Here is an 81,074-nt window from a genome sequence, read left to right on the forward strand (position 1 = left end):
TGGGTCCACGGTGGTGACCACGTGGTGGTCACCGCGTTCCGCGACCAGAACTGCGCGCTCGGTTCGGGCGTCGGCTCACAGACGTACAACCTGCAGAGCAATCTGACGCCCCCGGGTGACCAGAACTCGATCGAGTTCGCCGTGACCTCGAACTTCTGGCAGTTCTCACACCGTTAGCCTCGATCTTCGGTGACGGTGCCGACCTAGCCAGCACGACGGCCACCTTCCCCACTGGACTCCGCAGGCGACGAACTCAGACGTGCCGCCTGCGGAGTCCGTCTTTCGTGGGCCGTGGGGTTCGTGTTGGTAGCGCCCGTCGCGCGGGTTCCCGGCATACGTCCCGTTGCTCCGCGCGACGGAGTGAGACGGGGTGAGACGGGTTGTCGCGGCCGAACGCCTTCACTGCCTGGTGAGCGCGAGGCGGAGGACCCCTCGGTCGTGTCCGACGATCACGTCCGGGCCCGCGGTGGCCAGACAGGTGAGCGCCACGTCCAGGGCGATGTGCCCCACCGCGCCGGTCTCCGGTTCCCATATCCGTAGTCGATGACCGTGCCGGGTGCCGGTGACCAGGACCGTGCGGCCGCCGTGCGGGGTGGTGGCGGTGAGGACCGGTAGGCCGGCGGTGCCTGTGGAGGCGGCCAGTCCGTCGCCGATCGGGGCACCGGTGGCAAGGTCCCACAGCATGACCACACCGCGGTTGTCGCCTGTGGCCAGCACTGTTCGGTCGTGTGTGGGCACAGCCGCCACAGCCGCCACACGGTGGTCGGCATCGGCGAGGGCACGTGCGTTCAGTTGCACGGCCGCGCCACTTTCCCAGGGGTCGTCGACGGCTGGATCCCACACGTGGAGGCGGCCGGCGGTGTCCGAGGCCGCGATCAGCATGTGGGAGGCGGAGATCGGGACGGCGGCGATCGACTGGATCGGACTGCCATAGGGGTTGAGCCGCCCGACGCACTCACCGGTATCCGGATCCCACAGCCGGACCGCGCCTTTGGGGGTGGCGGTGACGAGCAGGGTGCGGCCGTCGGGGACGGTCGCGGCACACATTCCGGTCACCCCGCCGGGCCAGTCGCCGGACGGTTCGCGAACCGGCTGCCCGGCGACAGGGTTCCACAGGGCGATCTTCCCGGTGTCGCCTCCGCTCGCCAGAAGAGTGCGGCCGTCGGGCATGGGCAGGGCCGTCATCGAGCGAATACGGTCAGGATGTCCGAGCAGCGGATCATGGACGAGTCGGCCGTCGGCCACGTCCCACAGGCACACCACGCCCGCGTCCCCGGCGCCGGCCACGAGCGTCGGCCGACCGGGACGGGACACCACCGCCAGTGCGCTGACACCCCCCGATGAACCGGGCGCGGAATCGGCGAACACCGATATACGGCCCCAGGGCGTGCCGTCGGCCGCGATCACCGCGTTCCCGTCCTGCCGGAACCGGGTCGCCGCTTCGCCTGTTCCTCCGGCCGCCGCCGACTCCACCATGGCAGCCGACCCGTCGGATTCCGTCCACACCTTCGCCGGATGGTGCTGGGGGCGCGCACCGTCCGGGTTCTCCGCCAGGCCGTCGGCGATCGTCCACGTCCGCTCGCAGTCCCAGCAGCGGAAGTATCCGGTGAGCGCCATCAGTTGGCGGGCCAGTTCCCCTGCGGCCGGTTGCGGGGTGCCCCTCACCGCGACCATGCCGGCGACCAGGCACAGGACGGCCCGCCCCGGTGCTTCGGGCGGCACCCCTGCCACCGCGACGTCACGGGCCACCCGCACGAAGGGCTCCCACCCCTCCCCCAGCGCCTCTTCCCTTACCACCTCGGCGACCTCCCCCCAGGGATGCCCTCCCTGCCGGGCAGGAGCGGGATCAGGCAGCACCGGAACCTCGAGAGGCGGACGCGCCGGGTCCACGAAGAACTCGGGGAACTCGGTGTCGCTACCGCACCCGGGACACACCAGCGGGAGGCCACTTTCCCGGGGATCGAGGAGCGGCCCCAGCGCTTCTCCCATGTGGTGACCGGCAAAGGCCACGCAGGAGAGCACGAGGTGAGCGCAGACCTGCGCGGGAGGATCGGCGGCAAGGAGGCTTCGGACGGCCGCCCGCTCGGCCAGACGCAGCGCGGCGCCGAACCCCGCTTCAAGATCGGCCGGGACCGGAGGCCTGTAGTCGGCGGTCACGATGAATCCCATGTCCACCCAGAAGTCCGCGGTCTGCCCCGGAGGCAGGGCCGCGACCGCCTCGACGAGGTGCGGCAGGGCCGCATAGGCCCCGTCGGAGACAACTCCGTCATCCAGCAGGCCACCGGCCAGGTATGTCCAGGTCTGCCTCCACGCATCGCCGCTCCCGGTAGCAGCTGCGGCGGCCAACTGCTCCAGGAGTGCTGCCACCTCCTTGACCTTCACGCCGTGAAGATCAAGCCAACGAGGGCTGTTCAAGGGGAGCTTCGGAATCATGGAACGAGTCTCGCAGGAGGCACTGACAATCGGACGGCGGCTTGGTGCCGGCGGCCAGCCAGCTGCGAACGGCCGACGAATTGGCGGCGTGGTTACCATGCCGGTTATGTCAGGCGAGCGCCAAAAAAGTAGTCCGTACCGTGAAGTCGCGGCGGGGAGTGGCCGGTTGACCGATCCTGGCTGGCTGGTGCACGGCGACCCGGAGGTGATCCTCGCGGGCCTGGACGGCGCTGCCTCGCGGGAGGAGCTGCTGGCGGCCGCGGTGTACCGGGCGTCGGGGCATGTGCACCGGGATGCCGGTGCAGGGGTGCGGCGACAGATACTGGCGCTGGACGCGGCCCGGTACGGCAACCGGGAGTTGGCGCGAAACATCGCCAAGGTCGCAGTCCGCCAGGAAACGGAAACAGACGACCCCTGGGTCGTGCAGTGGGCGACCGGCGGCGACCTGGACTCCCGGCTGCGGTACGCGTTGCCCGTACCGGCCAAGGTGGGCGTGTTGGCGACCGTGGTCGTGGAGGGCCGTGGTCTCTCTGTCGCCGGTTGCGCGGACGGCACGCTGCACGGGTGGGATCTGGCCACGGGCAGCCGACTCGGCAAGGTCGTGTCCGCTCACACCGGCGCCGTGGAGGCTCTGGCGACAGCGGTGCTGGACAGTCGTCCCGTCGCCGTCACCAGCGGCTACGACAAAACCGTTCGGGTGTGGGACCTGGCGCGGGGAGAACTGGTCGGCGCGTGCCACGCCGACGACGATTCCTGGGTGAAATCGCTGGCCACGGGACTGGTCGGGGGCCGACCGGTGGTGGTCGGCGCGTGCATCGACGACGTGGTGAGAGTGTGGGATCTGGCCACCATCTCCCAGAACAGTGAGCCGCAGACCATCCACACCGGCTTCGTTTCCGCTCTGTCGACGGCGGTGCTGTACGGCCATCCCGTCGCTGTCACCAGCCACTCCAAGGAACTCGGGGCGACGGACCTGATCACGGGGGAGGAGACCGTCCGGGTGTGGGACCTGGTGACGGGAAGGGAGTTCGCCGCCCTCGGCGACCCTCCCGTGTTCGCGGACCAGGGTGCACGGGGGCCGTACGACCGTACGGTGGAAGGCGGCGGTGACAGCGACGGGGAGGCAGGGGGCTGCGCCAGTCTGGACCTCAACGCCGGCGCGCATTTCCTGGTGACCGATCCGGCGTCGGAGTGCCCGCTGGCCGTCAGTGCCAACGCCTACGAGGTGCACGTCTGGAACCTGGCCACGCGCGAGCAGGTCGGTGAGCCCGTGGCGGCCACGCCCGTGGAAGCGGCGGCCGTGAGGATGCTCCACGACCGCCCCGCCGCCCTCGTCGCATACGCCCATGGGCCGGTCGAGGTGTGGGATCTGTCCACCCTCCGGCACCTGCGCCCGCCGCTGACGGGCCACGAGGCGGCCGTACGGGGAGCGGCGACGGCGGTGCTGAACAGGCGTCACCTCGCCGTCACAGGCAGCGACGACGGATCGGTTCGGATCTGGGACCTCGACGGTGAATCGGAGACGGGCAACCGGCTGACTGGTCACGCCGGTTCCATAAAAGGGATCGCCACGGCCGTGGTGGACGGCAGCCGCGTCATCGTCACCGGCGGCTCGGACACGAAGGTGCGGTTCTGGGACCTCGACGGCAAGGGACAGCTCAGTGAGCCCCTGACCGCCCAGACGACCGCGCTGGACCTGATGACGGTCGGGACGGTGGACGGCCGGCCCACCCTCCTCACACGCGACAACTGGCGCAAGACGGTACGGATCTGGGACCTGACCACCCGGGAAGAGTTGCACGGACGGTCGACCAGCGAGTACACCAGCCTGTCCATCGACTTCTTCGCGGAAGTCGATGGCCGCTTCGTCGGCGTGACCAGCGAAGGCCGCGTCTGGGACCTGACCGCGAGTCAATGGATCGGAGTGCAGCCCCGGCAACAAGACGCCCTGGCCCTGGAAACATTGGACGGCCGCAGCATCCTTCTCACCAGCCACAGCACGGACGGAGTCCACCTGTGGGACCTGGCCACAGGCGAACTCCTGGCACCCCCACTGACGGGACACACCAACGAGGTGTCCACAGGGGCGACCGCCACACTGAACGGCCGCCCTGTCGTCGCCGCCGCCGGCAACCGAACCGTATGGATGTGGGACGCAAGCACAGGACAGCAGATCGGCGCGTATGCCTTTCCTTCGCGTATCAGAGGCCTGACGGTAGCGCCCGACGGGCGGATGGTGGTCAGTTTCGGCGCGGACATAGCGGTCCTGAGGCATCGTTACTGACCTTGCTCGCGTGCCAACGAGGTGGATTGTCAGAGGCGACTTTCCAGTTGCCGGGCGGCGGCGTCCACGGTCTGTGCCAGCAGGACGGCGATGGTCATCGGTCCGACCCCGCCGGGGACCGGAGTGATCAGACGGGCGCGGGTGCGGGCGGTGTCGAAATCGACGTCGCCGACGTTGCCCGGGTTGTATCCGGCGTCGGACACCGCCTCGAACACACCCCGGAAACGCCGAAGATCCCGCCCGATCTTCCGATCGGACGGGATCTCGTCAACTACTCCCGAGCTAACTCAAGAACAGTCGCTGCGGTGGACCTGTGGGGATTTGAACCCCAGACCCCCTCGATGCGAACGAGGTGCGCTACCAGACTGCGCCACAGGCCCTTGCAACGAGTGAAACTCTAGCATCCCGATCCGGGTGCTCGGAAATCCGTTCTGTGCTGGTCAGTCGAGGCCGCCGCACGCTCTCCCACCTGGCCGGAAGCCGGCCCGGACCGCGGCCGGGGACAGTCAGGAGCAGTCGCGTACCGCTCGCTACTCGTTGGCCGCCCGAGGGCGCTCGCCGTCCTCGTACTGGTCGAACAGTGGTGTGCGGCCCCGTTCGCGGGCCCGGCGGGCGGAGGCCGCGCGGCGGGCGTCGGTGCGGCCGTCCGCGTCCTCCGGGCCCAGCTCCGCGTCGGACTCCGGCGACAGGTCCGCCTCCGACTCGGTCGCGTCCTCCGGCAGCACCGGCTCGTCCGTCGACGACTCCGACTCGCGGCCCACCGTGCTGGACCGCGCCGAGCTCCAGGCGTCCGGTGCGCCGAGGTCCACCTCGGAGGTGGCGCGGGGGGCGACCGGTGCGGTCACGTACGTCGGCAGGGGTACCGGGACCGGGTCCCAGCTGTCGCCGTGGCCGGGGCGGCGCTGGCGTTCGCGCTGCTGGTCGACCCACTCGGCGTGATCGGTCTGCTCGACGAGCGCACGCCGGTCGGCGGCGAGCGCGGACAGGCCGGGGTCGGTCTCCGGCTCCGGGTGGTCGTCCTGCTCCTCGGCGCCGGGGTCGGTGGACGGCCGCCGCCGGGGCTGGCGCTCACGCAGTCGCTGCGCGGCCAGCTCGGCCTGGCGCCGGTCCATCTGGTAGGCGAAACGGCGCTGTTCCTGCCTACGCAGATAGGCGATGTATCCGCTGAGCATGACCGCCGGGACGGCGGGGGCCCAGAGCAGGGCGAGTCCGCCGACGGCCGCGACGATCGTGCCGAGCGTGAAGGCGAAGAACAGCATCACCGTCGTACGCCGCCGGCGCGCGAGCACCTTCGAGCGCCGGGCGCGCGCGGCGGCTTCCGCCGAGGTGCCCGCGCTCCGGCGAGCCGCCGGTACGCGCTCGCGCCGCCGTTCGGCCTGCGCCTGCTGTTCGCGCTTCGGCGCCGGCGGCGGTGCCTGCTCCTGCTGGACCGTCTGGACCTGTGCCTGGACCTGGACCTTTGCCTGGGGGCGGGTCGGGGGCATGGCGAAGGCCCGGACGTCCACCGTGTCGGTGACACCCTCCGGGTCCATGGCGCCGTGCTCCTCCTCGTCGGTGGAGCGCGCCCGCAGGTCCTTGGCGTACCGGCGCTCCATGCCCGCCCGTCCGGACAGGAGCCGGATGGCGGTGCTGAAGCGTTCCGTCGGACGAGCCTCGTTCAGCTCGTCCTGCCTACGGAGCCACATCGGCACCAAGTAGGCGGCCCAGGCCCCGACAATGACTGCGTAGATGAGGCCGCTGCTGCTCACGCCTCACACGGTAGAGGGGTTTGCGTGAGGCCATCTGCCAATTGAGCCGGTGTGTCGCACGATCTGGCTGATATTTCGAGCTTTTTTTGTGATCGATGCGATCAGCGGGTCATCAAGGGTGGGAATTTGACGCCCCAAGTCGATCGGCGACCGATCGTCGACTGATCGGCGGCTGATCACCGAGGGCCTTCGATTGGCCTTCGATTGCCCTCCAGCCCATTTCATTCGAACACTTATTCAATTTATGCGGGATTCCGCGGCGTCTTCTGGGATCGTGCCCGCTGCCAGCGGCTCAGCAACCCCTCCGGTACCTCTTCCGCGGTGAGCGCGAAGACGAGGTGGTCGCGCCAGGCCCCGTCGATGTGGAGATAGCGGGGCCTGAGTCCCTCGTCGCGGAATCCGAGTTTCTCCACGACGCGGCGGCTCGGTACGTTCTCGGGGCGGATGCAGACCTCGATGCGGTGCAGTCCGACCGTACGGAAACAGTGGTCGACCGCCAGTGCGACCGCCGTCGGCATGACGCCCCGGCCCGCCACCGCCTCGTCCACCCAGTAGCCGACATGGCCCGAGCACATCGAGCCCCAGGTGATGCCGGCGACCGTCAACTGACCGACCAACTGCCCCTGGTACTCGATGGCGAACGGCAGCATCCGGCCCGCGTTCGCCTCCGCGCGCAGATGCCGGACCATCTGACGGTAGGTGGGCCGGTGGGCGATCGGACCGCTGGGCGTGGGCGGCGGGATCGTCGCCTCCCAGGGCCGCAGCCAGTCCCGGTTGCGCCGGTTGATCTCGCGCCAGATCCGCTGGTCGCGCAGCCTGACGGGCCGGAGGACGACGTCGCCTTCCACCAGCTCGACGGGCCAGGACGGGCTGTTCAGCTCGCACCCCCACCGGTTCCGTCGGGTCTGGGGTGATCGCCACCCCGGATCTGGTCCACGGCGTGCTTCAACAGAGGTTCCAGCACGGCCAGTCCGTCCTTCACCCCGCCGGTGGAGCCCGGCAGGTTGACGATCAGCGTCCCGCCCGCGACTCCGGCGAGCCCACGCGACAGCGCCGACGTCGGCACCTTGTCCCTGCCGAACGCCCTGATGGCCTCGGCGATTCCCGGCACTTCCAGGTCGAGCACCGCGCGAGTGGCCTCCGGGGTGCGGTCGGTGGGCGAGACGCCGGTGCCGCCGGTGGTGAGGATGACGTCGTACCCGGCCTCGACACCGGCCCGCAGGGCGTTCTCCACCGGCTCGCCGTCGGGCACGACCCACGGTCCGTCGACGGCGAAGCCGAACCTCTCCAGCCCCGCCGCGAGCAGGGGGCCGCCCTTGTCCTCGTAGACGCCCGCCGCCGCGCGGTTCGACGCGGTGACGACCATGGCGGCGTAGGGCGCGAGCAGCGCGCCCCCGGTCGGCGGCTCGACGAACCGCGCCGGTGTCATGACCTGCTCCAGGTGCCCGACTTGCCGCCGGTTTTCTCCTCCACCCGTACGTCCGTGATGACCGCTCCCTTGTCGACCGCCTTGACCATGTCGATCACGGTGAGCGCGGCGACCGAGACCGCTGTGAGGGCCTCCATCTCGACGCCCGTGCGGTCCGTCGTCTTCACGGTGGCCAGGATCTCGACGGCGTCGTCCGCGACCGACAGGTCCAGTCTCACACCGGACACCGACAACGGGTGGCAGAGCGGGATGAGGTCCGGGGTGCGCTTGGCGCCCATGATGCCCGCGATCCGCGCGGTGGCCAGGGCGTCTCCCTTGGGGACGCCCTCCCCGCGCAGCAGCTCGATCACCCGGGGCGAGACAAGGACACGGCCGCTGGCGCGGGCGGTGCGGGCGGTCACGTCCTTGCCGGACACGTCGACCATGCGGGCGGCGCCCGTCTCGTCGATGTGCGTCAGTCGGTCGTCCTGCGTGCTCATGTGCTGTGGCGCTCCCGGTCGGGCCTGTTGTGCGCGACACGGTACTCCCCGCGCGCGTCCTCAGCCGCTCCCCGCCCGCCGGTCAGCCCAGCAGGACGACCTCGACGTCGGCGCCGGGCTCCACGGACTCCTTGTCCTCCGGTACGACGATCAGCGCGTCGGCGTGCGCGAGAGCCGCGATCAGGTGCGATCCGGCGCCGCCGACGGGCTTCACCCGGCCGTCCGCGTACGCGGCGCGCAGGAACTGGCGACGCCCGGACGGCGAGGTCAGCGCTTTGTCCGCGTCCAGGACCGCCCGGATCGTGGGCCGGTGGATGTCGGTGAGGCCCATCAGGGCACGGATCGCGGGCCGCACGAACAGTTCGAAGGAGACGTACGACGACACCGGGTTGCCCGGCAGGGCCAGCAGCGGGGTGTGCTCGGGGCCGACGGTGCCGAAGCCCTGGGGCTTGCCGGGCTGCATGGCCAGCTTGCGGAAGTCGACGCCGGCGCCGGGCTCGTCCTCGTCGGAGACATGCGAGAGGGCCTCCTTGACGACGTCGTAGGCGCCCACGCTGACGCCTCCGGTGGTGACGACGAGGTCGGCGCGGACGAGTTGGTCCTCGATGGCGGAGCGGAGGGTCTCGGCGTCATCGGCGACCGCGCCCACGCGGTAGGCGATCGCGCCGGCGTCCCGGGCGGCGGCGGTGAGGGCGAAGCTGTTGGAGTCGTAGATCTGGCCGCTGCCGAGCTTCTCGTCGGGCTGGATCAGCTCGCTGCCGGTCGACATGACGACCACGCGCGGGCGCGGGCGCACGCGTACGGTGCCGCGGCCGATCGCGGCGAGCAGGGCGATCTGCGGCGGGCCGAGGACGGTGCCCGCGGCGAGGGCGCGGTCGCCGGCCTGGACGTCGCTGCCCTGCGCGCGTACGTGCGCGCGTGCCGGTGCCGGACGGTGCACGCGGACCTGGCCGTGGGCGCCGTCGGGGTCGGTGCTGCGGGCGCGCATCCCGGTGACGGGGCCCCCGCCGAGGCCCCCGTCGGTCCACTCCACGGGGACGACGGTCTCGGCGCCGGGGGGCAGCGGGGCGCCGGTCATGATGCGGGCGGCCTGACCGGGGCCCACGTGGAGCAGTCCGTCCTGGCCGGCCGCGACGTCGCCGATCACCGTGAGGGCGGCCGGGTACTCCTCGCTCGCGCCCGCGACATCCGCGACCCGCACCGCGTACCCGTCCATGGAGCTGTTGTCGAACGGCGGCAGGGAGACCCGCACCGTGACGTCCTCGACCAGGACGCAGCCCTGGGCGTCGAGGAGTTGCAGCTCGATGGGTTCGAGGGGGCGGACGGTCGCGAGGATGTCCTCCAGGTGTTCGTCCACCGACCACAGGTGGTCCTGGCCGGTGGTGCGGGGCGCGGCGCTGGTCAACGTTGCTACATCTCCTCGGCTACGTAACTGCGAAGCCAGGTCCGGAAGTCCGGGCCCAGGTCTTCACGTTCGCATGCGAGTCTGACAATGGCACGCAGGTAGTCGCCGCGGTCCCCGGTGTCATAGCGGCGGCCCGTGAAGACGACGCCGTGCACGGGGCCGCCGATCTTCTCGTCCTGGGCGAGTTGCTGGAGGGCGTCGGTGAGCTGGATCTCGCCGCCGCGGCCGGGCTCGGTCTGGCGGAGTATGCCGAAGATGTGCGGGTCGAGGACGTAGCGGCCGATGATCGCGTAGTTCGACGGGGCGTCCGCGGCCTCCGGCTTCTCGACCAGGCCGGTCACCTTGACGACGTCGCCGTCGTCGGTGGTCTCGACGGCCGCGCAGCCGTACATGTGGATCTGTTCGGGGGTGACCTCCATGAGGGCGATCACACTGCCGCCGTGCTGTTCCTGGACGTCGACCATGCGCTTGAGCAGCGGGTCGCGCGGGTCGATGAGGTCGTCGCCGAGGAGGACGGCGAAGGGTTCGTGGCCGACGTGCGGGGCGGCGCACAGGACGGCGTGGCCGAGGCCCTTGGGGTCGCCCTGGCGGACGTAGTGCATGGTCGCGAGGTCGCTGGACTCCTGGACCTTGGCGAGTCGCGCGGCGTCGCCCTTTTTCTGAAGGGCTGACTCCAGCTCGTAGTTGCGGTCGAAGTGGTCCTCGAGGGGGCGCTTGTTGCGTCCTGTGATCATGAGGACGTCGTCGAGGCCGGCGGACACGGCCTCCTCGACCACGTACTGGATCGCCGGCTTGTCGACGACCGGCAGCATCTCCTTGGGAGTGGCCTTGGTGGCCGGCAGGAACCGGGTGCCGAGGCCTGCTGCGGGGATGACAGCCTTGCTGATCCTGGGGTGCGACTCAGTCATGCGGGCAACCTTAACCGGTGCCTTTGTGCTGATTCTGTGACTCTGATCAACTGGCGCCCATATAGGCATATGAAGCACATGAGCGCACCGGAAACGATATGGGAGAGCCATGGAGGCGGGGCCTGACAAGCGGACGTTGCGACGCGACATCCTCGCGGTGAGGGGCAGGTTGACGGCAGCCGAAGTCCAGGAGACGGCGGCGGCACTGGCCGCCCGCGCGCTCGGTCTGCCCGAACTCGCGCACGCGCGCACGGTGGCCGCGTACGTCTCCGTCGGCACCGAACCCGGCACCCGCGCGCTCCTCGACGCACTCCACGCGCGCGGGGTACGGGTGTTGCTGCCGGTCCTCCTCCCGGACAACGACCTCGACTGGGGCCCGTACGCCGGGGAGGGCTCCCTGGTGGAGGTGCGCCACGGCGGGCGGATGGCGCTGCTGGAGCCGGCCGGCGAACGCCTCGGCGCGGACGCCGTGACGCGTGCCGACACCGTCCTGCTGCCCGGCCTCGCCGTGGACCACCGGGGGCTGCGGATGGGGCGCGGCGGAGGCTCGTACGACCGGGTGCTGGCACGGCTGGAGCGCGCGGGCGCCGATCCGGCCCTGGTGGTGCTGCTGTACGACTGCGAGGTCGTCCCCCGGGTTCCCGCCGAGCCGCACGACCGGCCGGTGCAGGCGGTGGTCACGCCGTCGGGAGTACGCCGGTTCCGCGGTCTCCCGTAGCCTCCCGTGAAACAAAACCGCCCTCCACGCGCGTGCGTGGAGGGCGGTTTTCCGGCTACCGGGGGCTCATGGCTTCAGCAGCAGCGTGTCGCTCGTGCTGTCGTCGACCGCCTTGTCCGTGAAGGACCAGTCCAGCAGCTCGCCCTTGACCCACGCGCCCGTCTGGTCGGTGTAGTGGGCGCTGAAGGCGTGCCCGGAGGCTCCTGTCAGGTTGATCCACTTCGACTTGTCGAGGTCGCCGAGGTTGACCACCATCCGCATCGACGGCACCCAGACGACGCTGTAGCCGCCGGCCGCGTTCCAGCCGGTCGCGTTGACCGTCGCCTCGCCGCCGCCGAGGTTCCAGGGGCCGCGGTTGAGGATGTACTGCACGAAGTCGGGGCCCTCGGTGCCCAGCGTCTGGTTCTTCAGGAACAGGCGGTGCAGCCGGCCCCAGCTCCAGGTGTCGATGTCCTTGCCGAGCTTGGCGGTCAGCTCCCAGCGGGCGTCGGACAGGGCGCGTGCGAACAGCTGGTCGCGGTTGGTCGCGGCCTTCTCTATGCGGTTGCCCGGCGCGTGCCACCAGTCGTTGTTCTCGTCGTTGACGATCTTGCGGACCACCTCGAACCAGCGGTCGCCGCCGTCCGGCTGCGCCTGGTCCGCGTCCCGCTGACCGCACTCGAGTACCGGCTGGTCCGCGTCGGCGGGGCTGGTGGTGTTCACCGGCCTGACGTACAGGCACTGGCCCTTGACCCGCACCTCCTTGGGCAGCTTGTTGCCGAAGGCGAGCTTCAGGATGTTGCGCCAGACCGCGTTGAAGTAGGCCGCGGCGGCGGAGTCGGCGTCCTGGGTGTAGTCCCAGCCCTCGAGGAGCTTCTGCGCCTCGCGGACGTACTTGTCGTCGACGTCGATCGCCAGCAGCTTGGGCACCAGCAGCTTGGCGATCTCGCTGCTGTTGTCCAGCTGCATCTGGCGCATGTCGTCGGTGGAGATCTTGCCGCCGCCCTTGATCTTCGAGGTGATCAGGTCGGCGATGCGCTGGCTGCGGGTGCCGTAGCCCCAGTCCGTGGTGAGCGTGTACGGGTACTTGGCCTTGTCGACGACGGCCTGGTTGGCGGTCACGATGTAGCCGCGCTTCGGGTTGAACTCGAAGGGCAGCTCGGCCTGCTTGAGGTAGCCGGTCCAGCGGTACTTGGACTCCCAGCCGGGTACTGGCAGCGAGCCGTCGTCGCCCGCCGCGCGCTTGGGGATGCGTCCCGGCAGCTGGTAGCCGATGTTGCCCGCGGTGTCCGCGTAGACGAGGTTCTGCGAGGGCACGTCGAAGGAGGCCGCGCCCGCGCGGAACTCCGTCCAGTTCGACGCCTTGTCGATCAGGAAGACGGCGTCCATGGCGGTGCCCGGGTCCAGCGCGGTCCAGCGCAGCGCGATGCCGTAGCCGTCGCCCCGGTCGGGGGCCGAGGCGTCGACCGTGGCCTTCCTGCCGACCTTGACGAGCTCGTCGTCGCGGTCGGACAGCAGGGGCCCGTTGTCGGTCTCCCGGACGATGATCTTCTTGGACGCGCCGCCCGCGACCTTGATGGTCTCCTCGCGCGAGGTGAACGGCTTCGTCCGGCCGTCGTCCAGGTAGCCGTCGCCGGAGAGCTTCTCCAGGTAGAGGTCGGTGACGTCGGCGCCCGAGTTGGTCATGCCCCAGGCGATGTCACCGTTGTGGCCGATGATCACACCGGGCATGCCCGCAAAGGTGTACCCGGCGACGTCGTACTGGCACTTGGCGGAGACGCTGCGGCAGTGCAGGCCCATCTGGTACCAGACGGACGGCAGCGACGGCGACAGGTGCGGGTCGTTGGCCAGCAGCGGCTTGCCGGTGATGGTGTGGGCGCCCGCCACCACCCAGGAGTTGGAGCCGATGCCGTTGCCGTTCACGCCGACGGCCGTCGGGACGTCGTCCAGGACCCGGTAGAGGCCCTCCAACTGGCTCTGGAAGGCCGCGGAGCCGGCGGCCGGGGTTCCGGACGCTCCCGAGGCCCCCGACTGCGTGCTCGCGGCGGCGGCGCCCTGCGCGTACGTCCCCGTGGCGGTGTCGTACGCGCCTTCCCGCACGATCGGCTTGTTGCGGCTGTACGGGTACTCCGGGTACAGGTCGGCGATCTGCTGCGGGCCGAGGCGGCTGGTCAGCAGGGACCGGTCGATCTCGTCCTGCATGTTGCCGCGCAGGTCCCAGGCCATCGCCTTCAGCCACGCGACCGAGTCGACCGGGGTCCACGCCTGCGGCGTGTAGTCGTTCTCGAACCCGAGGGCGGCGTACTCCAGGGAGATGTCCGCGCCGTCCTTGCCCTTGAGGTAGTCGTTGACTCCCCTGGCGTAGGCCTGGAGGTACTTCTTCGTCGCGGGCGACAGCGTCTTGTCGTACTCCTCCTTCGCCACCCGGTCCCAGCCCAGGGTGCGCAGGAACTCGTCGTTCTTGAGCTGTCCCTTCCCGAACATCTCGGAGAGCCGGCCCGACGTCATGTGGCGCCGTACGTCCATCTCGTAGAACCGGTCCTGCGCCTGGACGTAGCCCTGCGCCATGAACAGGTCCTCGTCGGAGGACGCGTAGATCTGCGGGATGCCGTGGCCGTCGCGCTTGACGTCGACGTTCCCCGACAGGCCCTGGAGGGAGATTGAGCCCTTGGTCTGCGGGAAGGAGGCCCGGACGGTACTGACGGACCAGTACGCGCCGAAGGCGAAACCTCCGATGATCGCCAGGACCAGGACGATTACGAACAGTCGGGCTTTGCGCCCCTTCTTCCTGCCGGACTTGCCGGGCTTGTGTCCGGAAGAGCTGGTGGTAGTGGGGGGCATCGCTGTCCTTGCTGTCCTAACGCGAGCGGCAGGCGGTACTGGAGTGCTGGAGCAACCATAGGCGCAGGGCCCGACGCGACTTGACGCGGAGTCGGGTACGCGAACGGACGGGCGTTCGATCATGCCTGTGGAAGTGTCAAGAAATCGTCAAGAGTTAGGTAAGGTAACGAAGTACTTGGGTGCGCGGTGGCCTCACTTCGTGTCCGATGTACGTGACCCGCGCGCGTCTGCCGCGCCCGGGCCCAGGAAGGGAACGGCACGCTGACTGTCCACCACCTCAACCAGCTCCTGCTCGTCTGCTCCCTGGTCCTCCTCATCGCCGTGGCGGCGGTCCGGATCTCCTCACGCAGCGGGCTCCCCAGCCTGCTCGTCTACCTGGGGATCGGCATCGCCATGGGCCAGGACGGCATCGGCGACATCCACTTCGACAACGCCGAACTGACCCAGGTCATCGGGTACGCGGCCCTGGTCGTGATCCTGGCCGAGGGCGGACTCGGCACGAAGTGGAAGGAGATCAAACCCGCCCTCCCGGCCGCCTCGGTGCTGGCGCTGGCGGGGGTCGCGGTCAGCGTGGGGGTCACGGCGACGGCCGCGCACTACCTGGTCGGGCTGGAGTGGCGGCAGGCGTTCATCATCGGCGCGGTGGTGTCCTCGACGGACGCGGCGGCGGTCTTCTCCGTCCTGCGGAAGATCCCCCTCCCCGCGCGCGTGACGGGCACGCTGGAGGCCGAGTCGGGCTTCAACGACGCCCCGGTGGTCATCCTGGTCGTCTCGCTGTCCACGGCCGGCCCGGTCGAACACTGGTACAAGCTGCTGGGCGTCATCGTCCTGGAGCTGGCCATCGGCGCGGCCATCGGCATCGCGGCCGGCTGGCTCGGCGCCTGGGGCCTGCGGCACGTGGCCCTGCCCGCGTCCGGCCTCTACCCCATCGCCGTGATGGCCATCGCGGTCACCGCGTACGCCGCCGGCGCGCTCGCCCACGGCAGCGGTTTCCTCGCGGTCTACCTGGCCGCCATGGTCCTCGGCAACGCCAAGCTGCCGCACTGGCCGGCCACCCGCGGCTTCGCCGACGGGCTCGGCTGGATCGCCCAGATCGGCATGTTCGTCCTGCTCGGCCTCCAGGTGACCCCCCACGAGATGGGCGACGACATCTGGCCCGCCCTCGTCATAGGGCTGGCCCTGACCATGGTCGCGCGCCCGCTGAGCGTGATCGTCAGCCTGACGCCGTTCCGGGTGCCGTGGCAGGAGCAGACCCTGATGTCCTGGGCCGGGCTGCGCGGCGCGGTGCCCATCATCCTGGCGACGATCCCCATGGTGAGCGGCGTCGAGGACAGCCGTCGCATCTTCAACATCGTCTTCGTCCTGGTCGTCGCCTACACCCTGGTCCAGGGCCCGACGCTCCCCTGGCTGGCCCGCCAACTGCACCTCGGCAAGGGTGCGGAGGCCGCCGACCTCGGCATCGAGGCGGCCCCTCTGGAGCGCCTGCGCGGGCATCTGCTGTCCGTCGCGATACCCGACGGCTCGAAGATGCACGGCGTCGAGGTGAGCGAGCTGAGGCTGCCGCCGGGCGCCGCGGTCACCCTCGTCGTCCGCGATGAAAAATCGTTCGTTCCGCTGCCGACGACCATCCTGCGCCGTGGCGACGAACTCCTCGTGGTGACCACCGACCCGGTCCGCGACGCGACGGAACGACGGCTGCGGGCCGTCGGGCAGGGCGGCAAGCTGGCGCAGTGGCTCGGGACGGGCGGCAACGGAGCATAGGCGTGACGTAAGCCGCTTCTTCCTTTCACAGGCCTGCTAGCCCGTTTGCCCTGTACAGTGAAGGCGCACCCTGATCGAACCACCTCTGCCTGAAGCAGAGCTGGCGCGACCGTATGGCGGCCGGGACATCCTCTGCGGGAGAGACGGCATCTACCGCAGTCCGCGCAAGAGGACAGCTCTCGGCGCCGCCCCCCGCGAGGGGGCCGCGCCACCAGGCGGCAGAAAGGCACGGCCGTGGCATCCACGGTCACCTACGGACAGCTGCTCCGCACCCCCGGCGCCTGGACGTTCCTACTCCCCGGTTTCGCCGCGCGACAGCCGTTCGCGATGCTCACCATCTCCATCGTGCTGCTCGTCCAGCACACCACCGGCTCGTACGGAACCGCCGGCGCCGTGGCCGCCGTCACCGGTGTCTCCCTGGCCCTGTGCGCGCCCTACGGGGGCCGTCTCGCCGACCGTCACGGACAGCGCGCGGTCCTCGTCCCCGGCGTCATCCTGCACGCCCTGGCCGGCCTCACCCTTACGGCGCTCGCGCTGACCGGCGCTCCCCTGTGGACCCTCTTCGCCGCCGCGGTGCTGACCGGCGCCACCACGCCCCAGGTCGGGCCCATGGTCCGGGCCCGCTGGGCCGCGAAACTCCAGGACTCGCCCCTGATGCCGACGGCGGCGGCCTTCGAGTCCGTCACGGACGAGCTGACCTTCGTCTTCGGCCCCCTGCTCGCCACCGCCCTGTGCACCGCCTTCGACCCGGCCGCCGGCCTGGTCACCGAGGCCGCGCTGACCCTCCTCGGCGGCCTCCTGTTCGCGGCGCAGAAGAGCACCCAGCCGCGCGTCGCCGCCGCCGGACCGCACGCGCGCGTGGAGCGCGTTTCCGCACTGCGCGTCCCGGGGGTCCGCGTCCTCATCGCCGCCTTCCTGGGCATCGGGGCCGTCTTCGGCGGTATGCAGGTCTCGCTCGCCGCGTTCAGCGAGTACAGCGGCAACCCCGGCCTCAACGGCGTCCTGTACGGGGTCTTCGCCGCCGGCAACATGCTCTCCGGCCTGGTCTGCGGCGCCGTCGCCTGGCGCATGACCCCGCAGCGGCGCCTGGTCGTCGGGTACACGGCCCTCGCGGTCACCGCCTCCGGCCTGTGGACGGCTCAGTCCGTGCTGACGCTGGCCGGGCTCGGCCTCCTGGTCGGCATGTGCGTCGCGCCCGCGCTGATCACCGGCTACACCCTGGTCGACGGTCTGGTCCCGGCCGGCGCCCGCACCGAGACGTTCACCTGGCTGACCGGCTCGGTCGCCCTCGGCCAGGCGGCGGCCGTCACCGTCGCCGGGCGGCTCGAGGACAGCCTCTGGGACGGCGCCGGATTCCTGGTGCCCATGGGGGGCACGCTGCTCGCCCTCGCGACCCTGCTGGCCCTGCGTTCACGGCTCGCACCGGGGGCGACGAGCCGCCCCGCGAGCCGGACCGTGACACGTGGCGTCGGTCACCGCGTGCCGGTGACAGTGGACTGATCCTCCGGAATACGTCACACTGGACCGTCGTTAGCACTCATCGAGTGAGAGTGCCAGGAGGAAGACAAAGTGCCGACCTATCAGTACCAGTGCACCGAGTGCGGCGAGGGCCTTGAAGCGGTGCAGAAGTTCACCGACGACGCCCTGACCGAGTGCCCCGCCTGCAACGGCCGCCTGAAGAAGGTGTTCTCCGCGGTCGGCATCGTCTTCAAGGGCTCCGGCTTCTACCGGAACGACAGCCGCGGCTCCTCGTCGAGCAGCGCGCCCGCGTCGAAGCCGTCGACGGCCTCTTCTTCGACGTCGTCGTCCTCGGACTCGTCGTCGAGCTCGTCGAGCTCCTCGTCGTCCGGTTCGTCCTCGTCGTCCAGCTCCTCCTCGGGGTCCAGCAGCTCGTCGAGCACCAGCTCGGCCGCGTAGCCGCCGCCTTCTCGTCCCAGGGGACCCTGTCGTCGTACGACGACGGGGTCTTCGGTGTTTTCGCGCGCCGCCGGACAGGTCCTAGGGTGCGGGCATGGTGAATCAGGTGAACGCCGAGATCGGCGTGATCGGTGGCTCCGGCTTCTACTCCTTCCTCGACGACGTGACCGAGATACAGGTGGACACGCCGTACGGCTCCCCCAGTGACTCCCTGTTCCTCGGTGAGCTCGCGGGTCGCCGGGTCGCCTTCCTGCCCCGGCACGGACGCGGCCATCATCTTCCGCCGCACCGCATCAACTACCGCGCCAACCTGTGGGCGCTGCGCTCGGTCGGCGTGCGCCAGGTGCTCGCCCCGTGCGCGGTGGGCGGTCTGCGGCCCGAGTACGGCCCGGGCACCCTGCTCGTGCCGGACCAGCAGGTCGACCGTACGAAGTCCCGGGTGGGGACGTTCTTCGACGGGCTGCCGCTGCCCGGCGGCGCCGTCCCCAACGTCGTGCACGTGTCACTCGCCGACCCCTACTGCCCCGTCGGCCGTGAGGCCGCCCTGGCGGCGGCGCGCGGGCGCGACTGGGAGCCGGTGGACGGCGGCACGCTGACCGTGGTCGAGGGGCCGCGCTTCTCCACCCGCGCCGAATCCCTCTGGCACCGGGCGCAGGGCTGGTCGGTGGTGGGCATGACAGGCCATCCGGAAGCGGCGCTCGCCCGTGAACTGGAGCTCTGCTACACGTCGTTGGCCCTGGTCACCGACCTCGACGCGGGCGCGGAGACCGGCGAGGGCGTCTCGCACGACGAGGTACTCCAGGTGTTCGCGGCGAACGTGGACCGGATGCGGGGCGTGCTGACCGACGCGGTGGCCGCACTCCCGGCGAACGCGACACGGGACTGCCTGTGCACGAAGGCGCTGGGCGGGATGGATCCGGGGTTCGACATGCCCTGACGAGGGACCGAGAGGGCTCAGAAGGGCTCAAGAGGGGCCCGCGGGGGCCCAGGTACGGGGATCGGCGGGGCGGAACTTCCCGTTCGGGTGAGCGAGTTGTCCACAACCGGCGAGTAGCACACAGGCCTCAGCGGGATTCGCCGAGAAGCCTCATCGTGGGAGCCACGCAAGCAGCTCCCTCGTCACAGGTGGTGGTCCCCGTGTCCTCCGTACGTCCCGTGCAACCCGAAATGCCCGCGAAGCCCGTGTACTCCGCGCGTTCCGTCGGCTCCGTGCGTTCCGTCCCGCTCGTCCCCGCGCCCTGCCAGGTGCCCCACTTCGCCCCCGTGCGGGTGCGCGGCGGGCGGTACCGACTCCGTTGCCTGGTACGGCACCGGAGGCGGGCGCTGGCTGTCGGCCTCGCCGTCACGGCGGCGGCGGTCGTCGCGGCCGGCCCACGTCAGACGGCGGGCCCACCGCCCGATGCCGGGCGGGTCCGGGGGCACCCCGTGGCGGATCCCGTACGGGCGCGGCCCACGGTCGAGATGGTGACCGCGCCGGTACGGATCGCCGACGCGGCCACCGTCCGGCTGCTGCGCCCCGGCGACCGGGTCGACGTCATCGCCGCCGAGGATTCACCGACAGGCACCGACGCCCGGGTGGTCGCCCACCGGGTCCGGGTGACTCAGGTGCCGCGGTCCACGGGGTCCCAGGACAGCGTGGCCGGGGGCGGGGCGCTGGTCGTGCTGTCGGTGCCGCGCACCACGGCGTCCCGGCTGGCCGGCGCGGGCGCGACAGCGCGGCTGGCGGTGACGTTGTACTGAGAATTGGCCCCTCCGACGCCTGTAATAGCATGATCATTCCGGGCATGATCATGCCCCTGGCACATACAAGCCACTGGCACGCAGAAGAAGGACAATCAGTGTTTCTCCGTAGCTTCCTGAAGCCGCTCGCCGTCTCCGTCGCTCTGGTCGGTATCGCGGCATCACCGGCCGTCGCCGACTCCCACGGCACGTTCACCACCAGCTCCGCGACCTATGTGACGGTGTCGGGCAAGTACGAGGTCAACAACCGCGCCGGTGACCAGCGCGTCTGGTTCATCGGGACGCTGAACAAGAAGACGTCGACCGGCTGCGACTACCTCGAGGCCGGCTCGGTCGACAGCAAGATAGTCCTGAAGAAGAAGTGCGGCAGCAAGGGCAAGAGCGACCTCTACAAGAAGGTCGACATGGGGCTCCTGGACGACTACGTCTACTACCGCGCCTGCCACACCTACGAGGACTTCAAGAAGTGCGGCCCCCTGAAGCACATCAAGCTCTGACGGTCCGCTCTCGGTCCGCCCTGGCAAGTCCCCCACCCACGCCAGGAAATTGGACATGGCTTGAACGCCCTAACCTGGGTTGCGGAACGTTTCGTTCCCTGGGCCACATGAGCGAGGAGAGTCCCCCGAGGTGAGCAAGAAGGAAGAACCAAGCGTCTGGCAGGGCTTCAAGACCTTCCTGATGCGCGGGAACGTCGTCGACCTGGCAGTAGCGGTGGTGATCGGCACCGCCTTCACCAACATCGTCAACTCGGTGGTGAAGGGAATCATCAACCCGCTGGTCGGAGCGATCGGCACGAAGAACCTCGACAGTTACAACTCCTGCCTGAGCCCGGACTGCAAGGGCACGAAAGGTATCCGGATCCTGTGGGGCTCCGTCCTCGGCTCCGGCCTCTCCTTCCTGATCACCGCGGCCGTCGTGTACTTCCTGATGGTCCTGCCGATGTCGAAGTACCTGGCCCGGGCGGCCGCACGTCAGAAGGCGAAGGAAGGCGCGCAGGAGGTCGTCGAGGTGAGCGAACTGGAGGTCCTCAAGGAGATCCGCGACGCCCTGGTGGCTCAGCGGGGCGCCGGGCACGACGAGTCCCTGGTGACCCAGCGGGGTGCCGGGCACAACGAGTCCCTGGTGGCCCCGCGGGACTCCCAGCACAAGGAGCGGTAGGCAGCGCGCTCGGCCTCGTCCAGAGGGCGCGCGGCCCGGTTCAGCGGTGTCAGAGGTGGTGGGGCGGCTTCTCGTCGAGGAAGCGCTTCAGGTCGGCCGCGCTGTCGCCGCCGCCGTCACCCGGGCGCTCGCCCCATCCCCGGTCCGTGTCGTCCGACGACTGCTGGTCCAGCGGGTCGTCGAAGATCAGCGCGGGCTTCGGGGCGTGCGGTTCGGGGGCGGTGGGGCTGCTCATGACCCCAGAGTACGTCCCGACCGCCGGGCCCCATCCGGGTGCGTGGGGCGGCACCGGATCACGATCATGCTCCGGTGCCGCCCCTCCTCCTGCGCACGGGGTGCCCATCTGCTGTGCTGGGGCGTATGACGTCCAGTTCCTCACCCGCGGCCGACGTACCCGACGCGCCGGACAGCGGAGCCGGTGGCGTCCCACCGTCAGCCATGCGCTGTTCTTGAGTCGGCCGTCTTCTGGGGAGTGCCGTAGTTCAGCGGTGATCCCACTTGTGCGGAGAACCTCGTCGTTCTTGGCAAACCATGTCGTGAGCGCGTCTGGGAGGTTCGGCGGTCGATGGTCGCTCCCAGCTGTCGGGTAGGACATTTGGAAGGCGAGGCGTTCGTCAGCCTCGTCACCGATGCGAGCGAGCACACTGTCCAGGTCAAGGAACTCTTCCCAGACCGGTCTTCCGCTCGCCGCTGTGAGTCTGGCGACGACAAGATCTTCGAGTTCGGGGACCCGCTTGTTCTTCCAGACCTTGTCGGCCAAGCTGACAAGGAGGTCTTCCATCCCGGCCTCTTCGCTGGTCCAGGACGCGTGTGTTCCGGCGAAGCGTGCCATGGCGGAGTCGACGCCTTGGGTCATAAGTAGCTCGCGGCCTGCTTCTTCGTGCTGTGCACCGGGAGCGGACAACTCGGCGGGGTGCAGAGTCTTGCCGATGTCGTGGGTGGCGGCTCCGAAGAGAACCGCCACCGGGTTGATGCCCAGATCGAGATTACGTGTGGCAATCCATTCGAGGAGTTGCCCTGCAACGTCGTGGACTGCTCGCAGATGGGCGACCAGACGCGGCGGAGCGTCAACACTGTGAAGCAGTTCGGCTGCTTCGATTGGCAGTGGACGCAGCGGGGGTCGACTGGTGGCCTGGAGGGCAATCGACAGTACTCGCGAGGTCGTCACCGCGACAGGGTGGCTATGTCTGTGTTGGCTGGGCTCTGTCACAGATCCGAATTTTGACGTCACCGTCCGAGCATGTCGACTAGCCAGTCTTCGACCGAACGACGGTGTGTCTCGATGCCCCATCGAGAACCGAACAGGCCGTCGCCGAGGATGAGGACGCGGAGTTCCGCGGCGCCGGCTGACGGATGCCGTTGCCGGTAGTCGCGGACCACGGCATCGGGCTCGGTGTGGAACCGTGCTGCCACGTCGTGGACGTCGGCGTCGGTGCTGGCCGCGAGCAGTCCGAGTGGTGCCAGGTAGAGGCTCCCCTCGTCGAGGTTCGCCCCGATCAGCAGGTCCACCTCACCACCGTGCTCGGCAGCCACCGCGACGGCGGGCTGGCGTCGACCGACCAAGCCGAACCGGGTGATGCCACCGAGTGGGTCGTGGTCGGCGGAGGTCCGCAGGTCGAGCTGGTTCAGGTGGGGCAGGACGGCGACGAAGCGCTCGTCGGGGACATCGGCCAGCTTCGCCGCCGTGGGTTCGAGTTCGAGTTCGTGGCCGACCGCCCGGTTCCAGGGCGAGTTGTCCTACAACCAGCTGCTCGTCGTGCTGTCGATCGTCATCGCCATCGTGGCCTCCACGGCCGCCTTCTGGTTCACCCTCATCGTGAAGACGGCTGTGGCGCGCGTCGCCGCGGGGCTGGTCATGGGCGTCGCCGTCACCGGGATGCACTACACCGGCATGGCCGCGGTGAGCGTGGAACTGGCGTCCTCGCTGCCGACGCAGGTCGGCACAGACGTATTCGACCTCGTGTTCCCCGTTTTCCTGATCGGCGGTCTTGTCGTCGCCGTCCTCCTGTGGACCCTGTTCACTTCCGAGAACGACCCACTCACGGACACCGCCGACAACGTCCGGTGAATTCCGGTTGTTTCGCCGATGTTTCCCAAATGCTCCCAAAAGCGTTTCGTCAGGTCGGGGAAAATGTCAGACGAATGTGATTTCCCGCGTGCGGCGCGGCATGAGCAGTACGGTCAGTGCGCTGCACACGGCGACCACCGTCATGGCGAGGAACACGTTGTGGGTCGCGTCGTCCAAGGCGCTCCGCACGAACACCACGACGGGTGAGGTCGGGTCGGCGTGGCCGCCGAACACGATGGTCGTGGCGTCCACGCTCGACGGCAGGTGGCCCGCCAGGTCGGCGGGAGGCTCGGCGAAGCGGTTCGCCAGGGTCGCGTTGGCGATGGCCCCGAACACGGCGACCCCCACGGTGCTGCCCAGCGAGCGGCTGAACATGTTCGTCGCGGTCACCACGCCCCGGCGGTCCCAGCCGACGGTCGACTGGACGGCGATCACCGTGGGACTGGACACCAGCCCGAGCCCCACGCCCATCACGAACGCGCCCGTCGCCGCCTCCCACACGGCGGACTCCTGCGACAGGAACGCGATCAGCACCGCGCCGACGACCACGAAGGCGCTGCCGATCAGCGCCGTGTCGCGGAACCCGATCCGCAGGTAGACCCGTCCCGCCAGCGTGGCCGAGATGGGCCAGCCGAGCGTCAGCGCGGCCAGCGCGAACCCGGCGACCAGCGCACCCGTGCCGAGCACGCCCTCCACGAAGGTCGGCAGGTACGACGTCAGCCCCATCAGCAGCGCGCCCACCACCAGCGCGGTGAGGTTGCCGCCGATCAGCGTCCGGTGCTTGAACACCCACATCGGCAGGATCGGCTCGGCCACCCGGCGTTCCACCAGCACGAACGCCACCAGCACCAGGCCGCCCGCGCCGAACGCCAGCAGGCTCTGCCACGATCCCCAGGCCCACGCCACGCCGCCTTCGAGCAGGCCGAGCAGCACCAGCGGCAGGCCGACCGTGAGCAGGGTCGCCCCGAGGTAGTCGACCTTGTGCACCTGCTTGACGACGTTCTCCTTGAACCGCAGGGCGAGGAACACGATCGCGATCGCGCCCAGCGGCACGTTGATGAAGAAGATCCACCGCCACGACAGGTAGTCGGAGAACACGCCGCCCAGCGCGGGCCCGATCAACGACGCCACGGCCCACACGCTGGTCACGTAGCCCTGGACCTTCGCCCGCTCCGGCACGGTGTAGAGATCGCCGAGCATCGTGATGCCCATCGGCTGCACCGCGCCCGCCCCGATGCCCTGGGTGGCGCGCGCGGCGATCAGCACCGGCATGGACCACGCCGCGCCGGAGAGCACGGAGCCCAGCAGGAACACCCCGATGCCGAAGAACATCACCGGCTTGCGTCCCAGGACGTCCGCGAACTTCCCGTACAGCGGCACCGTCACGGCCTGGGTGAGCAGGTAGATCGAGAACAGCCACGGGAACTGCGAGAACCCGCCGAGGTCCTGCACGATGGACGGCACCGCTGTGGCGATGATCGTGCTGTCCAGCGCGACCAGTCCGGTGGTCAGCATCACCGCCAGCAGGACGGGTCCACGCTCCGACCGGAGCCCCAACTGCTTCCTGATGAGCGGTACCGTCATGCGCTCGAACTCCCAACGTCGTCGGGCAGGGATCGCCCGTTGAGGATCAACGCCGCGGGTCCTGGCTGCGTCGCGTCCCGGATCTCGGTCCACCCGTGGTGAGGGCGCGGCTCGGTGAACCGGGCGCCGCCGACAGGGGGCGCCCGGTTCACCGAGGGGTAGCTGGTGCCGTACGCGTGCGTGCCACCGCGGATCGGGCCGGAGGTGGTGGTGACGATCGCGGAACCGGTTGGTGGCATGGGACTTCCTCGCCGAAGTGCGGGGTCGAAGGCCGTCACCACAGCGGGGCGACGGCCTTCGACCGTACTGTCAGTACCGGGCGAACGGCGCCCAGTTCTTGATCTCGAACTCGTTGCCCCGGCTCGCCACCTCCAGTGCTCCGTGACCGCTGAAGTGCGCGGGCAGCACGAGGGCGTTGGTGTCCGCGGCCCAGCCGAGCAGCCTGCGCCGGGTAGCGCGAGCACGGACCGGGTCTTCGCAGAAGCAGCTGTTGTGGTCCGGGTGCAGGACCTGCAACGGGGTGTGCAGGACGTCACCCGCGAAGAGGGCTCGGTCGCCTTCGGACTCCAGCAGGACGACGCTCGTCCCCGGAGTGTGGCCTGCGGCGTCTTCCAGCCGCAGGTTCCCGTCGATCGTGTGGCTGCCTTCCCACAGCTGGACCTGGCCCGCCGCGTGGACGGGAGCGATGCTGTCGGCGAAGACGTTCTCGTTGACACCGCCCGCGATGCCGGAGTTGTTGGCCGGGTCCCAGAAGAACTCGAAGTCGGCCTTGGGCATCAGGTAGGTGGCGTTGGGAAAGGTGGGTACCCAGGCGCCGTCGACCAGCCGGGTGTTCCAGCCGACGTGGTCGACGTGCAGGTGGGTGTTGATCACCAGGTCGACGTCCTCGGGCAGCACGCCTGCCGACGCGAGGTTCTCAAGGTAGTTCGATTTCAGATGATCCCACGCGGCGACCGCGGGCCGTGACTTGTCGTTGCCGACGCCGGTGTCGATCAGGACCGTCCTGCCCTCGCTGCGCAGCAGCCAGGTCTGCATGGCGGCCTGGACCACGTCGTCCTGATCACCGAGGTGATCGGGTACCAGCATCGAGCGGTTCTCCTGCCAGGCCGACGCGGGCAGGTCGGGGAGGAATTGCTCGGCGGGCAGGCTCGGGCCGTGCAGCTCTTCGACCCTGGTGATCGTGACGTCACCGAACTCGAGCTCGTTCATGTGTGTTACCCCAATGGTTTCCGGTGGTGCGAGTGCTACCGGTGACTGGCTGGCAGGTTTTGGGCGTGCGGCAGTACCGCGCCTTACGGGGGGATTGCCGCTTGAGCGTGCTTCGCCCAAGCCGATGGGAACAGTGGCGCTGACGCCTGGATCAGGTGACGCTGACCCGGTGCGCCGGCGACGACGGGGTGCTCGGCGTCGTGACGAACTCCCCGCCTGCTGAGGGACGTACGACCGTCACGTACGAGGGCGGGCTTCAGGGCTCGCCAGATTCCAGTCCTGCGCCGCCGCCCAGTCGGCGAAGGTCTGCCAGGCCACCTCGGGGTGGTCGCGGCGCAGGCCCTCGACATCCACGTCCATGCCCTTGACGGCGAGGTAGCGGAACATGGCGGCCAGATCGGATGAGTGCGCATCGACCTGGTCGAAGGGGACCGTCGCGAACTCGATCGGACGGCCGCAGACGCCGGAGAAGATCTCGGCGATCTCCGCACACGTCAAGCGGTCGGACGCCAGGTCGATGCGCCGCCCGGCGAACTCCTCGGGGTGTCGCAGGACGAGCGCCGCGAACGCGCCGATGTCGGCGGCCGGGATGAACGGCAGCGGCATGTCTGCGGGCAGAGGCAGGGCGAACCGGCCTTCGCGCAGGCCGCTCATCGTCGACTCGCCGGTGTAGTTGTCCATGAAGTTACCCGGGGCGATGACCGTCCAGGGGATGCCCAGGTCCCGCAGACGCAGTTCGACGCGGTACTTGCTGTCGAAGTGGGGGATGCCGGTGCCGCGGTCCGCGTTGGCGGCAGAGGTGAACACGATGTGCCGGACGGCTTTGCTCGCGGCGGCGGCGTCGAGCAGCGCGAACGCCTGCCGCAGCTCCGCGTCGACATCGACAACGTAGGGCGTGGACATCGCGAACAGCGCATCGGCTCCGGCGAGCGCGGCATCCAGGCCGGCGCGGTCGTCGAAGTCGGCGTACGCAACCTCCGCGCCGAGCCGGCGCAATTCCTCTGCGGCCGCCGACGACGGGTTACGGGTCAGCGCGCGGACCCGTGACCCTTGGCTGAGCAGGGCCCGAGCGGTGGCGCCGCCCTGGACGCCGGTCGCGCCGGTGACAGCGACGATGGGCTGATAAATTGCCTGTGTCATGCAGTGAACATACACGATTGCCTGCGTTGCGCAGACATTGAGGAGCGGATCGTGCCCCTAGGTCATCGGCCGACGTGGCTGGAACTGGACTCCCGGCGGTATCTGGCCTCCTATGTGCTGTTCAACCAGGCGGTGGCCGACCACCTGGGGTTGCACTCGACGGACGTGCAGTGCCTCAACCTGCTCGACATCGAGCCGGGCCCCTGTACGACAGGCAGGATCGCCGAGCTGACCGGCCTCACCAGTGGCTCGGCGACCAGGCTGGTCGACCGCCTGGAGAAGGCCGGGTACGTCATCCGGCGGCGGGACGAGCAGGACCGGCGACGGGTGCTTGTCGAGCCGGTGGCCGCCGCCATGCAGCGCTTCGGCGAGTTCTGGAACTCGCTCGACGAGGGCTGGCAGGCGATGCTCGACGGCTACACCGAACAGGAACTGGCCCTGCTCGGCCGCCACATGCGCCGCACCACCGAACTCGCCCGGCGACAGATCGAGCACCTGCGTGCCCTGCCGGCGGAGTCGAGGTGAGCCCTGCCGTACAAGCGCGGTGCCGCCAACGAACGCGCCGGGGGCACCATGCGCAAGCACTTCGCCAGACAGGCCCGCGGCGGCTTCGGCGAGGGGTCGTACCACTTTCTCTGGCAAGGGGTGCTTGGTGATTTCGCCGAACAAGTCGACCATCGCATCAGGATCACCGGACTTCCCGGCCATGAAAGACACGTCCTCCTCGGCCCCGGTTCCTTCGACGGAAGTCGACGGGGTCGGTGTAATTACTATCTGCCCGAGCAGTCGTTCAGGTGCGAGTATGCGCAGATACTGCGCGTACTTCGCGCCCATACTGTGGGCCACGGTGACGAACCACTCGAAACCAGCATCATCTGCAACCGAGAGAATTCCCTCGGCGTACCGCTGCACGGAATGGTCGAGCCCTTTGGCTGCGGAATCGCCGTGGCTGCGAAGGTCGACAGTAGTGAATGTGCGTCCATGTGACGGAAGGTGCCGCAGAGTGTGGTCCCAGAACTGGCCCGTAGAGCTCCAGCCGTGAACGAAAACCACACCCAGCGCCCCCTCCCCTGTGGCGCGGTATTCGATTGCCGTGCCGTCGAGCGAACTTGTCCGCATACGGTTTCTCCGCCGTGTCAACGTCGCCGCAAACGTGACTCCCTCACGGGATCAACCCTCTGGAACATAGCGCTCCACCGCATATGGGAAGGGCAGCGGATGCGCCATCAAAACTCTGATCTTCGCACGCCTTGACACCTGCGACCCTGTCTGCTCAATTGTCGAAATCCTTGATGCTGTGCCCACAGTCGGCGCCCTGTCGTCAAGCATCAAAGCCCGACGAAAATGCTTCGATAACGATTCGGTAACCCTACGTCTGTGTGTGCGCTAGGCTCCGACGGCGTGATAGACCGCATCGTCATCAAGGGCGCTCGCCAGCATAATCTTCGTGACGTCTCTGTCGATTTGCCCAGAGACGCGCTCATCGTTTTCACTGGAGTATCGGGGTCGGGAAAGTCGAGCCTGGCTTTCGACACCATTTTCGCCGAAGGTCAGCGCCGCTATGTCGAGTCGCTCTCGGCGTACGCACGCCAGTTTCTGGGACAGTTGGACAAGCCGGACGTCGACGTCATCGAGGGACTCTCCCCGGCCATCGCGATCGGCCAGAAGACGACCGGCCGCAATCCGCGCTCGACGGTCGGCACCATCACGGAGGTCTACGACCACCTGCGTCTGCTGTACGCCCGTGTCGGCCGCCCCCACTGCCCGCAGTGCGGGGAGCCGGTCAGCCGCCAGACGCCGCAGCGGATAGTGGACCGGCTTCTGGCGAAGGGCGAGGGTATACGCATCCAGGTGCTGGCCCCGGTTGTGCGCGACCGCAAGGGCGGCCACACAGAGGTCTTTCGCCAGTTGACGGCTGACGGCTTCAGCCGGGTGCGGGTGGACGGCACGGTCCTTCCGCTGAGCAGGCCGCCGGCGCTGGACAAGGGCAAGGGGCATTCCATTGACGTCGTCGTGGACCGGCTGGCCGTCAAGCCGGGGATCCGGCAGCGCCTGACCGAGTCCGTCGAGACGGCTCTCGGTCTCGCCGGCGGTGTTGTGTGCGTCGACTTCGTGGACCTCGACACCTCCGATCCCGAGCGGGAGGTGAGGTTCTCGGAGAAGATGGCCTGCCCGCAGGCCCATGACATCGGTCTGGAGGCGCTGGAGCCGCGCCTGTTCTCCTTCAACGCTCCCTGGGGCGCGTGCCCGCAGTGCACCGGGCTCGGCTCGCGTACAGAGGTCGATCCGGGACTCGTCGTACCGGACACGGAGAAGTCGCTCGCCGGGGGCGCCATCGCGGCGTGGACGAACACCAGTGGCGCCGACTACTTCGCCCGGCTCCTCGAAGCGTTGGCGGCCGAGCTCGGCTTCAGCACCGCCACGCCGTGGGGTCAACTGCCCGCTGAGATCCGGAAGAAGGTGCTGTACGGCACGCCGGGGCAGCTGCACCTCGCGTACCGGAATCGGCTCGGGCGCGAGCGGTCCCACCGCACCGGGTACGAGGGGGTGATCCCGCACATCGAACGGCGCCATGCGCAGGCCTCGGGTGAGGGCTCCCCAAGCCGATTCGGCGGCTACCTGCGCGACGTGCCCTGCTCGGCTTGCGGAGGCGCGCGTCTGCGGCCCGGCGTGCTGGCCGTCACTGTGGGCGGACGCACCATAGCCGAGCTGACCGCGTTGCCGATGGACGAACTCGCCGCGTTCATGAGTACGTTGCCGCTGGAGGGCTGGGAGCGCCGGGTGGCCGAGGCGGTCCTCGCGGAGATCGGCGAGCGGCTGCGGTTCCTGCTCGACGTCGGGCTCGACTACCTGTCGCTGGACCGGCCCGCCGCGAGTCTGTCGGGCGGGGAGGCACAGCGCATCCGCTTGGCCACGCAGATCGGCGCGGGACTGGCCGGTGTCCTGTACGTGTTGGACGAACCGAGCGTGGGCCTGCACCAGCGGGACAACCGGCGGCTGATCGAGACGCTGCTGCGGCTGCGGGACCGGGGCAACACCGTGATCGTCGTCGAACACGATGAGGACACCATGAGGGTGGCCGACTGGGTGGTGGACATCGGTCCGGGAGCCGGAGAACACGGCGGGCACGTGGTGCACTCCGGGACGACGCGGGAGCTGCTGGAGCATCCCACCTCACTGACGGGGGCGTATCTGTCCGGCCGCCGCCAGATTCCGCTGCCGCAGCAGCGCAGACCCCCCACACAGGGCCGCGAACTGTCGGTGCACGACGCGACCGAGCACAACCTGAAGAACGTGACGGTGTCCTTCCCGCTCGGCCTGTTCACCGCGGTCACGGGCGTCTCCGGCTCCGGCAAGTCCACGCTGGTCAACGACATTCTCCACACCGCGCTGGCCAAGTACCTCCACCGCGCTCACAAGGTGCCCGGCCGGCACCGCACCATCACCGGCACCGAGCACGTCGACAAGGTCGTCCAGGTCGACCAGTCGCCTATCGGCCGCAGCCCGCGCTCCAACCCGGCGACGTACACGGGTGTCTTCGACCACCTGCGCAAGCTGTTCGCCCAGACCCCGGAGGCGAAGGTCCGTGGCTACCAGCCCGGCCGGTTCTCCTTCAACCTCAAGGGGGGCCGCTGCGAGCACTGCTACGGCGACGGCACCCTCAAGGTCGAGATGAACTTCCTGCCAGACGTGTACGTCCTGTGCGAGGTGTGCAACGGAGCCCAGTACAACCGCGAGACGCTGGACGTGCACTACAAGGGCAAGTCCATCGCGGACGTACTGGCCATGACCGTCGAGGAGAGCCTGGACTTCCTGGACGGGCACCAGATCATCTCCCGGCACCTGCGCATCCTGCACGATGTCGGACTCGGCTACGTCAAGCTCGGCCAGGCGGCCACGACCCTGTCCGGCGGCGAGGCGCAACGCGTCAAACTCGCCGCCGAGCTGCAGCGCCGCACCCGTGGGCGCACCCTCTATGTGCTCGACGAACCCACCACCGGGCTGCACGCCGACGACATACGCAAGCTGCTGGAGGTCCTTCACCGGCTCGTCGACGCCGGCAATACGGTCGTCGTCATCGAGCACAACCTCGATGTGATCAAGACCGCCGACTGGCTGATCGACCTGGGGCCGGAGGGCGGCCACCGGGGTGGCACGGTCATCGCCCAGGGCACCCCCGAGCAGGTGGCCGCCCAACCGCATTCCCACACCGGACAGTTCCTGCGCGGATTGATGGAGGTGCGGTGAGCATGCCCGAGGTCAAGGAGCCGGACGAGGTCGTGCTCATGGAGGACGAGACCGACGGACCCGACCCGCAGCTCTCGTCTTCCTCGGGCGCCTCGGCGGATCAGGTACGGGACTACCTGCGGCTCATCGGCCGTGTCCGGCTCCTGAACGCCGAGCAGGAGGTTGAGCTCGCGAAGCGGATCGAGGCCGGCCTGTACGCCGAGAAGAAGCTCGAAGAGGAACCTGGCCTCCATCCCGCATTCCAGCGTGAGCTGCGCCTCCTCGCCGAGGACGGACAACGCGCGAAGTCCCACCTGATCGAGGCGAATCTGCGACTGGTCGTCTCCGTGGCCAAGCGGTACACCGGCCGCGGACTGCTGTTCCTGGACCTGATCCAGGAGGGCAACACGGGGCTGATCCGGGCCGTCGAGAAATTCGACTACGCCAAAGGGTTCAAATTCTCGACGTACGCGACCTGGTGGATCCGACAGGCGGTCTCCCGGGCCCTGGCCGATCAGAGCCGGACCATCCGGATCCCGGTCCACATGGTCGAAGTCATCAACAGGGTGGCCAGGACCCGACGGGAGATGAGACAGGATCTCGGTATCGAGCCCACGCCGGAGGAACTGGCGGCAAAGGCCGGCGTGACGGTGCAGAAGCTGATGGAACTCGGCGACTACTCCAGGGAACCCGTGTCCCTGGACACCGCGCTGGGCGATAGCGGTGACAGCGAGTTCGGCGACCTGATCGAGGACAACGACAGCATCTCGGCGTGGGACACGGTCGTGTTCGGGTTCCTGCGGGAGACCATCGAGCACCTGCTGGCGGAGATGACCCCGAGGGAGGCAGGCATCATCCGCCTGCGCTACGGCCTTCTCGACGCGCGACCGAGAACGCTGGAGGAGATCGGCGAGGTGTACGGAGTGACCCGTGAGCGCATCCGCCAGATCGAGTCCAAGGCGATGTCCAAGCTACGCCACCCCTCACGCTCGCAGGCACTTCGGGACTATCTCGATGCCATGTGACGCGCTCCGGGGCCCGACCATCTGACTCAGCGCTCACCCGTGAGTCCCGAGCTGGTGTGAGACCGCGTTTGAGATCTGACATGGGACGAGGTCAGGGTTGCGTCCAGGGAAGTGGTGTACGGGTTCGACCTGATCCGGGGGTTTGCTCCGGCATCGAGATGGGGCCCACATAGATGAACGGCCACCGGCTGATCTTCGAAGTGTCGAAGCCTCGAAGGAGATCAGCGCGATGACCGCACCAGACAGTCTGCCCCTGCACGCCCTCGCCGAGGACAACCTCACCGCGGCGAGTCCCGATCTGCTGCGCGCGATGGTCAAGACGTTCGCCGACGCACTCATGTCCGCGGAGGCCGACGCCCTCTGCAACGCTGAGTACGGACAGGTCAGCGATGAACGCGTCAACCACCGCAACGGCTACCGCCCACGCGAGTGGGACACCCGCGCCGGGACCGTCGAACTCGCCGTTCCCAAGCTGCGCCAGGGCAGTTACTTCCCGCACTGGCTCCTCGAACGCCGCCACCGGGCTGAGCAGGCCCTGATCTCGGTGGTCGCAACCGCCTACCTGCTGGGCGTTTCCACCCGCCGGGTCGAGAAGCTCGCCGAGTCCCTCGGCGTCACCCAGCTGTCGAAGTCCCAGGTCAGCGCGATGGCGAAACATCTGGACGAGCAGGTCGCCGCCTTCCGCAACCGGCCCCTCGACGCGGGCCCCTACGCATTCGTCTGGGTGGACGCACTGACCCAGAAGGTCCGCGAGGGCGGCCGCATCGTCAACGTACACGCGCTGATCGCGGTCGGCGTCAACGCCGACGGCCACCGCGAGATCCTCGGCATCGACGTCGCCACCTGCGAGGACGGCGCCGGCTGGCTCGCCTTCCTGCGCTCGCTGACCGCCCGCGGCCTGAGCGGGGTTCAGCTGGTCGTCTCCGACGCGCACACCGGCCTGGTGAGCGCAATCGGTGCCGTTCTCCCAGGGGCTTCCTGGCAGCGCTGTCGAACCCACTACGCCCGAAATTTGCTCTGCCAGGTCCCGAAATCGGCTCAGCCGTGGGTGGCCACGCTGCTGCGGACCGTTTTCGAACAGCCCGACGCCTAGGCCGTGAAGGCCCAGATGCGGCACGTCCTCGTCAAGGTGCCCGAATCCCGCAGGTGGTGGGAAACCCACCGCGTCACCCGGTGCGCCCATGGTGTCCAGCACTTCCGACACACACTCGTCGGCAGCCTCAGCCTCCAGTACGAGACCTGACCTTCCTCGCGGACACCGATCAGGCCCTCCGCCGTACACAGCGGAAAGCAGGCTCGCCCTCCGCCGAGGCCCTCGCCCTCCTCGCCAGCTGTAGCGCCCCCTCCTCACCCGCGCCCGTGACCCACACCTAGAATCCCAGGTCATGAAGGGACTGCTGCTACGGCTGTCGGCCCTCGACGCGGACGCGGCGGCGGCGCTGCGGGTCATCGCGCACTTCGAGGCGCTACTGGGGGCCGGGCGGCTCGATGCCGAGTCGCTTGTACGGTCCACCGCGGGTCTGGCCGAGTGCCCGGCTGGGCTTGAGGCGGGCGGGCGTGTGGTGCGGTTCGGGCCTGCCGGGGCCGTGCCGGCGGGGCCCGCAGCACGGCCGTCCGGGAGCGCGGAGTTCGCGCCGGGCGGCCGGGTGTGGCTGGAGCGGTCGGGCGCGCCGGGGCCCTTCGACGAACTGGTGCTGGAGTGGATGGCCATCGCCGCGGGCGTCCTCCACGGGAGCCGTCAGCAGGACACCGCCCCCGCCCAGGTGGCCGACCCGGCGCTGGTCGAGCGCGTGCTGTCGGAGCGCGAGGCCGTCGAGGACCGGGCGAGGGCGCTGCGCCTGCTGGGTCTGGTGCCCGAGCAGCCGCTGCGGGTGGTGGCTGTCGCCGGGCCCGCCGCGGTCGCCGTACTGGGTCGGCGTGAACTGCGTCCGGGGGTGCGGGTCGCCGCGGTCGGTCCGTTCGCCGTGGCCCTGGCGCCGGGCGCCGAGTCGGTCGCCGACGAGCTGCGGGCGTACGTCCGCGAGCACGGTTTCGCAGGTGTACGGATCGGGGTCGGCGGCAGCGTTCCCGCCCTGGACGCCGGTGTCTCCTGGGCACAGGCCCGGCTCGCGCTGCGTTTCGCCGTCGAGGTCGCCGGTCTGCCCGAGGAGGCCATCGTCGACCACGACACCCTCGGTGCTGTCGCCATGCTCGCCGACATCCCCGTCGACCGGCTGCGTGCCCAGCCCGACGTGCTCGCCCTGGCCGGCCTCGCTGAGGGCAAGGGCGGCCCGGCGGCCCTTGCCGCCTTGACCGCCTTCCTGCGCACGGGCTCGCTGCGCCACGCCGCTTCGGACCTCCACCTGCACCACAGTTCGGTCGCGGCAAGACTCTCCGGCGTGGAAACAGCGCTGGGCTACCGATTGAGCGACCCTCGGGCCCGCTTCCGGGCCCAACTCGCCTTGTATGCCCTGCGATTGGCAGAGCCCCGATAGGGGCGCCCCTCAGGGGCGCGGGGAACTGCGTGCTCAGCCACAGCGGTCCCGCGCCCAACGGCTCACAAACAGTCCGCCCCACCTAGCGCAGCGCCCGGCGCAAAACCGCCACCGCCTCCGCAGCCTCCCGCAGGGACACTTCCGCGTGCGGAATCATCCCCGACCCGTGGAACGTGCCCGGAAACAGATGCAGCTCCACACTCACGCCACCCGCAAGCAGCGCACGGGCATAGTCGATGCCCTCATCCCGCAGCGGATCGAACTCCATCACGGAGATGTACGCCGGCGGCAGCCCGGCGAGCTGCTCACCGGCGGCCCGGGCGGGCGCGGCGTAGACGGGCACGTCGGCGCTGCCGGGGACGCCAGCGCCGAGATAGGCCTCCCAGCTGATGACAGCGTTGGGCCGACGCCAGATGGGCGTGTCGGTGAAAGCCCGCATGCTGGGCGTGTCGAGGCGGTCGTCGAGTTCAGGGATGCCGAGGTACTGGAAGGCGATCGCGGGGCCGCCCCGGTCGCGGGCCAGCAGCGCGAGGCCGGCCGCGAGACCGCCGCCGGCGCTCTGGCCGAAGAGGGCGATACGGGCAGGGTCGACACCGAGTTCGGCGGCGTTCTTGGCGACGTGGACCAGCCCGGCGTACGCGTCTTCGAGCCCCGCCGGATAGGGGTGCTCGGGGGCGAGCCGGTATTCGACGGAGAAGACGGCGGCGCCCAGTTCCCGCGCGAGCGTCACGTTGGTGCCGTGGTCGAATTCGACGTTTCCCAGGATGAAGCCGCCGCCGTGGATGTCGTAGACCACCGGCAGCGGGCCTTGGACGCCCTGCGGGCGGTAGCTGCGCAGGACGACGTCGGGCGCGCCCTCCGGCCCGGGTGCCACCAGCTCGGTGACGTCCACGCCAGTGGTGTCCACGTCCGCCAGGGCCGCGGCGATACCGACCGCCATCTCGGCCCGGGCGCCTTCAAGGTCCGAGCAGTCGGCTCTAGGCAGCATGTGCACGACTGCGGCGAGCTCCGGGTCGAACGGGTACGTCGTCATGTCGTCTCCGATCCGACGTACCGCGCCGGCGGTGCCTTGTGGCGCCGCTGCTGCTCGTCACGTCGTTATGGAAACCCTGCCATGGCGTGTACGTACAGGTCACCCGACGGGTGTCGGGGAATACGAGGGCGCGGACCGACACGCGTACACGCGATCGCAGACTGGGCTGGATGGTTGGGACAAGGAGGTCGGCGAGTGGAGACACTGAACAGCCGCAGAACCTTGCGGGTCCTTGATCCGTTCGGCCACCACATCCATCAGGACGTGGTGATCGACGTTGTCGAAGCAAGCTTTGATGTGCTGGTGGACTCTGCTGCGCAATTCGCTGCGGAGGTAAGGCCGGGTCGGCGATGATCGTTGGCGGGGTCGCCTTCCTGTCGTGCGGCCCGGGAGGCGGTACGGATGTCGATGCGCCCGGTGGGGCTGCCGGAGATCCCGGAACAGACCGTGATGGTGGCCCGGGCGGCGTTCCCGAAGGGGAGTCTGGCGATACGGGTGCGGGATCGCCTGGCGGAGGTCTTCACTGATGAGCCGTTCACGGAGGCGTTCGGGGTGCGGGGTGCTCCGGGCCTGTCACCTGGGGCGTTGTCGCTGGTGACGGTGTTGCAGTTCGCGGAGGGCCTGACGGATCGGCAGGCCGCGGCGATGGCGGTGCGGGCGATCGACTGGAAGTACGCGCTCGGTGCGGATCTGACGGATACCGGTTTCGATGCCAACGTGCTGTCCAGGTTCCGGGCCCGGCTCGCGGACAACGGTATGGAGCGGGTGGTCTTCGACCGGCTCCTTGAGCACTGCAAGGACGCCGGCCTGGTGGCGGCCGGGGGCAAGCAGCGCACGGATTCCACCCATGTGATCAGTGCGGTGCGGGACTTGAACCGTCTGGAGCTGGCAGGGGAGAGCGTGCGGGCGGCCCTGGAGGCCCTCGCGGTCGCGGCAGCGGCCTGGCTGGCCGGACACATCGACGTGACGGAGTTCGCTGAGCGGTACGGGCCGCGGGTCGACAGCTGGCGCATGCCGCCCTCGCAGACAACGTCTCGCCCAGGTCTTCGGGCAGGATGCCCTCGCCCTGTGCCGGGCGGCCTGGGCCGGGGACGCTCCGGCCTGGATTCGCGAGATCGAGGCCGTGGGCTTGTTGCGGCAGGTCCTCGTGCAGACCTACATCGTGCGGACCGATGCCCGGGGACGGCAGGTGATCAGGAAGCGGGACGCCGACGACGGCGTCCCGCCAGGCCAACTCCGCCTGGCCTCCCCCTACGACCGTGACGCACGCTGGGCGGCCAAGGGCGACGACCTGTTCTGGATGGGCTACAAGATCCATCTCACGGAAGCCTGCACCACCCTCGCCGACGTCGACGCCGACGCGGGGACAGGGGTGATTCCGAATCTGATCACCGACGTGCGCACCACCGACGCGACCGTGCCGGATGTGAAGGCGACCGTCCCGATTCAGCGCAAGCTCGCCGAGCACGGAGTGCAGCCCGCCTAGCACTACCTCGACTCCGGCTACCCGTCGGCCGACCTGATCACCAAGGCCCTGAAACAGGGCATCCGCATGGTCACCCCGGTCCTCCAGGACCACTCTGACCAGGCCAAGGCCGCCGAAGGCTTCGACAAGAACGCCTTCACCATCAACTGGAAGACCCGCCAGGTCCGCTGCCCCGCCGGAAAGACCAGCTTCCACTGGAACCCGGTCAAACAGCACGGCAAAGACGCGATCGTCATCACCTTCAGCGTCCTGACCTGCCGCAACTGCCCTCTCCAGAAGCAGTGCACCACCTCGAAGACCGGGCGCCGCATGCTCACTCTGCGTCCCGAGGAACTCCACGAGAACCTCGCCCAGGCCCGCGCCGAACAGAAGACCGACACCTGGAAGAACAAGTACGCCCTGCGCGCCGGCGTCGAGGGCACCATCAACCAGGCCCTCGACATCACCGGCATCCGCCGGGCCCGCTACCGCGGCCTGCCGAAAGTCCGCCTCCAACACGCCTTCTCCGCCACCGCACTCAACGTGATCAGACTCGACGCCCACTGGACCACAGGCCCCCTCGACCGTCCCCGCCACAGCAGGCTCGAACGACTCAGCTACAGACTCTCCGCCTGAACGAATTGCGCAGCAGAGTCGCCAAGTTCCCCAAAGCCGCCGCCCACTTGGACGCAGCCCAGCACGAGCTGCTGGCGTTCATTGCGTTCCCGCGCGAGATCTGGCGGCAGATCTGGTCGAACAACCCGCAGGAACGGCTGAACAAGAAGATCCGCCGCCGCACCGACGTCGTCGGGATCTTCCCCGACCGCACCGCCCTGATCCGGCTGGTCGGCGCGGTGCTGGCCGAACAGAACGACGAATGGACCGAAGCACGCCGCTACATGGGACTCGACCTGCTGGCCAAGGCCCGCCTCCACCCGATCGAGTCAGAAACCGACGAGACCGCCCTGCCCACCGAACTCACCGCATAGCCTCAAAACGAGATCACCGAGTGGCCGTCAATACGCCACTCCAGCGGACGTGACCCCAGTGGGCAGAGCCCGGGGTGGCGCGTTCGCAGTTCTTCTTAGTGCTCTGTCGCCGTCAGCAGAGGGCCGCAGCGGCAACCGTCAGGGCGGTGCGGGCGGTCTTCTGCTTGAGCGGGAAGAGCCGGGTGGCGTGCCAGCAGCCATGCCTGCTTGCGAATCACGACCCGTAACCCGCGGCCGGGCGGCGGACTTAGCTCAGTCACGAACGTGACCAAGACGGATCCCGGCCCGCCAACTATCGCCCTCAAGATCCGCCAACCAGCTCCCTCCACCTGCCGGCGACCTGCACCGAAGAGAGCATCACCCGCCAACTACGATCCTCGGTCACACTGTTCACCATCATCGTCCTGGGCGAGGCGATCGCGGCTGCGACGGTCGCCGTGAAGTCGGGGGTGCGGGAGAGTGACGCGCTGGCCGATCTGCTGCCGATCGCGGCGGGCGGGCTGCTGATCGTGTTCTCCGCCTGGTGGATCTACTTCGCCGTCCCGATCCACGGGCGGCTGCGTTCCAGCGGGCAGGCGTTCCTGTGGGGCTACGGGCACTATCTGATCTTCGCGTCGGCCGCGGCGATCGGCGCGGGCCTGGAGGTCGCGGTCGAGCAGGCGATCGGCGAGGCGCACATCTCCACGCCGGCCGCGTCGGCCGCCGTGACCGTGCCGGCAGCGCTCTACCTGGTCACCGTCTGGGCCCTGCACTCGCGTCACTTCAAAGTCGGCGTCGCCGAGCAACTCGTCCTGCCGTGCGCGGCGTTGCTGGTGATCGCGTGCACGTTCCTGGGCGACTGGGCGGTGCTCGCGGCGGGACTCGTGTCGGCGCTCGCGGTGGCGGCCGGGGTGACACTGACCGCCCGGACGGCCGCCGGGGAACACCGGGCGAAAGACGCGGAGGCGACAGAGGCGGCGGAGACGGCGGAGACGGCGGAGACGGCGGAGACGGCGGAGACGGCGGAGACGGCGGAGACGGCGGAGACGGCGGAGACGGCGGAGGAAGCCTGAGGGCGTGCAGGATGGCGGCCGCTCTGGACAACACTGGGGAGCATGACAGTTGACGCTCTGACAGATGTCGCCGGCCTGCGGGTGGGGCACGCGACGCGTACCGGCGACGGGTGGCTCACCGGGACGACGGTCGTGCTCGCACCGGAGGGCGGAGCCGTGGCCGCCGTGGACGTGCGGGGTGGCGGACCCGGCACCAAGGAGACCGACGCCCTGGATCCGCGCAACGTCGTGCGAGGTGTCGAGGCGGTGGTGCTGACGGGCGGCAGCGCGTACGGGCTGGACGCGGCGTCGGGGGTGATGGCCTGGCTGGAGGAGCGGGGGCGCGGGGTGCGGGTGGGGCCCGGTCCCGGGCACGTCGTGCCGGTGGTGCCCGCCGCCTGTGTCTTCGACCTGGGCCGGGGTGGCGACTTCCGGGCCCGGCCGGACGCGGCCACCGGTCGGGCGGCCGTCGAGGCGGCGGCGGCGAGCGAGCCGGGCGCGCCCGTGCCTCAGGGGTGTGTGGGCGCGGGTACGGGGGCCGTGATCGGGCACCTCAAGGGCGGTGTCGGCACCGCGAGCACCGTGCTGGCGTCGGGGATCACGGTGGCGGCGCTGGTGGTGGCCAACGCGGCGGGGTCCTCGGTGGATCCGGAGACGGGGGTGCTGTACGGGGAGTTGTTCGAGGGGCGGCGGGTCGACTATCCGTCTGCCGGTGTGCAGGAGGCGGCGCGGCGGCGGCTGGCGGAGGTCGCCGCCGAGGCTCCCCTGCCGCCGCTGAACACCACGCTCGCGGTGGTCGCGACGGACGCGGTGCTGTCGAAGGCGCAGGCCCAGAAGGTGGCCGGCACGGCGCACGACGGCATCGCGCGTGCCGTACGGCCGGTGCATCTGCTCAATGACGGAGACACGGTGTTCGCGTTGGCGACAGGGGCGCGTGCGCTGGACGAGGACAACCCTCTCGCGCTGAACGAGATCCTCGCGGCGGGCGCGGACCTGGTGACGCGGGCGATCGTCCGGGCGGTACGGGCGGCGGGGCCCGTGGCGGGGCCGGGCGGGCGGTGGCCGTCGTACGGGGAGCTGTACGGGAAGCGATAGGGGAACCGGACGGGGGCGGTGACGCCGGTGATGCGGCACGTCTCCTTCTCGGTTGAGCCGTGATTGTCGCGGTTCTGTCACGCGATGGGTGCGAGCCCGGTCGGCGGGAACCCGCGCTGCCGGTGTCGCCCTCCTTCTTCACGCAAGGGGAGCGGATCACCCAAACAGCGCGAACAACCCGAACAGCCCGAACAGCCCGGCCACACCGGACACGCCGGACACGCCGGATCACACAAACCTGGAGCAGCCCGTGACAACGCCGAACACAACAGCTCGGCGCGTACTGGGAGCCTGTGCCGCCCTGATGGTCGGCACCCTGGCCCTCACCGCGTGCAGTGGCGGCACCAGCGGAGGCGACGACGGCAAGGGCGGCAGCGGCTCCGACACGAAGCCGGGCGCGCGGATCGACATCTCCGCGAAGAACGGCTCGACGGGCGCGTCGATCAACACGACCGGTGTGAAGGTCAGCGGTGGCACGCTGACCGATGTGAAGATGACCGTCGCGGAGACGGGAGCGGCCGTGGCGGGGGCGATATCCGCCGACGGGCGCAGCTGGCAGCCGGCGGAGCAGCTGGAGCGTGGGACGCGGTACCGAATAGCGGCGGCCGCGAAGGGCTCCGACGGGCGGGCCGGTTCCGCCGACTCGACGTTCACCACGGTCACCAAGGCGAACAGCTTCCTCGGGACGTACACGCCGGACGACGGGACGACGGTCGGCGTGGGGATGCCGGTGTCGTTCACGTTCGACAAGGCCATCACCGACCAGGCCGCCGTGCGGTCGCACATCACGGTGACGTCGAGCAGCGGGCAGCAGGTGGTCGGGCACTGGTTCGGCGCGCAGCGGCTCGACTTCCGGCCCGAGGAGTACTGGAAGGCCGGTTCCAAGGTCACGATGAAGATCGACCTGGACGGGGTGAAGGGCGCCAACGGCGCGGTCGGGGTGCAGAAGAAGACCGTGAGCTTCACGATCGGGCGCTCGCAGGTGTCCACGGTGGACGTCAACACGCAGACCATGACGGTCGTACGGGACGGGCAGACCGTCAAGAGCGTCCCGATCTCGGCCGGCAGCCCGGAGTTCAGCACGTACAACGGGCAGATGGTGATCTCCGAGAAGCTGAAGGAGACGCGGATGGACAGCCGTACGGTCGATCTGGCCAACGCGTACGACATCAAGGACGTCCCGAACGCGATGCGGCTGACCACGTCGGGGACCTTCGTCCACGGCAACTACTGGTACAAGAAGGGCAACCCGCCCTTCGGGAACACGGGCACCAGCCACGGGTGCGTGGGGCTGCGGGACGTGCAGGGGGCGCAGGGGGACACGCCCGCCAAGTGGTTCTTCGACAGCTCGATGATCGGGGACGTCGTCGTCGTCAAGAACTCCCCCGACAAGCAGGTCGCGCCGGACAACGGTCTCAACGGCTGGAACATGCCGTGGAGCGAGTGGACGGCCGGGGCGGCTTCCTGAAGCGGCCTGGCGCCGCCCGACGCTGCCCGACTAGGCTGAAGTACCTTTTGATCAGGGCGCGTTGACGGAATTATTGACGGTTTTCCGGGCCGTGCGGGAATTTTTCGCACGGCCCGGGCGTCTTCCGGACGTAGGTTTTCTCGGTTCCCGGGCATGATGTCCGACCGAGGGGCTACGGTATGCACCCACAAGGTGACATGCAGCAACGCCGGGAGAAGCCTTGAGCGTTCCGTACGAGACGGCAGCGTACGAACCACCCGAGTCGCCCGAGTCTCCGGAGGAGCATCTCGAGCGGCTCCTGGGCCGTGCGCTGAACTCCTTCGAACTGCCCGACGAGACGATACGGCAGCTCGACTGCGCGCTGGCGCACGACAGTTCGCTGCACTCCGCGCACCACAGCGCGGGGCTGCACCGCGAGACGTACCGCCACACCTGGCTGCTCGCCGACGGTTCGGCGCTCACCCTGTGGGAGCTGGTGCACAACACGGCGCCCGGCGCGGGTCCGCAGGCCGAGGTGTACGTCGACGAGGAGGAGCTGCGCGCCGCCACGGCCCGGCTCCCGCTGCCCGCGGACGCCCCGGACTTCGAGCTGCCGGTGACGGTGCAGCTCGCGCCGGTCCTCGAGCCGGGGCACAGTTACGTTCCCGACGAGTCGGCGGACCACGCGCGCAGGTTACTCAGGCGGGCGGAGAACGCGGACCGGCCGGGGGTCGAGGTCGCCGAACTGCTGGGTACGGCGTTCGCGCACCAGATCATCCAGGCGTTCGGGCGGCCGTGCCGCGCGGGCCGGGCCGGTCTCGGGTTCTCGCTCTACGAGCACGCCTTCCTGCTGCCGGGCGGCAAGGAGATCTCCCTGTGGGAGGTCGAGCACACGGCCACGCCCGACGGCCGGCACATGTGCGAGGTGTATCCGACGGAGGACGGGGCGCGGGAGGCGATGGAGCGCCGGGCGGCGCGGACGTCGTAGCCCGGCCGGACACGCCAACACCTCGGTGGACAGGCCCACCGAGGTGTTGGCGTGTTCGTCGCTCCGTTTACGCGGCCACCGGCTCCTTCTTCTCCACCGAGGTGGCCGTCGCGCCCTCGGCCGACTCCGCCGCCGGGGTGCCCGGCGCCGGCTTGCGCATGCTCTTGAGGGTGATCACCAGGGCCGCGGTGACGCAGGTGCCGGCCGCGATGGCGATCAGGTAGAGGAACGGGCTGCCGATCAGCGGGACCACGAAGATGCCGCCGTGCGGGGCGCGCAGCGTGGCGCCGAAGGCCATCGACAGTGCGCCGGTGACCGCGCCGCCCGCCATCGAGGCCGGGATGACACGCAGCGGGTCCGCCGCCGCGAACGGGATCGCGCCCTCGGAGATGAAGGAGGCGCCCAGTACCCAGGCGGCCTTGCCGTTCTCGCGCTCGGCCGGGGTGAAGAGCTTTTTGCGGACGACGGTGGCCAGCGCCATGCCCAGCGGCGGGACCATGCCCGCGGCCATCACGGCGGCCATGACCTTCATCGCGGAGTCGCTGGGGTCCTGGACGGCGATTCCGGCGGTGGCGAAGGCGTACGCGACCTTGTTGACGGGCCCGCCGAGGTCGAAGCACATCATCAGGCCGAGCAGGATGCCCAGCAGCACGGCGTTGGTGCCGGAGAGCCCGGACAGCCAGTCCGTCATGCCCTTCTGGGCCTCGGCGATGGGCTTGCCGACGACGACGAACATCAGGAAGCCGACGATCAGCGAGGAGATCAGCGGGATCACCACGACCGGCATGATGCCGCGCAGCACCGGCGGGATCTTGATCTTCTGGATCGCCAGGACGACGCCACCGGCCAGCAGACCGGCGACCAGACCGCCCAGGAAGCCGGCCGCGATGTTCGAGGCGATCATGCCGCCGACGAACCCGGGGACGAGACCGGGCCGGTCCGCCATGCCGTAGGCGATGTAGCCGGCGAGGACCGGGATGAGGAACCCGAAGGCGACCCCGCCGATCTGGAACAGCAGCGCGCCCCAGCTGTCGACCTGGGTCCAGGAGAAGTGCTCCATGACCGAGGGCGCCTTGTTGATCTCCCAGCCGCCGATCGCGAACCCGAGGGCGAGCAGCAGACCGCCGGCGGCGACGAACGGGACCATGTAACTCACGCCGGTCATCAGCCACTTGCGCAGCTTGGTGCCGTAGCTGTCGCCGGAGTCGCCGGCCCGCTCGACGGGCGTACCGCCGCCGCTCTGGGCGCTCGCGGTGACTTCGCCGCGCTCGGCCTTGCCGCGTACGTCGACGATGAGCTGGGCGGGCTTGTTGATGCCGGCCTTGACACCGACGTCGACGGTCGGCTTCCCGGCGAAGCGTTCCTTCTCCCGTACGGGCACGTCGTGGGCGAAGATCACGCCGTCCGCGTCGGCGATGAGCGCCGGGTCGAGGCGGGTGAACCCGGCCGAGCCCTGCGTCTCGACGACGAGCTCGACGCCCGCCTCACGGCCCGCGTTCTCCAGCGACTCGGCCGCCATGTACGTGTGTGCGATACCGGTCGGGCAGGAGGTGACGGCGACGATACGGAACGGCCGCCCGCCGCCGACGTCAGCCGTGTCTGTGTCTGTGTCCGTGTCTGTGCCCGCGGCGGCTTCGGCGGAGGCCGCCGCCGAAACCGCCGCGGAGTCTTCGGTGCCCGCGGCCGGGGGCTCGTCGCCGCGGATCAGGGCGGCGGCGGCCGCCGCGTCGCCCACCGACCGCAGCGCCGCCGTGAACTCGTCGTTCATCAGCTGCCGGGCCAGCGACGAGAGGATCGTCAGATGGGCGTCGTCGGCGCCCGCCGGGGCGGCGATCAGGAAGATCAGGTCGGCGGGGCCGTCCGCCGCGCCGAAGTCGATCCCGGCGGCGCTGCGCCCGAAGGCGAGCGTCGGCTCGGTCACGTGTGCGCTTCGGCAGTGCGGGATGCCGATACCGCCGTCGAGACCGGTCGGCATCTGCGCCTCGCGGGCGGCCACGTCGGCGAGGAAGCCGTCGAGGTCGGTCACCCGCCCCTTCGCCACCATGCGCTCGGCGAGGGCACGGGCCGCCGCGTCCTTGGTCTGGGCGGACAGGTCGAGGTCGACCAGGTCCGCGGTGATCATCTCGCTCATCGCGGGCTCCTTCGCACGCATATCGCCCGGGAAGTGGGGTGGGCGGGGCTGGGGACGGGGGTGGGGTGGGCACTGCGGGGGGTGCGGGTACTACGGGGGGTGGGGTGGGGGCTCGGGGGAACGGCGGCGGCTGCTGCGGCTGCGGCAGGGCCGGGGAAACCCCGTCGCGTCAGGGCCGGTTCAGGGGGGACACGGGGCGGGGAGCCCACAACTCGGGTTCCCGGGCAGGCGCTCATGACACCGGCTCCCTCAGTGCGCGGTCCACGGGGACCTCGGCCGTCACCCTCACCGCGGGCAGGTCGAGGTCGGAGGGGGTCGGCATCACGCTGCCGGGGAGTTGGACCGCGGCGGCGCCGTGGGCGACCGCTGAGGCGAGGGCCTCGGGGCCGCTGCCGCCGGCGATCAGGAAACCGGCGAGCGAGGAGTCGCCGGCGCCCACATTGCTGCGTACCGTGTCGACGCGCGCGCTGGCGAACCAGGTGCCGGAGCCGTTGACGAGGAGTTGTCCGTCGGCGCCGAGGCTGGCGAGGACGGCGCCCGCGCCGAGTTCGCGCAGTTCCTCGGCAGCCTTGACCGCGTCGCCGATGGTGGCGAGGGGGCGCCCGACCGCTTCCGCCAGTTCCTCGGCGTTCGGCTTGACGACGTCCGGACGCTCACGCAGCGCTGCCAGCAGGGCCGGGCCCGAGGTGTCGAGGGCGATCCGGGCGCCCGCGGCGTGCGTACGGGCGACGAGGTCGGCGTACCAGGAGGGCGCGAGACCGCGTGGCAGGCTGCCGCAGCAGGCGATCCAGTCGGCGTCGGCCGACTGCCCGCGCACGGTCTCCAGGAGCAACTCCTGTTCCGCGAGGGACAGTTCGGGGCCGGGTGCGTTGATCTTCGTCAGGACGCCGTCGGATTCGGCGAGGGCGATGTTGGACCGGGTCGCGCCCGCGACCGGTACCGGCGCGACCTCGATGCCCTGGGCGTCGAGCAGCGCGGCGACGAGCGCGCCGGGCGCGCCGCCCAGCGGCAGCACGGCCACGGTGCGCCGGCCGGCGGCGGCGACGGCCCGTGAGACGTTGACGCCCTTGCCGCCCGGGTCCACGCGTTCGCCGGTGGCCCGGATGACCTCACCGCGGTCGAGGGACGGAACCTCGTACGTACGGTCGAGGGACGGGTTGGGGGTGACGGTGAGGATCATGCGCACTCGTTTCCAGACATGGAGCACTTCCGTGCCGCTCTAGACATGGAGCACTTCCGTGCCGCCGCGTTCCAGGTCGGCGCCGTCCTCGGGGCTCAGCCCGCTGTCGGTGATCAGCAGGTCCACGTCGGCCAGGTCCCCGAAGCGGGCGAAGTGTTCCTCGCCGTGCTTCGTCGAGTCGGCCAGGAGCACCACTCGGCGGGCGGCGGCCACGGCGGCTCGTTTCACGGCGGCCTCGGCGAGGTCGGGCGTGGTCAGCCCGTACTCGGCGGAGAAGCCGTTGGCGGCCACGAACAGGACGTCGGCGCGGATCTCGCCGTACGCCCGCAGCGCCCAGGCGTCCACGGCGGCGCGCGTGCGGTGCCGGACGCGCCCTCCGACGAGGTGCAGCTGGATGCCGGGGTGGTCGGCGAGCCGGGCCGCGATCGGGAGGCTGTGGGTGACGACGGTGAGCGTCGCCTCCAGCGGGATGGCGGCGGCGAGGCGCGCGACCGTCGAGCCGGCGTCGAGGATCACGGTGCCCTCGGTGGGCAGCTCCGCGAGGGCGGCCTTGGCGATGCGGTCCTTCTCGTCGGCGTAGGTCGACTCGCGCTCGGTCAGGTCGGGCTCGAAGCCGAGGCGACCGGCCGGTATGGCCCCGCCGTGCACCCGTCGCAGCAGGCCCGCGCGATCCAGGGCCTTCAGGTCCCGCCGGACGGTCTCCGCGGTGACCTGGAACTGCTCGGCCAGGGACAGCACGTCCACCCGACCGCCGTCACGGGCGAGCCGCAGGATCTCCTGCTGCCGCTCCGGTGCGTACATGTCCGTTTGCCTCCGTTCGATGCCCGAACTTGTTGATTCGCTCGGAGACTACGCCCGTATTTCCGGAAAGTAAACAGGTTCGGGCAGATTCAGGCACGAAGTGGACACAAACGGATGCCCGCCACCCCGGATCCCTCCGGAGTGACGGGCGCTTTCTCCACCGTCCCGCGCACCATCCCGCGCGCGGTCGCGCTCAGTGCACGAGCTGCGGCTCCCGCTCCTGCTCGACTCCCTCTTCCGCCGCCTGCTCGGCCCCCACCACCGGCTGCTTCGGCAGGGCGAACATCACCACGAAGATCACGCCCATCAGCCCGGCCACCCAACCCAGCGCGTGCTGGAACGCGTGCACGAACTCCGGGCCCACCTCGCTCGCCGCGAGCCGGTCCCCCATCGCGCCGAAGAACACCACCGACACCAGCCCGAGTCCGAGCGCGTTGCCCATCTGCTGCACGGTGTTGATGAGCCCGGACGCCGACCCGGCGTGCTCCTTCGGCACCTCCGACAGCACCACGTCCGTCAGCGGGGCGACGATCAGGCCCATGCCGGCGCCCATGACGACCAGCGGGAGCGCCATCTGCCAGGAGGCGATGGACAGGCCGTACCGTCCGGCCTCCCAGATGTAGATCAGCACCCCGAGGCCCATCACCAGGGCACCCGCCTGGAGCACCTTGCGGCCGAAGCGCGGAACCAGTGTCTGCACGGACATTCCGGCAGCCACCGACACGGCGATCGAGAAGGGCACCCCGGTCAGCCCGGCCCGCAGGGCGCTCCAGCCGAGCCCGATCTGCATGTACAGCGTCCAGACCAGGAAGAAGATGCCGAGGCCCACCCCGAAGACGGTCTGCACGGCGATGCCCGCGGCGAAGCTCTTCACCTTGAACAGCGACAGCTCGATCAGCGGCGAACCGTCGATCCGCGTCTTGCGCCGCTCGTACGCCAACAGCGCCCCGAAGACGCCGAGCGCGCCGGCCATCGTCAGGTACCCCCACAGCGGCCAGCCCAGCTCGCGCCCGCGCGTCAGCGGGTAGAGCAGCATCAGCAGGCCCAGCGTCACGAGGGCGACGCCGACCAGGTCCAGCTTGAGGGCCCTGGGTGCCTTGGACTCCGTGATGAAGCGGTGGCCGAGGAGCAGTCCCGCGATGCCGACCGGCAGGTTGATCAGGAAGATGGGCCGCCAGCCGAGGCCGAACAGGTCCCACTCCGTGAGCAGTGCGCCCAGCAGCGGACCGGTCACGGCGCCCAGGCCCACGACCGCGCCGAAGAGCCCGAACACCTTGCCGCGCTCGTGCGCCGGGAAGGTCGCGTGGACGATCGACAGGACCTGCGGCACCATCATCGCCGCCATGCCGCCCTGGAGGATGCGGGAGGCGACCAGCATCTCCGGGTTGGCGGCGAAGCCGCAGAGGGCGGAGGCGAGGGTGAAGCCGCCGATGCCGACGAGGAACAGCCGCTTGCGGCCGTGGATGTCGCCGAGCCGCCCGCCGGTGACGAGGCCGGCGGCGAAGGCGAGCGCGTATCCGGCGGTGATCCACTGGATCTGGCTGAAGGAGGCGCCGGCCTCGCGCTGGATCGACGGGATCGCGACGTTGACGATCGTGACGTCGACGAGGTCCATGAAGGCCGCGGTCATCACGATGGCGAGGGCGAACCAGCGCCGCCTGTCAGGTACGGAATGTGGTACGGGATCTGCTACGGGAGTCGGTGTTCCGGTGGAGTGCATGACCTCAGGCTAGGACTCCATTAGGTCAGATCGTGTCCTAATGGTGCGGCATCCTCGAACCCATGACGACGGACACACCGGCCCGGCTCCTCCAGCTCCTCTCCCTCCTCCAGACGCCCCGCGAATGGCCCGGCGGCGAGCTCGCCGACCGGCTGCGGGTGTCGCGGCGTACCGTCCGGCGGGACATCGACCGGCTGCGTGAACTCGGGTATCCCGTGCAGGCGAGCAAGGGTTCCGACGGCGGATACCGGCTGGTCGCCGGCAAGGCGCTGCCCCCGCTGGTGCTCGACGACGAGGAGGCGGTGGCGATCGTGGTCGGGCTGCGGGCCGGCGCCGGGCACGCGGTCGAGGGGCTCGACGAGGCGTCCGTACGGGCGCTGGCCAAGCTGGAGCAGGTCCTGCCGTCCCGGCTACGTCGGCGCGTCTCCACGCTCCAGGCCGCCACCACCCCGCTGACCAGCGGGGACGGCGCGGTCATCGCCCCCGAGACACTGACCGTGATGGCCTCGGCGGTGGCCGGCCAGGAGCGGCTGCGGTTCGCCTACCGCGCCAAGGACGGCACCCCCACCAAGCGCCTGACCGAGCCCCACCGGCTCGTGTCGACCGGCCGCCGCTGGTATCTCGTGGCCTACGACCTCGATCGTGCCGACTGGCGCACCTTCCGCGTCGACCGGGTCGCCGACCCCTTCGCTACGGGCGCCCGCTTCACCCCGCGCGAGCTGCCGACGGGCGACGCGGCAGAGTATCTACGCCGCTCGATGTACGTACGGCAGGAGGCCTACGTGTTCGAGGTGACGTTCGCCGCCCCGGCCGCGTATGTCGCCGCCCGCGTCCCGGCCTGGCTCGGCACCCCCGAGCCCGTCGACGAACACAGCTGCCGCATCCGTTCCTCGGTCGGCGACGCGGTGGAGTCGCTGGCGGTACGGCTGGCGACGGTCGACTGCGAGTTCACGGTCCGAGAGCCGGCCGAACTGGTCGAGCGGGTACGGGAGTTGGGGGCCCGGATGACCCGGGCGGCGGCGGGCGGCTGACCGACACGCCCTAGCTCGCGGCGCTCCATGGGAAGTCCCGCAGCGTCCCCAGGTTGCGTACCGCCAGTGCCGCCGGGCCGGTCGGGCCGTCGGCCGGGGTGTCCCCGGCCGCCCAGGTCTCGAAGGCGACGCGTACGGCGGCACTGGCGACGGCGGCAGTGAAGCGGGTCTCGGGTGAGCCGGCCGGGCCCGCGCCCCGGGAGGCCAGTGCCTGGGTCAGCGCGTGTTCCGACGCACGGCACCGTTCGGCCCACACCCGCAGCAGGGCCGGGCTCTCCTGCGCCAGCCGGAGCAGGGTGCGCGCCCGGTCCAGGGCGCCCGGTGACACAGCCGCGCCGGGCGTCAGCACATGCCGGGCCGCGTGCTCCAGGGCCTGCGGCACGGACAGTTCGGCCGGGGCCTCGCGCACCGCATGGGCCCAGCGTTCCGTGCCCGTGCCGAACAGGGGGCCGATGGCCTCTTCCTTGGTGGCGAAGTAACGGTAGAAGGTGCGCGGCGCGACGCCTGCCGCCTGGGCGATGTCCTCGGCGCGGGTGGCCCGCAGCCCGTGGGTCACGAAGAGCCGCCCCGCCACCCGGGCGATCTCCATGCGCGTCGCGTACTTACGCCGTTCGGTGAGCGAACCGGAAGGAGCGGAAGAAGCGGAGGGAGCGGAAGGAGCGGAGGGGCCGGGGGAACTTGGGTGGGACACGGACGCCACGTTATGCCGCTGTGGCACAATCTGCCATTCGGGCGGGCCACCCCGGCGTTCAGGTACGGGGTGCCCCGCCCCTGACGTGAACGGGAAGCGGAACGGCGGCCGAGCAGCGGCGGAGGGGCAGCCCACGGCGACGCCGGACGCGGACCGGAGGGCAAAAGTGAGCCGGGCCCCGGCACCTGGGGGGGGTTAGGTGCCGAAGCCCGGCTGGGAAGGTCCCGACGCGGGGGGGGGTTGCGTCGGGACTTGGCTCCAGGGGATCCGAGGCGTCTCCGCCCGGACCCGTGTCCTGGGCCCTGAGGTCTTGTGCCCCGGGCCCGATGGTTTAAGCAGCCTGACACCGCAATCTTTGCGCGGCCTTCCGCCACCCCGCGCACGCGGCTCCAAACAGTCGTACGCCTCCCGGCGCGCGAAACACCCAAACGCGCCCCCAGTACCGATTCCGGTACGTCTGCCGGGCGCCCCCGGCAGGGGTGCGGGAGCGGTGTGTGGAACTACGCCGCCGCGTCGAACCCGGTGTCCCGCGCCAGCTTCTTCAGCTCCAGCAGCGCGTGCTTCTCGATCTGCCGGATCCGCTCACGGGTCAGCCCGTGCTCCTTGCCGACCTCCGTCAGCGTGCGTTCCCGGCCGTCGACGATGCCGTACCGCATCTTGATGATGGAAGCCGTGCGCTGGTCGAGGCGGCCGATCAGGTCGTCCAGTTCCTCGCTGCGCAGAAGGGTCAGCACGGACTGCTCCGGCGACACCGCCGACGTGTCCTCGAGAAGGTCACCGAACTGGGTGTCCCCGTCGTCGTCCACCGACATGTTCAGGGAGACCGGGTCGCGGGCCCAGTCCAGGACGTCGATCACCCGCGCCGCGTTCGTGTCCAGCTCGGCGGCGATCTCCGCTGGTTCCGGGTCCCGCCCGTTCTTGCGGTTGAACTCGCGCTGCACGCGCCTGATCCGGCCCAGTTCCTCGACCAGGTGGACAGGGAGGCGGATCGTACGCGACTGGTCCGCTATGGAACGGGTGATGGCCTGCCGGATCCACCAGGTCGCGTACGTCGAGAACTTGAAGCCCTTGCGGTAGTCGAACTTCTCGACCGCGCGCACCAGGCCGGCGTTGCCCTCCTGGATCAGGTCGAGAAGGGGCAGGCCGCTGCGGGGGTAGCGGCGCGCCACGGCGACGACCAGTCGCAGGTTGGAGCGGATGAAGACGTCCTTGGCCCGCTCGCTCTCGGCGACGAGCGCCTCCAGCTCCTGGACGGTGGCGTCCGCCTTCGCTTCGGTCTCGCCGTCGAGGATCTGGCGTGCGAACACACCGGCTTCGATGGCCTGCGACAGCTCGACCTCCTTCGCGGCGTCGAGCAACGGGGTTCGCGCTATCTCGTCCAAGTACATGCCGACCAGGTCGCGGTCGGCGATCTCGCCGCCATGGGCGCGAACACTGCGTGCGCCGCCGACGGTCCCGCCGGTGGCGGAAGACGTACGACGGGCGACGGCACGGGTTGCCATGCGTGCTCCCTTGCGAATGGGGGTCCCCCCGCTCGAGCGAAGTCGAGAGTGGGGGAGGGTCAGCGGGTGGTCGTTGATGTCCCTGTTGGTCTGTGAACGCTCAGCACACTCCTCGCGTGCCCGGCATCCGAAGGAAACAACGCCTGGAATCAGGACAGAATTCCCACCCACACCACTATTTTTCTGATCTTGCAGTACCCTGTGCCGCCACACGAGGAGGCGTGATGCTGTCGGAATCCACGGAGGTGCAGGTCAGACCAGGTGTAGAGGCTGACCTCGAAGCCCTCACCGACCTCTACAACCACTACGTGCGCGAGACTCCTACCACTTTCGACACCAAAGTCCTCACACCGGAAGAGCGCCGTCCTTGGCTGCTCTCCTACCCTGAAGACGGCCCGCACCGCCTGTTGGTTGCCACGGACATGAACTCGCGGCGGATTCTGGGGTATGTCACATCCAGTGTCTTCCGGCCGAAGCCGGCGTACGGCACGACCGTGGAGACCACCGTCTACCTCGCCCCGGACGCGGGCGGGCGCGGTATCGGCACCCTGCTCTACACGGCCCTCTTCGAGGCACTGTCCAGCGAGGACGTCCACCGCGCCCTGGCGGGGATCGTCACACCGAACGAAGCGTCCGTGCGGCTGCACGAACGCTTCGGGTTCCACTACGTCGGGACGTACCGGGAGGTGGGCCGCAAGTTCGGCCGTTACTGGGACGTGGCCTGGTACGAAAAGGACCTCTGAGGGCCCTTTCGGCCCCCGGGCGATTGCCCGAAGGGGCCGAGTGCCCGTCCGTGAGGGTCAGCCGAACTGCACCGACCGCTTGGCCATCCCCATCCAGAAGCCGTCGATGACTGACTTCTGGGAGTCCAGCTCGCCGGCCACCTCGGCCGCGCCCATCGTCACGAAGAGCGGAGCGAAGTGCTCGGTGCGCGGGTGGGCGTAGCGGCCCGCGGGAGCCTTGTTCAGGAAGTCCAGCAGGCCGTCCACGTCGCGTGTTTCCAGCGCCCGGTGGCCCCAGTCGTCGAACTCGCTCGACCAGGTCGGCACGCCGGGGCCGGTGTGCCGGAGGGCGGCCAGGTTGTGGGTGAAGAAGCCGGAGCCGACGATCAGCACGCCCTCGTCGCGCAGTGGCGCGAGCTTGCGTCCGATGTCCATCAGTTTCACCGGGTCGAGGGTCGGCATCGAGATCTGCAGGACAGGGATGTCCGCCTCGGGGAACATCTCCACCAGCGGGACGTACGCACCGTGGTCGAGACCGCGGTCCGGGACGTCCTGGACGGGTGTGCCGGGGGCTCGCAGCAGCTTCCGTACGGACTCGGCGAGCTGGGGAGCGCCCGGGGCTGCGTACTCCACCTGGTAGTAGTGCTCGGGGAAGCCCCAGAAGTCGTAGACGAGGGGGATCGTTTCGATGGTGCCGAGGGCGAGCGGCGCCTCTTCCCAGTGGGCGGAGACCATGAGGATCGCCTTGGGACGGGGCAGGTCGGCCGACCAGGCGGCGAGTTCGCCGGGCCAGATCGGGTCGTCGGCCAGCGGAGGGGCACCGTGGCTGAGGTAGAGCGCGGGCATGCGCTCCTGGATGTCGGCGGACATGTCGACTGCTCCCTTCCCGGGGCTCTCTCCGCTTTTGCTTCACGTTCTGCTTCAAGTTCTACGTCAAGTCTGCACCTTGAAGTCTCAAGCTTCTCGCATACTGAAAATACATCGTTTTGGTTTAAATTTCAAGGACGGGGAACGTAGAGTGGAGTACATGAAGACAGCACCTACATCCGGCGAGGAGCCCCGCTGGCTCACCGAGGAGGAGCAGCGCACCTGGCGCGTGTACGTGCACGCCGTCACCCTGCTCGAGGACCATCTCGACCGCCAGCTCCAGCGGGACGCCGGCATGCCGCACGTCTACTACGGCCTGCTCGTCGGCCTCTCCGAGGCTCCGGGCCAGCGGCTGCGGATGACCGAGCTCGCGATGAAGGCGAAGATCACCCGCTCCCGCCTCTCGCACGCCATCGCCCGGCTGGAGAAGAACGGCTGGGTGCGGCGCGAGGACTGCCCTTCGGACAAGCGCGGCCAGTTCGCGGTCCTGACCGAGCAGGGCAAGGAGGTACTGCGGCGCACCGCGCCCGGTCATGTGGGCGCCGTACGCCAGGCGCTGTTCGACCGGATCAGCGACGAGCAGCGCCAGACGCTCCACGATGTCATGGACATCGTCGCCGAGGGCCTTCAGCCGAAGGACGCGAACGCGGATCTGCCCTGGCTCCGCTGAGCGGAGCCAGGGCAGATCCTTGAGCCGTACATCACGAGGTGTCCCCACCCCCCGTGACGTACGGAGTGGCCCGAAGGGGTACGAGGGGTCCCGGTCCCGGAGGAGCGGGGGCCGGGGTCAGTGGGCGGCCACCGGAACCTTCAGCTCCTCCTCAGCGCCCTCGCCGCTGACCGAACTCGTGTCCGGGCGACCGGCGTTGATGAAGGTGAAGGCGATACCGGCGGCGGCGACCAGGATGCCGACGGCGAACCAGATGGCGCTGGTGTACCCCTCGACCATGCCCTTCAGCTGGACCAGCTGCTGCTGGGGGCCGGAGGCCGCGGCGCCGATGTGGTCGGCGACGTAGGAGGTGGTGGCGGAGGCGGCGATCGTGTTCAGCAGAGCCGTACCGATCGCGCCGCCCACCTGCTGCGAGGTGTTGACCATCGCGGAGGCGACACCGGAGTCACGCGGCTCGACGCCCAGCGTGGCCAGGGACATGGCCGGCATGAACGCCGAACCCATGCCGAGGCCGAGCAGCAGCATCGCCGGCAGGAGCAGGGCCGCGTACGAGGAGCCGATCTCCAGCTGGGTCAGCAGCAGCATGCCGAGCGCGGCGACCAGGAAGCCGGGGCCCATCAGCAGCCGCGCCGGGACGCGGGTCATCAGCCGGGCGCCGATCTGCGTGGAGCCCGTGATCATGCCCGCGATCATCGGCAGGAAGGCGAAGCCGGTCTTGACCGGCGAGTAGCCCTTCACGATCTGCAGGTAGTAGGTCAGGAAGAGGAACAGGCCGAACATCGCGATGATCGCGAGGCCGAGCGAGAGGTAGACACCGCCGCGGTTGCGCTCGGTGATGACGCGCAGGGGCAGCAGCGGGGCCTTGACCTTGGACTCGACGAACACGAAGGTCGCGAGGAGCAGCGCCGAGGCGACGAACAGGCCGATCGTCAGGGCGTCGCCCCAGCCCTCGGACTCGGCCCGCGTGAAGCCGTAGACGAGGGAGACCAGACCGAGGGTGGACAGGACGACACCCGGGATGTCGAGCGGCGAGCGGTTGCGGCTGCCGGCCGGCTCACGGATGACGAAGTAGGCGCCGAGGGCGGCGACGATCGCGAACGGGATGTTCACGAAGAACGTCCAGCGCCAGTTCAGGTACTCGGTGAGGAAGCCGCCGAGGATCAGACCCACGGCGCCGCCGCCACCGGCGATCGCACCGTAGATGCCGAACGCCTTGGCGCGTTCCTTGGCGTCGGTGAACATCACCGCGAGCAGGGAGAGCGCGGCGGGCGCCAGCAGCGCGCCGAAGACACCCTGCAGCGCGCGGGAGCCGAGGAGCATCACCTCGTTCTGCGCGGCGCCGCCCAGGGCGGATGCGGCGGCGAAGCCGATCAGACCGGTGACGAAGGTGTTCCTGCGGCCCCAGAGGTCGGCGATCCGGCCGCCGAAGAGCAGCAGTCCGCCGAAGGCCAGGGCGTAGGCCGTGATGACCCACTGCCGGTTTCCGTCGGATATCCCCAGGTCGTGCTGGGCGGAGGGCAGGGCGATGTTCACGATGGTCGCGTCGAGGACGACCATCAGCTGGGCGAGCGCGATGAACGTGAGCGCCTTCCAGCGGTTGGAGTCGGGAGCCGGCGCCTTGGCGGCGGCAGCAGCCTGGGCTGTTTCGGACATGGAGATACCCACTTCGGGACTTCGTGACGGAAAAATGTGTGAGCGGGGACCGGCTCGTCAACGCTGACGGCCGAAAGTCTGTTGGGGAGGGTGACGGGGAAACCGCGGTGAACTAATCGGTGGTGAACCAGGCGGTGGTGAACTAATCGCTCAGGATCGGCGCAGGTCCTCCATCGTCGCGGCCTTGCCGGGCAGTTCGGAGCGGGCCGGGGCCCGCAGACCGTCCAGGAACAGCTGCACGTGGCGGTGGACGAAGCGGTCCATGCCCTCGCACGCCGTACCCGCCGGAGGGCGACTGAGCTGGGACACGGCGACCATCACGTCACCCACACCCACGTCGGTGCGGAGCTGTCCGGCCGCCATGGCGCGCTCCATGATCTCCGCGGTGAGCTCTTCGACCCGCTTCCGCGCGGCCTCCAGGTCCGGGTGGTGCTGGTCGAAGGTGCTGGACATCATCGGGCAGAGCGCGCTGATCCGTTCGTCGGCGGCGACGTGCACGAAGCGCTCCAGCGCCGCGAAGGCGTCGCCGGTCTCCGCGAGCGCGCTCTCCGCCGCCTCGGACGTACGGTCCATGACCGAGCAGACGACCTCGCGTACGAGGGCGTCCCGGTCGGGGAAGTTGCGGTACACCGTGGCGTTGCCGACGCCGGCCCGTCGGGCGACCTCGTCGATCGGCACCTCGGGGCCGAACTCGACGAACATCTCGCGGGCGGCGGTGACGATCCGCTCCCGGTTGCGCAGAGCGTCGGCGCGGGGCCGGGTCACCTTCTGCACGGGGGTCGCGGTCTGCACGGCGTACTCCTTCGGGAAATGTTGCGTGACATCTGGCGTGACATCTGGTGCTGCGATCCGGGGGATCGTTCCCCGTTTCGCTCGGACACCTGACTAAACGGGGAAACGATCCCCGGTTATTTCTCCGCCTGCGGACATTTTATGTGACCTGGGTCACATTTTCTCGCGAGGGCTTCCCACGATCGGTCTCTTCCAGCGCGCGCCCGCGCCGACCTCGACACAGGGTGATCGAAAGAGCGCAGTCCGAGACCGGCGGCTGCCGTGGCGCGAAGGGGCCGTGCATGCAGCAGCCGACCAGCCGTAGTCGGATACGCCCGCCGGGCCCCCTGCGCCCCCGCCGAATGGCCGCCCTCGTGTCGGTGGCCGCACTGACCCTCGCGGTCAGCACCTCGGCCGGCACCGGGGATCTCCGGCCAGGCTCCACGACGGCCGCGGGCTCCGTCCCGCTGGCCCGCTCCGCCTCGCTAGGCCCCTGCCTGATCCGGGGCGGCCTCGGCGTCCAGATGTCCGAGGGTCTGCCCACCCCGACCGGCTACTCCCGGTCCACCGGTACCGTCCGCGCGCTGAACCTGATGATCGACTTCTCCGACGCCCCGGGCCAGGGCAGCGCCCTCGCCCGGCTCGCGGAGTTCTTCCCGCAGACCCGGGACTGGTTCGCCACCAGCTCGTACGGCCGCCTCGACTACCGCCCCGAGGCTCCCGTCGCCGACTGGCTGCGCATGCCGCGGTCCTTCCGTTCGTACGGCATAGAGCGCGGCGCCCCCTTCGACCCCGGCTACCGCCGGCTGGTCCACGACATCGTGGCCACCGCCGACCCGGTGGTCGACTTCCGCGCGTACGACCTGCTGAACGTGCTCGTCACCCCGAACGCGGGCCCCTCCGCCCTGGACACCGTCCTGTCCGTCACCTTCGCCGGCAACCACGAGGCGCCGGTCGCGGACGGGGTGCCCGTCGCCAACGCGTCCTTCGTCTACTCCCGTCAGGACGACGGCTCCGGTTCGTACGACACCACGGGCTACCGCGTCCTCCCCCACGAGAACGGCCATGTGTTCGGGCTGCCCGACCTCTACACCCAGCACGGCGGGGGCGCGGTCGGCCACTGGGACATCATGAGCGAGGACTGGGGAGCCAACAACGACCTGCTGGGCTGGCACAAGTGGAAGCTCGGCTGGCTGGACCCCTCGCAGGTCGGGTGCGCGCGGACGGCCGGGACGACGGAGTACACGCTCACCCCGCTGGCCCGTTCCGGCGGCGCGAAACTCGTGTTCGTGCCCCTTACCTCCCGTACGGGATACGCCGTCGAGCTGCGCACCCGCGAGGGCAACGACGAGACGGTGTGCCGGCCGGGCGTGCTGATCTACCGGGTCGACGCGAACATCGACACCGGCCGCGGCCCGGTCACGGTGTACGACTCCCGCCGGGACAGCGGCGGCTGCACCCGCGCCCCGAACGTCCACGCGGAGCTCTCCGACGCGCCCTTCGCCCCCGGCGAGTCCTTCAAGGACCCCAGATGGGGCATCCGGATCGCGGTCGCGAGCGCGGACCTCGACGGGAACTACCGGGTGACGATCACCCGGCGGTGAGACGGGGACGGGTCGGGGCCGACGGGGACAGGTCGGGACCGACAGGCGTACGGGTGTACAGGCGTACGGGCATTACGGTGTGGCCATGGTCGCCCCCGCCCCGCATGTCACCCCGGTCATGGACGACGCCGTGCCCGCCGAGGCCGTCGCCCCGCTGCTGCGCGGGATCGCCGTGCTGCGGCAACTGACCGACGCGGGAGGGGCGTTGAGCCTCAGCGGGCTGGAGCGCGCGACCGGTCTGGCCCGTTCCACGGTCGACCGGATCACGGCGACGCTCGCCCGCATGGGGTACGTCCGTCTCGACGGCCGGGACGCGATTCTCACCCCTCGGCTGATGGAACTCGGCAACGCCTATCTCGCCGCCCTCCGGCTGCCCGCCCTTCTCGACCGCCACGCGGACGCCCTCGCCGACGAGCTGGACGAGTCGGTGTCGCTCGCGGTCGGCGACCGGGACGGCATCCGGTTCATCCACCAGGCCACCCGCCGCCGCGCGATGTCCCTCAGCTTCCGCATCGGCGACCTCCTCCCTGCCGAACGCACCGCCCCGGGCCCGCTGTTCGCCACCGAGTGGACGCCCACCGACTGGCACCGCTGGCGCGAACGCCGGGCCGCGGACCCGGCCGACGAGGGCTTCCCCGCCGTTCCGCCCCGACCCGCCGACTCGGGCGCCGCCTCGGGCGCCGACTTCGAGGCGTACGTCGAGCGGGCCCGCGTCGACGGCTGGGCACTGGACGACCAGCTGATCGAACCGGGGCTGGTCGCCGTCTCCGTACCCGTACGGAACCCCCGTACGGGCCGGGTGGCCTGTGTCGCGAGCGTCGTCAGCCACACGAGCCGCCGTACGGCGAGTGACCTGCGCGACGACCTGCTGCCACGCCTGCGGGCGACGGTGGCCGCGATGGAGGCCGAACTGCGGGCCGACCTGCGGGTGTTGCCAGCCGCCGAGGTGCCGTCCGCGCCCTCCGGTCTGGCCGCCTGGACCGGGGCGTCGAAGCAGGAACTGGGCCGGGAGTTCATCGAGTCCCTGGCCAGGGGCCTGACGGTGCTGACGGCCTTCGGCGAGGGCCGCGCCGAGCTGACCCTGACGGAGGTCGCGCGGGCGACGGGCCTGGCGAGGGCGACCGCCCGCCGGGCCCTGATCACCTACGAGCACCTGGGGTACGTCGAGACCCACGGCCGCACCTTCGCCCTCACCCCTAGGGTCCTGTCCCTGGGCTTCCCGCCCCTCTCCCGCACGTCCCTGCCCGAGATCGCCTCCCCCCACCTGGCCGAACTCGCGGGCCGCGTCCAGGAGTCGGCGTCACTGGCGGTCCTGTCGACGGACTCGGGGGCGGAGATCCAGTACACGGCGCGGGCGGCGACGAGGCGCATCATGAGCGCCAACATCACGGTCGGCACGCGGCTTCCGGCGTACCCGACGTCGATGGGCCGGGTACTGCTGGCCGACCTGCCGCAGGCAGCGCGGCAGGCACCGGACCTGGCCCCGCTGACCCCGCACACCGTGACGGACCCGGCGGCCTTCGCACGCGTACTGGCCCAGGTGCGGGAGCAGGGATACGCCCTGGTCGACGAGGAGTTGGAGGAGGGGCTGCGGTCGATCGCGGTCCCGGTGCGCGACCGTACGGGACGGGTCGTCGCGGCGGTGAACGTCGCGATGCACACGACCCGGCGCACGGCGGAGCAGTGCGTGGCGGAGGTACTGCCGGAGCTGTACGGGACGGCGTCCCGGATCGAGGGGGAGCTGCGGACGGCGGGGAGGTTCACGCGGGTGGCGTCGGCCTGAGGGATTCAGGGACTCAGGGACTCTTCCCGTAGGAGTTCTTCCGTAGGGGCTCAGCGCCAGTCACCATCTTCATACATAGACATCATCTACATAGGAAGATGAGAGGCGACAGCCGTCCGTCTGGCGGCACGCCGACCGTCGCCGTCCTCACGGTCCGCACGGGCCGCGCGACGATCCTGGCTGGGCCTTCTCCGCACCTCCCGACCTCCTGCGCACAAGGATCCCGATGAGCACGAGTACGAATACGAGTACGAGTACGCGAACGAGCCAGCCGACCGTCGCCGCCCTCTCCGTGTACCCGGTCGCCGGCCGGGACAGCATGGAACTGAATCTCTCCGGCGCCCACGGCCCCTACTTCACGCGCAACATCGTCATCCTCACCGACTCCGAGGGCCGTACGGGACTCGGCGAGGTCCCCGGCGGCGAGAAGATCACGCGGACCCTGCGCGACGCCGAGCCCCTGGTCGTCGGCGCGAAGGTGGGCGACTACCAGCGCGTCCTGCGGGAGATCGGCGCCCGCTTCGCCGACCGTGACTCGGGCGGACGCGGCGCCCAGACCTACGACCTGCGCACCACCGTCCACGCGGTGACAGCGGTCGAGTCGGCCCTCCTCGACCTCCTCGGCCAGCACCTGGACGTACCGGTCGCCGCCCTCCTCGGCGACGGCCAACAGCGGGACTCCGTACGGGTGTTGGGCTACCTCTTCTACGTCGGCGACCCGGACCGTACCGACCTTGACTACGTCCGCGAGCCCGACTCCGACGTCGACTGGTACCGCGTCCGGCACGAGGAGGCCCTGACCCCGGAGGCGATCGTCCGCCAGGCCGAGGCCACCCACGCCCGCTACGGCTTTCGCGACTTCAAGCTCAAGGGCGGGGTCCTGGAAGGCGCCGAGGAGGTCAGGGCCGTACGCGCGCTGAAGGCCCGCTTCCCGGACGCGCGGATCACCCTCGACCCGAACGGCGCGTGGTCGCTGGCCGAGGCGATCGAGCTGTGCGCGCCGCTGAACGGCACGCTCGCCTACGCCGAGGACCCGTGCGGCGCGGAGGGCGGCTACTCGGGGCGCGAGATCCTCGCCGAGTTCCGCCGGGCGACCGGTCTGCCCACGGCGACCAACATGATCGCCACGGACTGGCGGCAACTGACTCACGCCCTCGCCCTCCAGTCGGTCTCCATCCCGCTGGCCGACCCGCACTTCTGGACCATGCGGGGCTCCGTACGCGTGGCCCAGCTGTGCAACGCGATGGGCCTGACCTGGGGCTGCCACTCCAACAACCACTTCGACATCTCGCTGGCCATGGTCACCCACTGCGGCGCGGCGGCCCCGGGCGAGTACAACGCCCTCGACACCCACTGGATCTGGCAGGAGGGCCTGGAACGCCTCACGGTCACTCCGCCCAGGATCGTCGGGGGCGAGATCGCGGTGCCGGACGCGCCGGGGCTGGGGGTCGAGGTGGACATGGAGCGGGTGCTCGCGGCGCACGAGCTGTACCGGGAGAAGGCGCTGGGGGCGCGGGACGACGCGGTCGGGATGCGGTATCTGGTGCGGGGGTGGGAGTTCGACGGGAAGCGGCCGTGTCTGGTGCGGTAGGGCGCCGGGCGCGGCCAGGGCCTGTCCGGCGGATCCCACCGGACAGGCCCTGGCCCCGGTCCCATGAGGGGGCTCAGCGCTTCAGCGTGAAGCCGAAGTCGCCGGAGAGTTTGCCGCTCAGCCGGACTCCGGAGACAAGCTTCCCCTCCACGATCAGTCGCTCGACCTCGGCCCGCGACAGACCGCACCCCTCAGCGATCAGCCGCACCGGCCGGACGGGTATCCGTGCCGCGAAACGGACCGAGACGTCGGCCTTCTCGCGGTCCGGCTGCCACGATCGGCCGGTGTCGAGACGCCACGCGGCGTCCCAGTCGAGGGCGATGCGATTACGGCGCCGCAACACCGGATCCTGGAGCAACTCGGCTGCCAGACCAGGGTCGTTGTCATGCATCCGGTCCAGCAGCTCGGGACGTACGGAGCGCACGTTCGTCCGCTCCAGGACCGTGAGCTTCGTCGTCTCCCCGCACGCTGTACAGAGCGCGAGGAGCCAGGCGTCGATGAGCTTGTGGTTGGCGTTGACGCGAAATTTCCCGTTCACCCGGAAGCTTCCGGAGGCGCACGTGTGGCAACGGCGAAGAACGAGAGGCAGGCAGGTGGGAACGACCACCCAGCTATTGAGCACAGAAATACACCGGTTCCAGTGAGAAGACCGCAGCAAAAAGCAGCGCGGCGGCACATAGGCGCGACGCGCGACCGATCAGCGTTCGGGGGGTCTCACACGGTGTACAACGGCATGCCCTTGCCTGGACGACGGGGTTCGGGGGCACGGTAGTGGGGCGCCGGGGTGCTGCTCCACTGAATTTCCGGCGCCTTGCGGCGGGCTCCGTCGGGCCGGAGCACCCAGCGGGCCGGCCTTCGTGGGGCTTGCGCTCTTGGGGTCAGGACGCGGTGCAGGAGAGCGTGCCGAGGTCTCGGTCATCGCCGTTGAGTGTCATCCCCCAGGTCGTCGACGTGCCCGGCGCCAGGGAGCCGTTGTAGGAGGCGTTGTGGACGGTGGTGGCGGGGCGGGACGGATCCACCACCGCGTTCCAACGGTTCGCCACGGTCACACCGGCCGGGAGGGTGTGGTGCACCGACCAGCCGGCGACCGGCCCGGACCCGGTGTTGGTGACGGTGACGTCGGCCTGGTACCCGCCCTGCCATGAGCTGGTCAGCTTCCAGGCCGCCGTGCAGGCCGCCGCGCCCGAGGGGCTCGGCTCGGGGGTGGGAGACGGTGTCCCTCCGGAGCTGCCGGTGGTGTAGGGGACGGCGGTGTAGTCCTGCGAGCAGCCTCCCGCGCAGCCTGACGGCAGGGAGAACGAGTACGTACGTTCGCCGCCCACCCACGCGTCGGCGGCGTCGCGGATCCGTATGGTGAAGCTGCTTTGGCCGGAGGCCGTCGCGCCGATGACGTAGGACTGCCCCAGGTCGCTGTTCATTACGGCGTCGGTCCAGGTGCCGTTCGCCAGGTACTGGACGCCGTGGACACCGTTGGGCAGGTGGGAGACGGCGATGGCGGGCCAGTACCGCTGGGCACCCCTGAGGAAACCGATGCGGATGTCGCCGCTGTAGTCCGGGGCCGGGACGAAGCTCCAGGAGACATGACGGTTGTTCCAGTGGTCGGGGTACATCGTCCCCACCGGGGTGGTGCCCGTCCGGAAGCGGTTGAGGGAATCGGTTGCCAGGTCGAGGTGGTTGGGGTCGTCCCGGCACCAGGCGTTGGAATCGGCGCAGCTGTCCGCGACGAGCATGGTCAGGGTGGCCCCCTCGTACTTGTCGGCCACCCAGGAGCCGTTGCGGCAGAAAGGCTGGCCCTGGGCGCCGTCGTTGGTGCCGGTGCAGTAGTCCCCGATGGTGACCTTGACCCAGCGGCCGCAGTTGCGGCCGTTGTCGAAGACACCCTTGATCGATGCCCTTGAGTCCGGCACCGGGCGCGGGTAGGAGCCCGAGTAGTCGCCGGGTGTGTTGAACACGTTGAGCGCCACGAAGTCCTGGCTGTCCAGTTCGCGCTGCGGCAGACCGCAGCCGCCGTAGGGGCTGCCGAGCCCGTCGAAGTGCGTCGCGTTGCCCACTACCTCAGCCACGGCGGCACTCGCCGCGGGAGACCGGGTCGCCGCGCCCAGGACGGGTAACGCGGCGCAGCAGAGTGCTGCCAGCCACCTGACGGCGCTCCTTCGGGTGAGCGGGCGGGGGGTCGAAAGAAGCTGCATGGGGGATCCGTCTTCTTCGTGAGTGGGGGGTGCTCGGATGCCGACGCACTGCGGAACGCCCTCACGCATGGGAGCGCTCCCATGACCTGTTTCCGGGGACTGTAGAAGAGGGGCAGGGCCCTGACAAGAGGTGCGGTCCCGAAGTGCTCCATCGGCAGCCGCAGTGTCCGGGCCGAGCCGGGGCGTGGCCGGCCCGGACACCGGACAGTGGTGGAGTCAGCTGAGGTTCCACTTCTGGTTGGTGCCGCCGCTGCACGTCCACAGTTGGACCGGGGCGCCGTTGGCGGTGGAGACGCCGGTGACGTCCAGGCACAGGCCGGACTGGACGCCGGTGACGGTCCCCTCGGCGTTGAGGTTCCACTGCTGGTTGGCCGCGCCGTTGCACGGCCAGGTCACCACCTTGGTGCCGGCGGTGGTCTGGTGGTTGTAGGCGTCCAGACACAGTGTCGTCCCCGAGATGGTCACCGTCAGCTGCCCGGACCCCGTACGGGTCCAGAGCTGGCCGGCCCCGCCCTGGCAATCCCGGATCTGCAGCTGCGTACCCGCCGTCGTCGACGCGTTCGGCACGTCCAGGCACTTGCTCGCGCCCACCGCGTGCAGCGCACCGGAGGTGCTGGGCGGCGGATTCGTCGTGCCGCCGCCGTCGAGACCGAGGAAGGTGATGGCGTAGGCGAGCATGCCGGGCTGCGGCAGGGTGTGGCCCGTGCCCGCGATGCTGATGCCCTCGACGGGGGACTGCGGGCCGGTGGCGCCGTAGCGGGTGCGGGTCCAGGACGACTGCGGACGATCGGTGGCGGTGGGTGTCTGGCTCAGCGCGTGGAGGTTGGTCCACTGCTTGATCTCCTCGCCGAAGTTGGGATAGGCGAGGGTCGTGTCGGTGGTGCCGTGCCACATCTGCATACGGGGGTAGCGGCCGCTGTAGCCCGGATACATGGAACGGGCCTGGTCGCCCCACTGCTGAGCCGATTTGATGATGGTGCCGCCGGAGCACTGGCTGTTCCACATCGAGCCGTTATTGGTGGCGAAGCAGCCCGCCGGCACCCCGGAGAACGCCGAGGCGGCGCTGAAGACATCGGGGTACTCGGCAGCCAGCACGTTCGTCATCATGGCGCCCGACGAGAATCCGCTGACGACGATGCGGGCCGGGTCGACGTTGTAGCGCTGACGCGCGTAACCGACCATCGACATGACGCCCGTGGAGTCGCTGCCGCCGTCCCGCCTGAGCGCCGCGGGTGACGATACGTCGAAGCAGTGCCCGTCACGGGTGGCCTCGGGCAGGACGATGACGAAGCCGTACCGGTCGGCGGCGGTGACGTAGTCGTGCCCGTTGCCGCCGAAGATCCCCCCGGCCGATCCCCCGCAGTAGTGGACCAGGACCAGCAGGGCGGGCTTGGGCGCCACGCGGTCGGGCACGTAGACGTACATGTTGAGGTTGGTGGGGTTGTTCCCGAAGCCGGTGACGCGGGTCAGGCTCGCCGCGGCCGCGGGTTGGGGCGCCAGGAGCGCGAAGGCCGCGACCAGTGGCAGTAGCACCATCGTCAGGACCGCGCGCAGAGTGCGTCTCATGGAGGAACCTCGTTTCCGGTGATCGGTGGGTGGACTTGTGGTACGCCGGTCCTGGCCCCCCGGGTGGGGGGAGGCCCGGCGGGCGCCGCGGGATGCGGTGCCCGCCGGGGACGGGTGGTCAGCCGGGGATGGGTGGTCAACCGGGGATGGGGGTCAACCGATGGCTGTCGCGAAGATGTGCATGGCCACCTGTCCTGACACCGCGTCGGAGCCGACGTTCGGCAGGGTCAGGTAGGCCACGGTCTTGCCTGCCTGGAGCGGCACGGTGGCGCCGTACACGTTGACCTTCTGCTGGACCTTTCCGCTGCCGCTGTTGATGTTGATGTAGTCGGTCGTGGCGACGATGTCGGTGCCGTCGGCGGGGCTGGTGCTCCACCAGTCGGCGAAGGACAGGGTGTAGCGCTGGCTCGTGCCGTCGGTGTAGGTGATCAGGCCGGTGCCCGAGGCGTTGCCGTAGTCGGCGGTGCCGAGGAAGCCGAGCCTGGTGCCGCTTCCGGTGAACGGCACGGTCTGGCCACCGGCCACGATGTTGTCGGGCTTGCCGGTGCCGGTGACGGGCCAGGTGTAGGTCAGTCCGCCGTGGGTGACCGTGCCACCGGAGGTGATCCCCCGGGCGGCGAGGGCCTGCTGGGACAGGCTCTGGCCACCGCCGTCGAGATTGGCGGCGCCGGGTGTGGCGTCGTCGCTGATACCGGTGTTCTTGGTGATGTCGCTGAGGGACGCGTAGGGGACGGCCAGCTGGCCGGCCGCGTCGTCGCTGGCGCGGGCGCCCCGGTAGCGGGCCGAGGCGGCGAGGGCGTAGGTGCCGGGCCTGACACCGGCGGGCGGCGTGACCGTCCAGGTGGTCCTGACCGAGGCGCCGGCCGGGATGCTGGGGAAGGTGGCCGGTGAGGTGGGGGTGGCTCGCCAGCCCTCGGGCACGTCCAGGGTGACCGAGGCGTTCGGCAGGGCGGTCGGGCCGGTGTTGGTGTAGGTGGTGGTCGCCGTGGCGAGGGCACCGGGCTTGACGATCGGTTCCGCTGCGAGGGCCAGGGTGTGGTGGACGCGGATCACCGCGGAGCCGGTGACGCCGTGCACGGTCGCGCGGATGGTGGCCACGCCGTTGCCCACCGCGGTGACCAGCCCCCTACGGCTGACGGTGGCGACGGAGGGATCACTGCTCGCGTAGCGGACCCTGGCCTTGGACAGGTCCACGAAGGAGCCGTCGTCGTTGACCGCCTCCACGACGTGGTCGGCGGTGACGTTCAGGTTGCGGCCGGGCTGGGCCGTGGGGTCGGTGTCGTCCTTGATCCACCGGTTGCGGGCGGTGAGGTCGATGGTGTCGCCCGCCCTGTGGACCACGGCCTCCGGCTGTACGGTCACGTACTTCACGTGCGGGGTGAGGCTGCCGTGCACGGTGACTCTGGCGGCCCCGGCGGTGGTGGCGGCGTCCGGCCCCACCTCGAACCGGTACGTGCCGGCGTGGACGACCTGCCTGGCCTTCCGGCCGTCGTGGAAGGCGAGGTCGGGCACCCGGACGCGCAGGGTGATGTGCTGGGTGGCGCCGGGCTGGAGAGCCCGGGTCTTCTGGAAGCCGACGAGCCGCTTCTTCGGCAGTTCGCGGTCCTTGACCGTGAAGCCGGTGCCCGCGTAGAGCTGGGCGACGGTGGTTCCGGGCACGGTGCCGGTGTTGGTGACGTCGAAGCGGACGGTCACCGTCCCGTTGGCGTTCACGGCGGAGCGGTCGGCGCGGACGTGGGAGTACGCGAAGGTGGTGTAGCTCAGGCCGTAGCCGAAGGGGTAGGTCGGCGTGCCGGTGAAGTACTGGTAGGTGCGGCCCAGACCGCCGGTGGCGCCGGGCGTGAGGTCGTAGTCGGAGAGTGCGGGCAGCTGCGAGTCGTCCTTGTACCAGGTGAAGTTGAGGTGCCCGCCGGGGTTCTGCCTGCCGAACAGGACGTCGGCGAGGGCGTCACCCTGGCTTTCGCCGTTGTAGCCGGCGAAGACGATCGAGGCCACCTTGGCGCGGTAGGGCTCGATGGCGACGGGCCCGTCGGACTGGATGTCCAGCACCGTCCTGGGGTTGCCCAGGGCGGTGACCTGGTCGATGAGGCTGCCGTAGTTGCCGGGCAGGGCCAGCCCGGCGCGGTCCTTGCCCTCGCCCGCGGTGGCATCGTCGGTGCCGACCGCGACGACCACCAGGTCGGCGCTCTTGATGGCGGCCTGGGTCTCGGCACTCAGCCTCGCCGCACCGGTCGCGGTGCTGGAGGTGCCGGCCGCGTCGTGGACGACCTGCGCGTCGGGGCTGGCCGCCTTGACCTGGGCGGTGATGCCCTGGACGGCGTTCACCTTCTTGGTGGGATCGCCCGAGTAGCCGCCGAGGGTGACCTTCCCGGCCTGGTCGCCGACGATGACGACCTTCTTCAGCGTGGCCGGGTCGGCCGGCAGCAGCGGCCTGTCGGCACCGGCGGCCTTGTCGTTCTGCAGGAGGACGAGCGCGTTGTCGGCGACGGTCCGGGCCAGGGCCTGGTGGGCCGGTGACTCGATGACGTCCTTGGTGATCTTCGTGTATTCCTGCCGGCTCACGGGGTCGAACTCACCGGTCCGCATCCGGACGGTGAACAGGTGCGTCAGCGCGTTGTCGACGACGCCCTCACTGAGGACGCCGGCCCCGATCGCCTGCTCCAGATTGGGTGAAGTGGCCTCCGTACCCGTGCAGTTGACGTGGGTGCCCGCGCGCAGTGCGTAGGCCTGGCCGCCCGCTGCTCCGGACACCTTCTGGCCCGTGGCGGTGCTGGTCCAGGTCGCTTTCGCGCCCTTGTGGTCGGTGCTCCAGCCGGGCGGTGCCCAGTCGTGGCCGGCGGGGAAGGACTGGTACGTGGTACCGACGGCGCCGCAGTCGGAGGTGATGTACCCGCCGAAGCCGTACGTGCGCTGCGCGATCTGGTTGGTGGTGTACGTGTTGGCCGCCGACGGTGTGCCGTTGATCGCGTTGTACGACGTCATCAGGCCCGCGACATGCGACTTCTCGATGAGGCTCTTGAACTGGGCGGTGTAGTAGTCGAACAGGTCGTCGTCCGAGACGTTCGAACTGATGCCGGTGCGGTCCTGCTCGACGTTGTTGAGCGCGTAGTGCTTCGCCGTCGCGGCCACCTTCAGGTACTTGCTCCGCGGGGTGCCGTCGGCCTTCTGGCCCTGGTAGCCGTTGACGAACGCGCCCGCCATCTGCCCGGTGAAGTACGGGTCCTCGCCGAACGCCTCATCGGTGCGGCCCCACCGCGGGTCACGGTCGAGATTGACCGTCGGCGCCCAGTAGGTGAGCATCCCGTAGTTGTCCCGCGAGGGCCCGAGGTTGTTCTGCCCGGTTCCCCACAGCGACTTGTCCAGCAGGCCCCGGGCCTCGTCGGAGATCGCCGTCGTCTCCTTGTACATCAGGTCCTTGTCCCAGGACATGGACGCGGCGAGGTTGGTGGGGAAGCTGGTGGCGTGCACACCGCCGGTCACGGAGCCCGGGTTGGTGTTGGCGAACAGCGCGTTGATGCCGTGCTGCCCCTCACTCCAGTACGTGTACTGCTGTACGCCCAGCCTCGGGACGGCCGGCGCGCTGTTGGTGCGCAGTTGCAGGACCTTCTCGTCCAGGGACATCCGTGAGACGAGGTCCGCGGCCCGCTCCGGGAAGGAGTAGGCGGTGTCGAGGTAGATGGGCGGCGACGCCCGGACCCCGGACCCCGGACTGGCATGAGTCGTGCCGCTGACCGCACCGAGCAGGCCGAAAGAGCAGACGGCTGCCACGGCCGCACGTAATAAAGGTGTGGATAAAGGTGTGGTGGTTCTGGGCATCGCGCGCCTCCTTGCGATCGTTGGGGAAAGGGGGCAGCCGCACGGGGTGTCCATGGGCCTGCGCCGCGCGGCTGCGAGCGGCATTGCCCGGTTCACCGAGACGCGTAGCCCGGCGACAACGGCGTGGTGGGTTGCGCGCCGGATCCGGCGCGGCGGCCCGCTGTACGACGCGTACGGCGCCCTCGTGGTGGAGTGCGCCGCGAGGCACGGCCGGCCGCAGGGCAGCGACGCGGTGACGGCGGGTGCGTCTGAACCGGCCCGGTGGACGGTGGGGCGGGGCCACCGCTGAACCGTCGGCCGCTGCCAGGTCTCCGAACACGGCCATCAGTCGGCGCCGGTACGAGCGTCAGCTCCGCCATCGACCTTGTCGGAACCCACTTCGGAGCAGGAGATGGGCATATCTCACTCCTTGGCAAAGCCATCATGGTCGACTCACGTCGACTCACCCGGACGCGGGCGGATCACGCCCAGTCCATTGATGAGTAGTACTCATCCAAGGCGCTCCGGCACCTGTGACGGGCGGACTCCCGGACTCCCGGACTCGCCATCCGCTGACGCCGGCGCCGGCAGTCCATGCCAATCAGCTGCGACTGGCGATCAGGCTTTCACTGGCTACTGGGTCGCTCTGGGGGCGGCGCGGGCCATTCCTGGCTGCACGGAGGCACTCCTGAAAGGGGGGAATGCGATCGCCGACTGTTAGCGCTCACATCCACGGTTCGGGGGGTAGTGAGAGTGCATGACATGAGGTCGATACATGGGCCGACACTCAGTCGTCATGAGCCTGTCACATGCACGGGCGCATCCTCAAGAGGTGTGCATGGACCAGGCTCGTGCGCGGCGTTCGCCCAGAACTCGACCAGCCGCGCACTGCACGCGCCTCAAGGGATTCCGCCAGGACAGCGAGTCCCAGCATTCCCGGTTCGACCAGGCATATCCACACAAGCGTGTCCCCGCGTACGGAGCGACGGCCGCCTTGCTCATCTACCTCGGCTACGCCTGGGTGAGCAATTCCGTGGCCCGCTTCGTCGCTCACATCGCCGGACGCCGCACCACGTAACACCCCCGCGGGGCCCGGCCGCGACACCTCACCAGGGCTCCGTCACGGCCGGGCCCCGCCCACTCGCTGCCCTTCCCGACCAGTGCGGGCGCCTCACTGCCCACAGCCACCTGGCACCACCAGGCCACCCGCTACACTGTGTGCGGTGGCGCAGCCGTAGTCGGCCTGCGCCGCGCCTTCGTAGCTCAGGGGATAGAGCACGGCTCTCCTAAAGCCGGTGTCGCAGGTTCGAATCCTGCCGAGGGCACAGTTTCGATCAGGGCGAAGGCCCCGGAACTCCCAGGTCAGGGAGGGTCCGGGGCCTTTCGCGTGCGGCTGATCGTGGCGGTTACGGCACGCTCGACTCCGGATGTCTGCCAGCCAGGTTCTCGTAGTGGCCGCACAGGGCGTTGAGGACGCGGGCGAGCTTTCGCGCCACCGAGACCCGGATGGGCGGCGTGCCGCCGTCGCCCAGGCGCAGCTTGTTGCGCGCCTCGCCGATGCAGGCGAGCGCGCAGTACCTCGGGATGCTGTCCTTGGGCTCGCGCCACGCGGCACTCGCGACCTCGGGAAGCAGCAGGCGGATGTGTCCGCGAAGAGTGCGTGCCAGCGTGTCCAGCTCATCGAGTGGGAGAGGCTCGGCGTTATCGGTGAGGAGTATGCGAGCGCTGTCGCGCATCGTCGCGATGTCCGGCGGAAGAGCTTCCGACATCACAGTTGGCTGGACCGCACGCACCATCACTCACGCCTCCACTGTCACGGTGACCCGTCTACACACATGACCGTAGGGGCGCAGGAAGGGGAAATGGGGCAGGAATCCTGCCCCATGCTCAGGCCGCCAGAAGTCCCAGCTTGACCGCCAGTTCCGACGCACGCCGGCGCCGGTCAGGCTGCTTCGACTCCGCCTCCTCCAGCACGATCCGCCGGGCGTACCCGTTGTATCGAATCGTTTCCGGAGCGGCCTCAAACGCCTTGTCCAGCGTGGCGAGCGCGACATCGGGCTGCCCGTCCAGCTGATACGCGCGGGCCTCTTCGATCCGGTGGCGGGCCCTTCTGGGCCGGGACTTGATAACTGTCTCGTCCGTACGCGCCGTCTGTCGGACGGACTCGCCGCCCTGGTGAAGCTCGACGGCGACGGTGACCGCGTGCGCGCCCATGATGGCGCGGCCGAAGCTGGTGATCGGGTGGTAGAAGTCGGCGGGCAGCTTCTTCGCGGTCTTCTCCGCCTTGTCCCACCACCCCCAGGCAGCCCCGTTCTCGCCACGGCGCGCGGATGTGTACCCGGCCTCGAACTGGAGAGCTCCGGCGATCGCCAACACGTTGTCGTCCGCGTTCACCAGCTGCGGTTCGAGGTAGCGCAGTGCCTCCGCCGTCACCGAGTCCGCAGCGTCGAAGTGCTTCGGGCCGCTGTCCCGGTGGGCTTGCGCGGCCAGCCATGCCGTGACGCCGATCGCGTGCGGATCCCCGGAGTCCTGGGCAGCGACCATGCCCCGCTCGGCGACACGCCACAGCAGTGCGCTGTCCGGCTGGTAGGCGACGAAGAACTGGGCGAGGGAGTACACCTCGGACAGGATGGCCTGTGCTGCTCGCCGGTCTGCCGCGTCGTCGGCCTGCCGCACCGCCAACTGGGCATCTCGGATCAGGTCCGGGAGCAACTTGCCGACAACCTCGCGGTGGTTGGGGGCTGAGTGCCGAGCAGACCACGCGCGGTTCAGACGCATCCTCAGATGCTTTGTAGACGGAGCTTCGCGGTCGATGTCGAAGGGGAAGGCATCGATCGCGGCCTTCACTGCGGCGAGGCGGGGATGGCCAGGGCCGATGAACAGGTCGATGTGAGTGGACTGGTCGCCCGTGAGATCGGCCAGGTCTCGTACGCGGAGAATTTCCGCGATGCGGAGAACGATGGGCAACTTGGGTACCTGAATCTGGCCGCCTTCCACCTGCTTCACCCAGGAGGGAGACTTGCCGAGAAAGCCAGCGAGGACCGGGCGGCTCACGCCGCGGCGCTGGCGGAGAATCTGCATTCGCTGGCCGAAGGCCACGTCTTCGACGAGCGGGGCCGGGATGGCATCGGATGGCACGGTCTCGCCCCTTCACTCTGAACAGGTCGCACTGCCAGAGTAGGGGCGGGGCCTTTCCTATGGGGGCGCCCGCACATGACGAAAGTCGCCCCGCCCTCCCGAAGATGCTGAGGCCCCATCAGGCACGGCTCCAGATGTGATTCCCGTTGCTCGGGGCTAACCCCCCGTCTGTGGCGCAGCGTGGAGTTCGCGTACCAGTTGTGGGGTGAGGAGTTCGCCGGCCCGGTCGGCGAGAACCGCCATTTCGTAGCCGACCAGGCCTACGTCGCAGCCCTCTGCTGCCAGGACGCCGAGGCAGCTGCCGTCGCGGATGCGGCCGACCATGAGGAAACCGCCGAGCATTTCGATCATGACGAGCTTCATGCCTCGGAAGCCGTGTGTCGTCGACGCGTTCTGGGCGAGGCTGGTGATGCCCGAGACGACGGCGGCGAGGTGGTCGGCGCGGTCTCGGCCGAGGTTGTCGGAGGCGGCCATGAGCAGGCCGTCGGAGGAGACGGCGACGGCGTCGGTGACGCCGTCGGCGGTGCGTACGAATTCCGAGACGAGCCAGCCGAAACTCTGGACGGCGGTGGTCACGATGACGCTCCTTGGGTGCTTCGGGGTGTGCTTCGGGCCTCGGCGCGGGCGACCCCTGCCCGGAAACCGTTGAGCAGGGCGGAGACGGCGGGAGCGGGTGGTGTGGTGGAGAGGGGCTGCGGGGGCTGCGCGGGGGCCAGCAGGCGACCGGGCAGGACGAGGAGGGCGGACAGGCCACCGCCCGGGGTGTCGAAGAGGTGGACCTTCGCTCCCTCGCCGAGGCGGTGCGCGAGCCGGCCGACGACGAGGTGGCCGAGGAAACGGGTGGGGGCGGCGAGGAAGGCGTCCTCGCCCGCGCCGGAGAGGCGGGCGTCCGCGCGTTCCTTGTCGGCCGCCGACATGCCGATGCCGTGGTCCACGACGGCGAAGCTGTACGTGTCGTCCTCCGCCTCGTACCAGCCGTGCACCTCGACCCGTTCGGTCGGCGGCGAAAACGTGAGCCCGTTCTCCAGGAGTTCGGCGAGCAGGTGGGCGACATCGGCGACGGCGTGACCACGTACGCGCACCGGTTCCACGGCCGCGATCAGGACCCTCGGGTACTGCTCCACCTCGGCGACGGCGGACTGGACGACTTCCAGGCCGTCGGCGGGTGCCGCCGTGGGCCGGGGCGGGTTCTGTCCGGCCAGGACCAGCAGGCTTTCGGCGTTGCGCCGCATTCGGGTGGCGAGGTGGTCGAGTTCGAAGAGTTCGGCGAGCGCGTCCGGGTCGAGTTCCTGCCGTTCCAGGCGGGTGATGAGACCGAGCTGGCGGCGTACGAGATTCTGGTTGCGGCGGCCGAGGTTGGCGAGTGATTCGGTGGTGTTGCGGCGCAGGCCTGCCTGCTGGGCGGCCAATTGGAGGGCGGTGAGTTCCACCTGGCGCAGGGACTCCGCGACTTCGGCGATCTCGGCCGCGCCGCCCAGTGGCGGTGCCTCGGGGAACTCCACCTGGTCCTGCGGGGACTGCTGGATACGGGCGACGGCCGAGGGCAGCCGGTGCCGGGCCACGTCATGGGCGGCCTCGGCGAGCGTACGGAGGGGGCGGGTGAGGGAACGGGAGGCAAAGGCGGCGAGGCCGGCCACGAGGGTGGCGATGAGGGTTCCCGCCAAGACGTAGGCGGCGAGGGCCAGTTCGGCGTCGCGACTGAGGTCGTCCGCCCGGTCCCGTACGTCGTCGCCGACCGTCTGCTGGACGGCGTAGAGGTCGTCCACGAGTACGGTCATCGCGTCCCACCAGGTGCCGGCGTCGGCGCGCAGCGCGGAGCCGTCGGCGGCGGCTTCGGCGCGGCGCTCGTAGGCGGTGGCTCGGGTGGCGTCCCCGGTGGCGAACGCGCGTTTCAAGGAGGCGAGTTGGGGCGCGGTGGCGACCTGCCGGAAGCGGGCCAGGGCGGCGACGCGGGTGGCACGCACCTCGGTGAAGGTGAGGTACTCCCGGCCGTGGAAGGCGCCCTCGGCGAACACACCGTTGAGGAGGCCGCGTTCGAGGGCGACGGACTCCTTGGCCGCCGCCAGTTCCCGCAACGCCGCCAGTCCATCACGCAGTTGACCGTCGTCGCGCGTCACGGTGTCCGCCACCGGGTCGACGGCGTTGAGGGCGTCGACGGCGGTGGTGTAGAAGAGAAGGGTGGCGGTGCGGGCGGCGGCGCCCTTTCCCCCGGTCTCCCTGTCGGCGGCGGTGCGGACGGCGGCGAGGCGGCGCAAGTGCCTCTGGATGACGCCCTCGACGTCGCGCTCGGTGCGCATCGCGCGCAGCGCCGTGTCGACGCGCTTGCGGGTGGCGGCGAGTGGCGTGCGGTATTCCTTCTCACCGCCCAACAGGCCGTTCGTCAGGCCGCGTTCGCGTTGCAGTTGGTGCACCAGCGCCTGGACGCGCAGACTGAGGCCGACCTCGGCGCGGGTGGTCCGCGCGTCACCGAGGGCCTCCGCGCGGCCGTACACGGCCAGGCCGGCCACCGTCAGCAGCAGACAGATCGGGACGGTGATGACCACCGCCACCCGGCCCCTGATACTGCGCCAGCCGGGCAACGGGCGGCGGCGCGGAGTCGCGGGACCGGGGTGGTGACGCGCTGCGAGACCCCTGGAACTGCCCCTTCCTACAACGCGCTTGCCGATCGCGCCGGGTCTGCCGAGCCTGCCGAGCAGCATCCGTGATGGCGTCCACACCCTCATGTCACGAAGCTAGTCCCAACGCCGGGGCGGCCGGTTTCCTATCTGTTAGACCCCGTGGGGACTTGGGTTGCGGTGCCCTCACACCCCAGGTCAGCGGAGTGTGACCCGGGCGGGACATGGCAGGTCCCCTTCGCGAGGCGTAGCGCGGGGCGGTCGCCCCGACCGTCGCCGCCGGGTCGTCACGGGCGTCGGCGGTGCGGCGGCCCTGGGACCTGTGTGGCTCCTGTGAAAATTGGACTTTCAGACTTCCTATTGCGCTGGGCGTCCTGAGAAGTTGGGGCACACAACTCGGCCGCTCCATGCGGTCGTTGGACCTCATCCCCCACGAGGGCGCAAAAATGGCGAGAGCCTCCTTCACGGAACGCGCGCGACCATAGTCACCGCGACGGCCGGCCTTTCGCTGGCCGTCGCTCTGCTGCCCGGCGGCGCGAACGCGGCGCCGGGCGATCCGGTGGGCCGCCCCGCGGCCGACTCGGGTGCCCCAGCGGGCGACAGTCCGGCGCTCATACCCTCCCAGCAGTCCCTGGTGCGCAGCGACGCCCGGCTGACGAAGGCCGAACAGCGGTCAGGCGTACGGTAGTTGCGCAAGCAGCTCGGGACGCAGGGTGTGCTCGAACTGGACCCGGCCACCGGGACCGCACGCCAGGTCGCCCGGCTCGACGGGTACCTGACGTCGGCCAGTGGCGCCGCCCCGGAGGACATCGCCCGGAAGTATCTGCGGGCGCACCCCGATGTGTTCGGGCTCTCCGCCGGCCAGGTCAACGGGCTCACCCTGCGCAAGCAGTACACCGACATCGCCGGGACACGTCACCTGTCGCTCGTCCAGTCGGTCGACGGTGTCCCGGTGTTCGGCAACGGCGTCAAGGCGCACGTCGCCCGCGACGGACGGCTGATCAGCGTGCTGGGCTCCCCGGTGCGGGGGGCTGCCGTCCGCGCTGGCTCCCGCGCGGATCTCCGGAACTCAGGCCCGGCAGACCGCCGTTCGCGACATCGCGGGCGGCACGGACGTCAGCGGCGGCAGCTCGGACACCGCCAAGCAGGTGGTGTTCACGGCGCCGGGCGGCGTGGCCCGACGTGCGTGGCGGACGGTCACCTCACCGGACGGCCAGGGCATGTGGCTGCACGTCGTCGACGCGGTCACCAAGCGGGTCCTCTACCGGCAGAACCTGTCCTCCGACCTGAAAGCCGAGGAGTCGGAGGGGACTGAGGGGGCCGGCCAGCCAGATGAGCGGGTCGCCGGCCTGGCCTCCTCCGCCGGCTCGCTCTCGCGTACCGGCAAGGTGCTGGTCTGGGACCAGTACCCGGGTGCCAAGGCCGGCGGCAAGCAGCACACCCGGCATCTGACCGCCCGGGGCTGGCTCCCCAAGGACGCCCAGACCCTCAACGGGACGGTGGCGCACGTCTTCAGCGACGTCAACGACAACAACAAGCTGGACCCGGGCGAGGAAGTGGCGCGGAAGGCCGACGGGATGTTCGCCTTCCCGTTCAAGCCCTTCACCGGTGCCGGCTGCGGCACCCCGCTGCCCTGCTCGTGGGACCAGAAGACGCCGAACTCCTGGCAGACCAACCGCGCAGAACGCCGCGCAGGTCTTCTACTTCCTCGGCAAGTTCCACGACCACCTGGAAGCCCGGCCGATCGGCTTCACGCGGGCCGCCGGCAACTTCGACAGCCGGGACGGCGACGCCGTACAGGCGCAGACGGACGACGGCGCGGCCATCAAGGACGGGCTGCCCGACGAGGACCACCTGAACAACGCCAACATGGGTACGCCGCCGGACGGCCAGACGCCCACGATGCAGATGTACCTGACCGGTTCCATACCGGACCACAACGTGCTGCAGGGCAACTTCGGCGACGACGCCGCCACCGTCTACCACGAGTACACCCACGGTCTGTCCAACCGGCTCATCACCGACGCCGACGGTGTTCCCGCCCTCAACAGCGGGCAGTCGAGCGCCATGGGCGAGGCGTGGAGCGACTGGTACGCCCTCGAGTTCCTCAACAACAAGGGCCTGCTGAAGGACAAGCGGCGCGTCGACGGCGACGTGAACCTCGACGCGCCGGGCTGGAGCGACGACCTGCCGTCGCGCTCCCAGTCGATCGACTGCCCGGTCGGCTCCAAGTCGGCCGCCTGCCACGGTACGACCAAGGCGGGCCCGGGCGGATACACCTACGGCGACTACGGGAAGATCTCCCGCCGTGGTCCGGAGGTGCACGCCGACGGCGAGATCTGGGGCGAGACGCTCTGGGACCTGCGGTACGCCCTCGGCAGCCGGCTCACCGAGTCGCTCGTCACCCGGGCGCTGACCGACCCGGTGACCAGCAGGCCGGAGGGCGGCGTTCCGATCACGGGACGCCGCCCTTCGGTTTCTGTGTGCTTACGTCGGCTCAACTGGTCGTGCAGGCGGTCCCGTTGAGCGTGAACGACGTGGGCGCCGCGTTCGTCGCCCCCTTCGCCCCGACGAAGCCGACCGAGACCGAACCGGCGGCCGGGATCGTGGCCGTGTAGGGGGCGGGTACGACGCTCACGCCGGCGCCGCTCTGGGTGGGCGTACCGCCCCACATGTTGTTGATGGTCTGGCCGCTCGGGAAGCTGAAGCCCAGCGTCCAGCTGGTCAGGGCGGCGGTGCCCGTGTTGCGCAGGGTGATGTCGCCCTGGAAGCCGCCCTGCCAGTCGCCGACGACCCGATAGGCGACGGAGCAGCTGACACCCGGGGTGCCGCCACCCGGAGGCGTGGTGACGTTCACCGTGGCGGAGCGGGGCGAGCGGTTGCCGGCCGCGTCCCGTGCGTACACGGCGAAGGAGTAGGGGGTGGCCGCGGTGAGGCCGGTCACCGTGACGGTGTTGGTGGTGGAGGCGGCGGCCGCCGTCTCGGTGGCGCCGCTCACGCGGACCACGTCGTAGCCGGCGACGCCAACGTTGTCAGTCGCCGGGGCCCAGGTCAGCGTGGTCGAGGTGGGCGTGGTTCCGGACGCCGCCGGGGTGCCGGGGGCGGTCGGGGCCTGGGTGTCGGGGCCTGTGCCGCCGCCGTAGACCGAGGCTTCCCTGGACGTCTGGGCGATGCCGTTGGGCCCGTTGAAGACACGTCGGCCCCAGGCGCTGAGCTGCTTCGGGTCGAAGCCGATCGACAGGTCGAGGGCCGGGTCCGTGTTGCCGCTCCACGACCAGGCCAGATAGCCCAGCTTCAGCTGCTGGGCGGCTCCCATCATGGTGTCCTCGTCGGGATCGCCGTACTGGTCGGCCGGACCTCCGAACTCGCCGATCAGAATGGGGAGTTGGGCCGTGACGAAGGCGTTCAGGTAGTCCGTGATCTCCGCCGCCGTGTCGTAGACGCTGTACATGTGGATCGAGAAGATCAGGTTGCCGGTGGTGTCGGCGTCGTACACGGACCGGGCGTTGGCGCGCATGACGCCCTGCCAGTCCTGGCCCCAGTTGGGCGCGTCCACCATGATCGTGTGCTGGAGACCGGCGGCGCGCAGTTTCCGTACGGCGGCGATCGTCGGGGCGGTCCAGCCGGCTGGATCGGTGTTGCCCCAGGGCTCGTTGGCGAGGTTGATGACGACGTAGTCCTCCTGGCCGGCGAGGACGCTCTTGAGGCCGATCCAGTAGTCGGCCGCCTGGTCGAGCGTCCCGGCGGCGGCGTCCTCGCCGTAACCGGTGGCGTCGTGCACCTCCAGGACGCAGATCAGCCGGTTGGCCTTGCACTGCGCGACGACGGCGGCCACGTCGTCGGCGGTGTTCCTGGTCCAGCGGTGCCCGTCGGCGAGGACGACACGGACGGTGTTGGCGCCCAACGCCTTGACGTCCCTGAGGGATTGGGTCTGGGTCGGGTACCAGGTGTGGGCGTGGTTGACGCCTCGCATCACGAAGTCGTTGCCGTTGCCCTCGAGGAGACGGCCGTGGGAGATGTGGAGGCCGGTGGCCAGGGCGCCGGGCGGCTCGGCTCGAGCCTGGGCGGGGGCCGGGGCGAGAGCCAGGAGGCCGAGGAGGGTGACCAGGGAAGTGAGCAGGACGGTCGTGCGGCTCTTACGCGTCGCGCTTTTCGGTGTTCTCACTGCGATTCTCACTGCGACTCCTGAAAGTGGGCGCGGCAAACTCAGCGTCAGCGGAAAGGCGGGAGCGCTCCCATGAACCCATCACGGCAGGGACACGTCAAGACAGTGGGCGGCATCAGTCGACACGCGAAAGGGGCCGCCCGGCCTCCGGCCGGACAGCCCCGAGTGCCCGAGCGCTTCAGTCGCGCAGGCTGCGGTATCCGGTGCTGGGACGCGCGCTGCGGAACGTACGGCGGTACGCGTCCGGGGGTACGCCGATGGTGCGGTTGAAGTGGCGGCGCAGGGTCGTGGCCGTGCCCATGCCGACGGCCTCCGCGATGGCGTCGACGCTGTCGCCGGTGGCCTCCAGCAGCTCCTGGGCGCGCCGGATCCGCTGGTTGTGCAGCCACTGCAACGGGGTGGTGCCGGTGACCGCCCGGAAGTGGCGGCCCAGATGGCGCGAGCTCATGTTCGCCCGGCGGGCCAGGTCCTCCACGGTCAGCGCGCGGTCGAGCCGTTCGATCGCCCACGGGAGCAGTTCGGCGAGCGGATGGTCGTCCCGGACGGGCACCGGCGCGGTGACGAACTGCGCCTGACCGCCGGCCCGGTGCGGGGGTACGACGAGGCGGCGGGCGACGGTGTTGGCGATCGCCGGGCCGTGGTCGAGGCGTACGAGGTGCAGACACAGGTCCATCGAGGCCGCCTTGCCGGCGGAGGTCAGCACGCTGCCGTTGTCGACGTACAGCACGTCCGGATCGACCTCGACGAGGGGATGGCGGGCGGCCAGGACGTCGGTGTGCGCCCAGTGGGTGGTCGCGCGCCGCCCGTCCAGCAGTCCGGCGGCGGCCAGCACGAACGCCCCGGTGCACAGGGAGGCGACGCGCGCTCCCGCCTCGTGGGCCGCGCGCACCGCGTCGACCAGTTCGACGGGCGGCGCCTGGTCGACGTCGGCCCAGCCGGGGACGATCACCGTGTCGGCGTACGGGAGTTGGTCGAGGCCGGCGTCGGGTTCCAGGAGGAATCTGCCGGCACGGATGGGGCCGGGGCCGCAGAGGGTGACGTCGTACCAGGGGTCGACGAGGTGGGTGAGGTCGGCGCCGAACACCTCGTAGGCGATGGCCAGTTCGAAGTGCAGCATGCCGTCGGTAAGGGCGAGCGCGACAGAGTCCACGTCCGGAATTGTACGGGGCATGTCGTTTCAGACACTCGTGCCGGTCGGTAACTACCGCCAGACTGGCAACAGTTGATCATTCGGACGCAACAGCGCAGCAGTACAACGGCGCAACGGGGAGAACTCATGGGATCGGCATCGGCGCAGGCAGTTGTGGTGTTCGGCGCGTACGGGCACACCGGGCGCTTCGTGGTGGCGGAGTTGCTGGAGAAGGGATACGTCCCGATCCTCTCCGGACGCGACCCGGAGCAGTTGCGGGAGCTGGCCGCGTCCCACCCGGGGCTCGACGTCCGCCCGGCGTCGGTCGACGACCCGGGCTCGCTGGACCGCGCCCTGGCCGGAGCGGCGGCCGTGATCAACTGCGCCGGGCCCTTCGCGGCGACGGCCGCGCCGGTGATCGAGGCGGCGCTGCGGGCCGGTGTCCCGTATGTGGACGTGGCGGCCGAGATCGAGGCCAACCTCGACACGTTCACGGACTTCGCGGAGCGTGCCCGCGCCGCGAACGCCCTGGTCATCCCGGCGATGGCCTTCTTCGGCGGCCTCAGCGACCTGCTGGTCACGGCAGCGATGGGTGACTGGACGTCGGCCGACGAGGTGCACATCGCGTACGGCCTGAGCAGCTGGCACCCCACCGCCGGCACACGCACCGCCGGCACGGTCTCCCGTGACCGCAGGAACGGCCGCCGGGTCCGCTACAGCGGAGGGCAGGTGGAGTACCACGAGGACGCCCTGCCGACCCTGAAGTGGTCGTTCCCCGAGCCGATGGGGACGCGGGAGGTGATCGGCGAGTTCTCCATGGCCGACATCGTCACCGTCCCGAGCCATCTGGACGTACCCGAGGTACACACCTACATGGCGGCGGAGGCGGCCAGGGATCTGGCGGCGTCCGACACCCCGGCACCGGTCGCGGTCGACGAGGACGGGCGGTCCGCACAGACGTTCGTGGTCGACGTCGTCGTGCGCTCCGGCGGGGTGGAACGGCGGGCGGTGGCGAAGGGCCAGGACATCTACGCGGTGAGCGCACCGCTGGCGGTGGAGGCGGTGGGCCGCGTGCTCACGGGACGGACGCGGGCGGTGGGGGTGGCATCGGCCGGGGCGGCTTTCGACGCGGCTGACTTCCTGGAGGCTCTGGGCGCGCACATCTCGGTGGAGATGGTTCGGTAG

General features: G+C 70.0%; 66 protein-coding genes, 2 tRNA genes and 8 pseudogenes (1 of these 76 running past the window's edge). 37 read left to right on the forward strand and 39 right to left on the reverse strand.

The window, feature by feature from the left end:
* On the forward strand, window positions 1–177 hold the final stretch of the coding sequence (locus tag ADL01_RS29145) for a hypothetical protein (RefSeq protein ID WP_053744979.1). The gene continues 249 nt to the left of window position 1, outside the view; only the last 177 of its 426 coding nucleotides appear in the window; its start codon lies beyond the left edge, outside the window; it ends in the stop codon at window positions 175–177.
* A gap of 222 nt (window positions 178–399) precedes the next feature.
* On the opposite strand, the gene ADL01_RS29150 is transcribed toward ADL01_RS29145, so the two are convergent.
* The gene (locus ADL01_RS29150) at window positions 400–2,382 is read right to left on the reverse strand and encodes a WD40 repeat domain-containing protein (RefSeq protein ID WP_053744980.1); all 1,983 of its coding nucleotides are present in this window, start codon (window positions 2,380–2,382) and stop codon (window positions 400–402) included.
* Window positions 2,383–2,599: 217 nt separating this feature from the next.
* Between ADL01_RS29150 and ADL01_RS29155 the strand changes: the two genes are divergently transcribed.
* On the forward strand, window positions 2,600–4,717 hold the full coding sequence (locus ADL01_RS29155) for a WD40 repeat domain-containing protein (protein ID WP_053744981.1): 2,118 nt from the start codon (window positions 2,600–2,602) through the stop codon (window positions 4,715–4,717).
* A 29-nt stretch (window positions 4,718–4,746) separates the two neighbouring features.
* On the opposite strand, the pseudogene ADL01_RS29160 reads toward ADL01_RS29155, so the two are convergent.
* From ADL01_RS29160 to galU, 8 genes and pseudogenes are all read right to left on the reverse strand, one after another.
* A pseudogene (locus ADL01_RS29160) lies at window positions 4,747–4,920 on the reverse strand (bifunctional 5,10-methylene-tetrahydrofolate dehydrogenase/5,10-methylene-tetrahydrofolate cyclohydrolase); the annotation flags it as partial.
* Between the two features lie 103 nt (window positions 4,921–5,023).
* Window positions 5,024–5,097, reverse strand: a tRNA-Ala gene (locus ADL01_RS29165).
* Between the two features lie 150 nt (window positions 5,098–5,247).
* Window positions 5,248–6,465, reverse strand: a complete 1,218-nt coding sequence (glpR, locus tag ADL01_RS29170) for a gephyrin-like molybdotransferase receptor GlpR (protein ID WP_053744983.1) — start codon at window positions 6,463–6,465, stop codon at window positions 5,248–5,250.
* Window positions 6,466–6,707: 242 nt separating this feature from the next.
* The gene (locus ADL01_RS29175) at window positions 6,708–7,313 is read right to left on the reverse strand and encodes a GNAT family N-acetyltransferase (protein WP_053744984.1); all 606 of its coding nucleotides are present in this window, start codon (window positions 7,311–7,313) and stop codon (window positions 6,708–6,710) included.
* A gap of 26 nt (window positions 7,314–7,339) precedes the next feature.
* Window positions 7,340–7,894 carry a MogA/MoaB family molybdenum cofactor biosynthesis protein gene (locus tag ADL01_RS29180; protein ID WP_053744985.1) on the reverse strand — a complete coding sequence of 185 codons (555 nt, stop codon included), beginning with the start codon at window positions 7,892–7,894 and terminating at the stop codon, window positions 7,340–7,342.
* On the reverse strand, window positions 7,891–8,373 hold the full coding sequence (moaC, locus tag ADL01_RS29185; protein WP_053744986.1) for a cyclic pyranopterin monophosphate synthase MoaC: 483 nt from the start codon (window positions 8,371–8,373) through the stop codon (window positions 7,891–7,893). The genes ADL01_RS29180 and moaC overlap by 4 nt, the downstream gene beginning before the upstream one ends.
* Before the next feature lie 82 nt (window positions 8,374–8,455).
* Window positions 8,456–9,778 (reverse strand): gephyrin-like molybdotransferase Glp, encoded by a 1,323-nt coding sequence (gene glp / locus ADL01_RS29190; RefSeq protein WP_053744987.1) that lies wholly within the window; start codon window positions 9,776–9,778, stop codon window positions 8,456–8,458.
* Window positions 9,779–9,783: 5 nt separating this feature from the next.
* Window positions 9,784–10,686 carry a UTP--glucose-1-phosphate uridylyltransferase GalU gene (gene galU / locus ADL01_RS29195; protein ID WP_053744988.1) on the reverse strand — a complete coding sequence of 301 codons (903 nt, stop codon included), beginning with the start codon at window positions 10,684–10,686 and terminating at the stop codon, window positions 9,784–9,786.
* 109 nt (window positions 10,687–10,795) lie between these two features.
* Between galU and ADL01_RS29200 the strand changes: the two genes are divergently transcribed.
* A complete protein-coding gene (locus ADL01_RS29200) occupies window positions 10,796–11,404 on the forward strand; it encodes a 5-formyltetrahydrofolate cyclo-ligase (RefSeq protein WP_053744989.1) in 609 nt (202 codons plus the stop codon).
* 66 nt (window positions 11,405–11,470) lie between these two features.
* On the opposite strand, the gene ADL01_RS29205 is transcribed toward ADL01_RS29200, so the two are convergent.
* Window positions 11,471–14,224: a penicillin acylase family protein gene (locus tag ADL01_RS29205; protein ID WP_053744990.1), complete on the reverse strand. Its 2,754-nt coding sequence runs from the start codon at window positions 14,222–14,224 to the stop codon at window positions 11,471–11,473.
* Window positions 14,225–14,423: 199 nt separating this feature from the next.
* On the opposite strand from ADL01_RS29205, the pseudogene ADL01_RS29210 reads away from it, so the two are divergent.
* The 7 genes and pseudogenes from ADL01_RS29210 to mscL all read left to right on the forward strand — a co-directional run bounded on the left by ADL01_RS29210 (window position 14,424) and on the right by mscL (window position 20,800).
* Window positions 14,424–15,985: pseudogene (locus ADL01_RS29210) on the forward strand (potassium/proton antiporter).
* 234 nt (window positions 15,986–16,219) lie between these two features.
* The gene (locus ADL01_RS29215) at window positions 16,220–17,485 is read left to right on the forward strand and encodes an MFS transporter (RefSeq protein ID WP_053744992.1); all 1,266 of its coding nucleotides are present in this window, start codon (window positions 16,220–16,222) and stop codon (window positions 17,483–17,485) included.
* Between the two features lie 69 nt (window positions 17,486–17,554).
* Complete coding sequence (locus tag ADL01_RS42720) at window positions 17,555–17,902, forward strand: FmdB family zinc ribbon protein (RefSeq protein ID WP_006377135.1); 348 nt, start codon at window positions 17,555–17,557, stop codon at window positions 17,900–17,902.
* 94 nt (window positions 17,903–17,996) lie between these two features.
* Window positions 17,997–18,839 (forward strand): S-methyl-5'-thioadenosine phosphorylase, encoded by an 843-nt coding sequence (locus ADL01_RS29225; RefSeq protein WP_053744994.1) that lies wholly within the window; start codon window positions 17,997–17,999, stop codon window positions 18,837–18,839.
* 230 nt (window positions 18,840–19,069) lie between these two features.
* Complete coding sequence (locus ADL01_RS29230; RefSeq protein ID WP_107091021.1) at window positions 19,070–19,642, forward strand: RcpC/CpaB family pilus assembly protein; 573 nt, start codon at window positions 19,070–19,072, stop codon at window positions 19,640–19,642.
* 98 nt (window positions 19,643–19,740) lie between these two features.
* Complete coding sequence (locus tag ADL01_RS29235) at window positions 19,741–20,139, forward strand: hypothetical protein (RefSeq protein ID WP_053744996.1); 399 nt, start codon at window positions 19,741–19,743, stop codon at window positions 20,137–20,139.
* 130 nt (window positions 20,140–20,269) lie between these two features.
* Window positions 20,270–20,800, forward strand: coding sequence for a large conductance mechanosensitive channel protein MscL (gene mscL / locus ADL01_RS29240; RefSeq protein WP_053744997.1), 531 nt, complete (start codon window positions 20,270–20,272; stop codon window positions 20,798–20,800).
* 49 nt (window positions 20,801–20,849) lie between these two features.
* Here mscL and ADL01_RS29245 read toward each other — a convergent pair whose 3' ends face one another.
* From ADL01_RS29245 to ADL01_RS29255, 3 genes and pseudogenes are all read right to left on the reverse strand, one after another.
* On the reverse strand, window positions 20,850–21,035 hold the full coding sequence (locus tag ADL01_RS29245) for a hypothetical protein (protein WP_053744998.1): 186 nt from the start codon (window positions 21,033–21,035) through the stop codon (window positions 20,850–20,852).
* 348 nt (window positions 21,036–21,383) lie between these two features.
* Window positions 21,384–21,968: pseudogene (locus tag ADL01_RS46725) on the reverse strand (HD domain-containing protein); the annotation flags it as partial.
* Between the two features lie 59 nt (window positions 21,969–22,027).
* The gene (locus ADL01_RS29255; RefSeq protein WP_159049679.1) at window positions 22,028–22,363 is read right to left on the reverse strand and encodes a hypothetical protein; all 336 of its coding nucleotides are present in this window, start codon (window positions 22,361–22,363) and stop codon (window positions 22,028–22,030) included.
* 121 nt (window positions 22,364–22,484) lie between these two features.
* Here ADL01_RS29255 and ADL01_RS29260 point away from each other — a divergent pair, with 121 nt between their 5' ends.
* Window positions 22,485–22,868: an MHYT domain-containing protein gene (locus ADL01_RS29260; protein ID WP_053745001.1), complete on the forward strand. Its 384-nt coding sequence runs from the start codon at window positions 22,485–22,487 to the stop codon at window positions 22,866–22,868.
* Window positions 22,869–22,934: 66 nt separating this feature from the next.
* Here ADL01_RS29260 and ADL01_RS29265 read toward each other — a convergent pair whose 3' ends face one another.
* The 4 genes from ADL01_RS29265 to ADL01_RS29280 form a co-directional block, all read right to left on the reverse strand.
* A complete protein-coding gene (locus ADL01_RS29265; protein ID WP_053745002.1) occupies window positions 22,935–24,452 on the reverse strand; it encodes an MDR family MFS transporter in 1,518 nt (505 codons plus the stop codon).
* A complete protein-coding gene (locus ADL01_RS29270; RefSeq protein WP_053745003.1) occupies window positions 24,449–24,691 on the reverse strand; it encodes a carboxylesterase family protein in 243 nt (80 codons plus the stop codon). Before ADL01_RS29270 ends, ADL01_RS29265 begins: the two co-directional genes overlap by 4 nt.
* Before the next feature lie 70 nt (window positions 24,692–24,761).
* The gene (locus ADL01_RS29275) at window positions 24,762–25,661 is read right to left on the reverse strand and encodes an MBL fold metallo-hydrolase (RefSeq protein ID WP_053745004.1); all 900 of its coding nucleotides are present in this window, start codon (window positions 25,659–25,661) and stop codon (window positions 24,762–24,764) included.
* Window positions 25,662–25,898: 237 nt separating this feature from the next.
* Entirely contained in the window at window positions 25,899–26,801 is a 903-nt protein-coding gene (locus ADL01_RS29280) for an NmrA/HSCARG family protein (RefSeq protein WP_053745005.1), read from the reverse strand.
* A gap of 51 nt (window positions 26,802–26,852) precedes the next feature.
* Here ADL01_RS29280 and ADL01_RS29285 point away from each other — a divergent pair, with 51 nt between their 5' ends.
* On the forward strand, window positions 26,853–27,326 hold the full coding sequence (locus ADL01_RS29285) for a MarR family winged helix-turn-helix transcriptional regulator (RefSeq protein WP_199834958.1): 474 nt from the start codon (window positions 26,853–26,855) through the stop codon (window positions 27,324–27,326).
* A 177-nt stretch (window positions 27,327–27,503) separates the two neighbouring features.
* On the opposite strand, the pseudogene ADL01_RS47920 reads toward ADL01_RS29285, so the two are convergent.
* Window positions 27,504–27,920 (reverse strand): annotated as a pseudogene (locus ADL01_RS47920) (alpha/beta fold hydrolase); the annotation flags it as partial.
* A 282-nt stretch (window positions 27,921–28,202) separates the two neighbouring features.
* Here ADL01_RS47920 and uvrA point away from each other — a divergent pair.
* From uvrA to ADL01_RS29305, 5 genes and pseudogenes are all read left to right on the forward strand, one after another.
* Window positions 28,203–31,049 (forward strand): excinuclease ABC subunit UvrA, encoded by a 2,847-nt coding sequence (gene uvrA / locus ADL01_RS29290; RefSeq protein WP_053745006.1) that lies wholly within the window; start codon window positions 28,203–28,205, stop codon window positions 31,047–31,049.
* A 2-nt stretch (window positions 31,050–31,051) separates the two neighbouring features.
* Window positions 31,052–32,053 carry an RNA polymerase sigma factor gene (locus ADL01_RS29295; RefSeq protein ID WP_107091019.1) on the forward strand — a complete coding sequence of 334 codons (1,002 nt, stop codon included), beginning with the start codon at window positions 31,052–31,054 and terminating at the stop codon, window positions 32,051–32,053.
* Window positions 32,054–32,282: 229 nt separating this feature from the next.
* A pseudogene (locus ADL01_RS29300) lies at window positions 32,283–33,143 on the forward strand (IS256 family transposase); the annotation flags it as partial.
* A gap of 18 nt (window positions 33,144–33,161) precedes the next feature.
* Window positions 33,162–33,296 (forward strand): hypothetical protein, encoded by a 135-nt coding sequence (locus tag ADL01_RS47925; protein WP_420719746.1) that lies wholly within the window; start codon window positions 33,162–33,164, stop codon window positions 33,294–33,296.
* A gap of 142 nt (window positions 33,297–33,438) precedes the next feature.
* Window positions 33,439–34,527, forward strand: coding sequence for a helix-turn-helix domain-containing protein (locus tag ADL01_RS29305; protein ID WP_053745008.1), 1,089 nt, complete (start codon window positions 33,439–33,441; stop codon window positions 34,525–34,527).
* A gap of 82 nt (window positions 34,528–34,609) precedes the next feature.
* Here ADL01_RS29305 and ADL01_RS29310 read toward each other — a convergent pair whose 3' ends face one another.
* The gene (locus tag ADL01_RS29310; RefSeq protein WP_053745009.1) at window positions 34,610–35,560 is read right to left on the reverse strand and encodes an alpha/beta hydrolase; all 951 of its coding nucleotides are present in this window, start codon (window positions 35,558–35,560) and stop codon (window positions 34,610–34,612) included.
* A 195-nt stretch (window positions 35,561–35,755) separates the two neighbouring features.
* Here ADL01_RS29310 and ADL01_RS44920 point away from each other — a divergent pair, with 195 nt between their 5' ends.
* From ADL01_RS44920 to ADL01_RS29340, 9 genes and pseudogenes are all read left to right on the forward strand, one after another.
* On the forward strand, window positions 35,756–35,914 hold the full coding sequence (locus ADL01_RS44920) for a hypothetical protein (RefSeq protein ID WP_159049681.1): 159 nt from the start codon (window positions 35,756–35,758) through the stop codon (window positions 35,912–35,914).
* Between the two features lie 96 nt (window positions 35,915–36,010).
* A pseudogene (locus ADL01_RS46735) lies at window positions 36,011–36,277 on the forward strand (transposase); the annotation flags it as partial.
* Window positions 36,278–36,683: 406 nt separating this feature from the next.
* The gene (locus tag ADL01_RS45515; RefSeq protein ID WP_234354840.1) at window positions 36,684–37,046 is read left to right on the forward strand and encodes a hypothetical protein; all 363 of its coding nucleotides are present in this window, start codon (window positions 36,684–36,686) and stop codon (window positions 37,044–37,046) included.
* Window positions 37,047–37,112: 66 nt separating this feature from the next.
* Window positions 37,113–37,661, forward strand: a complete 549-nt coding sequence (locus ADL01_RS45520) for a transposase (RefSeq protein ID WP_199834961.1) — start codon at window positions 37,113–37,115, stop codon at window positions 37,659–37,661.
* 23 nt (window positions 37,662–37,684) lie between these two features.
* Window positions 37,685–38,014 (forward strand): annotated as a pseudogene (locus ADL01_RS29320) (transposase); the annotation flags it as partial.
* A gap of 386 nt (window positions 38,015–38,400) precedes the next feature.
* Window positions 38,401–38,955 (forward strand): annotated as a pseudogene (locus ADL01_RS29325) (low temperature requirement protein A); the annotation flags it as partial.
* A 153-nt stretch (window positions 38,956–39,108) separates the two neighbouring features.
* Window positions 39,109–40,140 (forward strand): P1 family peptidase, encoded by a 1,032-nt coding sequence (locus tag ADL01_RS29330; protein ID WP_053745010.1) that lies wholly within the window; start codon window positions 39,109–39,111, stop codon window positions 40,138–40,140.
* Between the two features lie 250 nt (window positions 40,141–40,390).
* Window positions 40,391–41,608: a L,D-transpeptidase gene (locus tag ADL01_RS29335; RefSeq protein WP_078960811.1), complete on the forward strand. Its 1,218-nt coding sequence runs from the start codon at window positions 40,391–40,393 to the stop codon at window positions 41,606–41,608.
* A gap of 220 nt (window positions 41,609–41,828) precedes the next feature.
* A complete protein-coding gene (locus tag ADL01_RS29340; RefSeq protein WP_053745012.1) occupies window positions 41,829–42,575 on the forward strand; it encodes a DUF6227 family protein in 747 nt (248 codons plus the stop codon).
* Window positions 42,576–42,642: 67 nt separating this feature from the next.
* On the opposite strand, the gene ADL01_RS29345 is transcribed toward ADL01_RS29340, so the two are convergent.
* The 4 genes from ADL01_RS29345 to ADL01_RS29360 form a co-directional block, all read right to left on the reverse strand.
* Window positions 42,643–44,706 carry a PTS fructose transporter subunit IIABC gene (locus ADL01_RS29345; RefSeq protein ID WP_053745013.1) on the reverse strand — a complete coding sequence of 688 codons (2,064 nt, stop codon included), beginning with the start codon at window positions 44,704–44,706 and terminating at the stop codon, window positions 42,643–42,645.
* A gap of 232 nt (window positions 44,707–44,938) precedes the next feature.
* Window positions 44,939–45,886 carry a 1-phosphofructokinase gene (pfkB, locus tag ADL01_RS29350; RefSeq protein ID WP_053745014.1) on the reverse strand — a complete coding sequence of 316 codons (948 nt, stop codon included), beginning with the start codon at window positions 45,884–45,886 and terminating at the stop codon, window positions 44,939–44,941.
* A gap of 39 nt (window positions 45,887–45,925) precedes the next feature.
* Window positions 45,926–46,687, reverse strand: coding sequence for a DeoR/GlpR family DNA-binding transcription regulator (locus ADL01_RS29355; RefSeq protein WP_053745015.1), 762 nt, complete (start codon window positions 46,685–46,687; stop codon window positions 45,926–45,928).
* A 193-nt stretch (window positions 46,688–46,880) separates the two neighbouring features.
* Window positions 46,881–48,407 carry an MFS transporter gene (locus tag ADL01_RS29360; RefSeq protein WP_053745016.1) on the reverse strand — a complete coding sequence of 509 codons (1,527 nt, stop codon included), beginning with the start codon at window positions 48,405–48,407 and terminating at the stop codon, window positions 46,881–46,883.
* Between the two features lie 62 nt (window positions 48,408–48,469).
* Here ADL01_RS29360 and ADL01_RS29365 point away from each other — a divergent pair, with 62 nt between their 5' ends.
* Entirely contained in the window at window positions 48,470–49,438 is a 969-nt protein-coding gene (locus tag ADL01_RS29365; RefSeq protein ID WP_053745017.1) for a helix-turn-helix transcriptional regulator, read from the forward strand.
* A 10-nt stretch (window positions 49,439–49,448) separates the two neighbouring features.
* On the opposite strand, the gene ADL01_RS29370 is transcribed toward ADL01_RS29365, so the two are convergent.
* Together ADL01_RS29370 and ADL01_RS29375 are read right to left on the reverse strand one after the other, a co-directional pair.
* Window positions 49,449–50,027 (reverse strand): TetR family transcriptional regulator, encoded by a 579-nt coding sequence (locus tag ADL01_RS29370; protein ID WP_053745018.1) that lies wholly within the window; start codon window positions 50,025–50,027, stop codon window positions 49,449–49,451.
* Between the two features lie 602 nt (window positions 50,028–50,629).
* Window positions 50,630–51,631: a sigma-70 family RNA polymerase sigma factor gene (locus tag ADL01_RS29375; protein WP_053745019.1), complete on the reverse strand. Its 1,002-nt coding sequence runs from the start codon at window positions 51,629–51,631 to the stop codon at window positions 50,630–50,632.
* Window positions 51,632–51,855: 224 nt separating this feature from the next.
* Between ADL01_RS29375 and ADL01_RS29380 the strand changes: the two genes are divergently transcribed.
* Window positions 51,856–52,374 carry a GNAT family N-acetyltransferase gene (locus tag ADL01_RS29380; protein WP_053745020.1) on the forward strand — a complete coding sequence of 173 codons (519 nt, stop codon included), beginning with the start codon at window positions 51,856–51,858 and terminating at the stop codon, window positions 52,372–52,374.
* 57 nt (window positions 52,375–52,431) lie between these two features.
* On the opposite strand, the gene ADL01_RS29385 is transcribed toward ADL01_RS29380, so the two are convergent.
* Window positions 52,432–53,223 (reverse strand): dioxygenase, encoded by a 792-nt coding sequence (locus ADL01_RS29385; RefSeq protein WP_053745021.1) that lies wholly within the window; start codon window positions 53,221–53,223, stop codon window positions 52,432–52,434.
* 157 nt (window positions 53,224–53,380) lie between these two features.
* Between ADL01_RS29385 and ADL01_RS29390 the strand changes: the two genes are divergently transcribed.
* Complete coding sequence (locus ADL01_RS29390; RefSeq protein ID WP_053745044.1) at window positions 53,381–53,890, forward strand: MarR family winged helix-turn-helix transcriptional regulator; 510 nt, start codon at window positions 53,381–53,383, stop codon at window positions 53,888–53,890.
* Window positions 53,891–54,007: 117 nt separating this feature from the next.
* Here the strand turns inward: ADL01_RS29390 and ADL01_RS29395 are convergent, their stop codons facing one another.
* Window positions 54,008–55,543 carry an MFS transporter gene (locus ADL01_RS29395; protein ID WP_107091022.1) on the reverse strand — a complete coding sequence of 512 codons (1,536 nt, stop codon included), beginning with the start codon at window positions 55,541–55,543 and terminating at the stop codon, window positions 54,008–54,010.
* A gap of 150 nt (window positions 55,544–55,693) precedes the next feature.
* Window positions 55,694–56,335 (reverse strand): TetR/AcrR family transcriptional regulator, encoded by a 642-nt coding sequence (locus ADL01_RS29400; protein ID WP_053745023.1) that lies wholly within the window; start codon window positions 56,333–56,335, stop codon window positions 55,694–55,696.
* A gap of 281 nt (window positions 56,336–56,616) precedes the next feature.
* On the opposite strand from ADL01_RS29400, the gene ADL01_RS29405 reads away from it, so the two are divergent.
* From ADL01_RS29405 to ADL01_RS29415, 3 genes are all read left to right on the forward strand, one after another.
* Complete coding sequence (locus tag ADL01_RS29405; RefSeq protein ID WP_107091020.1) at window positions 56,617–57,918, forward strand: M6 family metalloprotease domain-containing protein; 1,302 nt, start codon at window positions 56,617–56,619, stop codon at window positions 57,916–57,918.
* An 85-nt stretch (window positions 57,919–58,003) separates the two neighbouring features.
* Window positions 58,004–59,701, forward strand: a complete 1,698-nt coding sequence (locus ADL01_RS29410) for an IclR family transcriptional regulator domain-containing protein (RefSeq protein ID WP_053745025.1) — start codon at window positions 58,004–58,006, stop codon at window positions 59,699–59,701.
* Window positions 59,702–59,927: 226 nt separating this feature from the next.
* Window positions 59,928–61,292, forward strand: coding sequence for an enolase C-terminal domain-like protein (locus ADL01_RS29415; RefSeq protein WP_053745026.1), 1,365 nt, complete (start codon window positions 59,928–59,930; stop codon window positions 61,290–61,292).
* 73 nt (window positions 61,293–61,365) lie between these two features.
* Here ADL01_RS29415 and ADL01_RS29420 read toward each other — a convergent pair whose 3' ends face one another.
* The 4 genes from ADL01_RS29420 to ADL01_RS29435 form a co-directional block, all read right to left on the reverse strand.
* Window positions 61,366–61,914, reverse strand: a complete 549-nt coding sequence (locus tag ADL01_RS29420) for a DUF1062 domain-containing protein (protein ID WP_053745027.1) — start codon at window positions 61,912–61,914, stop codon at window positions 61,366–61,368.
* A 256-nt stretch (window positions 61,915–62,170) separates the two neighbouring features.
* The gene (locus ADL01_RS29425; protein WP_234354833.1) at window positions 62,171–63,355 is read right to left on the reverse strand and encodes a cellulose binding domain-containing protein; all 1,185 of its coding nucleotides are present in this window, start codon (window positions 63,353–63,355) and stop codon (window positions 62,171–62,173) included.
* A gap of 342 nt (window positions 63,356–63,697) precedes the next feature.
* Complete coding sequence (locus ADL01_RS29430; protein WP_053745029.1) at window positions 63,698–65,047, reverse strand: PHB depolymerase family esterase; 1,350 nt, start codon at window positions 65,045–65,047, stop codon at window positions 63,698–63,700.
* A gap of 153 nt (window positions 65,048–65,200) precedes the next feature.
* Window positions 65,201–68,863 (reverse strand): glycoside hydrolase family 3 C-terminal domain-containing protein, encoded by a 3,663-nt coding sequence (locus tag ADL01_RS29435; RefSeq protein WP_063783599.1) that lies wholly within the window; start codon window positions 68,861–68,863, stop codon window positions 65,201–65,203.
* Window positions 68,864–69,680: 817 nt separating this feature from the next.
* Here ADL01_RS29435 and ADL01_RS42735 point away from each other — a divergent pair.
* Window positions 69,681–69,920, forward strand: a complete 240-nt coding sequence (locus tag ADL01_RS42735) for a hypothetical protein (protein ID WP_234354834.1) — start codon at window positions 69,681–69,683, stop codon at window positions 69,918–69,920.
* A 174-nt stretch (window positions 69,921–70,094) separates the two neighbouring features.
* Window positions 70,095–70,167, forward strand: a tRNA-Arg gene (locus tag ADL01_RS29445).
* An 81-nt stretch (window positions 70,168–70,248) separates the two neighbouring features.
* Here the strand turns inward: ADL01_RS29445 and ADL01_RS29450 are convergent.
* The 5 genes from ADL01_RS29450 to ADL01_RS46740 form a co-directional block, all read right to left on the reverse strand.
* Complete coding sequence (locus ADL01_RS29450) at window positions 70,249–70,611, reverse strand: DUF6415 family natural product biosynthesis protein (protein WP_234354835.1); 363 nt, start codon at window positions 70,609–70,611, stop codon at window positions 70,249–70,251.
* A 118-nt stretch (window positions 70,612–70,729) separates the two neighbouring features.
* Window positions 70,730–71,923 carry a helix-turn-helix domain-containing protein gene (locus tag ADL01_RS29455; RefSeq protein WP_053745045.1) on the reverse strand — a complete coding sequence of 398 codons (1,194 nt, stop codon included), beginning with the start codon at window positions 71,921–71,923 and terminating at the stop codon, window positions 70,730–70,732.
* A gap of 213 nt (window positions 71,924–72,136) precedes the next feature.
* Complete coding sequence (locus tag ADL01_RS29460; protein ID WP_053745033.1) at window positions 72,137–72,556, reverse strand: roadblock/LC7 domain-containing protein; 420 nt, start codon at window positions 72,554–72,556, stop codon at window positions 72,137–72,139.
* Window positions 72,553–74,529 (reverse strand): nitrate- and nitrite sensing domain-containing protein, encoded by a 1,977-nt coding sequence (locus tag ADL01_RS29465; RefSeq protein WP_234354836.1) that lies wholly within the window; start codon window positions 74,527–74,529, stop codon window positions 72,553–72,555. The genes ADL01_RS29460 and ADL01_RS29465 overlap by 4 nt, the downstream gene beginning before the upstream one ends.
* A gap of 739 nt (window positions 74,530–75,268) precedes the next feature.
* A complete protein-coding gene (locus tag ADL01_RS46740) occupies window positions 75,269–75,574 on the reverse strand; it encodes a hypothetical protein (RefSeq protein ID WP_234354841.1) in 306 nt (101 codons plus the stop codon).
* Between ADL01_RS46740 and ADL01_RS46745 the strand changes: the two genes are divergently transcribed.
* A complete protein-coding gene (locus ADL01_RS46745; RefSeq protein WP_234354839.1) occupies window positions 75,515–75,910 on the forward strand; it encodes a hypothetical protein in 396 nt (131 codons plus the stop codon). The two genes, ADL01_RS46740 and ADL01_RS46745, sit on opposite strands and share 60 nt — an antisense overlap.
* A 293-nt stretch (window positions 75,911–76,203) precedes the next feature.
* Window positions 76,204–77,121: a M36 family metallopeptidase gene (locus tag ADL01_RS46750; protein WP_234354837.1), complete on the forward strand. Its 918-nt coding sequence runs from the start codon at window positions 76,204–76,206 to the stop codon at window positions 77,119–77,121.
* On the opposite strand, the gene ADL01_RS29475 is transcribed toward ADL01_RS46750, so the two are convergent.
* Window positions 77,093–78,760 carry a cellulase family glycosylhydrolase gene (locus ADL01_RS29475; protein WP_053745034.1) on the reverse strand — a complete coding sequence of 556 codons (1,668 nt, stop codon included), beginning with the start codon at window positions 78,758–78,760 and terminating at the stop codon, window positions 77,093–77,095. The two genes, ADL01_RS46750 and ADL01_RS29475, sit on opposite strands and share 29 nt — an antisense overlap.
* Window positions 78,761–78,938: 178 nt before the next feature.
* On the reverse strand, window positions 78,939–79,910 hold the full coding sequence (locus tag ADL01_RS29480) for a helix-turn-helix domain-containing protein (RefSeq protein ID WP_234354838.1): 972 nt from the start codon (window positions 79,908–79,910) through the stop codon (window positions 78,939–78,941).
* 126 nt (window positions 79,911–80,036) lie between these two features.
* On the opposite strand from ADL01_RS29480, the gene ADL01_RS29485 reads away from it, so the two are divergent.
* Entirely contained in the window at window positions 80,037–81,074 is a 1,038-nt protein-coding gene (locus tag ADL01_RS29485) for a saccharopine dehydrogenase NADP-binding domain-containing protein (protein WP_053745036.1), read from the forward strand.

Source organism: Streptomyces sp. NRRL WC-3618, from assembly GCF_001280005.1.
Taxonomy (GTDB): domain Bacteria; phylum Actinomycetota; class Actinomycetes; order Streptomycetales; family Streptomycetaceae; genus Streptomyces.

Bases quoted from the DNA above. Each gene is read 5' to 3' on its own strand.
- ADL01_RS29305 (WP_053745008.1), top strand. From the start codon at position 33,439: ATGAAGGGACTGCTGCTACGGCTGTCGGCCCTCGACGCGGACGCGGCG.
- ADL01_RS29380 (WP_053745020.1), top strand. From the start codon at position 51,856: ATGCTGTCGGAATCCACGGAGGTGCAGGTCAGACCAGGTGTAGAGGCT.
- ADL01_RS29455 (WP_053745045.1), bottom strand. From the start codon at position 71,923: ATGCAGATTCTCCGCCAGCGCCGCGGCGTGAGCCGCCCGGTCCTCGCT.
- ADL01_RS29200 (WP_053744989.1), top strand. From the start codon at position 10,796: ATGGAGGCGGGGCCTGACAAGCGGACGTTGCGACGCGACATCCTCGCG.
- ADL01_RS29370 (WP_053745018.1), bottom strand. From the start codon at position 50,027: ATGGAGATCGCCCGGGTGGCGGGGCGGCTCTTCGTGACCCACGGGCTG.
- ADL01_RS29390 (WP_053745044.1), top strand. From the start codon at position 53,381: ATGAAGACAGCACCTACATCCGGCGAGGAGCCCCGCTGGCTCACCGAG.
- ADL01_RS29360 (WP_053745016.1), bottom strand. From the start codon at position 48,407: ATGCACTCCACCGGAACACCGACTCCCGTAGCAGATCCCGTACCACAT.
- ADL01_RS29295 (WP_107091019.1), top strand. From the start codon at position 31,052: ATGCCCGAGGTCAAGGAGCCGGACGAGGTCGTGCTCATGGAGGACGAG.
- ADL01_RS29415 (WP_053745026.1), top strand. From the start codon at position 59,928: ATGAGCACGAGTACGAATACGAGTACGAGTACGCGAACGAGCCAGCCG.
- ADL01_RS29395 (WP_107091022.1), bottom strand. From the start codon at position 55,543: ATGTCCGAAACAGCCCAGGCTGCTGCCGCCGCCAAGGCGCCGGCTCCC.
- ADL01_RS47925 (WP_420719746.1), top strand. From the start codon at position 33,162: ATGCGGCACGTCCTCGTCAAGGTGCCCGAATCCCGCAGGTGGTGGGAA.
- ADL01_RS42735 (WP_234354834.1), top strand. From the start codon at position 69,681: ATGGACCAGGCTCGTGCGCGGCGTTCGCCCAGAACTCGACCAGCCGCG.
- ADL01_RS29180 (WP_053744985.1), bottom strand. From the start codon at position 7,894: ATGACACCGGCGCGGTTCGTCGAGCCGCCGACCGGGGGCGCGCTGCTC.
- ADL01_RS29375 (WP_053745019.1), bottom strand. From the start codon at position 51,631: ATGGCAACCCGTGCCGTCGCCCGTCGTACGTCTTCCGCCACCGGCGGG.
- ADL01_RS29365 (WP_053745017.1), top strand. From the start codon at position 48,470: ATGACGACGGACACACCGGCCCGGCTCCTCCAGCTCCTCTCCCTCCTC.
- ADL01_RS29230 (WP_107091021.1), top strand. From the start codon at position 19,070: ATGCCCGCGAAGCCCGTGTACTCCGCGCGTTCCGTCGGCTCCGTGCGT.
- moaC (WP_053744986.1), bottom strand. From the start codon at position 8,373: ATGAGCACGCAGGACGACCGACTGACGCACATCGACGAGACGGGCGCC.
- ADL01_RS29205 (WP_053744990.1), bottom strand. From the start codon at position 14,224: ATGCCCCCCACTACCACCAGCTCTTCCGGACACAAGCCCGGCAAGTCC.
- ADL01_RS29345 (WP_053745013.1), bottom strand. From the start codon at position 44,706: ATGAGCGAGATGATCACCGCGGACCTGGTCGACCTCGACCTGTCCGCC.
- ADL01_RS29485 (WP_053745036.1), top strand. From the start codon at position 80,037: ATGGGATCGGCATCGGCGCAGGCAGTTGTGGTGTTCGGCGCGTACGGG.
- ADL01_RS29270 (WP_053745003.1), bottom strand. From the start codon at position 24,691: ATGCCACCAACCGGTTCCGCGATCGTCACCACCACCTCCGGCCCGATC.
- ADL01_RS29430 (WP_053745029.1), bottom strand. From the start codon at position 65,047: ATGAGACGCACTCTGCGCGCGGTCCTGACGATGGTGCTACTGCCACTG.
- ADL01_RS29225 (WP_053744994.1), top strand. From the start codon at position 17,997: ATGGTGAATCAGGTGAACGCCGAGATCGGCGTGATCGGTGGCTCCGGC.
- ADL01_RS29265 (WP_053745002.1), bottom strand. From the start codon at position 24,452: ATGACGGTACCGCTCATCAGGAAGCAGTTGGGGCTCCGGTCGGAGCGT.
- ADL01_RS29355 (WP_053745015.1), bottom strand. From the start codon at position 46,687: ATGTACGCACCGGAGCGGCAGCAGGAGATCCTGCGGCTCGCCCGTGAC.
- ADL01_RS45520 (WP_199834961.1), top strand. From the start codon at position 37,113: ATGGTCACCCCGGTCCTCCAGGACCACTCTGACCAGGCCAAGGCCGCC.
- ADL01_RS29275 (WP_053745004.1), bottom strand. From the start codon at position 25,661: ATGAACGAGCTCGAGTTCGGTGACGTCACGATCACCAGGGTCGAAGAG.
- ADL01_RS29310 (WP_053745009.1), bottom strand. From the start codon at position 35,560: ATGACGACGTACCCGTTCGACCCGGAGCTCGCCGCAGTCGTGCACATG.
- ADL01_RS29245 (WP_053744998.1), bottom strand. From the start codon at position 21,035: ATGAGCAGCCCCACCGCCCCCGAACCGCACGCCCCGAAGCCCGCGCTG.
- ADL01_RS29330 (WP_053745010.1), top strand. From the start codon at position 39,109: ATGACAGTTGACGCTCTGACAGATGTCGCCGGCCTGCGGGTGGGGCAC.
- galU (WP_053744988.1), bottom strand. From the start codon at position 10,686: ATGACTGAGTCGCACCCCAGGATCAGCAAGGCTGTCATCCCCGCAGCA.
- ADL01_RS29385 (WP_053745021.1), bottom strand. From the start codon at position 53,223: ATGTCCGCCGACATCCAGGAGCGCATGCCCGCGCTCTACCTCAGCCAC.
- ADL01_RS29405 (WP_107091020.1), top strand. From the start codon at position 56,617: ATGCAGCAGCCGACCAGCCGTAGTCGGATACGCCCGCCGGGCCCCCTG.
- pfkB (WP_053745014.1), bottom strand. From the start codon at position 45,886: ATGATCCTCACCGTCACCCCCAACCCGTCCCTCGACCGTACGTACGAG.
- ADL01_RS29410 (WP_053745025.1), top strand. From the start codon at position 58,004: ATGGTCGCCCCCGCCCCGCATGTCACCCCGGTCATGGACGACGCCGTG.
- ADL01_RS29435 (WP_063783599.1), bottom strand. From the start codon at position 68,863: ATGCCCAGAACCACCACACCTTTATCCACACCTTTATTACGTGCGGCC.
- ADL01_RS29280 (WP_053745005.1), bottom strand. From the start codon at position 26,801: ATGACACAGGCAATTTATCAGCCCATCGTCGCTGTCACCGGCGCGACC.
- ADL01_RS29450 (WP_234354835.1), bottom strand. From the start codon at position 70,611: ATGTCGGAAGCTCTTCCGCCGGACATCGCGACGATGCGCGACAGCGCT.